95 protein-coding genes and 1 tRNA gene (2 of these 96 running past the window's edge) are annotated in these 115343 nt (G+C 43.5%); 52 read left to right on the top strand and 44 right to left on the bottom strand.

The annotated features are described in order from the left end of the window. Positions 1-1290: the 3' portion of a right-handed parallel beta-helix repeat-containing protein gene (locus tag IW644_RS03015; RefSeq protein WP_269916345.1), read on the top strand. The gene continues 1185 nt to the left of window position 1, outside the view; 1290 of the gene's 2475 nt are visible here — the last part of the coding sequence; its start codon lies off the left edge, out of view; the stop codon is at positions 1288-1290. A 141-nt stretch (positions 1291-1431) separates the two neighbouring features. Here the strand turns inward: IW644_RS03015 and IW644_RS03010 are convergent, their stop codons facing one another. From IW644_RS03010 to IW644_RS02965, 10 genes are all read right to left on the bottom strand, one after another. Then, the gene (locus IW644_RS03010; RefSeq protein WP_269916344.1) at positions 1432-2070 is read right to left on the bottom strand and encodes a hypothetical protein; all 639 of its coding nucleotides are present in this window, start codon (positions 2068-2070) and stop codon (positions 1432-1434) included. A 138-nt stretch (positions 2071-2208) separates the two neighbouring features. Continuing rightward, a complete protein-coding gene (wcaK, locus tag IW644_RS03005; protein ID WP_269916343.1) occupies positions 2209-3444 on the bottom strand; it encodes a colanic acid biosynthesis pyruvyl transferase WcaK in 1236 nt (411 codons plus the stop codon). A 16-nt stretch (positions 3445-3460) separates the two neighbouring features. After that, entirely contained in the window at positions 3461-4681 is a 1221-nt protein-coding gene (locus IW644_RS03000; protein ID WP_269916342.1) for a glycosyltransferase, read from the bottom strand. Further along, positions 4682-6106, bottom strand: coding sequence for an oligosaccharide flippase family protein (locus tag IW644_RS02995; protein WP_269916341.1), 1425 nt, complete (start codon positions 6104-6106; stop codon positions 4682-4684). A gap of 15 nt (positions 6107-6121) precedes the next feature. Then, positions 6122-7003, bottom strand: a complete 882-nt coding sequence (locus tag IW644_RS02990) for a glycosyltransferase (RefSeq protein WP_269916340.1) — start codon at positions 7001-7003, stop codon at positions 6122-6124. A gap of 54 nt (positions 7004-7057) precedes the next feature. Continuing rightward, positions 7058-7918: a glycosyltransferase family 2 protein gene (locus IW644_RS02985; protein ID WP_269916339.1), complete on the bottom strand. Its 861-nt coding sequence runs from the start codon at positions 7916-7918 to the stop codon at positions 7058-7060. A 68-nt stretch (positions 7919-7986) separates the two neighbouring features. Beyond that, a complete protein-coding gene (locus tag IW644_RS02980; RefSeq protein ID WP_269916338.1) occupies positions 7987-8940 on the bottom strand; it encodes an acyltransferase family protein in 954 nt (317 codons plus the stop codon). Positions 8941-8949: 9 nt separating this feature from the next. Beyond that, positions 8950-10056: a glycosyltransferase family 4 protein gene (locus IW644_RS02975; protein WP_269916337.1), complete on the bottom strand. Its 1107-nt coding sequence runs from the start codon at positions 10054-10056 to the stop codon at positions 8950-8952. Then, positions 10056-11396, bottom strand: coding sequence for an O-antigen ligase family protein (locus tag IW644_RS02970; protein WP_269916336.1), 1341 nt, complete (start codon positions 11394-11396; stop codon positions 10056-10058). The genes IW644_RS02975 and IW644_RS02970 overlap by 1 nt, the downstream gene beginning before the upstream one ends. 2 nt (positions 11397-11398) lie before the next feature. Continuing rightward, positions 11399-12538, bottom strand: a complete 1140-nt coding sequence (locus IW644_RS02965) for a glycosyltransferase (protein WP_269916335.1) — start codon at positions 12536-12538, stop codon at positions 11399-11401. A gap of 354 nt (positions 12539-12892) precedes the next feature. Between IW644_RS02965 and IW644_RS02960 the strand changes: the two genes are divergently transcribed. The 5 genes from IW644_RS02960 to IW644_RS02940 all read left to right on the top strand — a co-directional run bounded on the left by IW644_RS02960 (position 12893) and on the right by IW644_RS02940 (position 18098). Then, on the top strand, positions 12893-13564 hold the full coding sequence (locus IW644_RS02960) for a transglutaminase-like cysteine peptidase (RefSeq protein WP_442864413.1): 672 nt from the start codon (positions 12893-12895) through the stop codon (positions 13562-13564). Then, positions 13564-15501, top strand: a complete 1938-nt coding sequence (locus IW644_RS02955) for a bifunctional diguanylate cyclase/phosphodiesterase (protein ID WP_269916333.1) — start codon at positions 13564-13566, stop codon at positions 15499-15501. The genes IW644_RS02960 and IW644_RS02955 overlap by 1 nt, the downstream gene beginning before the upstream one ends. Positions 15502-15633: 132 nt before the next feature. Beyond that, positions 15634-16203: a hypothetical protein gene (locus IW644_RS02950; RefSeq protein ID WP_269916332.1), complete on the top strand. Its 570-nt coding sequence runs from the start codon at positions 15634-15636 to the stop codon at positions 16201-16203. A 44-nt stretch (positions 16204-16247) separates the two neighbouring features. After that, positions 16248-17654: an O-antigen ligase family protein gene (locus tag IW644_RS02945; RefSeq protein ID WP_333473837.1), complete on the top strand. Its 1407-nt coding sequence runs from the start codon at positions 16248-16250 to the stop codon at positions 17652-17654. Between the two features lie 33 nt (positions 17655-17687). Then, entirely contained in the window at positions 17688-18098 is a 411-nt protein-coding gene (locus tag IW644_RS02940; RefSeq protein WP_269916330.1) for a 3-phosphoshikimate 1-carboxyvinyltransferase, read from the top strand. Here the strand turns inward: IW644_RS02940 and IW644_RS02935 are convergent, their stop codons facing one another. From IW644_RS02935 to IW644_RS02915, 5 genes are read right to left on the bottom strand one after another with little or no spacing between them, the layout of a single operon-like run. Next, entirely contained in the window at positions 18099-18854 is a 756-nt protein-coding gene (locus IW644_RS02935; RefSeq protein ID WP_269916329.1) for a VpsP family polysaccharide biosynthesis protein, read from the bottom strand. Beyond that, positions 18847-19587 (bottom strand): tyrosine-protein phosphatase, encoded by a 741-nt coding sequence (locus IW644_RS02930; protein ID WP_269916328.1) that lies wholly within the window; start codon positions 19585-19587, stop codon positions 18847-18849. The genes IW644_RS02935 and IW644_RS02930 overlap by 8 nt, the downstream gene beginning before the upstream one ends. Positions 19588-19596: 9 nt before the next feature. Next, positions 19597-21813 (bottom strand): GumC family protein, encoded by a 2217-nt coding sequence (locus IW644_RS02925; protein ID WP_269916327.1) that lies wholly within the window; start codon positions 21811-21813, stop codon positions 19597-19599. A 26-nt stretch (positions 21814-21839) separates the two neighbouring features. After that, a complete protein-coding gene (locus tag IW644_RS02920) occupies positions 21840-22325 on the bottom strand; it encodes a polysaccharide biosynthesis/export family protein (RefSeq protein WP_162889845.1) in 486 nt (161 codons plus the stop codon). Positions 22326-22384: 59 nt separating this feature from the next. Beyond that, on the bottom strand, positions 22385-23590 hold the full coding sequence (locus IW644_RS02915) for an outer membrane beta-barrel protein (RefSeq protein WP_269916326.1): 1206 nt from the start codon (positions 23588-23590) through the stop codon (positions 22385-22387). Positions 23591-24258: 668 nt separating this feature from the next. Here IW644_RS02915 and IW644_RS02910 point away from each other — a divergent pair. Together IW644_RS02910 and IW644_RS02905 are read left to right on the top strand one after the other, a co-directional pair. Then, positions 24259-25713: an undecaprenyl-phosphate glucose phosphotransferase gene (locus tag IW644_RS02910; RefSeq protein WP_179983049.1), complete on the top strand. Its 1455-nt coding sequence runs from the start codon at positions 24259-24261 to the stop codon at positions 25711-25713. Positions 25714-26048: 335 nt separating this feature from the next. Then, entirely contained in the window at positions 26049-26420 is a 372-nt protein-coding gene (locus IW644_RS02905; RefSeq protein WP_269916325.1) for a glutathione S-transferase N-terminal domain-containing protein, read from the top strand. Between the two features lie 149 nt (positions 26421-26569). On the opposite strand, the gene rplT is transcribed toward IW644_RS02905, so the two are convergent. The 4 genes from rplT to thrS all read right to left on the bottom strand — a co-directional run bounded on the left by rplT (position 26570) and on the right by thrS (position 29829). Beyond that, on the bottom strand, positions 26570-26926 hold the full coding sequence (gene rplT / locus IW644_RS02900) for a 50S ribosomal protein L20 (RefSeq protein WP_012518092.1): 357 nt from the start codon (positions 26924-26926) through the stop codon (positions 26570-26572). 18 nt (positions 26927-26944) lie between these two features. Next, positions 26945-27142, bottom strand: a complete 198-nt coding sequence (rpmI, locus tag IW644_RS02895) for a 50S ribosomal protein L35 (RefSeq protein ID WP_012518091.1) — start codon at positions 27140-27142, stop codon at positions 26945-26947. A 118-nt stretch (positions 27143-27260) separates the two neighbouring features. Further along, a complete protein-coding gene (gene infC, locus IW644_RS02890) occupies positions 27261-27800 on the bottom strand; it encodes a translation initiation factor IF-3 (RefSeq protein ID WP_179985174.1) in 540 nt (179 codons plus the stop codon). A gap of 112 nt (positions 27801-27912) precedes the next feature. Continuing rightward, a complete protein-coding gene (gene thrS / locus IW644_RS02885; protein WP_118489586.1) occupies positions 27913-29829 on the bottom strand; it encodes a threonine--tRNA ligase in 1917 nt (638 codons plus the stop codon). 471 nt (positions 29830-30300) lie between these two features. Between thrS and IW644_RS02880 the strand changes: the two genes are divergently transcribed. The 3 genes from IW644_RS02880 to IW644_RS02870 all read left to right on the top strand — a co-directional run bounded on the left by IW644_RS02880 (position 30301) and on the right by IW644_RS02870 (position 33400). Next, positions 30301-31185, top strand: a complete 885-nt coding sequence (locus IW644_RS02880) for a fructosamine kinase family protein (RefSeq protein WP_269916324.1) — start codon at positions 30301-30303, stop codon at positions 31183-31185. A gap of 65 nt (positions 31186-31250) precedes the next feature. Then, positions 31251-32012, top strand: coding sequence for a pteridine reductase (locus IW644_RS02875; protein ID WP_269916323.1), 762 nt, complete (start codon positions 31251-31253; stop codon positions 32010-32012). Next, positions 32009-33400: a DUF3080 family protein gene (locus tag IW644_RS02870; RefSeq protein ID WP_269916322.1), complete on the top strand. Its 1392-nt coding sequence runs from the start codon at positions 32009-32011 to the stop codon at positions 33398-33400. The genes IW644_RS02875 and IW644_RS02870 overlap by 4 nt, the downstream gene beginning before the upstream one ends. 10 nt (positions 33401-33410) lie before the next feature. Here IW644_RS02870 and IW644_RS19995 read toward each other — a convergent pair whose 3' ends face one another. After that, entirely contained in the window at positions 33411-34955 is a 1545-nt protein-coding gene (locus IW644_RS19995; RefSeq protein ID WP_442864412.1) for a mechanosensitive ion channel domain-containing protein, read from the bottom strand. Between the two features lie 47 nt (positions 34956-35002). After that, positions 35003-35629, bottom strand: coding sequence for a CPBP family intramembrane glutamic endopeptidase (locus IW644_RS02860; RefSeq protein WP_179983043.1), 627 nt, complete (start codon positions 35627-35629; stop codon positions 35003-35005). Positions 35630-36064: 435 nt separating this feature from the next. Between IW644_RS02860 and IW644_RS02855 the strand changes: the two genes are divergently transcribed. From IW644_RS02855 to IW644_RS02805, 11 genes are all read left to right on the top strand, one after another. Beyond that, positions 36065-36898, top strand: a complete 834-nt coding sequence (locus IW644_RS02855) for a MurR/RpiR family transcriptional regulator (RefSeq protein WP_269916321.1) — start codon at positions 36065-36067, stop codon at positions 36896-36898. A 154-nt stretch (positions 36899-37052) separates the two neighbouring features. Next, positions 37053-37616, top strand: coding sequence for a DUF924 family protein (locus IW644_RS02850; protein WP_179983041.1), 564 nt, complete (start codon positions 37053-37055; stop codon positions 37614-37616). Between the two features lie 281 nt (positions 37617-37897). Further along, positions 37898-39181 (top strand): amidase, encoded by a 1284-nt coding sequence (locus IW644_RS02845; RefSeq protein ID WP_269916320.1) that lies wholly within the window; start codon positions 37898-37900, stop codon positions 39179-39181. Between the two features lie 203 nt (positions 39182-39384). Beyond that, entirely contained in the window at positions 39385-40962 is a 1578-nt protein-coding gene (locus IW644_RS02840; protein ID WP_269916319.1) for a gamma-glutamyltransferase family protein, read from the top strand. A gap of 122 nt (positions 40963-41084) precedes the next feature. After that, on the top strand, positions 41085-41903 hold the full coding sequence (locus IW644_RS02835) for a sulfite exporter TauE/SafE family protein (RefSeq protein WP_179983038.1): 819 nt from the start codon (positions 41085-41087) through the stop codon (positions 41901-41903). Positions 41904-41913: 10 nt separating this feature from the next. Next, complete coding sequence (locus IW644_RS02830) at positions 41914-43182, top strand: pyridoxal-phosphate-dependent aminotransferase family protein (RefSeq protein ID WP_269916318.1); 1269 nt, start codon at positions 41914-41916, stop codon at positions 43180-43182. Continuing rightward, a complete protein-coding gene (locus IW644_RS02825) occupies positions 43175-44419 on the top strand; it encodes an allantoate amidohydrolase (protein ID WP_269916317.1) in 1245 nt (414 codons plus the stop codon). Before IW644_RS02830 ends, IW644_RS02825 begins: the two co-directional genes overlap by 8 nt. 36 nt (positions 44420-44455) lie before the next feature. Next, positions 44456-44821, top strand: a complete 366-nt coding sequence (locus tag IW644_RS02820) for an AraC family ligand binding domain-containing protein (RefSeq protein ID WP_179983035.1) — start codon at positions 44456-44458, stop codon at positions 44819-44821. Positions 44822-45039: 218 nt separating this feature from the next. Continuing rightward, positions 45040-46593 carry a uracil-xanthine permease family protein gene (locus IW644_RS02815; RefSeq protein WP_269916316.1) on the top strand — a complete coding sequence of 518 codons (1554 nt, stop codon included), beginning with the start codon at positions 45040-45042 and terminating at the stop codon, positions 46591-46593. Between the two features lie 243 nt (positions 46594-46836). Beyond that, complete coding sequence (locus tag IW644_RS02810) at positions 46837-49254, top strand: TonB-dependent siderophore receptor (protein ID WP_269916315.1); 2418 nt, start codon at positions 46837-46839, stop codon at positions 49252-49254. 129 nt (positions 49255-49383) lie between these two features. Next, positions 49384-50550: a purine nucleoside permease gene (locus tag IW644_RS02805; RefSeq protein ID WP_269916314.1), complete on the top strand. Its 1167-nt coding sequence runs from the start codon at positions 49384-49386 to the stop codon at positions 50548-50550. Positions 50551-50681: 131 nt separating this feature from the next. On the opposite strand, the gene IW644_RS02800 is transcribed toward IW644_RS02805, so the two are convergent. From IW644_RS02800 to IW644_RS02790, 3 genes are all read right to left on the bottom strand, one after another. Beyond that, positions 50682-52685, bottom strand: coding sequence for a hybrid sensor histidine kinase/response regulator (locus IW644_RS02800; RefSeq protein ID WP_269916313.1), 2004 nt, complete (start codon positions 52683-52685; stop codon positions 50682-50684). Positions 52686-52836: 151 nt separating this feature from the next. Next, positions 52837-53757 (bottom strand): diguanylate cyclase, encoded by a 921-nt coding sequence (locus IW644_RS02795; RefSeq protein WP_269916312.1) that lies wholly within the window; start codon positions 53755-53757, stop codon positions 52837-52839. Between the two features lie 203 nt (positions 53758-53960). After that, the gene (locus tag IW644_RS02790) at positions 53961-56066 is read right to left on the bottom strand and encodes a two-component system response regulator (protein WP_269916311.1); all 2106 of its coding nucleotides are present in this window, start codon (positions 56064-56066) and stop codon (positions 53961-53963) included. Between the two features lie 187 nt (positions 56067-56253). Here IW644_RS02790 and IW644_RS02785 point away from each other — a divergent pair, with 187 nt between their 5' ends. Further along, positions 56254-56616 (top strand): Hpt domain-containing protein, encoded by a 363-nt coding sequence (locus IW644_RS02785; protein WP_269916310.1) that lies wholly within the window; start codon positions 56254-56256, stop codon positions 56614-56616. Positions 56617-56688: 72 nt separating this feature from the next. On the opposite strand, the gene IW644_RS02780 is transcribed toward IW644_RS02785, so the two are convergent. Continuing rightward, entirely contained in the window at positions 56689-57690 is a 1002-nt protein-coding gene (locus IW644_RS02780; RefSeq protein ID WP_269916309.1) for an adenosine deaminase, read from the bottom strand. Between the two features lie 324 nt (positions 57691-58014). Between IW644_RS02780 and IW644_RS02775 the strand changes: the two genes are divergently transcribed. Further along, positions 58015-59346 (top strand): NCS2 family permease, encoded by a 1332-nt coding sequence (locus tag IW644_RS02775; protein ID WP_179983028.1) that lies wholly within the window; start codon positions 58015-58017, stop codon positions 59344-59346. Between the two features lie 111 nt (positions 59347-59457). Here the strand turns inward: IW644_RS02775 and IW644_RS02770 are convergent, their stop codons facing one another. The 3 genes from IW644_RS02770 to IW644_RS02760 form a co-directional block, all read right to left on the bottom strand. Continuing rightward, on the bottom strand, positions 59458-59715 hold the full coding sequence (locus tag IW644_RS02770; RefSeq protein WP_118489607.1) for a DUF3862 domain-containing protein: 258 nt from the start codon (positions 59713-59715) through the stop codon (positions 59458-59460). 97 nt (positions 59716-59812) lie between these two features. Then, positions 59813-60742: an allantoinase PuuE gene (gene puuE / locus IW644_RS02765; protein WP_269916308.1), complete on the bottom strand. Its 930-nt coding sequence runs from the start codon at positions 60740-60742 to the stop codon at positions 59813-59815. Position 60743: 1 nt separating this feature from the next. Continuing rightward, the gene (locus tag IW644_RS02760; protein ID WP_179983025.1) at positions 60744-61388 is read right to left on the bottom strand and encodes a TetR/AcrR family transcriptional regulator; all 645 of its coding nucleotides are present in this window, start codon (positions 61386-61388) and stop codon (positions 60744-60746) included. 417 nt (positions 61389-61805) lie between these two features. Here IW644_RS02760 and xdhA point away from each other — a divergent pair, with 417 nt between their 5' ends. From xdhA to IW644_RS02725, 7 genes are all read left to right on the top strand, one after another. Further along, positions 61806-63251, top strand: a complete 1446-nt coding sequence (gene xdhA, locus IW644_RS02755; RefSeq protein WP_269916307.1) for a xanthine dehydrogenase small subunit — start codon at positions 61806-61808, stop codon at positions 63249-63251. Beyond that, a complete protein-coding gene (xdhB, locus tag IW644_RS02750) occupies positions 63244-65634 on the top strand; it encodes a xanthine dehydrogenase molybdopterin binding subunit (protein WP_269916306.1) in 2391 nt (796 codons plus the stop codon). The genes xdhA and xdhB overlap by 8 nt, the downstream gene beginning before the upstream one ends. After that, positions 65631-66512, top strand: coding sequence for a xanthine dehydrogenase accessory protein XdhC (gene xdhC / locus IW644_RS02745; protein ID WP_269916305.1), 882 nt, complete (start codon positions 65631-65633; stop codon positions 66510-66512). The genes xdhB and xdhC overlap by 4 nt, the downstream gene beginning before the upstream one ends. Positions 66513-66531: 19 nt before the next feature. Beyond that, the gene (gene uraD / locus IW644_RS02740) at positions 66532-67035 is read left to right on the top strand and encodes a 2-oxo-4-hydroxy-4-carboxy-5-ureidoimidazoline decarboxylase (RefSeq protein ID WP_269916304.1); all 504 of its coding nucleotides are present in this window, start codon (positions 66532-66534) and stop codon (positions 67033-67035) included. A gap of 81 nt (positions 67036-67116) precedes the next feature. Continuing rightward, entirely contained in the window at positions 67117-67443 is a 327-nt protein-coding gene (gene uraH / locus IW644_RS02735) for a hydroxyisourate hydrolase (protein WP_269916303.1), read from the top strand. A 5-nt stretch (positions 67444-67448) separates the two neighbouring features. After that, entirely contained in the window at positions 67449-68744 is a 1296-nt protein-coding gene (gene guaD / locus IW644_RS02730; RefSeq protein ID WP_269916302.1) for a guanine deaminase, read from the top strand. 44 nt (positions 68745-68788) lie between these two features. Continuing rightward, positions 68789-70069: a urate hydroxylase PuuD gene (locus tag IW644_RS02725; protein ID WP_269916301.1), complete on the top strand. Its 1281-nt coding sequence runs from the start codon at positions 68789-68791 to the stop codon at positions 70067-70069. 27 nt (positions 70070-70096) lie between these two features. Here the strand turns inward: IW644_RS02725 and IW644_RS02720 are convergent, their stop codons facing one another. Continuing rightward, positions 70097-71443: a diguanylate cyclase domain-containing protein gene (locus tag IW644_RS02720; RefSeq protein WP_269916300.1), complete on the bottom strand. Its 1347-nt coding sequence runs from the start codon at positions 71441-71443 to the stop codon at positions 70097-70099. 242 nt (positions 71444-71685) lie between these two features. On the opposite strand from IW644_RS02720, the gene IW644_RS02715 reads away from it, so the two are divergent. Further along, positions 71686-71961 carry a putative quinol monooxygenase gene (locus IW644_RS02715; protein ID WP_269916299.1) on the top strand — a complete coding sequence of 92 codons (276 nt, stop codon included), beginning with the start codon at positions 71686-71688 and terminating at the stop codon, positions 71959-71961. Between the two features lie 104 nt (positions 71962-72065). On the opposite strand, the gene IW644_RS02710 is transcribed toward IW644_RS02715, so the two are convergent. After that, positions 72066-72425 (bottom strand): winged helix-turn-helix transcriptional regulator, encoded by a 360-nt coding sequence (locus IW644_RS02710; protein WP_025254827.1) that lies wholly within the window; start codon positions 72423-72425, stop codon positions 72066-72068. Positions 72426-72708: 283 nt separating this feature from the next. On the opposite strand from IW644_RS02710, the gene IW644_RS02705 reads away from it, so the two are divergent. Next, the gene (locus tag IW644_RS02705) at positions 72709-73200 is read left to right on the top strand and encodes a (2Fe-2S)-binding protein (RefSeq protein ID WP_269916298.1); all 492 of its coding nucleotides are present in this window, start codon (positions 72709-72711) and stop codon (positions 73198-73200) included. Then, the gene (locus IW644_RS02700; protein ID WP_269916297.1) at positions 73197-75494 is read left to right on the top strand and encodes a xanthine dehydrogenase family protein molybdopterin-binding subunit; all 2298 of its coding nucleotides are present in this window, start codon (positions 73197-73199) and stop codon (positions 75492-75494) included. The genes IW644_RS02705 and IW644_RS02700 overlap by 4 nt, the downstream gene beginning before the upstream one ends. A gap of 144 nt (positions 75495-75638) precedes the next feature. Here IW644_RS02700 and IW644_RS02695 read toward each other — a convergent pair whose 3' ends face one another. Next, entirely contained in the window at positions 75639-76133 is a 495-nt protein-coding gene (locus tag IW644_RS02695) for an acyloxyacyl hydrolase (protein ID WP_179983015.1), read from the bottom strand. A 290-nt stretch (positions 76134-76423) separates the two neighbouring features. Here IW644_RS02695 and IW644_RS02690 point away from each other — a divergent pair, with 290 nt between their 5' ends. From IW644_RS02690 to IW644_RS02665, 6 genes are all read left to right on the top strand, one after another. Then, entirely contained in the window at positions 76424-77074 is a 651-nt protein-coding gene (locus IW644_RS02690; protein WP_179983014.1) for an NAD(P)H-dependent oxidoreductase, read from the top strand. A 1-nt stretch (position 77075) separates the two neighbouring features. Then, a complete protein-coding gene (locus IW644_RS02685) occupies positions 77076-79013 on the top strand; it encodes a monovalent cation:proton antiporter-2 (CPA2) family protein (protein WP_269916296.1) in 1938 nt (645 codons plus the stop codon). 266 nt (positions 79014-79279) lie between these two features. Next, on the top strand, positions 79280-80413 hold the full coding sequence (locus tag IW644_RS02680) for an efflux RND transporter periplasmic adaptor subunit (protein ID WP_269916295.1): 1134 nt from the start codon (positions 79280-79282) through the stop codon (positions 80411-80413). Between the two features lie 3 nt (positions 80414-80416). Then, positions 80417-83464 carry an efflux RND transporter permease subunit gene (locus IW644_RS02675; RefSeq protein WP_269916294.1) on the top strand — a complete coding sequence of 1016 codons (3048 nt, stop codon included), beginning with the start codon at positions 80417-80419 and terminating at the stop codon, positions 83462-83464. Between the two features lie 298 nt (positions 83465-83762). Next, positions 83763-84785, top strand: coding sequence for an MBL fold metallo-hydrolase (locus tag IW644_RS02670; protein ID WP_269916293.1), 1023 nt, complete (start codon positions 83763-83765; stop codon positions 84783-84785). Positions 84786-84995: 210 nt separating this feature from the next. After that, on the top strand, positions 84996-86930 hold the full coding sequence (locus IW644_RS02665) for an EAL domain-containing protein (protein ID WP_269916292.1): 1935 nt from the start codon (positions 84996-84998) through the stop codon (positions 86928-86930). Positions 86931-87037: 107 nt separating this feature from the next. Here the strand turns inward: IW644_RS02665 and IW644_RS02660 are convergent, their stop codons facing one another. The 4 genes from IW644_RS02660 to IW644_RS02645 all read right to left on the bottom strand — a co-directional run bounded on the left by IW644_RS02660 (position 87038) and on the right by IW644_RS02645 (position 90952). After that, positions 87038-88765, bottom strand: coding sequence for a sensor domain-containing protein (locus IW644_RS02660; protein ID WP_269916291.1), 1728 nt, complete (start codon positions 88763-88765; stop codon positions 87038-87040). Between the two features lie 213 nt (positions 88766-88978). After that, a tRNA-Val gene (locus IW644_RS02655) sits at positions 88979-89055 on the bottom strand. Between the two features lie 160 nt (positions 89056-89215). Beyond that, positions 89216-90289 carry a patatin-like phospholipase family protein gene (locus tag IW644_RS02650; protein ID WP_269916290.1) on the bottom strand — a complete coding sequence of 358 codons (1074 nt, stop codon included), beginning with the start codon at positions 90287-90289 and terminating at the stop codon, positions 89216-89218. A gap of 234 nt (positions 90290-90523) precedes the next feature. Further along, positions 90524-90952, bottom strand: a complete 429-nt coding sequence (locus tag IW644_RS02645; RefSeq protein ID WP_269916289.1) for a MarR family winged helix-turn-helix transcriptional regulator — start codon at positions 90950-90952, stop codon at positions 90524-90526. Positions 90953-91171: 219 nt separating this feature from the next. Between IW644_RS02645 and hmgA the strand changes: the two genes are divergently transcribed. Beyond that, positions 91172-92467 (top strand): homogentisate 1,2-dioxygenase, encoded by a 1296-nt coding sequence (gene hmgA, locus IW644_RS02640; protein WP_269916288.1) that lies wholly within the window; start codon positions 91172-91174, stop codon positions 92465-92467. A gap of 300 nt (positions 92468-92767) precedes the next feature. Next, on the top strand, positions 92768-93841 hold the full coding sequence (gene hppD, locus IW644_RS02635; RefSeq protein WP_269916287.1) for a 4-hydroxyphenylpyruvate dioxygenase: 1074 nt from the start codon (positions 92768-92770) through the stop codon (positions 93839-93841). 160 nt (positions 93842-94001) lie between these two features. On the opposite strand, the gene IW644_RS02630 is transcribed toward hppD, so the two are convergent. Then, a complete protein-coding gene (locus IW644_RS02630) occupies positions 94002-94367 on the bottom strand; it encodes a VOC family protein (protein ID WP_179982999.1) in 366 nt (121 codons plus the stop codon). Between the two features lie 611 nt (positions 94368-94978). Here IW644_RS02630 and IW644_RS02625 point away from each other — a divergent pair. The 7 genes from IW644_RS02625 (at position 94979) to IW644_RS02595 (ending at position 100070) form a co-directional block, all read left to right on the top strand. Further along, positions 94979-95368, top strand: a complete 390-nt coding sequence (locus IW644_RS02625; RefSeq protein WP_179982998.1) for an ACT domain-containing protein — start codon at positions 94979-94981, stop codon at positions 95366-95368. Between the two features lie 4 nt (positions 95369-95372). After that, entirely contained in the window at positions 95373-95873 is a 501-nt protein-coding gene (locus tag IW644_RS02620; protein ID WP_269916286.1) for a PTS sugar transporter subunit IIA, read from the top strand. A 232-nt stretch (positions 95874-96105) separates the two neighbouring features. Beyond that, entirely contained in the window at positions 96106-96453 is a 348-nt protein-coding gene (locus IW644_RS02615; RefSeq protein WP_269916285.1) for an ArsC family reductase, read from the top strand. Beyond that, positions 96447-97583: a succinyl-diaminopimelate desuccinylase gene (gene dapE / locus IW644_RS02610; RefSeq protein WP_269916284.1), complete on the top strand. Its 1137-nt coding sequence runs from the start codon at positions 96447-96449 to the stop codon at positions 97581-97583. Before IW644_RS02615 ends, dapE begins: the two co-directional genes overlap by 7 nt. A gap of 14 nt (positions 97584-97597) precedes the next feature. Further along, entirely contained in the window at positions 97598-98278 is a 681-nt protein-coding gene (locus tag IW644_RS02605; protein WP_269916283.1) for a M15 family metallopeptidase, read from the top strand. A gap of 14 nt (positions 98279-98292) precedes the next feature. After that, entirely contained in the window at positions 98293-98562 is a 270-nt protein-coding gene (locus IW644_RS02600; RefSeq protein WP_269916282.1) for a DUF2897 family protein, read from the top strand. A 194-nt stretch (positions 98563-98756) separates the two neighbouring features. Beyond that, entirely contained in the window at positions 98757-100070 is a 1314-nt protein-coding gene (locus IW644_RS02595; RefSeq protein ID WP_269916281.1) for a dicarboxylate/amino acid:cation symporter, read from the top strand. 127 nt (positions 100071-100197) lie between these two features. Here IW644_RS02595 and IW644_RS02590 read toward each other — a convergent pair whose 3' ends face one another. The 8 genes from IW644_RS02590 to seqA form a co-directional block, all read right to left on the bottom strand. Continuing rightward, positions 100198-102615 carry an alpha/beta hydrolase family protein gene (locus IW644_RS02590; protein ID WP_269916280.1) on the bottom strand — a complete coding sequence of 806 codons (2418 nt, stop codon included), beginning with the start codon at positions 102613-102615 and terminating at the stop codon, positions 100198-100200. A 137-nt stretch (positions 102616-102752) separates the two neighbouring features. Further along, the gene (locus IW644_RS02585) at positions 102753-103079 is read right to left on the bottom strand and encodes a heavy metal-binding domain-containing protein (protein ID WP_025254804.1); all 327 of its coding nucleotides are present in this window, start codon (positions 103077-103079) and stop codon (positions 102753-102755) included. 54 nt (positions 103080-103133) lie between these two features. Then, entirely contained in the window at positions 103134-103544 is a 411-nt protein-coding gene (locus IW644_RS02580; RefSeq protein WP_269916279.1) for an HIT domain-containing protein, read from the bottom strand. Beyond that, positions 103537-104568, bottom strand: a complete 1032-nt coding sequence (astE, locus tag IW644_RS02575) for a succinylglutamate desuccinylase (protein WP_269916278.1) — start codon at positions 104566-104568, stop codon at positions 103537-103539. The genes IW644_RS02580 and astE overlap by 8 nt, the downstream gene beginning before the upstream one ends. A 286-nt stretch (positions 104569-104854) precedes the next feature. Continuing rightward, positions 104855-106159 carry a putative bifunctional diguanylate cyclase/phosphodiesterase gene (locus IW644_RS02570; RefSeq protein ID WP_269916277.1) on the bottom strand — a complete coding sequence of 435 codons (1305 nt, stop codon included), beginning with the start codon at positions 106157-106159 and terminating at the stop codon, positions 104855-104857. Between the two features lie 317 nt (positions 106160-106476). Further along, positions 106477-108954, bottom strand: coding sequence for a glycogen/starch/alpha-glucan phosphorylase (locus tag IW644_RS02565; RefSeq protein ID WP_179982989.1), 2478 nt, complete (start codon positions 108952-108954; stop codon positions 106477-106479). Positions 108955-109172: 218 nt separating this feature from the next. Beyond that, the gene (gene pgm / locus IW644_RS02560; protein ID WP_269916276.1) at positions 109173-110825 is read right to left on the bottom strand and encodes a phosphoglucomutase (alpha-D-glucose-1,6-bisphosphate-dependent); all 1653 of its coding nucleotides are present in this window, start codon (positions 110823-110825) and stop codon (positions 109173-109175) included. A gap of 46 nt (positions 110826-110871) precedes the next feature. Beyond that, the gene (gene seqA, locus IW644_RS02555; protein ID WP_269916275.1) at positions 110872-111681 is read right to left on the bottom strand and encodes a replication initiation negative regulator SeqA; all 810 of its coding nucleotides are present in this window, start codon (positions 111679-111681) and stop codon (positions 110872-110874) included. A gap of 233 nt (positions 111682-111914) precedes the next feature. Between seqA and IW644_RS02550 the strand changes: the two genes are divergently transcribed. The 3 genes in view from IW644_RS02550 to IW644_RS02540 are tightly spaced (at most 27 nt apart) and all read left to right on the top strand, a layout consistent with a single transcriptional unit that may run on beyond the window. Further along, positions 111915-112862, top strand: a complete 948-nt coding sequence (locus tag IW644_RS02550; protein WP_269916274.1) for an AAA family ATPase — start codon at positions 111915-111917, stop codon at positions 112860-112862. A 27-nt stretch (positions 112863-112889) separates the two neighbouring features. Continuing rightward, positions 112890-114092, top strand: coding sequence for a DUF58 domain-containing protein (locus IW644_RS02545; RefSeq protein WP_269916273.1), 1203 nt, complete (start codon positions 112890-112892; stop codon positions 114090-114092). After that, positions 114089-115343, top strand: partial view of a transglutaminase family protein gene (locus IW644_RS02540; RefSeq protein ID WP_269916272.1) — the 5' portion only. It continues 812 nt past the right edge of the window; only the first 1255 of its 2067 coding nucleotides appear in the window; the start codon lies at positions 114089-114091; its stop codon lies beyond the right edge, outside the window. Before IW644_RS02545 ends, IW644_RS02540 begins: the two co-directional genes overlap by 4 nt.

Raw genomic sequence — 115343 nt, 5'->3', positions numbered from 1 at the left:
CATAGCCCCAATCTAGGCGCAAATAACTGGTCAGTTGGTCACCCTAAAGGTGCGAATGCGCTCCAAGTTTGGGCATACCACGACAGTAATGACTATAGAGGCGAATTCATTGTTCGAAATAACCGGTTTTATGGAGCGCCAGACCGTAGATTCAACGACGTTATTGAGGGACGAATGAATTTTGAGCGTCGTGGTGGCTTTGTTAAGAACTCGGCCATTTATGGCAACTACCTAGCCTATGCAAATGATGACTTAATAGAAATAGATGGCGGCCAGCAAAACGTATTGGTGTACAATAATGAAATGGAGCAGGGTTATACAGGGGTTAGCGTAGCGCCAAACATGCTTGGACCTAGCTATATATTCCACAATCATATACATAACTTAGGTGATGATAGAGGTAAAGAGTGGACTGCTATTAAAGCCGGCGGTTTGATGTCGAAGCCTGGAGGCCGAACATTTATCTTAGAAAACGTAATCAATGTAAACCGAAATGGCATTGCTTCATCGAGCGTAAGTGGTGATAGTACATTTTGGATAACAGCACAAAACAACATTATTTTCACTAAATATAAGAACAACAAAGTAGGTTATTGTATATTTGACAGAGAGAAGTACCCCTCTAGCTCTTCAAAAAATGATCTTTGTTATAATGAAGCCTCTATGGATTCAAGGTACGAGTTCAATATGGATAACATAATTGAACATCCCTACTCAGACGATTTTTCATACATAGAGTCAATTCAAAGCGAACCCAAACCTACTCTATATGTATCGGAAGAATTCAAGATTCCTAACTTTTCTTTGGAATTAACCTTACAAGCTGTTGTAGAACAGCCATCGACAGTGTGGGAATTTAAAGCAAGCGAAAGCGGGCATACTGGCTTTTCTGAACAGTATCGCTACGGAACTACTGCAATCACCGATAGAACGACTGTCACGTTAACCGGTAATAATTGGCAAACATTCCCTATTGAAGTTGTATTAACAGAAAACTCTATACTAGAACTTTCACTAAATATTAAAGGGAATCCAGAAATAGTAGGCGTGGGACTCACAAACGGTGATCAAGTAGATAGTACTGAAGTAGTAAAATTTCACGGGACACAGGATTGGGGTATAAATGCAGGGACATATTATAACAGTTCAGATGAAAATATTTCATTCCCTATAGGTCAGTTTGTAAAAGGTGAGGTTACTCATCTTCTTCTAATTTTAGATAACGACAAAGTTTCAAAAGGGAATAATGATGATAAAGTGACATTTAAAGGAATAAAAATCATACAATAATCGTTGAAAATTTCTGTACTCAAAAAACAATAAGAAATTTAAGAATAAACCGTGGTTCATGTCGTTAACGTAACTTGCTCATGTTCCTTAATATGAAAAAAGGGCCAATTCGGCCCTTTTATTAAATAACGCAGATTTTAATTATCTAAGCTTTCTTCTAAGCGCGCCTACCATTAACAATGCTAAGCCAGCAAATCCTAGATGGCTAGGCTCTGAAACAGAGGTTACAGAAGATGTTTGACAAACAAGGATGTTATCGCATATCTCAACATTACTAAAAGAAGCAAGAGAGCCTGACTGTTGCGCATCGTTGTCTAGAATGAAAACAAGTCGGTTGAAAGAACCTGTAACATAGTCACCAATATTAACCGAAAAGCTTACAACTCCATCACCACTCTCATAATCAGAGAAAAGGTTTGCAGTTACTAGTTCTGACGCCTGTGTTCCGCCGATGAATCCGAAGTTTTCAGATTGGTCAGCTGAATAGTTTTCATCATTGTCGAAGCCAATACCATAAAGTTCAGCGTTAAGACCTGTAGCTTCAAAAGTGAAGTTCAAAATAGAATTTGAAGTAAGAACAGAATCGTAGAAAATGTCTACCCACAAGTTGCCAGCTAGAGATAAGGTGAAGCCACCGTCTTCAACCGTTGAAGAGCCACTACGAGCTTGGGTAGCATAACCTGATATTGTGTAATCGTTAAAATTTATAATTGAAGCATTCGCAAAACTACCAAATGCAAGAAGCGCTGAGATAAAGGCGCCTTTAAATAATGTTTTCATTGTACTTCCTTTGACTAAAACTATGGGTCAATTACTACTTTTCGATAAGCAAAACCAATGCCAGGTTTATTCCCCTTTAATTTCAGGAGGTTAAAATGGATCTCATTTAACTTGTAAAAATATCAGACACACCACAATCTATTTCATTGAACTTAAGATCATATTTCTTGCCCTTTCCTTTTCCTTTTCAACAGCAATAGCCACTTCTTGACGAATCGTGTCTACATTACCGAGAGTAGCTCTGACTTTCTCTATCAAAATTCCATCTATCAGCATGGAGATAGGAACTCCTAAATGTGGCAAGCCCAATTGGTTCATAATTCCTTCAGACTTGTGCTCATAGTTAAGAGCAAAAGCGGGAGTTCCAAAGTTCATAGAGATAATTGCACTGTGTAGGCGTGTACCAATAGTCAATGTACATTTGCCTATTAAAGTACCTAGTTCAACATCGTTAAGCTCATCCATTACAATTTTAAACATTTCTGGATTTTTAATTAGCTTACCGACTTTAAATGCCACCATTCTGTCATCTTTTTGATAGCCTTCGATACCAGTGCAAGTAGAACAAGCCAATATCTGATATCCCTCTTCAATTAAAGAATTACAAAGTGTTGCGAAGCTTCTTTCGTACTCTTCTTGAGTTACACCTAAGCGTTTATCGAATGGCTTCAATTCTCTAAGAGTTATCGCCACTGTTTTATTGCGTTCAATAAACTCAATTAACGATTTATTTTCTATCGCTACTACATCATTTTTAACGAGCCACGCTGTATCGGCCCCTTCTACATAGCATGCTGGTAATGCAAATTTTTCTTCCAACAGCGCTTTACTTACTGACTCACGTAATCCAAGCACTTTGGCTCGACTAAATACAAGCTCGGATACTTCACAAAACTTATCGTTCTCAAATGGCCCAACTGAATGACCTAAAATAAGAAGGGGTACTTTAGCTGCCAGAGCGCATAACGCATGATGAAATTGACCGACTCCGTATAAATCAACGAAGAAAGAGCCGCCAACCTGAATTACATAATCAAAATTTTGAAGCTCCGTGATGTACTCTTTAAACTTGGTAGGCAGACTGTTGTGCGTATTCCCCGTACGCGCAGAAGAAATAAGTCTTTCTAATAATATAGGCTTATGAATCCTATTTTTAATTTTTGACTTCAGTCCCCCGCTATAAGGCTGATACTTGTAAAGCCAGTCACTTCTGAACGGGCGGGATAACAGTATCTCTGAACTAATTGGAAAGCGCGACATTAATTCCAATTCAATGTTTGGTATTTGCTGCTCTAGCTCCTGAATGAGACCTCTGATAATTGCACCATCGCCTCTATTGCCACATGTGTGATTGCCTATAATAAGTACTTTCATACGTTTATAATCCGTTCTATTTTGTTATTAGCGATAGTAATTGTTTGCTTAACGTTGCTGCATTAAATTCATTGTCAACTTTCGCACGCGCATTTTTTCTGATGAGAGAAAGTTCCGGGTTCTTTACTATTTCTTTCATCTTTTCCTGAATCGCTAAAGCATCACGCTCTGGGACCAAGAAGCCTGACACACCATCATCAATAAGTTCAGGAATACCACTATGAATTGTAGATAGCACAATAACTCCACTAGCCATAGCTTCCATTAGTGACACTGGAATACCCTCTTTGTCACCCATGCTATCTTGAACTGAGGGTAGTAAAAATAGGTCAGTTTTTTTCAATTCCGATGAAACTCGCTCAGGAGGACAAGCTCCTAGAAAAGTTACGCGACTTTTATTAGGATGTTGTTTAACCAGCACTTTGAGACTTGGCAACAATCTACCGTCTCCTATCAAGGTAAGATGAGCATCCAGTTCTGAATTTAATATCGCTTCAATAGCATATTTGAGCCCTTTCTTTTCGGTCGCTCGCGCAACTGAAAGTACCTGGAGTGGTGAAGATAGCTCCTTATCACTAAAAGAAAAAGTATCTACATCTACTCCCATATGGACGACTTCAATGCTCGATTTATTAGCTCCAAAATTAACTAAAGATTCAGCCCAGTGTTCGCTAATAGGTAGTAACCTCCCGCCTAGCTTTCCGTATTCTTCCTGCCATAGTTTTAACTGGTCATATCGACTAATTTCATACCCATGAAAAACCGTAAATAAATTTTCGCAGTCGATGAGTTTAGCTTTACGAAGATAATCTAGAACGACACCATTACTTCCAAAGTGCGCTATGCAATTTTCCATAACGATATTCTTGTTCCGCAAATGCCAAGCTAAACATAGTAAATCTTTTGCCGAGAAGAAGTTTTTCTTTCTTACCAATCTGCACGCCAACCCTATAATTGGCCAACGCCGTTTAGCACAGGCACAAAACAATGCCCCAAGAAGCATCAAAAACCATGATTCTCTTGAATGTGGTTCTGGTAAAATTGAAGTTACCTTTTCATTCACCTCTCGACCGAATATGGAGCTTAAAACCGAAGATGTATCGTTAATCGGGTTAACTGCCAAGACATGTACGTCTAACCCTTCATCTTTAAGATCTTTTACTTGGTTAAGCACGAAGGTTTGCGATAACACGGGGAAAGTCCGTACAAAAAAGTAAACTTTTTTGGAAATTGACATTTAAAATCCTTTTACTCTAATAAGAGAGCTTTTTAACTCTTTGTAGAAGATCAACAACATAGCGGCTACAGCAAACGTGAGTAACGCCACGACTACTTCTTTTACCAAAAATATTTCAGGTATTAGCGGCAAAATAAAATACTTCAATATGGTTAACGGCGCCGCCAGAGATAACACAACAATAACCATGTTCCTTAGAGAAAATGAAAAACTAACTCTAGTAATAAATAATATGAAGTAATAATTTACTATGGGAAACAACAAAAGCTGAAATGTAGCCATTGCTGAAACCAAAGCAATTACACCATACTGCGAAGAAAAATATATAACTAAAGCATTAGGTAACAAAACAACCACATTCCAAAAAAAATTTCTTTTTGTGAAACCTGTTGCCTGAACAAGTGGGCCAACTAAATTTGAACTTGCTACACGAACAAACCAAAATACCGCAAGTATAGATAATACCCAGCTGTGTTGAACGAATTCGGAACCAAAGAAGAGCGCAGTAACTAAATCAGATGAAACTATTACAGGTATGTAAATTATCGCTAATACGAACAGCTGTAGTGTAAAAAAGTCTTTATAAACTCTAGCGAATCGCACCTCATCTTCTTTCACTTCTGCGAACGCAGGTAGCGCAACTTTACCGATAATAGGCTGCAATGCCTGCGCAGGCCTACTAGCTAATTGCTTTATGACGTGATACACCCCTAATTCGCTACTTGGGAGGGTTACTGCAAGAATTATAATGTCGAGTTGCCTTCTAACAATATTGAGAGCCTGTGATCCAAAGTCAAATATCCCATAATTGAATGCTTCTCGATAAATAGCAGTATTTACTTTAGTCGTTAGGTTTACCTCTTTTCCCAAAACCATCATGAATCCAACCAGTCGAACTAACTGGTATACGATAGTGGCTCCTACTAAACAAAGTAACTCCAAGTGGCTAAAACTAATTGCAAATAAAAAGGATAGGACTTTCGCAAATATATCTACTTGCGCTACCCGTTGATGATGAAAGTTTTTCATTCCTACAGCTTGGTATTGCGAGGCAATAGATGAAATAACTAGTAAAACAGTGGCCAATCTTAGCTCTTGGACTATGCTTTCATACCCAAGCGCGGTTGCTAGAAAGGGCGTTAACAAAAATAACACCAAGCTAAAAATTGCACCTATCCCAAGAGCAAGAAAATATATGGCATTGCTTGTCGGTTGGTCTGCATTCTTTTTATATACTAAAAAGTTTGAAATTCCTCCTAAAGCGAAAGCAACAAATACCTCTATCACCATATTAACGACGGCGAACTGACCAAATACTGCTGGCGCCAAAATGCGTACTAAGATAGCGAGCTGCGCCATTGTTAGCAGTAGATTTACTATTGTTGCTAATGTCGTCCATGAAGTAGCACTTACTATCCTGCTCAATTTATTTTATTCCTTTTAGCTTCTTGTACTTTGTTGGCCAGCTGTGAGCTTCGCTATTTCTGACAGCGAGACAAAAAATATTGCTGATATAATTCCAAATACCGACAGCCTTTGTTTTAAAGATGCCTTGTTCGAAAACAGTAAAAGAAGCGTACGTTTAATATATAACTTAACGGCTTCCCAAAGTAGCTTTACAGACTTGAATTTGGTGTCGGTTTTATCCCAAGAGCCACCGATAACTCGGCGCCTTTTTTTTAAGATTTCTTGTTTATTTCTGGCGGGGTGTGCAACTGTTGCTTGTTTACAGAAAACGACATCAAAACCACGTTCGGTAAGCCGCTTTGCCATATCATGATCCCCGCCCGATTTGAGTTTTGCGTTAAACCCACCTAACGAGAGAAGTGCCTCTCTTTTCGACAACCAATTTGCGGTAATGCAAACACCCTTTCTCGCATATTCTTCTTGATTCATTGAAAAAAAGCTCTCATATGCTAGAGATGCATCATCAATTTCATCAGCTTCATCTTTAAAGAAGCTGACATCACCGGCAACTACACCAATATTGCTATGCGTTTCAGCACATTCAATAAGCGAAGCCAACCAGTTCTCATCTGGCAGGCAATCAGAGTCTGTAAATGCAACGTAATGTCCTTTAGCGACGGAAAGTCCTTTATTTCGTGCAGCATAAGAGCCAGGCTTAACCTCTTGCAAAACGGAAATTCCGTCTATCCTTTGAACTTCTTCAAGAGTCGCATCAGTAGAGCCATTATCAATAACAATAATTTCGTAAGCTTCAGGCGATAGCTTTTGGTTCTTCAATGCCTTTATGCAATTAACAACTCTGCGTGCATCATTCCATACGGGAACGATTACAGAAACCTTTACCTTTGAAGTCATGTGAACCACATATTTGATTATTTATTAAGTAAGAAAAAATTGAATGACACTATCTTATATGGACATCGGTTTATTGAGTATTTTACGTTTCAGCGCGTTATAAAAGAAAACGAACGTAGCCTTAAAACCTGCCATTTTTAGCGCTTGAATAATCCAGCGCGACTTTTCATTCTTATGTTTAAGAGAAAATAGAATTTGCTCACACACACGTTTTTTAAACCAATAGTCACCGAGAAAAGACTTATGCTTATATGCTGAGCCCAATCTCTTATTAATTTCAGATGGTTTCATTTTACGGACTTTCGCACCTATCCCATCTTCATTTTGAAATCTATACAGAAAAAGAGCTCTTGGAATATTTATAAACTTAACGCCTTGCTGGAAAAGTCGAACGTACAAATCCCAATCTTGCCCGTTATTTAATGATTCATCGAAAAAATTATTCAATAACACTTGTCGTTTAGCACTGAAGCCACTCATTCCACAATAAGTATTCCCTCTTAGCAAAGAAGTTTTAGAAACCCGTAGGTCTTTATTAGTTACGACCACTTCTTCCTTACCTAATTGCTTAAAGCCGCTAACCACAGCATCTGCACCATTTGAAAACTCTCTATGTATGGTCTCGAGGTAAAAAGGAAGCCACACATCATCGTCATCTAAGAACGCAATAACATCTCCAGTAGCCTCGCTGATACCAATATTTCTCGCTGCATTCGCCCCGATACCAGACTTTTGTTTTAAATACTTTGCTTGAATACTTTCGATAATAGGAAAAATCTCGTCGTAAGGTTCTGTTGAACAGTCATCGATGATAATCACTTCACAAGGGGCCAGAGTTTGCTGACTGACCCCCACCAATGCCTCTTTTAAAAAATGGGGACGGTTATATGTTGTAATTACTACTGAAATTTTCACTTGGACACTCTCCAGCCTACATAATAGTGGATGTAGAAATATACATAATCTTTAAAAACGTGTTTTTATTATTTTTTTTGGCTTTCACCTAAAAACAACAGTTGCCCTAAAGGGTATTGTTTAGCAACTAAGTAGACTGCTATTGGGCCCATAATTCCGAATAATAGCCCAATTACAAAATTGATTTCGTCGGGTACACTAAACAACTTATTAGCAATAATCCTAGTAGCAGCAGTAAAGAAAACATGAAAGATATAGATACTGTAAGAATAAATACCGATTCGAGCTAGTAAGGTTACTCTTAGCTTCAAGCCTAACAAAAAATAACAGCTAAGCATGCCTATTACACAACCCATTAAGCTTCTTCCATAGACACCGTCTGTCAAAAAATAAATGGCAGCCATTATTCCTACAAAACTCAATAGACTGGGTAATATAGGCAAAGGTGATATTTTAAAACGTACGATGCTCATCCCAAACAAAAAGAACGGCGTTAAATATATGAAGCCTTTAAAAGCCAATAATTTCGTATAGGGCTGCCCAACGGCTAGTGCTAAAAACGCTGCAATAATTAAAACTGTAACTAGCCTACTATTTAATAACCTATTTAGTTCTAGCGGGATAATTAAAATAAACACCCAAAACAATGCTTCTACAAACCAAAAATGTTGAACTGGGTATATATGTAAAAGCCACCAGTTGTCTATTTTATTGTTAGTTCCTGGCACAAGGGCTTGAATCAATGCAAATAGCGTACCTACAACCAACATAGGAGTTAGCAACCTTCGCGCTTTACCCTTTAAAAATTTGGGCCAATTTTCTGACAACGGCCTGTAGGCATATACCATACCCGAAAGAAATGTAAATAAAGGCATTCTAACGGTTTCGAGCAGATCATTGATCTCCCGAAGAAAGCCGCTTTCTATATGTAAGCCGTTCGATGGATTGTTACCAATCACATGGTAACCCACCAAAAAAATGCAGGCCAAACCGCGAAGCGTATCTATTCTTATATCTCTCATTAGCTCTGCTTACTTTTCGCTTTCAAAAACTGATTGAATGTACTTTTTTGTATCAAGCGCAATTTGATCCCAATCGAACTGCGTTAAAAACTTGTCCCTGTCTATAAATAAGTTCAACACCTCTAAATCATTTAACTTTTTAGTAAGCATTGGTTCATCGCCGACTTCGAAATAAGTATCTTCAGGCGCTTCTATATCTAAGTTAGGAATAATGTTACTTAACAATACGTTAGTACCTGAACTAATGGCTTCTAAAGCTACAATTGGAAGGCCTTCGTGATAAGACGGCAGTACAAAGACCTTTGCATGTTGGTATAAAGCTTTCAGTTCGCTACCAGAACGACGCCCTGCGAAAATAATATTTTCAGATGCCATTGCTTTTAGCGACGTCGAGTATTCGTCTTCGTGGTCGGTATTACCTACTATAACAAGTTTAAGCTGGGTGCTTGCATTCTTATAAGCGTTTATTAGGTTATGAAAACCTTTTTCGGGTACTAAGCGCCCTACAGTTACAATGTACCCGTTACTAATAAGGTTGAGTTCAGAGGGTAAATCGCTTTCGGGTGAACAGCCAGTAAATGATGGCAACATTCCATTGGGTACGTAGTGTATTTTGTGAGCATGTTTTGGGTACTGTTCTTGTAGCCGCGCTGTTAGAGACTTGCCAACCACAAACATTTTTTGAGAAAAAACAACCCCCATTTTTTCACCAAACTTTAGAATGCTTTTTGCGAAACTATTCCACTTTTGCCTGTCGTAATCGGCACCATGGTGAGTAACTACCACCTTCATACCTAGCAATCGTGCAAGGGGGGTAAAAAGTGCTGGTCCTATAGCGTGCAGATGAATTACATCTGGCTTTAAAAACAAACGAGCATAAAAAATAGCAATAAAAGTGTGCAAGAAAGTTTCTAAAAACTTGTTTCTTACGGCCCATACCGAACGCACTTTAACGCCTTCATATTCGTGAGTTTTTTTACTCAAATACGGCGATCGACCAATAACAGTAATATCGAAATCACCATTTTTCATTCGAGGGTAAATATTTTGGCAATGGGATTCAATCCCTCCCATTACATCAGGAATTCCTCGCAATCCAATTACAACAATATTCATTAAGTAGCATTTCCCTGTGTTGGATTTATTCCCATAATTTTCTCAATTCTGGAAGTTGGCGTTTTGCGCTGATTATCCGGTTTGCTTGCGAAAACCTGAGCACCGATTAGGCTAAAGAAAATAAGCCCCTCTATATTCCACAATGGCATTGTTGCCATATTCATTGCCAAAAAACCTATGAACGATAGCAGTAATAACTTTCTCAATCCCGGTTCAGATACCGATATTGCTTGAAATACTATAGAAAGGCATAACAGAATAAAGATTGACAAGCCAACAATCCCATATTCGTATAAATAGGAAACAAACGTGTTGTGGGCGTAAAGTTCAAAAGCTTTGCTCCATGTACCAGGTCCAAAACCAAAAACTTGATTTAAAAGGTCAGCGTTAACAAAAGCATTTATATACAAACTCCATATATAAACTCTGGCTGACATAATATCCTTTTCAGCCTCGCTAAAATAAATAGGCGCTTTTAATACTAAATCTAGATTTGAAATTAGGGTCCCGATGTCAGCGAATCGCTCACGCATTGATATAGACACAGCCATGAAAGACACAATGATAACCATAGTTACAAGCGTCATCACTGATACTTTCTGAGATGGTTTAATTCGCTGTTCGATGAGGTTGTAATAGAAAACAGCGACTATAGGCAAAACGGCTAACATTGCAGTTCTATAATTAACCAAAATAAGTAAAACCACGGCTAATGTGAACAATGTACTGCGAAACTTAATACTGCCGCGCTGCGTTAACCCAATAACGAAAACGAAACTTGCCACAATCATTGAAAAGGCAGCTTCATGATTGTAACCGCCAATATAGCTAGCTGATCCATCTGCCTCAGTAGCTTTAACCTCACCCAAAAGCAGTGAAAAAACTTGTAAAGTAACAGGCATTACAAAAGCAACAGCAAGCTTTTTGAATGTTTCAACATGCCCCTGCATGCGGATTGAAAGAAACAGTGCGCCAGAAAGAACTAGGAAATAACACCATTTCACCAAAACATTGATGGTGCCGGGTATTTCGAAATTTACTATGCCGCTTGCCGCAATCGCAGCGAAGAAAAGGTAATAGGGAAATAGTTTTCTTAATGTAAAAACGGCGGTAGGTATTAATAATAAACCTAAGCCTGCTACACCAATACTGCCCAGAGCATTAATCGAAAAACCCGCTACCAAAGAAGGGTACGTAATAGTATGAAACGCTGACAAAAAGAATCGCAGCCAAATAGCGCAAATAGCAAACGCTAAATATTTATTGCAGTTCCCCGTTATGGTGCGATACACCATAATGAAGCTTATTAGGCCAACAACTACCTTTAACCCTTCGAACATGTTTATTTACAAACCTTTTCAATAATGGCTATTACTTTTTCTTGAAAGGCATTGTAAGAAAATTGCTTTGCACAGCTTTTGCTCTTTGCAGCGTAAGATACCCGAACAGTTTCATCACTGAATGAGCTTAACGCGCTTGCAACACCTTCAGCGTTATTTAACTCACACAGAATACCGTTTTTTTCCTCACTAGCGCCAGTTACTCTGTAAGGATATTGTTCGGCAATAATTTCCGCAGGGCCCGACTCACAGTTTGTTGCTATTACTGCTTTTTCTAAACACATAGCTTCAACAATGGCGTTAGGAAACCCTTCAGCATTCGACGTACTTACAAAGTATTCGGCATTACTTAAATAAGGGTATGGGTTTGCTTTAAAGCCAAGAAACTGAACTTTGCTATCAATTCCTAGTTCTTTAGCTTGCGCTTTAAGGTTGGCTTCTTCATCGCCTACGCCCAAAATCACCAAGTTTTCTGCTATGTTTGCCTTGGCGTAGGCGTTAATTAGTAAAGAGAAGTTTTTATTTTTAACTAAGCGCCCTACTCCAATAATATAAGGCTTAGTCGGTAGGTCCGACACACTTTCTGAAGCCTGCATCTGAAGTTGGTCGATATCGTAAGGGTTGTACAACACCGATACCTTGTCTCTTGATACTGAATAGTTATCGATAAGGTCAGCTCTTACACCTTCAGATACAGCTACAACGCTGTCGGCTTTATTGTAAAGCAAACGAACTAACAAACGGCTTACACTATCCTTTAGGCCGCCAGATAGGTGGCTTGTTGTATTAACCCGCTCACTTATTATAGCTTTAAACTTTAAGCGTTTGGCTAACGTAACGTTCAAGAAGTTACTTCGCGTTAAAAAGCTAAAGCAATATTCTGGGTTTAGTTCTGCCAAAACAGGCTTAAGCTGTTGATAGCCTGAAACTAAACTGCCTTGGGAGTTAAGTACTATTTTATTAACGTATTCGGGGCAAACTTGAGATTCAGGCAAGTCATCTAGCAGAATTAGATGTACAGGAATGTTTTTAGCAACGAAATAAGATTGCATTATGGTTAACAATTTAACCATTACTCGTTCAGCGCCACCGCCTTCAAGTGAATTAATGATAAACACCGCTGGACGCGCTGAGTACTCCATGAAAGTTCCTTTTCGTTGTAAATTTACTACAAAGCTGAGTAATGATACCAGAAGGTGTGCAAGTTCATAACCCACACCCTGTACTTATATGTTCAAAACTCTATTCGAAGATAGGTTAAACATAAAATGTGCCAAAAAGATCAATAATAAACAAAAAAACTTAGTGGCAACCAAAATGCCTTTCAAGTTCTTAATAAGTTTGCCATCATTGTCTTATTGGTAGGCAAGCTATGCTATAGCATGGTAGTGAAAGATTTTTTACACTTGCCTTAATCTATTGCATAAAGTACCTACGGTTTGCACCAAAAGAAACGTTTTTGTCTTCCTTTTCTTACCCATTCAACTGTGCGCAGCATGCTAACCGCTGTTCGCTCGGCTGTTGTTGTAGGTCTTACCTTACTGGCTGTTACCTCACCCATTGCCCAACAAAAAACCGTATTCACACCGCAAGTTTATGCACGCATTGATTCAGTTTATGGCAGCGAAGCAAAAGAAGACGTTGCTAAATGGAGACAATTGGTTGCTGAGTTACAAAGTGAAGATCTAGACGAAAAGCTTTATCAGATAAACCGCTTTTTTAACCGTTTTGATTTTGTAGACGACCTTGTTCACTGGCAACAAAAAGACTATTGGGCAACACCAATTGAGTTTATTTCTACCGGTGCTGGCGACTGTGAAGATTACACTATTGCCAAATACTTCTCTTTAATTGAGCTTGGCGTTCCTGAACAACAGTTGCGATTAATGTATGTAACCGCCTTAGAATTACGCCAACCCCACATGGTTTTGGCGTATTATGAAACCCCAACCTCTATTCCACTTGTTTTGGATAATATAAATAGGCGTATATTGCCTGCTAATAAAAGAAGAGATTTGTCACCCATTTATAGCTTTAATGGTAACGGCTTGTGGGCCGCAAAAGCTATGGGAACGGGCCGTAAGCTGAGGGGAAGCGGCCCGATGAAGATGTGGGACGATATGGTAGAGCGGCTAGACCGCGTTATGTACGGAGATAAAGAAGAATAATGAGACTATCTACCCAATTAAGTACAAGCTTACTCGTTTTTTTAATACTGGTTTTTGCTGGTTCTTTCATAATAAACGTCAAGCTAACCAGAGAGTATGTAAACGAGCAGCTAGCCACCCACGCACAAGATACTGCGACTTCGCTGGGGCTATCTGTCACCCCATATTTAAGTGAAGCTAATGGTATTGCGGTAGCCGAAACCATGGTTAATGCTATTTTCGATAGAGGGTTTTATCAATACATAACCATTACCGATATGGAAGGTAACTTACTGATTGAAAGGCGCAACCCTAATACCATTGATACAGTGCCAGACTGGTTTACTAACATAGTAGAAGTTACACCACCGGTAGAGAAAACCGAGTTAAACAATGGTTGGACGATGGCGGGCGAGCTTGCGGTTCAAAGTCACCCAGGGCTTGCTAATGAAACCTTGTGGGAAAGCGTTAAACAAAGTGCGTTTATGTTTTTTGCAGCCTTCGTTTTTGCCTATATTGCCCTGCTCTTTATCATTACTGCCATCACAAAACCCCTTCGTATTGTGGTAAACAAAATTGAAGATATTCAAAATCAAAAGTTTTCTCACATTAACTACAAACCTTTTACGAAAGAACTTTCTTTTATAACTCAGGCGGTAAACAGGCTTTCTTCCTCCGTTGAAGTAATGTTTAAAGAATTAACCCAAAAGGCAGAGCAGTTCAGAATTCAAGCGTTTGAAGACAGTCTTACCGGTGTGCAAAATAGAAACGCTTTCACCCGCCATATGAACGCGCTACTAAGTAAAACTGCCACCTCGGATGAAGGCTATGTAATTTTAATACGTCTTGCACAACTAAACGCTATTAACATGACATTAGGCGCACAAGATGGTGATAAGTATGTTACTGGTGTAGCTGACGAGCTTAAAAACTTCTCATCTAGTATTCAAGAAACATCATTTTTGTTTAGGATATCGGGCGCTGATTTTGTGTTAGTTACAGAGGCTATGACAAAGCAAGAATGTGAAGCGCACCTGCAGGTACTTAATACCACTTTGTCTCACTACAACCCGCTTAAAGATGGCAGTAAAGCAGTATGGATAGGTGCAGCGCAATTCAATGACCAGCAATCTTTTTCTGAAATTATGGAAAACGCTGATAGCGCGCTTATGGCAGCCACAAAACAACCCAATGGCTGGCAATTTGCGTCTGAGCTTTCTCTCATTCACAGCAACACGGCGTGGAAAGAGCGTTTAAACCAAATATTACACCAGCAGTATGCCGATATACTTATTCAGCCTGTAATGAACGTTGACCAAAACACGCCCGCTTATTTCGAGGCGTTTGCCCGATTTAAAGACAAAGATACTGGCAACCCTATACCAATGTCTCAATTAATTCCGGCGTCAGAGCGCTTGAACTTAATTCCTGAGGTAGATAAGTTGGTGGTAAGTCTAGTGCTTAATAAGCTAGCAAAAGATAAACGTAATGTTGCCATTAACATTGCGAACGCGTCGCTAGCCAATGCTTCGTTTAGACAGTGGCTATTAGGTGTACTGAACCAAAATGAAGCGCTGTGCACTTATTTGATCTTTGAATTAGAAGACTCTGCGTTAATACACCATAAAAACGATGCGGTATCATTTTGCAAGTCGCTGGTTAATTTAGGCTGTAAGATTACCATTGAACATTTTGGAGACAATCTTGCATCCTTAGTCGGGTTGAGGGCTATTCAGCCTCATTTTGTAAAAATTTCCGGCAAACTTACGAAAGATATTCACTCAGACAAAGACAGTCAGCTGTTTGTAAGTAGTTTATTGAGTATCGCTCGTGGGTTAAGTATTAACATTATTGCTGAACTTGTTGAGAATGAAGCGGAATGTGTCGCTTTATCAAAGTTAGATGTTTCATATCAACAAGGGTTTTATTTCGCGAAACCTTCGCTGTGGCAGTATTAATACACGCGTAAAATGAGCATAAGTGAATAGATGTACAACAAAAGCGAGATCTTGTACGTTCACTTGTTGTACAATATGGCTATATGGTGTTAGCAAGAAGCTAACCCGACGTTTTTAATCTAAGGATAAGTTATGCGTAGCAACGTTTTTTTATCTGTGCTTTTAAGCGCTTTAATCGCTTTTTCGACAGTTTCTTTTGCACAAGAAGGTAGCGTACCAGGCCTACAAGTTAGAAACCTTTTGGTTACTGAAATTGAAGAAGGTGCCGCGGTTGAGCAAGCAGCTAGTGAAGTAAGCCAGACCGTGCTTGATGAAGCACTATTTTTTGATGCATCAGCTATGGCTTATTTAGGTGAAAATCAGAATGCTTTCGAATCATTGGTGGGCCTTTTGAATGATAACGCCACCGGCTTTGAACTTGCTATAGCAGGTTTTACAGCACTGCCAGAACAGGCTTCGCAGGTTGTAACCATTGCTATTCTGATGTTCCCAGAAGATGCTAATGAGATTTATAACATTGCCCTTCAGATGCAGGTTATAAGCGAAGAAGACGCGCTATTAGCGGTTATCAATGCTGGTGTAGACCCTAGTACCCTAACTGCAACTGCTGCAGGCGCGGCTGGCAATACGTTTTCTCCGCTAGGTGTAGGTACGGGTGCTGCTGGTGCTGGCGGTGGCGACACCACTATTTCAGCGAACTAAAGTCCATTACATTTAAATCTCGCGCTAGTACGTTGTAAGTGCCTATTTCTAATACCCAGAAAACCGAAAAGTTTCTTTTCGGTTTTCTTTTGTTTACCTTGTTTTGGCTGCCTTTATCACTAGGTGCCAATCGCCCGTGGGCGTGGGCACTCATGCAAATGTCAGTTTTCTTTCTTGGTGGCATTCTATTACTTACGCACAAATCTCTACTTTCAGAGCTATACGCACAATACAAACTGTTAGTAATTGTTTGGTTAGTATTTTTAACCTGGCAGCTTATCAATATAGTCCCTCTGCCCTTTTCTTTGGTTGAAGCTCTGCGCCCCGAACGCGTTAATTTTTTACTTAATGAAAATATTCAGGGTATGGAAAATATAAGCTCGCAATGGCTACCTCTTAGCTTCGATGTGGGCCAAAGCGACGTAATATTCTTTAAATCCCTGGCCTATTGTTTCTTATTTTTTATAACGCTGACTTTGGTTAATACAGGCAAGCGACTTAGATACATACTAATAGTGATAAGTGCTGCTGGCGTATTTCAGGCTATATATGGTTCGTTAGAAGTATTGTCTGGCTTACAGTATAGCTTGGTGTTTAAGTTGCCTGTTTCGCATATCGCCACGGGAAGTTTTGTGTATAAGAACCACTACGCTAACTTTCTTTTGCTATGTTTAAGCGCTGCTATTGGTTACATGATAGCGAGTTTGCGTGTTCGAAGCGGTTCTAGCCCTAGAGAGCGATTACGTAGAATAGTGCGTTTTTGGTTAAGCAATAAAGTGCTGTTTCGTATTGGTATTATTATTATGGTTATCGCGTTAGTTATGTCTCGCTCTAGAATGGGTAACAGCGCTTTTTTCATAGCGATGACTGTTACCGCCACACTAGGCTTAATTTACTTTAAACCGCGCCAAAAAAGCTATGTAGTGCTATTTATCAGTATGCTGGTAATCGACATTCTTATTGTTAGTAGCCTTTTTGGACTTAAGCAGGTACAGCAACGCTTAGAACAAACCAACTTAACACAAGAAAGCAGAGATGAAGTTGTTACTGATGCCCTGCCCCTTCTTTCTAAATATGGAATTATCGGCACAGGCGGAGGCACCTTTTATACGGTATACCCTCAGGTACAAAGTGAATCTATTCAGCACTTTTACGATCATGCTCACAACGAATACCTTCAGTTTGCTATTGAGTTTGGCATAGTAGGCGCAGCCATTATAGCCGTACTTGTATTGCTGTGCGCGAAAAGCGCCTTAAGCGCAATACGACACCGAAGACATCCACTGCCAAGAGGAACAGCCTTTGCAACTGTTATGGCGGTTATAGGGATGGCATTACACAGTACAGTAGACTTTCCTCTACAAGCACCAGCAAATACCGCTATATTTATTATACTGTTAGCGCTAGGTGCGTTAAGCCGCGATATACCTATGGGAAGACAAGATAAATAACCAGCATTGGTTTTATAACACAAGGGGATTTGTGTGGTATTAAAGATAAAGCGACCGATAAAAGAAGAGCCAAACGTTCAACATATGCTGGAACGTATGCCTGAAAATGTTGCCGATTCTTTTACTGACGACCAACTGTTTCACTTAAACACAGCCCTGGCCGGTCGGCGATGGGGTAGCCACAAAGTTGATGTAAGAGGCACTATAGGTTTACTACGAAGCCGATATTACTTCGTTTTATTGGCAGGCCGAGATAAGCGCGACCTATCGCGTACCGAGAGCCGTATAGGCAAACTGGTGATGGCAGCCGTTATTGCTTTATTCTTATGCGTTTCTTTAGTACTAGGCTTAGTGCTGCTGTATATTTTAAAAAGCTGGTTGGGTATAAATCTTTTTGAAGGGTTTTCGTTAGGCTTATGGGATTGGCTAAATGGAAAAGGCTAGCTAATCATAAGTTATGCATTTGGGAATGCGTTTTCGAACTGGGTAACTGGCGTCGCGCAACCATCTACAAACGGTTTCACTTGCATTGTGCTTTTGTATTGCCTTTAAAACAAAATCTCTGCTTAGCGGGTTTTGAAGGCCTAAATTCAAATGCTGTTTCAATTGCTCTTTAATTTTTACGTAGTGGATAGACCTTGCACTAAACATCTCTAAACCGAACTCCACAATAAACTTGTGCACTATGGCATCTTGTGGGCCGGCTTGCTTCGCATTTTTTAAGTAATGATAAAACTCATCATCTAACTCATCACGCTGCAGTTTTACAGATGCCAAGCCAATCCAGCTGCCACTCCAAGTAGGCCTTAATAACAGGCTTTTTTGATAGCTTTGTGCCGCATTGTTTAAGTTATCACTATGGCTCTTTAAGCCTAATTCAGCATCGCCCGATTCTTCACCTCTCTTTTCAACAACGGCTTTCCACTCAAATAACTGCCCTTGTATCTGATAATACAAAGCGTTGTCGGGGAAGTAATCGATAGCGCTGCTAATTTTACTTAGGCCCCTGTCAATTCGCTTTATTGAAGCTTTGTCAGGGCTTAGTTGCCACCCCTCAATATCATTTTTCACGCTGTAATACGCGTTACCCGCAATGAAAAGCTGGAAGCTCCACAAAAAACAGAATGCGGCAAGTAGCACCATTGTCCACTTCAGTATTAGGCTGTTATCTTTGAAGATGTTGAGTAAATGGCTAGTCATTGATTGGTTCATTTTTTGGATCGAACGACACTATCTCACCAGGCCGGGTTACAAAAACTTCTTGCGCGAATTCATCACTGAATGTCGATACAACTTCGTAGGCGGCGCTCATATCGTTAGGCCTACGTATAAGGTCATGGGTGTCTGACGCTACAACATGAAATGCTTTGTTTCGCATCATAGCTAATGCAAAGTCTTCTACTTTGTCACCAAAACGACCTGTTAACGCACCTGCGGTAACTTGGAACATACAGCCTTGTCGCTGCAGCCAATTAAATTTGTGTTGCTCGGCTAACAGCTCACGATTGCGCTCTGGGTGTGCAATAAGTGGCTGTACGTTATTTTTCAAAAGCCATTTTATAAGTACTTCCAAGCCTTGCGGTATATGACTATGTGGCATTTCTAGTAGCAAGATATGCTTGCCATTATATTCGCCTAAAAAAGGCAGTTCTTTTTGCTTGTACCAAATAGGAATTAGCTCGTTGACGCGTACTTCTGCGGCAAAAGAAAGAGAAAGAGGAATAGCGGCGCGGTTTATTTCTTTTTGTAATTCTAGAAAAGTATGTTCAATAGACTTTAACGTATTGTCAAAGTAGCCTTTATGTATATGTGGTGTACAAACCATATGGCGAACACCGCCATCTACAGCTTGCTGCGCCATTTCCAAGGCAATGTCTAAAGACCTGGCACCGTCGTCGATGCCAGGCAATATGTGGCTATGTAAGTCTATCAATAAATGCTGTTAGCTGTTTTTATGACTGGTATACCCATATTGGTCATAAAAGCCAGCGTACCTTTGTGCTGCTCCTGATTTGCGTAAGTCTACTTGATTTAGTACTACCCCATCAAGGCGATGTCCTACTTGTAAGAAGCGAGACAGCCCATTATTAATAAGCTTTTCACTGGTACTATCAGCACGTACTACGTAAATTACCGAGTCACACGAGTTCGCAATCAACATTGAGTCGCTTACCGCTTGAGTAGGTGCAGTATCAATGACAACATACTTATACTGTGTTTTTAACAGCTCAATAAGCTCGTTGAAACCTTTATCCGACAATAGTTCCTGCGGGTTAGAAGGTATGGTACCTGCTGATAAGATGTCGATATTAGACTCTTCATCCCTCACCAAACACTCATCTAAAGTGTGTGACTTCAAGATAAGGTTTGCTACGCCCGGCTGATAGTTCGGAATGTTAAATTGTTTACCTACACTAGGGCGACGTAAGTCGGCATCGATAAGAATTGTTTTATCTAGCTGACCCAAGGCGAACGCCAAGTTTATAGAAACCGTCGTTTTACCTTCTTTAGGTACACTTGAGGTTACCATTATGGCTTGTTGCTCTTTGTCTAAATTCAATAAAGACAAGCTAGTACGCAATGTGCGAACAGACTCGGCAAACTGATGCTTTTTACCGTCGAAGAATGAGCGAACAGGCAAATCGGTCTTTTTCTTGTGTGGTAGCCAAGGAATAAGGCCCAACATACGTTGACCAAGCTTGCGCTCTACATCTTCTACCGAGCGTATACCGCTATTAAGCGTTTCCATCGCAATAGCTAAGAACACACCAAAACCCACGCTGAATACAAAAGCTGCGCCAATTAACAATTTCTTGTTTGGTTTTGAAGGCGCGTAGTTTGGAAGCGCTTCATCCAATACTCTGGCGTTTGCAGATTCAAACCCACCTAGCTCGTCTGTTTCTTTTAAACGTGTGAAAAATGAATTATATAACTGCTGATTAATATCAACTTCGCGCTGAAGGGCTTTACGCTGATTATCCAATGCGGATAGGTCGCGGAATTCGGCTTTTGCACGAGACACTTCTCGTTCTAATTGCGCCACCCTATCTTCAGATACTTCGTATTGCGTTGTAATGCTTCTAATTAGGTCGCGTATTTGGCCGCTTAGTGTTTCTCTAATTGATGAAAGCTCGGCATTTGCTGCAATCATACGCGGGTGTTTCGGGCCGTATACATTGCTAAGCTCACTTACGCGCGTCATCGCCTTAGCTTCATCGCGGCGTACGTCTCTAATAGTCGGGTGGTTCAGCACTTCAGGCAGGCGTGCAATGTCATCTAATGAAACATCATTACGCGTTTGCTTGTAAATAACCGCGTTTAATTTAAGCGCCGTTTGCGCATCTAATAATTGCTTACTTAGCTGCTCTAGTTCTTCAGACGCTAAACCTACTACACCATCAATGTTTACCACTTGGTTTTCTTCATAGAACTTCGCCAAGTTACGTTCAGCAACATCTAATTTTTGCTTCAAACCTTCTAAACTTTCCGTAAGAAAAGACGTCGCTTTTGCCGTCATATCCAACTTAGCTTGAAGGTAGTTTTCGATGTACACATCAGCAACAGCATTTGCTAATTCAGCCGATAGCCGCGGAGACTCAGTAGTAACGGTAATACGCATTACTTGCGTGTTATCTACCATCTCTACTGACAATGCCCTCATCAATAAGGACGTAGCTTTACGTTTTTTAGCCGCTAAAATTTGCTCTTCGGTAAGTTCTTTTGGGTCTTCCTGAGGCAAAAATGGTAATGCTTCTAGAAGGCTGGCTTTAAGTTGGTCGACAATACCCGGCTCTTCTTTGGCTGGCATAAACTCTTCATTATTCCATAATGACAAGCTTTCCACCGTACGCTCTGCAATTTGACGCGACTGCAATATTTCAAACTGAGTTTGCATGTAGTCTTTACGCTTGGTATCTAAGCCATATACTTCTTCAATTGAAACAACATTTGCTTTGTCTGCTTCTACCAAAATAGTGGTGGTAGAGGTATACAAAGGCGTCATGCGCATTACCAGAAGCGCCACAAGTAATGTGAACGCAATTGCTAGCGAAATAATACGAAATGCGTAACGCTTTATAATTCCTAAATAGTGAGCAATGTCGATGGTTTCATTTTCAAACACACCGGCATTTGACTCTTCCCTGCTATTTACTGCCATTTTTATTCCTGAACGCTACGTATAATTTAGAAGAAACGCTGATTAATGGTGATTATGTCACCGGGCTGGATCATGTCGCTAACCGTTACTGTGAACTCGTTAGTTCTGCCATCTTTTTCGCGAATGATGGTAATTTTGTCGCGCGCTGCGCGTTCGGTATACCCGCCTGCTAACGCGGCCGCTTTATTTACTGACAACCCTGGTTGATAAGCATAGCCGCCAGGGCGCTTAACTTCGCCATCAATAAAGAACGGGCGATATTCTACAATAGCGACAGAAACAGATGGGTTAACAAGGTAATCCCCTAGTAAACCGTCGTAAATAAGCTGCTCTACTTGCGCTGCAGTTAGGCCTACAAGCTTTATTTCACCAAGAAATGGATAGTTAATAGTACCAACATCTGGCAGGCGAACCTCCATTGAAAGGTCTTCTTGCCCAAAAACGCTTATTTGAATTCTATCGCCAGAGCCTAACTGATATTGGCTCATACTTAAATTGCCCTCTTGGGCCATTACTTGTAACGAGCCAAAAAGTAAGAATATTAATGAAAATAAGCTAACCGCTTTTTGCTTCACAGTGTTACCTCTACTGTTACACCAATTTCGCTTTTGTCGTAGCCGATAGTGTCTCTGTTACTATCTCTATCTGTGTACTGATAAAAAGTGCTGAATTTTAACCATCTACGTGCTTGATAATTTAGCGCTGCAGAGTAGTTCATCAATTCGTCATCCCTATTAACAATATCTATTTCATTGAATACATATTCGTCATTTTGCTGCGTAACGCTAAAAGACGTGCTGACTCTCTCTAACCAATCATGGTTCCATCGCACACTATAATTTTGACCTCGAATGAAGTCACCCTCACCGTTGGTTTCAAACGTATCTGCGCTGGTAGAGATTCTTACAGTTGAATAGCTAACAGGTTGCCAATCAATACCAACCTCCCAGTCGGTACCATAGAAAGTACCACGAGATTCATCATCAAAGTCTTTTTCTTTATAACCTACTTTCGCAAAACCGGTAGTTGCAGCAGTACTCTCCCATACAACACCAACGAGTATACGAGTTTCATCATTGTCACGAGTAACTAAACCAAGTTGTTCGTCATATTTTACGAAAGTCTTTGTTACATCAACAACCATACTTGTTGCGGAGCCAATCTGGTAACCAAATTCAGCGCCGACCATGTTTTTTGCGCGGTCACGAATAATGTAAGCATCTTCGGTTCTATCGTAATCAAGGGTTTGACGACGTGCCTTTAAGGTTATCATGCCATCAGTAGTAGCGGCGCCGTAGCTATATTCACCATATAAATTGCTGCTTTTATAAGTATCTGGCGTCGATATATCTAACCCTGATCCAATTGAAAAACCAGTACCCCGGTCTTCGTGTCCGTCTTCATATTGAGCAAGTGCGCTTATGCGATGACGGCTGTTTAATTCAAAGTCTCCCGAAGCTTCTACAAAATGGTCAATGTAATCATCATTTTCGCTAGAGAAATAAACACCTTTCTCTAATCTATAACCAACTTGAATTGGGTTTCCGTCCACCTCTGTAGCAGCAATTAGCTCTGGTGAAAGTGTTGTTCGCCAGCTATAGATTTTACTTTGATTGTCTCTGGCATTCGCTACATTATCGACATAAGCCATCGACGATGAAAATGATGGAATTAAATCGAACTGCCCTGCTTGAATTCGACCGGCCTCTTGGGCATATAGTGTCGGAGTGGCGCAAATAACCGACATTGCTATGATGCTTTTGGTCCTTTTAAACATGTTTTTTCCTTCCTTCGATGACCTATCTGTAATGACAAACTATTAACTGTAACTTTGTTTCGGTTTAACACACCGCACAAACAAATAATTGTATAAAGAAACAAATTGCATCTTTTACAGCTTTTGGTGCTTTTTTACCGATTTTCCTAAACTATATTTTACCGACAGCAATAGACGTGCCGTTTTTACGGGTTCGTGCTTTGATGTATAAGAAGTCGGTTCATTCACATCTAAGTTAAACTCTCTCGCTTACTAACACGTCAGCCAAAACGAAAGTATGCACTAAAGTACTTAGGTAATGTTTCAGCTATATGTCGTCACGCTATTTCGCTTAGTATGCTATCGTATTTATATAACTAATGGAAAGTACGTGGGCGTTATTCTACTCTTTCTGCACCAAATTAGTACGAAATAAAGTCGTTTGCTGTAATAAAATTACAATAACGGTCCAATATTGTTACAATGGCGAACGATGAATCTAAAATAACTAAGCCAATTGCGTATAGTTGAATGAGTGGCAGAGGTGGCAACACCTTCAGGCATGACTCTTGCTTAGATTTAGACAAATGTATTAGCTGTTTTTACTGTTTACGTAATATTTGGATCAAGTTAGTAAGATAACCAATCCATTCACGGCGGCCTTCACTTTTCACCTAGAGATTACCTAAATGGACAATAGAGTAGATTCTAACAAAGCGATTAAAGCTCATCCGGTTGAACCCAATACCAACGGTGGTTTAGTTGTTAGAAACCAAAGTGGTTTTTCTACTGTTTACAGACTTATTGACCTTTCCCTTGTCACTATTCTTTATTATTCATCTGCTGCGTATTACGGAAATCAGATAGACACGACAAGCCTTATCCTTTTATTTGTTAATGTAATTTGCTTTCAAATTTCTGCAGAAGGCGTAGAGCTCTATCGGTCTTGGCGCGGTCATGGAACCCAAGAAATGCTAAGAGCAGCGGCTATCACGTGGGCTTTGAGTATCTTAGGTACTATGACGATGGGCTATTTCTTTGTTCAAGAAATTAAGACCCCGCCGCCTGCAATTTTATTATGGTTCGCATCGTCATTTGTTGTGTTGATAATGTGGCGCTTTGTAATGCGTAAATTTTTATTTCGCATTCGTAAAAGTGGCCTTAACTCTCGTCGTTCAATCATTATTGGCGCAACTCAACTTGGCGCAAATGTCGCACTTCAGATACAGCAAAATGAGCATTTGGGTATTAAGTTCAATGGCTTATTTGACGACAGAGAAGCAGATCGGCTGCCTCACGAAATGCAAGGTGCGGTGCTTGGAAATATAGAAGCCGCGATAGAAATGGCAAAGCGCAATGAAGTTGATTACATTTACATTGCCCTTCCTATGAGTGCGGAAAACCGTATTCGTAGCATCTTAGAGCAGTGTAGTGATACTACAGCGAACGTTTATGTTATTCCGAACTTCTTCATGTACAACCTATTAAACGCTCGCTGGCAGACGGTAGGTAACGTACAGGCGCTAAGTGTTTACGACACCCCGTTCCAAGGTGCAAGCGACGTTCTGAAGCGTTTAGAAGACGTAGTCTTAAGCTCGTTAATTCTTATGCTGATATCTATACCCATGTTGGCAATTGCAGCAGCGGTTAAACTTACGTCCAAAGGGCCCGTAATTTTTAAACAAAAGCGTTACGGGTTAGATGGTAAGCAAATTACAGTGTACAAATTCCGGTCTATGACCACGCAAGATAATGGTGCGGTTGTGAAACAAGCAACCAAAAACGACGCGCGTTTGACTAAGATTGGTGGTTTCTTAAGAAGAACCTCTTTAGATGAACTTCCGCAGTTTATTAATGTTCTGCAAGGCCGCATGTCGATTGTAGGCCCTCGCCCTCACGCTGTGGCGCACAACGAGGAATACCGTAAAATCATTACAGGCTACATGTTACGCCATAAAGTTAAACCAGGAATTACAGGCTGGGCACAGGTGAATGGTCTGCGTGGTGAAACAGAAACGACTAACAAAATGGTACAGCGCGTAGAATACGATTTAGATTACATACACCGCTGGTCTATTTGGTTCGATATCAAGATAGTGTTCATGACCGTCTTTAACGGATTTATTAACAAGAACGCCTATTGATAACGTTCACTAGAGTTCGACAAAAGCGGCAATTTGCCGCTTTTTTTGTGCCCGTAAATATGCTGATCTACCACACCGCGCGACCACTGAATTGAAACTACAATAACAGGTTGCCCACCCGAGATAAGAAAATCTCTTGATATGCCCGGCTTCGATTTTTAGAAATCGCGCTATCGTCTAAGTTAACCATTTGCTTGTCGGTGCGGGTTGTTGCTACTTACTTTATTGCTATGCTCTTACATCTGGAGCTTATTCGCAATTCCTTCACATAAGATCCTATATAAAATTTTTGCTATACTGCGCCGCTATATTTCTTAACCTTAAAAGTCATAAAATTGAGCTTATTCATTTCTCTAATTCGCAACGCACTTGGCGGTGTTATCGCCTTGCTTGATTTAATAACTCGTGGCAGAAAACTTAAACGATTGCCACAAGAACAACAGCAGGTTGAAAAAGCCGTACAAGAATTAACACTTTATCAATTTTTTGCATGCCCTTTTTGTATTAAAACACGCCGCGCTATGTATAAAATGAACTTGCCTATTCGTAAACACAGCGTATCGAGTGGGTCACCGTATCGCAATGAATTGGCGCAAGGTGGAGGAAAAGTGAAAGCCCCTTGCCTACGCATACAAACTGCTGAAAAGGATATTTGGTTGTACGAGTCTTCAGAAATTATTAAGTATTTGCAGCAACGCTTTCAGTAAGTTATTTATATTAGCTGCTTAAAGGCGTGCAAGGTCAGCGACAAGGTAAATACCATAAATAGGGTGATTTATCTAAACCCCAGAAACGAAAAAAGGCGAGCATCCTGCTCGCCTTTTTCCGAAAGAACTTAAACTTAATTAGTTAATAATTAAGCTAATGCGCCTTTAGCCGCTTCGACTAGTGCGCTGAAAGCTGCTTTGTCATGTACTGCGATGTCGGCAAGGATCTTACGATCGATTTCAACAGACGCTTTCTTCAAACCGTTAATGAAACGGCTGTATGACATACCATTTTGACGTGCAGCAGCATTGATACGTGCAATCCATAGTTGACGGAATTGACGCTTGCGCTGACGACGGTCACGGTAAGCATATTGACCAGCTTTAGTTACAGCTTGTACCGCTACGCGATATACACGTGAACGTGCGCCGTAATAACCTTTTGCCTGCTTGAGGACTTTTTTGTGACGAGCACGTGCGATAGTGCCGCGTTTTACTCTAGCCATTAATCAGTCTCCTAAGTCTTATACGTAAGGCAACATGCGCTGAACCAATTTGGTATCAGAGTCATGAACCAGTTTTTTGCCACGAAGGTGACGTTTACGCTTAGAGCTCTTCTTAGTCAGAATGTGACGTAAGTGAGACTGTTTGCTTTTAAAGCGGCCAGAACCCGTTTTCTTGAAACGTTTGGCGGCACCGCTTACAGTTTTCATTTTAGGCATTGCTAAAACTCCGCATTGTTTAATATCGGTATTTTTCGTGTTGCAGTCACTTCATACCGGCTAATGTTTAGCAGCAAGGTGTTTAAGGGTGCAGATTCCTTAAAACTTTAGACCGTTACTACTTCTTATTTGGGGCTAGCACCATGATCATCTGACGGCCTTCCACACGACGTGGGAAAGATTCGCATGTAGCGATATCTTCCAAATCACCTTTAACGCGATTTAGTAGATCGATACCGATGTCTTGGTGCGCCATTTCACGACCGCGGAAGCGGATCGTAACTTTGGCTTTATCACCACCTTCAAGAAAGCGACGCAGGTTGCGCAGTTTTACCTGGTAATCGCCTTCATCAGTGCCAGGGCGAAATTTAATCTCCTTGACCTGAATTTGCTTCTGTTTTTTCTTCTGCTCTTTTTGAGCTTTACTTTTTTCGAAGAGGAATTTGCCATAGTCCATAACTTTACAGACTGGCGGCTCGGCATTTGGACTGATTTCTACTAGATCTAGGCTCGCTTCTTCAGCGGCACGCGTAGCATCTGCTAGCGAAACCACACCAACCTGTTCACCGTCTTTGCCAATTAATCTTACTTCTCTGGCTTTAATCTCATCGTTAATGCGGGCTTTGTCGCCCTGAGCCTTGTTGTTAGCGCCTTTAATGTGCTATTCCTCCAAACATTTAATTCTTTTGTCTGCTTCTGGGATGGTCGATTGACCTAAAGTAAAACCAAAAGCAGACACCTTACTTGTGCATTATACACAAATTGCTCAACTATTTAATTGTCTTTTCTACAACTTCTTGTTGAGCCATGGCAATAAAGTCTTCCAGGCTCATTTTGCCTAGGTCGTCGCCGCGACGAGAGCGCACTGCTACTTCGCCCGCTTCCATTTCTTTATCGCCCACAACTAGCATATATGGAATACGCTTTAACGTGTGCTCGCGGATTTTAAAGCCGATCTTCTCATTTCGCAAGTCAGACTTTGCTCTAAACCCTAAATCTTGCAGTTTTTTTACACAATTTGATGCGTAATCAGCTTGTTTGTCAGTAATGTTCATTACTACAACTTGCTGAGGTGCTAACCAAAGTGGGAAGAAACCTGCAAATTCTTCGGTCAAAATACCGATGAAGCGTTCTAGTGAACCCAAAATAGCGCGGTGAATCATTACCGGTACTTTGCGCTCGCCATCTTCAGCGACATAAGTAGAGCCTAAACGACCTGGCATTGAGAAATCTAGCTGTACGGTGCCGCACTGCCATGCACGGTCTAAGCAATCGTGCAGCGTGAACTCAATTTTCGGCCCGTAGAACGCACCTTCACCAGGCTGATAATCGAATTCGATATCGTTGGCTTTAAGTGCTTCCGCAAGCGCAGCTTCAGATTTATCCCAAATCTCGTCAGCACCTACACGCTTTTCAGGGCGAGTAGACAGCTTAACTTTGATATCTTCAAAACCAAACGCTGCGTATGTCTCATATACCATCTTAATACAGTCACTTACCTCTTGTAGGATCTGTTCTTCCGTACAAAAAATATGAGCATCGTCCTGCGTAAAGCCACGAACACGCATTAGACCGTGTAGTGCGCCTGATGGCTCATTACGGTGACAGCAGCCAAATTCCGCCATTTTTAGCGGTAGGTCGCGGTACGATTTCAAACCTTGGTTGAAAATTTGTACGTGGCCTGGGCAGTTCATCGGCTTAACAGCATATTCACGCTTTTCAGATTCAGTGGTGAACATGTTTTCTGCGTACTTGTCCCAGTGACCCGATTTTTCCCAAAGCGTACGGTCCATCATTAATGGGCCTTTTACTTCGTCGTAGCCGTATTCGCGCAGCTTCTTACGCACAAAGCTTTCTAGTTCGGTGTAAATTGACCAACCATCGTTGTGCCAGAACACCATGCCCGGCGCTTCTTCTTGCCAATGGAATAAGTTAAGTGCTTTACCAATTTTACGGTGGTCGCGCTTTTCCGCTTCTTCTAAACGCTGTAGGTAAGACTTAAGCTGCTTCTTGTCAGCCCATGCAGTACCGTAAATACGCTGAAGCATTTTGTTGTCACTGTCGCCACGCCAGTAAGCGCCTGCCACTTTCATTAGTTTGAAGTGGTGACAGAACTTCATGTTTGGCACGTGAGGACCACGACACATGTCTGTGTATTCTTCGTGGTGATAAAGTGCTGGGCGGTCGTCCTTGCTGATGTTCTCATCAAGAATTTCCATTTTGTAGCTTTCACCGCGTGCTTCAAATGCATCGCGTGCTTCTTGCCAGCTCACTTTATTTTTAACCACGTTGTAATTGGTTTTAGCCAGTTCAAGCATACGCTTTTCTAGTTTGGCTAAATCTTCCTGGGTTAGGCTTTCTTCCATATCAACATCGTAATAAAAACCGTTGTCGATAACTGGGCCGATAGCCATTTTGGTGTTAGGCCAAAGCTGTTTAATAGCGTGACCTAACAAGTGCGCGCAACTGTGACGAAGAATTTCTAACCCTTCATCGTCTTTTGCAGTAATAATTTGAAGTTGTGCGTCCGCGTCAATCATATCAACGGCGTCAACTAGCTCACCGTTTACTTTCCCTGCAATGGTTGCTTTGGCTAAACCAGGGCCAATATCGTTTGCAACGTCTAGTACAGAAACAGCGTTATCGAAAGCGCGTTGGCTTCCATCAGGAAGGGTAATTACAGGCATTTTAATTCCTTTACAGTGGTGACGCCTACTCTGCGCCACATGCATTTATTTGATAAATTTAATCGTGCTTTTTAGCACTCGAAACTTGCTTAACTAATCCACGCTAGCTATCTACATTAGCTATCCAAAATAGCGTAACGGTAGAACACATGCGGTGCGCTTGTTTAATAAGCTTTTATAAATCAAGCCGTGTTAAAGCAAGTGGTGGATTATAACCAGTGTATGGTCAACTTCAATATTGAAAAGCCTTTATTCACTAATTAGTGTGTCATTGTTTATATCAAATAGGTTTTTAATTAGATTTGATGTCGTAACTTATGCATTTCACCATTTTTAACCCATACTTTAGTTGAAGGCGATAATGGTGAATAAACAAGCCCCTTGTATGCAAATCAAATTACATTAGGCCAATAGCTGCAGAACACCCTTTCCGCCTTGGGCTTAAGCATTAAACCAAGCAGAGTATGTAATATGTGGCACTTTATCAGCGAACATATTTCAGATGAGACCCAGCAATTTTTTAGCTGCCAAAGGGCCGAGCGCGTAAGCGGTGGCGATACTCACGAAAGCTACATCATAAAAGATGAGACCCACAGGTATTTTGTAAAAACGAGGCGCTACGACGACACCCAGCAACTTTCCCATGAAGCTGAAGGGCTGACTGCTATTGCCAATACACAAACCATTTGTACGCCCCAGGTTATTTGTCACGGTATTACGGCAAACGAATCGCCCAATATGGAGTATTTAGTACTTTCTCATATACGATTTGTTGAGCCTGCTGTAAGCGATTATTTTACGCTAGGGCAGCAGCTTGCTGCACTACATAGCGTTAACGCCTACACCAGCTACGGTTGGCCCCACGACAACTATATTGGGGCCAGCGTGCAAACCAACGGACGCATGGCATCGTGGGCCGACTTTTTTGCCGAGAAACGCATTGGCAGTATGTTAGAACGCTTGTCATTGAATGGGCTATGGACAAAACAAAACGGCGATATTGATAATATTATTACGAAAGTAAAACACCTTCTAAGCTTACATCAACCCCACCCCTCACTGCTTCACGGCGATTTATGGGCGGGTAACGCAGGCTTCAACAAAAAAGGGCCCGTTTTGTTCGACCCTGCCGTGTATGTTGGCGACGGTGAAACAGACCTTGCTATGGCTGAACTGTTTGGTGGGTTCCCTGATACCTTCTTTGATGGCTACCATCAGCACACGCCAATTGAAAAAAATTACGCTTTAAGAAAACCAATTTACCAGCTTTACCATATTTTAAATCACGGGTTATTATTCGGCGCGCATTATATTGCGCAAGCCGAACAAATATTAGAAGACATCTATAGGCATTAAAAAAGCGCAGTACATAAGCCTTACTACAACCGCCAAACGATTTAAAATAGAGAGTAGCTTTTATTATGACAAATTCAGGCCCTGTTGCATTTCCTGTAGCAATGATTACTGGGGCAGCTAAACGAATAGGCGCCGCCATGGCGTGTAAGCTACACAATGAAGGCTATCGCATTATCATTCATTATGGGCACTCTAAAGACGATGCTTTTGCGCTGGCTGAAAAGCTAAATAGTCAACGACCGGATTCTGCCGCCTGCCTACAAGCCAACCTTTGCAATTCAGACGAAGTAAAGGCGCTAGGCAAAAAGGCACTAGATGTATGGGGTCAGCTAGATGTGTTAGTAAACAATGCTTCAAGCTTTTACCCCACGCCCGTGGGTGATATTTCAGAAGATGACTGGGATTCTCTAGTAGGAAGCAACGTAAAAGGGCCGCTGTTTTTATCGCAAGCGCTAGCCCCCGCTTTGGAAGCGAACAAAGGTTGCATTATCAACATGGTCGACATGCATATTGACCGGCCCCTGCCCAGCCACAGCGTTTATTTGATTGCTAAGTCGGGACTTGCCTCGCTTACCCAATCGTTAGCTATAGATTTAGCTCCTAACGTACGTGTAAATGGTATCGCCCCTGGCGCTATTTTGTGGCCAGAGCGGGAAATGGATGATGCAGAAAAAGACAAACTGCTATCAAGCATTCCGCTGGGCGAACTAGGTACACCTGAAGACATTGCTAATACGCTGTCGTTTTTAGTGTCGGCGGCCTATATCACTGGGCAAATCATCTATGTTGACGGTGGTCGCGGCCTTCATACTGGTGCATCAGCATGAAGGCTTTACGCAACCTGACGTTTCAATTGAAAAGCGCCCGCGGCTGTAAGAATAAAAGCCTCTGCGGCTATGGGAATAACAGCGCACGCGGCTATCAGAAAGAAAGCTCTTGCGGCGTCCAAGATACAAATATATACAGCGGCGGTAGATTCATAAAACTCTGCCGCATCAGCATTGTCAGCGCAGGCATAGTTACCTTGTTCGGGTGCTTTGGGGGCAATACGGTAAAGCAGAGCATTGAAGATTATGCAGAACGTCTTTCTAGAGTACTAGACACGCCCCTACCCGATACATTCAACGACAAGATCACTACCCCACTTCCTAAACTGGCCGACTCAGCAACGCTAAAACACACTATAGAGGGTGTTAGCATTAACTTGCGCGAGTTTTATGCACTGCAAGATTGTGAGTTAGGCACTGTGGTTGCCGAGCGCAATACATCGTTGGGAAAAAGCCAGCTGCCGTCTCAAAGACTAGCTTATGAAAGCAAGTTGCTTAGTGTTTTGAAAAGCTGTGAGGCCGCATTAGTAGCAAGTGGCAGGGTAAGTGACAGGGCAAGTGATAGTAAAAGCGCAGATAAAAACGCGCTTAAAAAAAATAAGGCGCTGGCCGAAACGATTGCTTCGTGGCGTGAACAAAAGTCCCAAGATTACAGCAAAACGTGGGCGAACCTTATTCAAGGAAGCCAAGAATTAAGGTTGGCGCTAAACACCCCTGAACGTCTTTTTTCCGTTGAAAATAATAAAGACGCCCTTTCAAGCGTTAATGCGCTGTTTTACCTAAGCAGCTTGAATAATATGTCATTTTCTTATGGCGAAACGGCACCAAAGCAAAGCGCTGAAACGTTAACAGCTGAACAGAACCTCGTTGGCAATGCTTCTGAAGGTGTTACAGGTAGCGCCAGTGACGAGGTTATTAATGAGAACTCAATAAACAGCGATGAAAGCCTTATCGACAGCAGCGAGTTAGAACAACAGCTACAAATTATACGTTCAGCTCGATTACCCGCTACGCTGTGGCATACACAACAAACGTTAACGCAAAACCTTTCTTTGCTTACAAACATGCTAACCAATGAACTTGGTGCAGTGAGCTGCCCGGAAGGCCGCGCTAGTGATAAAGCTAAGATACTGCGAAACGTGTTTTACTTATTTTTTATTGAAGAAATACAGCCCGTGGGAAGCTTGGTAAATCAATACCATTACAAGCTAGCTCCCTTGTGGGAAGACTGGCTTAAACAGCCTTCATTACATGAAGAGTTCAAACTCTATATCAAACAGCAATCTCAAGACGGTTTTGATGAATACAGTCGCGCTATGAAAGCCCATGTTAACCTGTGGCAAGGGTTTCTTGGCAGGTGTAACCTTTCACCTGTACCACCGGTTTAACGCCCCGGTATTAGAGAATATTCTCACCGGCCTCTGGGTCTCTCGACTTGCGGGCCTGCTCTCTTATTTCATGGGCTTCTGATGATACGTCATCTTCATTAGATGTTGGCTGTTGGCGATTCTCTGTTTGCTTATTGCCTTTATGGCTATCGTTTTTGTGGCTATCAGTTTGTTGCTGCTCGTTGCTGTGCGCTGAAGTACCTGAAGGCTCAACGGTATAATCACCGGCAGGACTGTGGCCTAACGGGTTCTTGCTCTTGTTCTTATTCTGGCTCTTGCTCTTCAAGTTATCAGCACTTTCACTGCTTTTAGCTCTATCACTTTTATCACTTGAATGTTCAGCCGCAACTTCTTGGGCCGATTCTTTTCCCCCAGAGAACCCTGTTGATACTCTTTCCTTGCCATCTGGGTCTAGTTTTGGGTTTAGTTCCGAGCTAAGTTCTGGTTTTAGCTCTTGGCTGTCTTCTGTATTGTCTTCGTGACGTTGCGAGCCTTCCTGTTCGCTTTTTTCAATACTAAGGTTCATACCCTCTGGGAATATTCGTTCTCGAGCATCATCCGGCATACTAATATTCGCATCTAAGAACGCTTGCGTGATATTACGCATTAGCACAGAAGCCATTTTTAATACGCTGGTTTTCTCTACATCCACCCAAAAGTAAACTTTTACGTTGTATGTAGAAGCGCCTAACTCGTCAATAAGAATTTGCGGTTCAGGGTCGCTTAAAACATTGCCTTGCTCTGCTGTAACCTCTCGGGCAATTCGCTGCGCATCTTGTATGTCGGCGTCGTAACCTACCCCAATAACAAAATGGCCTCGCATAAGCGGGTTAGCGGTTAAGTTCTTAATCACGCCTTTGTAAATGGTCGCGTTGGGTATTTGTATGTGGTTGCCGTCAAAATCCACCAGCGTTGTCGCGCGTGCCGTCACTTTCTGAATAATGCCGGTGAAGTCATTAATTTGTACGATATCGCCTATTCGGAACGGGCGTTGAATGGTAAGTAAAAGGCTTGAAATAAAGTTCTCTGCAATATCGCGAAATGCGAAACCAAGAATAAGCCCAACGACACCGGTACCGCTCACTACCGCGATGGCAAAGCCGGTAAGCCCAGCTAAGAACAGAAAAAGATAAATACCCAGTAGTATTAAAAGCAAACTAACGCTTCGCTGTATTACTGAGCGCAAAAGCGGAGATGTGGTAGTACGCGTTAACGGCTTAACTAAAACCTTTGCAACGTGTGGCGCCAAAAGAATAAACGCCACCATAATAACTATGCCTAGCGCCATGCCTGGCAAACGATATATAAAGCTATCCCACAGCTGCGAGAGCAACGACTGAGCGCTCGATAAGCTAGTTATCGCACCAGCGTCATCATCTTGCTGAAGCAAAGTTTGTGTGAAGGGGTTGAAAGCTAATTCTTTTAATTTCAGCGCTATGCCGTTTAAGTTTGTAGCTACGCCGCTTAAACTTTCGGCTAAGCCGCTGGAAAAAAAACTATTCTCTAAGCACTTATCTGCGATTGTTGATAGCAAAGTTTGCAAAGCACTGAACATAACCCTACTCCTTGGTGTTCATGTGTGATTGTTATTAACAAAAGTTGTTACGAAGCAATAACTAAATAAGATCCCAACCCAATGGTGAACAAAAAGCTTCCCCATATGGCATGTTCAATAACCACAACAGGCGTTGAGTTTGTTTGCATATACCTGTAGCCAAAAATAGCACCGCCAATCCAAGAAACTACTACTGCAATCCAGTTTCCATATACCAAATGAGCTAGACCAAATAGAAAAGTACTTAGCCCCCATCTTGCGTATTTGGAAGGCAAAATACGCTTGTAACGGTGAAAGAAATAGGTACGGAAAATAATCTCTTGTGGAATAACCGACACTATGGGGTAAATCAGCAATGTCGCTACCCACATCCATGGTTGATTCATAGGCCAGTGCAAAAATAGTTCGGGTTTTAAAAAGTAAACCACAAGCGCTAGTAAACTCGCCCACGGCAAAAATAGCCTAAGCGTACTTTTAAAATGTATTCGATAATCTTCCCAATGCCACAACTTAATTCGTTTAAATTGTTTATCTGCTAACAAGACAGCCAAACAGCAAAGCCCCATTACCCCTAAAATAGGCATGAGGTAATCTGCAAAATGCTTAATCCAGTAAAGAACGGCAAAAGGAACTGCTACAAATAGCAAGATCAATTCAGACCACAGCTTTGCCACAACTCACCTCTTTCCTAAAACCACGCTGAACTCGCTGAAGACCTTTCCAGTAAATCGGGTGTGCCTAGAAAAACAGCAAAACAGCTAAGCCAACAAAATAATTACCAACTGATGACACTTTCGTGAATTTTTACCGTTAGTAAGTATGAAAGTGTAGTGCCAAAATGTAGGGCTTGAAGAAATAATTAGATGCAACTTTAGCCCAATAAAGGCGTTAGTTTAGGTAAGCCATTACTGGCTCTAAACTTTTTAAATTTGGTTTCGGTAGATAAAGTTTGAAGGACGGCATTTAATAAACTATTTATTCGTTATTCTCGCTTTTATCTTCGTAATCCTCGGTGATTTTCAGTGGAATTAACTAGTAGATTTCACGTGGTGATTGTATATCGAACAAAAGTCGTGAAATAATTGCACAAGATGTATAAGGCGATACCAATGACAAAAAATAGCCCTAGCGACGTTTTACAACAGATTGAAAAACACTATGCCGCGTTGTCACCTTCGGGCAAATCTATCGCGCATTACATTCAGCAAAACCCTATCGCTGTGCTTAGCCAGTCCACCTCATTCATTGCAGAAAAAACAGGAACTTCGAAAGCCACGGTAAGTCGGTTCTTTCGCCAGCTGGGCTTTGAGTCGCACCAACAAGCCAAAGACGCATTAGTGCAACTACGTGAGCAGGGCGTGCCTGTAGTAAACCCATCAAGCAGTGTTTTACAGCATGAAAGTGATAGTAAAAATTTAGCTAATACATTCGACGGTACATCGTCCGATGCACTAAAAGATATAGCTACACTGCTTGCTTCAGCAGGTCAGGTTACTTTAATTGGGTTTCGCAACGCTTACCCAATCGCCCTTCATTTTAGACAGCAGCTTAAGCAAATTAGGACATCGGTTCGCGTACTTCCCCAACCTGGGCAGACCCTTAGCGAAGATCTTATTGACCTCACAGAAAATGATCTAGTGGTACTTTTCGGCTTCCGTCGTAGGACCCGCCAGTTCAAGTTTGTTTTAAACAGCATAAAACACTGCAAAACTGTGCTAATAACCGACCCTACAGGCCAAGGTTATCGCAATGATGTAGACCACCTGCTTGTAACCCACATTGGCAGCGACTCTCCTTTCGATAGCTACGCCGCGCCTATGAGCTTAGTCGCATCTCTGTGTAACCTTACCTACGACGCATTAGGTAGCAAGGCCGCAGACCGTGTAGATGCCATTACTGATATCTACATTCAGATGGATGAACTAGAAAGTCCTAAACGTTAACCCTTCCCATAGAACACTTTTTAAGCAATACTATAAAGGCGGTCGTAGCACACAATTACGATTTCGCAAGCGAAAATGGAACTTTTTCGATAAAAAGAAGTATAAGTCTTAATGACTTTAATTTTACTGCAGTAAGCGTGTAGTTGAGGTGAATATGGATAAAACGCGAGTAGTCATGGAAGAGGCTAACGGTGTACTAGACTTTTGGTTTGGTGAACTGTCACCTGAACAATGGTTTAAAGAAGATGCAGCATTAGATAAAACCATTGCTTCACGGTTTTCTACGTTGCGCACAGCGGCTGTGCGTGGTGAACTTTGGCCTTGGCGCGCTACGGCCACAGGTAGGCTTGCCGAAATTATTCTTCTTGATCAATTTTCCCGAAATATTTATCGCAATCAGCCAGATGCATTTAGTGCTGACAGTATAGCGCTGATATTGGCTCAAGAAGCGGTAAGTGTAGAAGCTGACAAAATGCTTACCCCGCAACAACGGGCGTTTCTGTACATGCCTTTTATGCATAGCGAGTCGTTAGCTATTCACGACGTAGCGCTGGAACTCTTCTCTCAAGAAGGGCTTGAGAAAGAATACACTTTTGAGAAACGCCATCAGGCGGTCATTGAAAGGTTTGGACGCTACCCTCACCGAAATTCAGTGTTAGGCCGTGAATCTACAGCCGAAGAAGCTGCCTTTCTGAAAGAAAACCCTCAAGGCTTTTAGCTACTAACTGGCACAACTACGCATATCCCAAGCTATTTACCCCATTCAAATAGCCCAGAGAAAACGCAGAGAATAGTACACAGCTTGGTAAGGCTGCTTAACCGTAACCCGCTGTAACAGTGCCTTCCTTTGCGTTCTCGCTCACGTTTTCTTTTATACCTTTTCAGTAATTATTTCTATTGAAGCGAAAAGCAACGATCGTTTCTCTTGACTTTATGGTGAAACAGTTGTTTCATGAAGGAAAGACTAATAAAGAAACAATAATTGATAAGTAACGCGCTGTGAGCTCTCCTTTTGTCCTAAAGCCCTGTGATGCAAAGTTCACGCAGGCGATTGAAAACTTAGAAACAACCTTTAATGGCATTAATAACGGTGAGGGCGAAATGTCGTCTTTAAATAACCGGGCAAGCCAAGGGGTAACTGAAGATTCAACAAAAGCGTGCGATGTTAAAAAACCGCTAAGCGGTTTAGGGCTTGCGGTAAAAGATTTATTCGATATTGAAGGTTTACCAACAGCAGCAGGCAACCCAGATTGGTTGGCAACGCATCCCGTACCAAAAAGTACGAATAGCTGTGTAGCGAATATGCTTAAAGCAGGTGCTGCGTTTAAAGGTAAAACCATTACTGACGAACTTGCCTACAGCTTACACGGGCAAAATAAGCATTATGAAACGCTTGTGAACCCGGTAGCGCCAGCTCATATTCCTGGCGGTTCTTCGTCGGGTTCTGCGGTTGCGGTCAGCGCACACCTTGCCGATATTGGTCTCGGCACAGATACAGGTGGCTCTATACGCGTACCGTCTAGCTATCAGGGTTTATGGGGGCTTCGCACCACCCATGGCGCTGTGGCTTGCGACAACATGGTAGCCCTTGCACCATCGTTCGATACTGTGGGATGGATGACGAGAGATTTAGATACACTGTCAAAGGTAGCCAATGTTTGTCTTGATAGTGCTACGCAAAGTGACATACCTAACGAACCTCGCTTGGGTATAGCCGCACACTTATTTGAGCAAACCGCTCATACATCGCTTTGCCAAACCTGGCTTAACACTCTTGAAGACAGCAATAATTGTATTGTGCTGTCAGAAACACAAGTTGATTTAAACAAGTTACAAACCGCCGCTACATTTCGCACTTTACAAGGCAGTGAAATTTGGCAGCAGCATGGCGAATGGATTGAAAACACTCAACCCGACATCGCTAACGATATTATGTTGCGCTTAGATTGGTGTAAAACCATAACAACACAAGATGTAGAACAAGCTAAAGCGCAGCAAACTGTGGTAAGAAACCATTTAACTAGGCTATTTGGAGAAATAGATGTTTTGGTTATTCCCACAACACCTGGTGTTGCACCTCGATGTGACGCCGATGATACGACTCTGGCAAATGATAGAAACGCTCTGCTCGCGCTTACGGCAGTAGCAGGGCTTGCTGGTTTACCCCAGCTTCATTTACCGTTGTTCACCCTACACAATGCCCCATGCGGTTTATCGCTTGTGGGTAAAAAAGGCAACGATCTTGCACTTCTCGCGTTAGCTAAAACGCTAACCACTCGCTAAAGATGTAAAGCGCGCAAAGTATCTGTTTAACTTCATTTAAGTGACGGTTATGCCGCACTAAAGTAAAGCACAGAGCGCGCTATCGCATTTAAGTTGAAAGAAGAAACGGAAGTAAGACGAGACAACACGTCTGTTTACCTAGCTATTGACTAACTAGGGCTAAACACAATGGCGTGGTTGCTGAGTTTTTGAAGGAAATAATTATGAGTGAAAAACCTAATATTGCGTTTACAGCCCCTCACTTCGCAGCATCACAAGTGGGCTTAAACATACTAGAAAAAGGCGGTACCGCTATTGAAGCTATGGTAGCCGCTGCAGCCTCTATTGCCGTTGAATACCCACATATGAACGGCATGGGCGGTGACGGATTTTGGCTCATCAGTGAGCCGGGCAAAAAGCCTATTGGTATCGATGCATCAGGCGTAGCAGCAAAAGGCGCAACACCCGCATTTTACGAAGGTAGCGATGCCATACCAAGCAGAGGCGGCAAGTCTGCATTGACCATGGCCGGCGCAGTGGCCGGTTGGAAAGCTGCCCTAGATATAAGCCATGAATGGCAAAGCGGTTTACCACTAACCACGTTGTTTGATACGGCGATAAGCCAAGCTAACTGGGGTATTGAAGTTACTCAAAGTTTAGTTGATGCCAGTAACAAGACCTTTGACGAGCTAAGCGCTGATGAAAACTTCGCGCAATTTTTAATTAAAGGCAAGGCGCTTAAAAAAGGCAAAATTTTAAAGCTGACAAAGCTGTCAGAAACCTTAAAGCATTTGGCAGATAAAGGGCTTGATGATTTTTACCATGGTGAATTAGCGGCAAAACTGGCTGAAGACTTAGAAGCGGCTGGCTCGCCTATTCGCCTTGAAGATTTCAACAATTACAAAGCAACGATTGTTGAGCCATTGTCAGTATCTACCAGCAAAGGCAAGCTTTATAACCTACCTGCACCAACGCAAGGTATAGCCTCGCTTATTATCTTGGCACTTTATGACAAGGTTCAGCATTTAGGCAATACCGATGCAGATATGGTGCATTTACTTATTGAATGTACCAAACAAGCTTTCATTGCCCGTAACGCGAATGTAACCGACCCGTCTCGTACCCCGGTAAATTTACAAAGCCTGTTAAGTGACGACGCACTTGATGAAATGGTGAAAAACATTTCACTAGATAAAGCATTGCCGTGGCCACACGAAGCCAAGCATGGCGATACCATATGGATGGGCTGCTGCGACTCAGAAGGTCGCATGGTGAGCTACATACAATCTCTTTATTGGGAGTTTGGTTCAGGCATAGTTAGCCCACAAACCGGCATTGTATGGAATAACCGAGGCACTTCGTTCTCGCTAGACTCAAACAGTAACCAATATTTAGCGCCTGGCTTAAAGCCGTTCCATACCTTAAACCCTGCGTTTGCCGAGCTTATCGACGGACGCCGTATGAGTTACGGCACCATGGGTGGTGAGGGTCAACCTCAAACCCAAGCCGCGCTATTTGCCCGCCATATTTACCACGGACAGCCTATCGACAAAGCGATTTCCCTTGGTCGATGGTTACTTGGCAGAACCTGGGGCGATCAAAGCCACAACTTAAAGGCAGAGCGTGATTTAGTTGAATACGTGGGCGAGAGCTTACTGGCAAGGGGGCACGATATGGTAACGGTAGACCCTTGCAACGAACTTATGGGCCACGCGGGTGCCATTATTCGCGACACAGAGGGCTCGGTTAGCGGCGCGAGCGACCCACGAAGTGACGGCAAAGCTTACTTCGGTCATCGCTAGGTTTGTTTTAAAACCTTCGCTTCGCAACCCCGTTTACTGTGAAGCGTCTGCAAAGACGCTTCTTAAACAGCTTAACGCATACAAAGTATTTAAATAGCAATTGTTAAAGAGATAGAAATCACATGCAGTTTTTAATGGATAACCTCACGGTTATATTATCGCTCGCGGGAACGGGCGTATTTGCCGGCATACTAGCAGGTATGCTTGGCGTAGGTGGCGGTATTGTTATTGTGCCGGTACTATTTTTTCTTTTCCAAGCACTTGGCGTGTCGCCTGAAAGTGCCATGGTTATTGCCACGGCCACGTCGCTTGCGACTATCGTCCCTACTTCAGTTAGCTCTATTCGCGCTCACCACAGTAAAGGCAACGTCGACTTTGCGCTGCTAAAAGCATGGGCAGTATTTATTCTAATTGGGGTACTTGCGGGAAGCTATGCGGTAACCGTGGTTAACCCAACGTTCTTGACCCTGTTGTTCGGCGTTATCGCAACCTTATCTGCCATCAATATGCTTATTGGCAAAAAAGATGCGCTATTTAAAGGGCTACCGGGCCGTGCAGGTCAGTCAGTAATGGCAACGTGTATTGGTTTATTTAGCTCTATGGTGGGTATTGGCGGCGGTACGCTAACCGTGCCTACACTCACTTTTTGTAATTACCCAGCGCACAAAGCTGTGGGAACTGCTGCGGCGGTCGGCTTAATTATTTCGCTACCCGCAGCACTTACATTGTTATTCGTAGGAACCACACCTGCTGACGCCCCCTTCGCAACATACGGCTATGTAAACTTGCTAGGTTTTGCGTGCATTGTTCCGCTAACGGTTTTATTTGCACCAGTCGGCGCGACCATTGCCAACAAGCTAGACGCTGGTTTACTTAAAAAAATCTTCGCCGTTGTTCTCATCATCACTGGCTTGCGCATGCTAGCGCAAGTGCTTATCTAGGAGTGCCCACATGTCTAAAGAAGCGTCTACAGGAACTTTCGCACCACTTAATCCTCCACCTCGTTTGTTAATGGGCCCTGGCCCTATTAACTGCTATCCACGTGTGTTAAGCGCGATGTCTACTCAATTAGTGGGCCAGTACGACCCGGTAATGACAGGCTATATGAATGAGACAATGCAGCTTTATCGCGATGTGTTTAATACCCAAAACCAGCAAACCTTTTTGGTCGACGGTACGTCGCGCGCGGGTATCGAAGCGGTTTTGGTATCGGCAATAGAGCCAGGCGACAAAGTCCTTGTGCCTATCTTCGGGCGCTTCGGCCATTTACTTGCTGAAATTGCAGAGCGTGCCGACGCTAAAGTACACACCATTGAAGTGCCTTGGGGTGAAGTATTTACGCCTGAGCAAATAGAAGCGGCTATAAAAGAGGTGAAGCCCAAGCTGCTTGCCATAGTACAAGGCGATACCTCTACCACTATGCTTCAACCGCTTGAGCATATTGGCGCCATTTGTGAGGCGAATGACGTCTTGTTTTACTGCGATGCAACCGCGTCAGTAGGTGGAAACCCACTGGATGTTGATGCATGGAAATTAGACGCAGTATCGGTTGGCCTTCAAAAGTGTTTGGGTGGTCCGTCGGGCAGTGCGCCTATCACTCTTAGCGACAAGTTTGTTAAAACCGTACGTACTCGTCATCACGTTGAAGCCGGTATTCGCGATGCCCATCACGAGGCGGCGCGCGGCCCTAAAATTCGCTCTAACTACTTCGATTTACCTATGATCATGGATTATTGGGGCGAAGAGCGCTTAAACCACCATACCGAAGCGGCCACTATGCTTTATTGCGCTCGGGAATGTGCACGTGTGCATTTAGAGGAAGGTCATCAAAACGTTATTGCACGTCATAAAGTGGCTGGTGACGCCATGCTTGCCGGTATACAAGCTATGGGGCTTAAACCATTTGGCGACCTTAAGCACAAAATGTACAACGTGGTTGGTGTTCATATTCCCGACGGTGTTCACGGTGAAGAAGTACGCGAAACCCTACTGCTGCGCTTTAATATCGAAATTGGCACCAGCTTTGGGCCTTTAAAAGGTAAGATTTGGCGCATTGGTACAATGGGGTACAACGCCAGAGAAGATGCCGTACTGCATACACTCCAGTCGCTTGAAACCGTACTTCGCATGCAAGGGTTTGCGCTACCTGCGGGTAAAGGGGTAGACGCTGCACTTAGCGTTTATGCTGAGGCTAAAGCAACGGGAGTTGCGAATGGGTGAATTCGTAGAATTTACTGAACTAGCGACCCAGGTTATGGCAAGGTGCGAAACGCTAGGCACCTTAAGCCAAGACCCCACTTGCCTAGACAGACGCTATTTAACCGAGCAGCACAAGCTTGCCAACCAACTGGCGTCTGGCTGGATGATTGAGGCGGGCATGACCACTTGGCAAGATGCCGTTGGCAACATTTGGGGACGCTATACCTCCAGTGTGCCCAATGCACCGCGATTAATTCTAGGAAGTCATCTCGACACCGTTCCTAACGGCGGAAAGTACGACGGAATGCTGGGCGTAGTTGCTGCTATCTCAATGGTTGCTATGTTTGACGGCACACAAACTAAGTTCCCGTTCCACATAGATATTGTAGGCTTTTGTGATGAAGAAGGCACGCGTTTTGGCACCACGCTATTAGGCAGCCGGGCGCTAACTGGCAAATGGCAAGAGCAGTGGCGTCACTTAAAAGATGAAAACGGTGTAAGCCTAGAGCAAGCCATGGCTAACTTTGGGCTTAGTTTCGATGCGGTTAACAGCGCGGCTATTTCCCCCACTGATATTCTGGGCTATTTAGAGCTTCATATTGAACAAGGCCCTGTTTTAGAGCAAGAAAACCTGCCTGTAGGTGTCGTAAGTGCTATTGCAGGTGCCAAGCGTTTTAACTTTACCGTAGAAGGAATGGCTGGACACGCCGGTACTGTGCCTATGTCTATGCGTCGTGACGCCCTATGCGCAAGTGCAGAAATGTTACTAGCGGTAGAAAGCATAAGCCTACAACGCCCGGGGGTTGTGGCCACCGTAGGTAAAATTGAGAATGCGCCGAACGGCGTAAACGTAATATCTGGGCGCACGCGATTCTCCCTTGATATTAGAAGCGAGGATGATGATTTACGCGATTCAGTATTGGCAGAAATATTGCAAAAATTTGATGACATTGCGCAGGCTAGGCAGTTAACTCTCACCCGCGAGCAAACCCATAGTGCGCCTGCGGTACATTGCGATAGTCAGTTAAAGCAAGCACTTGTTCGCGGTGTTCAAGAAAGCGGTATAGCACCACGAATTCTTGCTTCAGGAGCGGGTCATGATGCCATGGCTATAGCAGATATTTGCCCTGTAGCCATGCTATTCACACGCTGTAAGGGTGGCATAAGCCATCACCCAGCTGAGTCTATTACCCATGAGGATGTGGCTGCCAGTTTGTCGGTGCTTTATAAAACCATAAGCAAACTCAAGCACGCGTAATGTTCAAATCAGTACAGTCTTAAACAAGGGTCGATAATGAAAATAACAAGGATTTACAACGATGAAGCGGGCAAAAGCCACTTTGGCGAGGTCGAAATAGCGCTAAAAGACGGCGGTCCTATCGGTATGCTTTCAGAGAAATTTGGTGCAGATAAAATTATCTTTCGCGAGACACCTGCCGACTATGACTTCAAATGGCACCCTGCCCCTGCACGACAACTTCTTTTCATTATAAAAGGTCGTGCCGAATTTACAGTATCAAACGGAGAGCGCCATGTATTTGGTGCGGGCGATGTACTGCTGTTAGAAGATACCGAGGGTGAAGGTCACTGCTCTCGCGCGATGTACAATGAAGTACGTCACTCAATTTTTGTCACGCTAGATGAAGGTGTTACGCTTTAAATTAAACCTTCAAATCTTTCATGAAAAAATGCGCTAATTTAGCGCATTTTTTTGTTTAAGCACCAAATTGGGGCTTATCCATTCATCACTCTTATCCATCAAGATATAAGAATCAAAAATTAACTATTAAAAACAGTGTGATACAACAGCCATCACTAGCAGACCAATTGGTCAATATCTTGCAGTCATTGAGCAACTGTTATTAAGAAATATTGCTCATGTCTTCAAATCACAGCGAATTACTTTACGACCTTCACGATAGCCCGGCATTTCTTCCTTCTCTTACCGCGGCGTTCCAGCACTTATTAGCCAGCTTTGTTGGCGTTATTACACCAACACTCATTGTCACATCAACACTAGGTCTTACCGAATATACACCTTACCTTATCAGCATGGCACTGTTTGTTAGTGGCCTAGGTACTGCAATACAAACAAAGCGTATTGGGCCGGTAGGTAGCGGGTTGGTAGCCATTCAAGGTACCAGCTTTGCGTTTATTAGCGCGCTAATTCTGGCGGGAAACCAAGTTAAAGCAAATGGCGGTACGCCCGAAGATATCTTAGCACTGTTGTTTGGCCTCACCATGGCAGGTGCGCTTGTTGAGGTAGTGTTCAGTCTATTTGTAGATAAACTTAAACGCATCATTACCCCTTTAACTACTGGCATTGTGATCACGGCCATAGGGCTTAGTTTAATTAACGTGGGCATGACCGACCTTGCAGGCGGTTTTCATGCTGCGGACTTTGCGAGTACTGACAACCTAGCGGTAGGTCTTGGCGTGTTGCTTGTTATTGTATTTTTAAACGCATCTCACAATCATTGGCTACGCTTGAGTGCTATTTTTATTGGCATGGCCATTGGTGCAACTTATGTTGGGTTTACAAAAGGTCTTGATTTTAGCGGCCTTGCCTCTTTATCTATTGTCGCTATTCCTACGCCGTTTGCATTTGGCATCTCATTTGATATCAATTTGTTTTTACCTATTGCGCTAATTTACTTATTCAGCGCTATAGAAACAGCGGGCGATCTAACGGCCAATAGCCTTTTCTGTAAGCAACCCGTAAGCGGCCCGGTTTACTTAGCCCGAGTAAAGGGCGGTATTTTAGGCGACGGCGTAAATTCGCTACTGGCCGGTATGTTTAATACGTTTCCGAACACTACCTTTGGTCAAAATAATGGAGTTATTCAGCTAACTGGTATCGCAAGTCGCAAAGTGGGCTTCTTTGTTGCTGCTCTGTTTGTTCTTATTGGCTGCTTTCCAATTGTTGGTGGTGTGCTGCAGGCTATCCCTAAGCCTGTTTTAGGCGGCGCAACATTAGTGATGTTTGCCATGGTTGCAGTAGGCGGCCTTAAACTTCTTGCCAGCTATGCGTTGGATAGACGCAGCAGTTTGGTTACGGCTTGTGCCCTTGGTATGGCAATTGGGGTAATGATGGTACCCGAAGCCTTGGCCGAACTACCTAACTGGCTTGAAAATATTCTTCTTTCCCCTGTTACGTCAGCAGGACTTACAGCGGTTATTTTAGATTTAACGTTACCCGGGAAAAAAGGCGCTAGTGATAAGTCAGAAGCTTTGGCAACCACCGTCAATCAACTTACAGAAAGTAATGCGAGTGAAGCTTTGGACGACTCGGTCAAAACCGCTTCCCCTGAGGTAAGAAAGCGTACTAAAGAGAATCGCAGCAACTCAGCAACTTCACCCCATAAAGCGATATTAGGTATAAAGCAGCGCCAAGTGCTGCGCCCTGCTCTTTATAGTGCAAAACCACGGTAGAAATCACTGCGAAGGTGCAAAAATAAGAAAAACCTTATTCGTTAACACAATAATAACAACATAAGAACAACATTATATTTTTAAATCCATATAATTCAGCAACTTAAGAGCAGATTAAAAGTTGACCAACTGGTTAGGAAGTTGGCACTCATCCTGCTAAACCTCTTGCATACAGCAAGGCGCAATAGAAATAGTGCGTTGATAAAGCCCTAAAAAAGGGCAACTAAAAATAATGAGGAAACCATGAAAAACACTACATTCGCATTATCTCCTCTAGCAAAAGCCTTAGCGATGACAACGGCGGTAGCATTGTCATCTCAAGCATTTGCACAAGAAGAGACAGAGGTACAAGAAAAAGATGTCGAAAAGATTCAGGTAACTGGGTCACTAGGCAGCTTGCCCGGTCAAGACGTCGAGTCGGTATTTGGCTTTGGTAAATCTATTCTTGAAACACCGCGCTCAGCATCCACTATTTCTCAAGAGCAAATGGAGCGTTTTAACGTTTCTGATATTGATGAATTAGTAGCATTTGCGCCAGGTACGTTCACCCAGTCTTTCTTTGGTGTTGCAGGCTCACTTGACGTACGTGGTACGCCAGGTGAAACATACTTCCGTGGCGTTAAGCGCTTAGATAACCCGGGTAACTACCCTACACCTATCGGTGCTTCAAGCCGTATCGACATTGTACGTGGTCCTGCATCACCTATTTATGGCCCATCTAAAATTGGTGGTTATCTAAACTTTAACCCTAAATCTGCACGCGCTTCTGGCGGCCAGTATCTAGATGCCCCAACGGGTGCATTGTCTTACACCACTGGTTCTTGGGATAAAAGCATCTTAACCGCAGAAGTTGGCGGCCCGACTAGCGTCGCTGGCAAAGAGATGGGTTACTACATATACGGCGAGCTAGAAAATTCAGACAGCTATTACGACAATACGCAAACTGACCAAACGGTATTACAAGCATCATTTAACATTGATATTACCGACAACCTTCGCTTCGAATTCGGTGGTATGTACCACGACTATGACGGCAACCAAGTTGCTGGTTGGAACCGTCTCACCCAAGAGCTAGTTGACGACGGTACTTATATTACAGGTACAGCACAGCCTCTAGACACTGATGGCGACGGCCAAATTAGCCACGAAGAATACGCTGCGGTAAACATTGCCGGCGAGAGCTTCTTCTATGTTCCAGCGTCTAGCTTTACGGATGATGAAGCCACAGCGTTAATGCAACTAGAAAACGTTGGAACCACAACGCTTAGTGGAAACCAAGTACTGGTAGCGCCTGATGATCAGCTTGGCAACGAAGCTATTACACTGTATTTCGACACGATTTACTACACAGATAACTGGGAAATCCGCAACCAACTTTTCTATGATGCATACGACAACATCAATGAAAATGCCTACGGTTTCTCACAGTTCCACGACAGCTGGGTTGTTGAAGACAAGCTAATTTTCGCTACCGAATATGAAAACGATGGCCTGCTTGCACAGTTTCAATTCTCGCCATCTGTTCGTTATACCGACTTCGAACACGGCGATGATTTCACGTTTGAATATTTCAACCGTCGCGACCTAACCATGCCATCATCAGCACTGGATCGTCGTTTATTGTCTACCCGCTCAGGTAAAAACTACGATAACTATGACGTGGGTAACTACCTAGACCTAGGTATTGCTGCAATGACAGACTTAACTTGGGATTGGGGCTTAAACCTAGTGTTAGGCTTGCGTTACGACACTATTGATATTGAAAGTACTTCACGTACCGACCTTCTGTTAGGTGCAACAGGCGATGAAACACCAGAGTATGCTGAAGAAACGGTAGACGGGTGGTCTTGGAACGCCAGCCTTTCATACGAATTCGAATTTGGCCTTATTCCTTACGTAACTGCGGCAGAACAAGCCACACTTGTAGCAGGTCAAGGTGCGGAGATTGGCGTTAGCCAACTAGGCGACGGCAGCGCATTCGATACCTCTGAACTTCTTGAGTTTGGTATTAAAGGTTCTTTGTTAGAAGATACACTGTATTTTGCACTTTCATCGTTTGAGCAAGAGCGTACCGATTTTAACGCGCAAAACACGGTAACTAATAATACCACCAACAACAAAGGTACTGAGTTTGAACTTCGTTGGGTAGTAAACGACAACCTTGTTGTATCTGCAGGTTACACCAACATTAAGGTAATTAACCTTACAGCGCTTGAAAATGGTAACCAGTTTGGTTTCTTGGGTGCTGAAGACTTAGTGAACCTTGAAGATCCTTCATTAATCTTCGGTGGTAACGTGATTGGTCTTAACCTTATCGGTGAAGGCTTTAATAATACAGATGGACGTAAAGCAGGTATCCCTGAAAACATCTATACGCTAACTGCGACTTACGATTTCCAAAATGGTTATGCGGCTAACGTAAGCGTGGTAGATGTTGAAGAAGTAGCATCAGGTTTCTCTGCTGCTGTAACGCTACCGGCTTACACGCTAGTGAATGCTGGCTTATCTTATCAGGCTGAAGACTGGTCATTTAACTTAACCGTTAAAAACCTAACTGATGAACGTTATTTCCGTTCTAACTTCCCTGATCTATTCGGTAGCCAAATCGTTCTTCCTGAACTACCGCGTCACTTTAATGCTAAAGTTACTTACTCATTCTAAGTATGCTTAGCCTGTGAATGATGTCACGCTTTCCATCAAACGTGGAAGGTTAACTGCATCATTTACTAAATCACGTTAAATTAAGAGCTCAGTTTTCTAACCCTGGGCTCTTTTTTTTAGGAGTATTTTATGTCTTTAGCCCTATTCATTCGACATTTTGCACAACGCGCGCTTTTCCATATTGCTAAACACCGCAGTAATTCTGCTTTAAGCAAATCATTTGCACTAGCAGTGTTTAAAGGCGTTGTGATAAGCACACTCTCAGTCAATGCATACGCTAGTGAAGAAGAACCACCTATGGAAGTGAAGGTTGTAGTGGTGAGTATGTTTGAAATTGGTGATGACGAGGGTGACGCACCCGGCGAATTTCAGTTGTGGAAAGCCCGTCAAAAACTCACAACGAAATACCCTCTGCCCCACGGCTTTCACGACATTTACGCAAACCCAGAAACGGGCGTTATTGGCATTGTGACTGGCATGGGCATTGCGCGTGCTTCTGCGGCAATAATGGCTCTAGGGCTCGACCCTCGCTTTGATTTGTCAAAGGCCTACTGGCTGGTAGCTGGTATTGCAGGCGTCGACCCCGCCGATAACACTATTGGCAGCGCTATTTGGACCGATTATGTTGTAGATGGTGACCTAGCACATCACATTGACGCAAGAGAAATTCCTTCGGCGTGGAGTACAGGTTACTTTCCCCTTTTCACCCACGCACCTTATGACAATGCCGAATCAGTGGATGTGAATAATAGCCCGAACGGCGAGGTTTACCCGCTTAACCTTCCTTTGGCAAAATGGGCCTATTCACTGACCAAAGACACCAAACTTTCAAATAACGATGCAATGGATGCGTTACGGGCAAAATACACTCACTCACCTAATGCAAGGGGACTTCCCAATGTGTCTATGGGCGCCCATCTATCTGCGTCTACTTTCTGGCATGGAGAGAAACTAAATACATGGGCGAATGATTGGGTAGCATATTGGACCAAAAACAAGGGCAACTTCGTGACATCGGGCATGGAAGACTCGGCTACGCTTCAAAGTTTGTCTTATTTAGATAATGCCGGTTTGGTAGATAAAAAACGCATAATGATTTTAAGAACCGCGAGTAATTTCACTATGCAGCCACCGTCGCTAAGTGCATCAGAAAATTTGAAACTTGAAAGCTCGGGGGAAGGTTATGCAGCAATGAATGCCGCTATTGAAGCCGCGTATAACGTGGGATCCCGTGTTGTCGACTATATCACTGAGAATTGGGATTCAGTAAAAGATACCCCCCCTAGCGTTAAATGATAGAAAAACAACAGTCATCATTTTGCGCTTCACAGCCAAAGTTACCCAATACTGTCGCCGCATGTATTGTTAGCGATATTTGTAACTTTAATAAACACTGGGCTTTGCACTTTAATTAAGGTGCAAAGCCCTTAAGCTGCTACTGATTTTGCATCTAGCGCTATCTTAAGCTGTAACGTTACATCATTTTGCACAACGGGCTTTGCCAGAAAGTCCTGCATTCCCGCGTCGCTGCAGCTAGCTTTATCTTCGGCTGTCGTGTTAGCGGTAACCGCAATAATTCGGCCGTGCTTAGGCATTAGGTTTTCTTGAAGTATTATTTTCGTTGCACTTACGCCATCTAATACCGGCATAGCACAGTCCATAAAAATGATATCGTACTTTTTGGCTCTTGCCATTTGTACTGCGACTTCTCCGTTTTCCGCTTCATCGGGTAGGTAATTAAACTTTTCTAGCATAGAACCTAAAACCAGGCGATTTATGTCGTTATCGTCCACTACTAATATGTTTAAAGGTACACTTAAAAGCTCAGAGGACAATTCCACATCGCCAGTGGCTTTTTCATTTAATGACGCCATTTCAATGGGTATAGCCACGTCAAAACAGGTTCCCTTACCCACACTTGAGCGCGCTTCAAGCTCACCGCCCATTTTGTCAACGAGTTGGTTTACTATAGATAAACCTAACCCGTTGCCGTTTAGCTCTTCTGACGCGCTGCCGGTATCATTCTGAAACGGCCTGAAAATCCGTGACAAAATATCATCGCTCATGCCTACGCCAGTGTCTTCAACTGAAGCAAGTAGAATGGGAACCTCACCTTGATGTTTTAGCGTAACCTGCACTGAAATATAGCCTTTAGCAGTGAACTTTACGGCATTCGACAACAAGTTAGTTATTACCTGACTTATTCTTGCGGCATCGCCATGTACATAGGTCTTTTCGTCAAAAGACAGCACAGCGTAAAGCCGCACGCCTTTTTCAGCACATTTAGTTTTAAACACATCGACAATGTCTTCGCACAAGGAGCGAACGCAAAAATCGCTGTGTTTTAGGCTAAATTCCCCGTTGATAATTGATGTATAATCAAGCACATCGTTTATAAGCGATAACAAACGATCGGCGCTGTGTAGCGCAATGTCAGCTTTTCTAATTCTTACGTTGTCTTTCGTTTCAAACTTTATAGCTTGAAGCATGCCGGTGATGCCGTTCAAGGGCGTTTTTAGCTCGTGGCTGATTCTAGATAGCAACATACCGCGCTCTTTCGAGGCGGCTTCTGCCTCTTTGCGTCGCGCATCCAACTCTAACCTGAGTTGAACCGATTTATTCACATTTTGACACGTTCCAAACAAGCGAATGCACTTCCCATGCTTCATCTCTGCCATACCGTGGGTTTCTATCCACACCGAATTACCTTTTGCAGTGATAAGTTCGAGGGTTGCGCTCCATGGCTCACCGGTCTCGATAGTGTGAGAAACAATACGGCTTATTTCATTTCTATCAAACCCTTCTTTATAGAAGCTGATTGCCGTATCTAGCGTAGGCATGTAGCTATCGTCCACCTCGTGTATTAAACGAGTTTGGGATGACCAGGTTAACTCGTTGGTAATAAGGTCGACTTCCCACGTACCAACATTCGCTACGTTTTGTAGTTTTTCATACAGCGTGTTTTGCGTTGATTCAGCTTTTTCTATATGAAACTTGTTCAAAGTAACGGACAACCACTCGTCGAGCAACGCCACTTTATCCAAGTTACTTGGCTGGTCTGGGCATGCATTGATGAACACTAAACAGACGTATCCGCCATCGAGCTTTTGAACCTGGCCCCTAATGTATTTTTCCGCGCTGAAATAGGTGGTAAACCACTGCTTAAATGCTAGAGAACACTTAGCACTGCTTACGGGAAAACAATTGTCCACTGGCGTGCAGTTTGCGAACGAAGGTATAGATTTAAAACTGGGAGGGTAAGCAGATGAGGCTTTGACTAGGATGTTGACGGTATCCTCTTCGAGGTGCAATAGCAGCGCTTGGAAAATCCCAAGCGAGTCACAACCACGCTGTAGTAACTGAGTTAGCGATGCTTTTAGCTGCTCTTCCAGCTTCACATTCAAACTCGATTGCTCGTCGAAATAAACCATTGCTCTTTACCTAAGCCTCAAACGTGTACCAGAGTGGTACTATCCGCTGCTATCAAAAATTTTGGGAATAGTACGTCATTACATTTGATGATAGCGTGCAAGCAAGACTTGCGACATTAAACAATAGGATAGTTTACGGCCTTACCTATATTTAACCTTTTGCTTGATTTCGGCCTAATTCTTTAGCTTCAAATAACGAGACATCAGCGTCTTCAATTAAGGCTGCAATGTTGTCTTGAACAACTTCCGTTGCTTTCCAAACCGCAAAACCTGCGCTGATAGAAACCCGATTTTGAATGCCTTTGCCGTGGGGTATTTTCGCTTCGGCCACAGCAGTTACTAACTGGTTTGCCACAAGCTTAGTACCTTTATAGTCGTTATAAGGAAGAATAACTAAAAACTCTTCACCGCCGAAGCGTATCACAGCATCTTTAGGTCTTTTCACGGTATCAGAGACTATTTTCGCCACTTTTTGAAGACACAAGTCACCTTCAAGGTGTCCATAGGTATCGTTAAAGAGTTTGAAATAATCGATATCGATCATTATTGCCCCTACCGACCCCTTGTCTCTGGCTACCTGCTTTACCAATAAAGGAATTTCCTTGGTCAGGTACATTCTATTGTAAAGTCCAGTAAGCTGGTCGTGAAATGTCATCATTTCAAGGAACTCGGTACGCAGCTTGTTTTGAAGATGTGTTTTCACTCGGTGAGTTAGCGTTGACGCGTTTACTGGTTTCATCACAAAGTCAGATGCACCTACTTCCCAGCACGCGTTTTCACTCTCAATATCCATGGTAGATGTGACGAATATAACTGGAATATCTTTGGTTTCTGGAGTCGCTTTTAGTGTTGCACACACCTCAAGACCACCTATATCAGGCATATTCATGTCAAGTAAAACCAGATCGGGTAGCGATTCGGCACAGTAGGAAATAGCAGCGCTGCCAGATTCGACCGTTGTGCAATGAAACTCTGCTTCAAGTATCGACTGTAATAGCATTCGACTCATTGGCTCATCGTCGACAATAAGTACATTGCACTGTGAGTAGGGTTTAATTTCTTTTCTGTCCATTGTTTTTTCTAATGCGAACTGCTAGCGGAACAAGCGCTCTAGCATTGTAATATATGGCTTTTTTAATAATTATAGCGTTGCTATACAGTCTAACACCTAAAAGGAAGATGTATATTGAAAAGGTTAACTTTAGATACGCTATAGGTATTAGGAAAAACACCTAACAAGCGATGAATGGAAATAAATAAGATAGCCGCCTTCAATCAGGCGACTTCTTCATTACCAATAAATTGCGCAAAAAAATCGTCAATGGCTATGGGACGACACATAAAATAGCCTTGCCCCTGATGACAGCCTAGCGCTTTTAACTCATTAAAGTGTGATTGGGTTTCTATGCCCTCTGCTACGATAGTCAGCTCCAAGCTTAAAGCTAAATGTACGATAGCGGTGACAATATCGTGAGCTTGCTGCTCCTTATCCATATCAATAACAAAGGACCGGTCTATTTTTAGCACGTTCAGAGGAAATTGACGTAGATAAGATAAACTTGAATAACCCGTTCCGAAATCATCAAGAGCTAAAGTGACACCTAGCGACGTCAACTTGTTGAGGATATCACGTGTTTGCTCAAAATCGTGCATTAGCGCCGACTCTGTCACTTCAAGCTCTATTGAACTGGCTTCAATGCCCGTTGCGTGAATGATTTCTGCAACTTCATCCGCAAACCCGGGGTTTGCTAGCTGTTTGGCAGCCACGTTCACCGCTACTTTAAAGTGCTTGCCTCGTTCATTACAACGAGCAATGAACTCACAACTTTTCCGAAGCACCTGTTTACCGAGCTGGTGTATAAGTCCGGTTTCTTCGGCGAGGGGAATGAATTCGTCAGGTCCTATTACATTGCCGTTTTCATCGAACATTCTAACTAAACTTTCAGCGCTGAATACTTCGCCGCTATTAAAGTCGTATTTTGGCTGAAGATAGATCGCTAAACTGTTGTTTTCAATTGCCTGTCTAAGCTTAATCTCCATTTCGACCCTATGATGCATAGCATGTTGTAAGTCTTTTGAGAAAAAGCTGAACGTGTCTTTGCCTTTTGATTTCGACCGATACATTGCGGAATCAGCATGGCGCATCATTTCCTCTGCGTTCACTGCATCCTGTGGGTACAGGCTTATTCCTATGCTTAGGCTCAACCTATGAGACTTTCCATCTATCTCTATAGGTACTCTACCTGCCTGCAGACAAGCCATGGCAATACTATCTGCACTAAATCCAGAGCCTATATCTGATAAAAGACAAGCAAACTCGTCACCGCCTACACGTGCCAGGGTCGCGCTGTGCCCTAGCGTGTCTGCAAGACGCTTTGCTACCGTCGATATGACAAAATCACCGACCTGATGCCCTAGGCTATCGTTGAGGTATTTAAAGTTATCGATGTCTATTAGCAGTAGCGCGATGCTTTGCTTACTAGTAAAACTTCGCGCTATAGCCTGGACGATGCGGTCGTGAAGTAACACACGGTTAGGCAAACCTGTAAGCTGATCATGGTTGGTTAAATGCGTCATCTTCACCGCCATTTCTACGGCTTCAGAGACATCCTGAAAAACCATAACAGCCCCATTAATATTACCTTCATCGTCCACAATTGGAGATGCCGTATCTTCAACCCTAAAAATTTGCTTGTGCTTACTGACAAGGGTTGCGTTATACGACATTGCCACAGGGCGTTTCACCTCTAGCGCGTAAAGAGCGGGGTTTAACAGTGGTTCACGGCTTGATGCATCGCGCAGATTCATTACTTCATCAATAGGCTTGCCTAAAGCATCCTGCACACTGTATCCGGTAAGCCTTTGTGCCACGGGGTTTATGAATGTGATATCACCCGCAGCGTTAATTGAAATTACACCATCAGCTATGGATTTCAATGTTATGGCTAGTTGTTTTTTTTCCGCCTCGAGCTCTTGGTTAACTTTCTTCAATAAGTCTTTTTGAGATTGAAGCGTGAGATGGTTCCTGACCCTCATTCGACACATTTCTATATCGATAGGCTTTGAGATAAAGTCTATCGCACCGAGCGACAAGGCGTTGTGTTCGTTTTCAGCGTCGCTATGAGAGGTAACGAAGATAACAGGAATTGAAGCGGTACTTGAACATGCTTTGAGTTGCTTACACACATCAAAGCCAGAGAGCTCAGGCATGCTTATATCTAAGACTATCAAGTCAGGCTGATGTGACTGTATGACAGAGAATGCTGTCGCGCTTTGTGAGACCGTAACCACTTCTGCTAGAGACGCTACGGCATTTCGCAATAACGTCAGGGTTGTTGGTTCATCGTCAATGATGACTACTTTCTGTGTCTCATATTCCATGAGAAATACCACACTACATTATAAACTCCTTATGTAGTATCGTCCGACATACGCAAAAAAACATTAACCTTTAGTCTAATTCAGATACTAAAAGCGCATCAAAAATGATAACTCATTGACTGCAATACTTTAGGTGACGCACAATTAACATACTATTAAACCCTGTACTAATTGCTTGGTGATAAGAATGGATACGTTACATACGCATAAGGCGCTTCCAAAAGAACAATTATGGAATAAAGATGCTGCTCTAAGCAGGCTTGGGGGTAACGAAGGGTTACTAAACCGCATTGTGGAAATGTTTTTAGCTCAAATAACACAGAAACAAGAAGCCTTACAAAAAGCCGCAACTGAGTTAGACGTGGATGCAGTTAAATTTTCAAGTCATGCGATGAAGGGTGTATCAGGGGATGTAGGGGCTGATGCTATTCGAGAAAAAGCGTCATCTATTGAAAATAAAGCCAAACAAGGTGATTTAACAGAAATAGCTTCAGACATAGAAGAACTAAAAAGCTTAATTGAGCAAACGCTCATTGTTATGCAACCTTAAGGCGAAGCGAGCTTATTGAGACTTCCATTGATAAGCTCGCGCTAGTTTTTAAGTCTTGCTTTTGCAGGTCGCTTACATAGCCCCAGTTACTTGTTTGATAAGTGCGTTTTTCTTTTCTTCTGGTAAGAAACTTGCCTTAAAACTGTTTGCGGCCAGCATGCGAATCGTATCCTCATCTATGTTTAGCGACGTATGAAGCGCTTCAAAGTTTTCATTCAAAAAACCACCAAAATAGGTGGGATCGTCAGAATTAACCGTTACTAATAAGCCAGCATCTAACAGCTGCACGATATTGTGCTCTTTCATATCATCAATTACGCATAGCTTTAAATTACTTAGTGGGCATACGGTAAGCGGTATTTGCTTTTCTTTTAGAAGTGCCATTAGCGCCTGATCTTCCTGGCAGCGTACGCCATGATCAATGCGGTCTACGTCAAGTAATTCAATCGCTTCCCAAATATAAGATGCCGGCCCTTCTTCCCCTGCATGAGCAACAATCTTAAAGCCTAAAGACTTCGCTTTTTTGAAAACCCGCTCGAATTTAGACGGGGGGTGACCAAGTTCAGAACTATCGAGGCCCACCGCCGTGATATGCTGATAGTAAGGTTTCGCTGCATCTAGTGTTTCGAAAGCTTCGCTTTCCGGCAAATGTCTTAGGAAAGACATGATTAGGTAGCTACTGATGCCAAATTCGCTTTCTGCTTTTTGTATAGCACGTAAAAAGCCAGGCATAAACACATCAAAACCTATACCCCGCTCAGTATGGGTTTGAGGGTCAAACATGATTTCTGTATGAACGATATTTTCTTCAGCGCACCGAGATAAGTATTCCCACATCAGCGTAAAGAAATCATCTTCATCTCTTAATACTCCTGCCCCAGCGTAATAGAGGTCAAGAAAGCTTTGTAAATCTTTGAAATTATAAGCGGCTTCAATCTCTTCCACGCTTGCGTAAGGAAGTGATACACTGTGCTTTTCAGCTAGGCGCCACATTAGTTCAGGCGTTAAGCTACCTTCTATATGCAGATGCAGTTCGGCCTTTGGTATGTTTTTAATTATTGATGACAGCGACATGGCCCCTCACTTATTTGCACCATAATAATGCAATAGCATTTAATTGGTGCGTAATAGTTTATCTTTAATGCTATCTGTAAACGAGTTCTATTGCTCATTTAGGTTTTTGTTTGCGGTTTTTATAACATCATCTATGTTGTTTACTAACCGTTTGGCTGGCTTTGTGCTGCCTAGCTAGTGACCTTGAGTCACGCAATGATTGTTATTTAATCATTGTACTGAAATGTAAGTTAGCACAAAACACACCAACAAGTTGACTAATTGGTCAGTTTATTGCTTTCAAACGCACAAAACACTACATAAAACACAAACAGAGAACTCTAGATGTCCAACAACGTTATTGAACGGCTATTTAAGCTGCAGGAGCACGGTACAACGGTAAGAACTGAGATCATTGCAGGTCTTACTACGTTTGCGGCTATGTCTTATATCCTTGTGGTAAACCCAGGTATTTTGGGTCTTAGCGGTATGCCGGTGGAAGGTCTAATTACAGTGACAGCAGTCGCGGCCTGCATTGGCACATTAATGATGGCCCTGATGACCAACTACCCTATTGCACTAGCGCCGGGTATGGGTTTAAACGCTTTTTTTGCTTTCACTATCTGTCTTGGCCGTGAGATTCCATGGGAAGCTGCTCTCGGCATTGTGTTTTGGAACGGTATTCTCTTTTTAATACTTTCTCTTACCGGCGTGCGAACCAAAATAGCTGAATCTATCCCGCCTTCCCTTAAGATAGGCGTTCAGTGCGGTATAGGCTTATTTATTGCCTTTATCGGCCTTAAGAATGCAGGGCTTATTGTTGATAATCCAGCGACCTTTGTTCAGCTAGGTGACCTTTCTGAGCCGGCAGTCATGCTTGCTCTAGTTGGTATTATTTTTACTATAGTTCTTATGGTTAAACGCGTTACCGGCGCTATATTAATTTCAATTGTTACCCTTACTTTAATCGGTGCTTTTATCCCTACCGAAAGCGGTACGTTAACTGCTACACCATCTGCTGTTGTAGGCATGCCTGAATCTATGTCGAACACGTTTATGGCAATGGACTTCTGGTACCCTATCGACCATATCGCCGAGACATGGGACCTTATTTTCGCGCTTATGTTCGTGAACATGTTCGACACTATAGGTACATTAATAGGCGTATCTCGCAAGGCTAATTTACTAACCCCTGAAGGCAAGCTACCTAAAATAGGCTCGGCTATGACTGCCGACGCATCTGCAAGTATTGCTGGCGCAATGGTAGGCACATCGCCAGTGACAAGCTATGTTGAGTCCGCCACTGGCGTATCGTCTGGAGGAAGAACCGGCCTCACCGCTGTGGTAGTGTCTGTATGCTTTTTATTGTCGCTTTTCCTCACACCGTTAATGAAAGTCATTCCGCTAATGGCCACTACCCCAGCACTGCTAATGGTAGGCATTTTAATGATGGATTCGATTCGACATGTAGATTTCGATGACTTAGGGGCTTTGGCTACTGCGTCTGTCGCACTTATCGCTATGCCACTTACCTTCAGTATTAGTGAAGGCATTGCCCTTGGTTTCATTACCTATGTGGGTATTAAGGTGGGTACCGGTAAATTTAAGGAAGTGACCCCACTTACTTATGCATTAGCTATCGTTTTCTTACTTAGATACTTACTAGATTTAAAATAATCTAGCGGTGCGTGCGAGTGATGTTGTGCGCAACGACTTGCGTTAGATACAAAAAAGGTGGCTTAAATGCCACCTTTCTTTTTTATTGAGCAATGTGAACAAGCTATTGGTTTACTTTAAACCGTCGTATGTGAAGGTAACTGCTTTATCACCCATAAACACGATTTTCACATGTTTACTGTCTTCAGCGCCCCATGTACACGCCATAGTGCCCATTGTTTTACCGCAATTGTCAGCGGAACCTAAAATAGCTTCAACTTCGTCTTGAGACATGCCCATCTCTAACTTGTCATAGTTTTCTTTGGTTAGTTTTGAACATGCGGTCAGTGCTAGTGCACCTAAAGCAATGATGGCTAATTTTGATTTCATGGTGTTATCCTTTATCCAAATAGAAGTGAAAGCAACCTATTGGCCCCCTTATCTTCCACCTTACTTTATGTCTATTACGATGGGCGTACTGTAAACGCTATGAACGTGCCTTGTCACTACCGTCTTTAGGATGAGTGGCTACCCAGTGACGCGCAATCTGTTCTCGCGTGGCTAACCACACTTTGTCATGTGATTTCACGTACTCGATAAAACGCTTAAGCGCAGCAAGCCTTGCAGGTCGACCTATAATGCGATTGTGTAGACCAATTGAAAGCATTTTAGGCGCCTCTTCCCCTTCCTCGTACAGTACGTCAAACGCGTCTTTTAAATAGGTAAAGAACTGTTCACCACTGTTAAAACCTTGCGGCGTAGCAAAGCGCATATCGTTCGTGTCTAACGTGTAAGGCACCATAAGTAGCGGCTTGCTGTAATGGCAGTCGTAATATGGCAAATCGTCAGCGTAAGAATCGGCACAATATAAAATATCGTCACGCTCTGCTATTAGTTTAAGCGTATTAGGACTCGTTCTTCCTGTGTACCATCCTACTGGCTTCTTACCCGTTAACTGCTCGTGCAGAATAATCGCTTCATCGATTTGTTTGCGCTCATCATCTTCACTCATATCTTGATAGTGCACCCAGCGCATGGCGTGGCTGGCTATTTCCCAGCCTGAATCCATCATGGCTTTAACAGCGTCAGGATGCCGCTGCATGGCCATGGTAACGCCAAATACAGTCACGGGGATGTCGTACTTATTGAGTAAGCGATGTAAACGCCAAAAGCCTGCGCGACTGCCATATTCGTAAATTGACTCCATACTCAGGTGGCGATTTTTGTAAGCCTGCGCGCCGATAATCTCAGATAAGAATATTTCGGATGCTTCATCACCATGTAGTACACAGTTCTCGCCACCCTCTTCGTAGTTCAAGACGAACTGAATGGCTATTTTAGCGTTATTCGGCCAGTTCGCATGGGGGACATGTTCACCGTAGCCAATAAGGTCACGAGGATAAACAGATTCTGTCATACTACACCTCGAAACTTTCGGGTACCGCAAGACCGCAGCCGCCTAGCACAAGCTTAACCACTTGTTTTGTGGCGTCTTCAAAATCTGCTTTTGTCATTTTCTTACCCCGTAGTCGGGTAATTTGCGCTGAAAAATCTGCATAGTGTTGGGTGCTGGCCCAAATGGTATAAAGCAAGTATTCGCCTTCAACGGGGGGCAGCTTACCCGCATTTATCCACGCTTCGATAACCGCGAGACGACCTTTCATCCATAGTGCGTGCTCTTCATCGAAGTATCCGCTTAAATTCTGCGCCCCGTTAATAATTTCCATGGCAAAAATCTTTGAAGCCATCGGGTGAGTGCGTGACACTTCCATTTTTTCTGCAATGTAATTGGCAAGCACTTCGGCGGGGTCATCTTCTACCGTTGCTTTGTCAAAACGCGAATTCCATAATGAAAGCGTTTCTTCTAATACCGCTACGTAAAGTTCTTGTTTCGTTTTGAAATAATACAAAACATTGGTTTTTGGAAGCCCTGCTTCGTCAGCAATCTTCTGTACTGCCGTACCTTTAAAACCAAACTGCGCAAAACATTTTTCAGCGGCTTGGAGTATTTTTCTTCTATTCATAGCGCCAACACCTGCGTCAGCACTTTTTACCTTCATCATTATTATCTAAATTCCTTTGCAATCAACTTTGCAAGCGTACAGGCAGGATAAATGCTGCATGCCTTTTCGATAGGTTAGCATTTATTGCCAAGGTGTTGCTATGCTCTTAAAGTTCAGAGTTACCCACCATCTGCGCCCCTCACTAATGAAATGAGCCATTCAGAAAGTATTTATTGTGCATTTAACTTAAAACCTAGCACGAATCTTGCCTTATTCTTTTTACAAAATGATGCTTTGCTTGTTAAAGAAAACGTGGAAAGGCGTTATATAACTTTCCAATAAATCTACACAAAATCATGGCCTTTTATAACGCGGCCATTTTTTATAAGCAATAAATTGACCAAATGGTCTACTTTTCTTAGAAAAATACAGCTATATTAATGAATACAAGAATGAATATAACAAGAAGGTGTGAGTATGATTCGCTTTCTAATAAATAACGATGTTGTTGAGTTAAATGAAGCGCGAGCCGACCTCACCCTTCTACAGTTTATCCGGGAACATCGCAAGAAAACAGGCACTAAAGAAGGCTGTGCGGCAGGCGACTGTGGCGCTTGCACGGTTGTACTCGTGGAACCCGCATCATCTGAAAGCGCTACAAAACTTAGCTACCGAACCGTGAATAGCTGTATCACGCTAATGAGCGCAGTTCACGGTACGCAGCTATTGTTCGTAGAACATTTAAGCGATGGTAAACACTTACATCCCGTGCAGCAGGCGCTAGTCGACCACCATGGTTCACAATGCGGTTTTTGTACACCAGGGTTTATCATGTCGATGTTCGCTTTATACCATAGCAATTCAAAGCCTAATCGCGACCATGTGTTAAATGCTTTATCTGGCAACCTGTGCCGCTGTACTGGATACCGCCCTATAATCGATGCCACGCTTGCGGTATGCGAGCAAGCACCTGATGATAAGTTTTCCAAGCGCCAAGATCAGACTCTTGCGACATTGCTTTCTTTGTCAGGTGTGAAGCCTTCTGGTACCGGCAATATACATACGCCAACCTCGCGAGAAGAATTAAAAGCGCTTATTAAGGCGAACCCTAACGCACAGTTAGTAGCAGGCAGCACTGATCTAAGTTTGCAGTTCACCCAACAGTTAAAGAACGTAGAAACGCTAATCAGCGTTACGCATATCGATGCACTAAAACAATGCACCAAAAACGAGCATTCTCTTATTATTGGTGCAGCTGTACCGCTCAATGATGCAGCACCGCTTTTACTAAACGCATTTCCACAAGTCGCTGAACTGGTAACGCGCTTTGCGTCTTTGCCTATTCGCAACCAGGCCACAATTGGGGGGAATGTCGCCAACGCATCACCTATTGGTGATATGCCTCCTCTACTACTTGCGCTGAACGCTATGCTGCATTTGGATAATGGCGAGCGTGTTCGCACTATCCCAATTAGCACTTTCTTCACGGGTTATCGCGAAACGACACTCGCTAATGATGAATGGATAAGCGCAATAGAAATACCGCTTAAACAGCCTAATCAAGCACTGGCCGCATATAAAATATCAAAACGTTTTGAAGATGACATATCGGCGGTATGTGCAGTGTTTAACGTTGCCTTAGAAAATGGCAAGGTTCAGGCGATTACCAGTGGCTTTGGTGGTGTGGCTGCTGTGCCGTCAACCTGTGAAGCATTGGAAAATGCTCTGAAAGGTAAACAGTTCGCGAGCAAAGAATGCTTGACCCTAGGCAAGCAAATCTTATTTGATGCGTTTGCGCCTATTGATGACGTACGCGCAACAGCACAATATCGCAAAACCGTGTTAGCTAACTTGTGGCACCGCTTCTGGTTAGAAAACCAAACAGTTAACCATATTGAAACTCGGGTGGTGCAGCATGCGTAAATTAATTGATGCCCCAAATCCTTTAGAAACAAACGGCGAACAAGGTGTTGTTCACGTTTCTAAAAAGCACGAAAGTGCGACACGTCAGGTACAAGGTAGCGCCAACTACGTTGATGACGTTGTTGAACCTCAAGGTACGCTTTATGGGGCAGTCGGTGTAAGCCAGTGCGCCAAAGGTACTATCAGCTCTGTAGATCTTGACGCCGTGCGCCAAAGCGAAGGCGTTGTTGATGTCATCACCATTGATGACGTACCTGGCCATAAAGATATTGGCCCTGTGTTTGAAGGCGACCCACTACTTGCGAACGGCGAAATCAAGTTCTTCGGTCAACCGGTGTTTGCGGTACTTGCCACTTCAGTAAATCTTGCCCGACAAGCTGCGCTAAAGGGCAAAATAGAAGTAGACGCAGTTACACCTGTACTTGATGCTGAAGCCGCCCACCAGCAGCAAACATTCGTTCGTCCATTACATAGATTTGGCCAACATGCAGCCCGCGTCGACAGCACTATTGAAAAAGCTAAGTACCAGGCACATGGTTCACTAAGCATTGGCGGTCAGGAGCACATGTACCTAGAAGGCCAAGTGAGCCTTGCGATCCCCGATGAAGAAGATCGCATGAAAATCTACACCTCTAGTCAGCATCCAAGTGAAGTGCAAAAGCTAGTTGCAGAAGTGCTAGATGTTAAATTGCACCGCGTAATGGTAGACATGAGGCGTATGGGCGGCGGTTTTGGCGGTAAAGAAACCCAAGCCGCACAATGGGCTTGTATCGCTGCCCTGCTCGCTTCACGCAATCAGTGCGCCGTTAAGCTTCGTTTGCCGCGCTTCACCGATATGCACGTTACGGGTAAACGCCACCCGTTTGAAAATGAATTTGATGTGGCGTTTGACGAAACAGGTAAAATTGAAGCTACTCGCATGACTATTAATGGCATTTGTGGGCACTCTCCTGACTTGTCAGATGCTATTGTAGATAGGGCCATGTTCCACGCCGATAACGGCTACTTCCTAGGCGATAGCGATATTGTTGGTCACAGACTTCAGACCAATATGGTATCGCACACCGCTTACCGTGGATTTGGCGGCCCGCAAGGCATGATTATGGCTGAAGCCATGATTGACAAAATTGCACGGGCTATCGGCAGCGACCCGCTATCGGTGAGGAAGCGCAACTTATACGGCCCGATAACCGGTAGTTTTACTCCATATGGCATGAAGGTAGAGCACAACCTTTTACCTGATATGATTGCCGAGTTAGAAGAAAGCGCGCAGTATTGGCAGCGCCGGGACGCTATTGCAGCATTTAACCGCGAAAGCCCAGTTATTAAAAAGGGTCTAGCGCTAACGCCGGTTAAATTTGGTATTTCATTTACCGCAAAGCACTTAAATCAAGCTGGCGCTTTAGTGCACATTTATACCGATGGCAGTATTCAGGTAAACCACGGTGGCACAGAAATGGGCCAGGGCCTACACACTAAAATAGGCCAGATTGCAGCGAATGAGTTTGGTCTAGATTTGGATACTATTGAAGTCACCGCAACGCGTACGGATAAAGTGCCGAACACCTCGCCAACAGCGGCATCTAGTGGTACTGACTTGAACGGAAAAGCCGTACAAAACGCGTGTATTACTTTAAAAACCCGCTTGGCTGAATGCTTCGCCAAAAGCTTAGGTCTAGAGGGCCGCGCTGCTGATGTGAAGTTTATTAATCAACATGTTGTACTAGACGAAAACAGCATTGCTTTTACAGAGCTGGTTCAACAAGCCTATTTTGATCGTGTGTCGCTGTCTTCAAGCGGTTTTTATAAAACGCCTAAATTGCAGTACAACCGTGATACAGGCGAAGGCCGCCCGTTTTTCTACTTTGCTTACGGCGTTTCAATGAGCGAAGTCTCGGTAGATACGCTGACTGGCGAATATACGGTAGATAAAGTTAACGTTATTCATGATGTGGGCAACAGCCTTAACCCTGCAATTGATATTGGCCAAATTGAGGGCGCATTTATACAAGGTATGGGCTGGCTTACCACGGAAGACCTAAAATGGAATGAGGCAGGCAAGCTGATAAGTGAAAACATGGCGACCTATAAAATTCCTGCCATTGGCGATACGCCTAAGGAGTTTAACGTGAAGCTTTTTGGTAGAGAAAACGCTGAAGACAGCATCTACCATTCAAAAGCTGTAGGTGAGCCACCGTTTATGCTAGCGATCTCAGTATGGTGTGCCTTAAAAGACGCGATATCTAGCCTATCTGGCTATACTGTAGACCCGCAGCTAGATACGCCAGCCACGCCTGAACGCGTGTTAAACGCTGTCGCTGCAATCCAACAAGCAGCTCAACACTCAGATCAACAAACCGATAACCGAGGTGCTGCTGTATGACTCGCGCAGCCCCATCATTTCGTGCGACGCATTGGCACGAGGCAATAGCCGAGTGCCAGGAGCGTAATGAGGGCTATGTCTTAGTTACCGTTGTAGGTACAGCTGGCTCAACTCCCCGTGAGCCGGGCAGTAAAATGGTAGTCACCGCTTCGCACAGCATCGATACCATTGGCGGCGGACACCTTGAGTTTGACGCTATTGCCCGCGCCCGAGAGTTTCTTGCTAAGGGCGAAAAATGTACCCAGCTACACAGCTACCCATTAAGCAGTTCTTTAGGGCAATGCTGCGGCGGTGCAGTAAAGGTATTGTTTGATGTGTGTAATGTTCATCAGCAGCACATTGCCATCTTTGGCGCAGGCCATGTAGCAAAAGCGCTAGTGCCAATTTTGGCTCAAATGCCAGTGCGAATTTCGTGGATAGACAATCGAGAAGATTTGTTCCCATCATCACTACCTGCCAATGTGCAAAAGGTAGTGGAAGAAGCGCCTGAGAGTGAGGTAAGACACCTCGATGAGAACAGCTGGTTAATAATACTCACTCACGACCACCAATTGGACTACCGTATTACCGAACAAGCATTAAAGCAGCCTTCTCTGCCTTTTGTTGGGTTAATAGGTTCAGATACTAAAGCAAAGCGTTTTATCACTAAGCTTACCCAGCGCGGGTTTGACGACAATGCGCTAGCAAGGCTGTTCACGCCTATTGGCAATCGAGATATTCCTGGAAAGCGCCCTATTGAAGTTGCTGTTTCTATATCAGCGCAAATCATTGAACATCTTCATGCAAACCACACAGCAGTGGCTTCAGATAAGAGCGCTGAAACAAATGCTGAAGCATATACGGGTGAACACACAAAGCACCCTGCTAAAGTGGTGTAAATAGAAAAGGATACCAGCAGTGACACTTACTGAATTAAATACACTAAGCGCTGACGAAGCATTTTCTTGGTTTGAGCAATGCTGCGCGGCAAAAGCATGGATCTACCAAATGGTAGAAGCCCGCCCTTACAGCGATCAAGACGACCTGGTTAATCAAGCAAAAGATGCTTGGGCAAAATGTAGCGATGATGACTACCTAGAAGCCTTTACCGCGCACCCAATGATTGGTGACGTAGACTCATTGCGTAAAAAGTTTGCCAACACTAAAGCTATTGCTGCCGGAGAACAATCAGGTACTGCTAGTGCGTCTGAGGCCGTCTTGCATCAACTAAAAGAAGCTAATCACGCCTATTTAGACAAGCATGGGTTTATTTTTATTATTTGCGCTACCGGGCTTTCTGCGCAAACCATGCTAACAGCACTGCAAGAAAGACTGCCGAATACCACGCAGCAAGAAATATCTAATGCTGCCGCACAGCAAATAAAGATAACCCTGTTACGTATTAATAAAGCGCTTAATTAGTGCGAAGCCTTAATCGACAACCTCGGCGCTTATGCCATAGGCAACGGTAATACGAATTTAAAAAATTTTAAGGACTATAGTATGAATACGCTTTCAAGCCACGTACTCGACACCACATTGGGTAAGCCAGCGCAAGGCATTGCACTTACTCTTACATTACCTGACGGCAGCACCCTCTCTGGTGAAACCGACAGTGACGGCCGCTTTAAAAATTGGGGCGTTGATGATGGTTTTGCTGCAGGGGTTTATAACTTGCGCTTTCACTGCAAGGAGTACTTAACACAAACTCATGGCAGCAGTTTCTATCCACACATTGATATTACGTTTGAACTTGTTGAGAATGGTGGTCACTATCACGTACCACTTCTTATTTCTCCATTCGGTTTCAGCAGCTACAGGGGCAGCTAATAAACATGCAGCTTTTTCGTGCAAGCATTGCGCACTTTCCTAAACAAGCCACACAATTTGATAATGACATTGCCATTTTTAAAGATGGTGGCTTGCTAGTAGATAACAAAGAAATAAAAGACATTGGCCCGTTTAGCGACATTGCTGAACGTTACCCTGCGGCCACTGTCACAGATTTTTCGGGTAAGTGGATTTTACCGGGCTTAATAGACAGCCACCTGCATTACCCGCAAACCCAAAGTATTGCCCACTACGGTGAGCAGCTATTGAGCTGGCTTGAAAACTACACGTTTCCCACTGAAATGCAGTTTGCCGATAGCGAACACGCCGACACCATCGCAAAAGTATTTTTAAACCAGCTACTAAAGAACGGTACCACTACAGGGTTTGTATTTACTACCGTTCATAAAAGCAGTAGCCAAGCACTATTTAGCGCCGCCAGTGAAATTGATATGGCGATAGTGGCAGGTAAAGTGTGTATGGACAGAAACTGTCCAAGTGCGCTGAACGATTGCCCCGACACAGCACAAGCTGATAGTGCAGAGTTAATTGAAACTTGGCACAACAAGGGGCGTAACCGCTATGCGCTAACGCCTCGTTTTGCCCCTACTAGCACGGAAGCCCAGCTTGCCGCACTAGGAGAACTTGCCCAGCAGTATCCCGACGTATTCATCCAAACCCACTTGTCTGAAAATTTAGACGAGATTGCATGGGTAAAAAGCTTATTCCCTAACGCTGACGGCTATCTGGATGTTTACGACAGCTACAATTTGGTGCGCGAGCGTGCAGTGTTTGGCCACGGTATTCACCTTACGCCTAACGAATGGGCGCGCCTTGGCGACAGCGGCGCTACGGTTGCGTTTTGCCCTACATCTAACTTGTTTTTAGGCAGCGGGCTTTTTGATATGACCGCAGCGCGTGCGAATAAAGTACATGTTGCCATGGCTACCGATGTGGGCGCAGGTACCACATTCAACATGTTTAAGACCTATGGCGATGCATACAAGGTCAGTCAGCTGCGCAACGAGCCCATTAGCCCGCTGGAAGGGTTTTATCTTATGACCCAAGGCGCAGCAGTGGCCCATGCGCTTGATCATGAAATTGGTAACTTAAACCCAGGTTCTACCGCTGATTTTATTGTTGTAGAGCCAAGGTTCGATGAATTAACACGATTGCGTATAAAAGAAGATGCACAGTTCGATGATGTATTTTTCGCGCTTAGTATTTTAGGTGATGACCGCGCTATCGAGCAGACGTGGATAAGCGGTACCTGCCGCTACACCAAAGAAGATAAAGAGTAACAAGCTACTATAGGGCCAGCCGGCCCTAAATAAGGAGAATAATAATGCCGTGGCTAGATTGGATAAGTTTATTTGTACGTTGGTTTCACGTTGTGGCCGGTGTAGCTTGGATTGGTGCGTCGTTCTACTTCATATGGCTAGACAACAACTTGCGAACGCCACCTAAGTGGAAACAAGACAAAGGGATTAAAGGGGATTTATGGGCCATTCATGGCGGTGGCTTCTACGAGGTAGCAAAATACGCCTATGGACCAGAGAAAATGCCCGAAACATTACACTGGTTCAAATGGGAAGCCTATACGACTTGGTTATCAGGCTTTGCCCTTTTGATTATCGTTTATTACTTCGGTGCCAGCGCTTACCTTATTGATCCATCTGTCAACGCCATGTCGCCAGCTACGGCAATATCACTAGGACTTGGATTAATCTTTGGTGGGCTTGCCATATACGAATTCGCATGTCGTAGTCCATTGGCCAAATACCCTCTTGCTTTTGGTATTGGGTTAGTTGCTCTAGTGTGTGTTGTTAGCTATCTGTCTACCCAATGGTTTAGCGGTCGAGGCGCCTATATTCATGTAGGAGCCCTTATTGGCACCATCATGGCAGGTAACGTATTTTTCAATATTATGCCTAACCAGCGCAAAATGGTAGCTGCGGTAGCTGACAAAAAAGATATAGACCCTGCGTGGGGCGCAAGTGCCAAACTTCGCTCGGTACACAATAATTACTTCACGCTACCCCTGCTGTTTATTATGATTTCAAATCACTACCCAATGACCTATCAGCATCCTCAAAATTGGCTGGTACTCATTGCCATAATGGCCGCTGCAGCGTGGATACGCCATTTCTTTAACCTGCGTCATGTGGGTACCACTAAACCAAGTATATTAGTCTCTGGCGCTGTCGCCATGCTCGCTATAGCACTGTGGGTATCTTGGCCACAAGCATCTTCAATTCAACCGTTGAGTCATAATGACGCGCTACCTTCTTCAGCCATGAGCGCAAACACAGCGGCTCAACCTGATTTAAGCGTGCCTACAAGCGAAATAGAAAACGAAACATCCACAGTGGTTAGTAACGAAACCGTCGCGAGTCTAATTAACACTCACTGTGTAAGCTGCCACTCGCGCACACCAACCGATGAGATTTTCAAAGTGGCGCCTTTGGGCGTAGTCTTAGATTCATGGGAGGATGTTGAAAGGTTCGCGCCACAAGTGGTTCGAAGAACCACAGTGACCAAAGACATGCCGTTTTTGAACAAAACAAAGATGACCGAAGAAGAAAGGCAAATCATAGCGCGCTGGTTTGCACAGCGACAGCAGTAAAATACGTTGAGCGATGTAGCTGCTTAGCTACATCGCTTTATCCCACTTGCTATTTGGCGCTGCTAAAACTTGCCCACGTTGCTTTTTTTCGTACATTACCTCATCTGCTCGGTCTAACCATTCCTGAACAGATTCAATACCTTCGTTCCACTGCACCCAGCCTGCGCTAAAGTTGATAGCGATGGCATTGTTGCCCTCAGTATGTATTTCAAATTTACTGTCTTGAATTCTGTCGAAAAACGCCGCTGTTTCAGATTCGTCCGTGCCATAAAGCAAAATTATAAACTCATCACCGCCGATACGACCAAACCTGTCGCTATCGCGCAAAAGTGACCCCATTCTTTGTGAAAATTCGACTAACGCTTTGTCACCAATTTTGTGACCGTATTTATCATTGATTTCTTTAAATTTATTGAGGTCAACATAAACAAGAGTAGACGCTTTTTGACCTCGTCCCATTCGAGCAATCTCATCGCTTAACTGACTAAAAATCTCTCTTCTATTGGCAAGCCCTGTAAGTGCATCGGTTTTAGAAAGATGCTCTAATTTAGTAACAGCACTCATCAAAGCCTGCTGCTGCGACTTCTCTCTCGTTACATCGTCTGCGGTACCTAGAATAAGCGAATGCATCTCGCTGTTGTCATAGATCAGACTGCCTCGGTCGTGAAGGTGCTTTACCTCGCCTTTTGAATCATAAATACGATATTGAATATCCCAATTTTGCAAAGGCCGCTGACTGAACACTTTTAAAACCCGCGCTCTATCATCTTCGTGAACATGGTCAATAAATCCAATGGGGTTACAGTAAAGCTCAAATTCATTGCGCCCGAAAATCTTTTCATACCCATCATTGACATATTGCAGCTTTTTTAAATCAGGCGTCGCTACCCAAATAAAGGTTCTGTTCGAAAACGCACTAACAATTTTACTGAACAGTGCATCAACTTGAAAAAGCTCAGATTGAATACGCTTTTTTTCATCAATGTCCTCGACCACAGAAATAAAGTAGTCTGGGTTACCCCGTTCGTCTCTAACCATGGAAACAGTTAGCTGAGCCCATACCTGTTCTCCGTCGCGCCTTAAATAGCGCTTTTCCAGCGTGTAGTTATCAACCTCGCCTTTTAAAAGGCTTTCTAAATAACCCAGATCTCGGTCTAAATATTCTGGAGAGGTTAATTCTTGAAAAGTAAGTTTAGTAAGTTCCTCATTTGAATAACCTAAAAAATCACACAGTGGTTTGTTCACACGGATGAAGCTTCCATCCACACTGACATGGGCAAGTCCTACTGGACAAGAGTAAAAGGTTTCTTCAAACATAGGGCATCGCCCCGCTAGGTAATTGCATTCCGTCGCCTCAATAAAAATAGTGCTCACGTTAAGCACTTAGCTATCTTATACTTTAGTATAAACAAGTATAGATTAGTTTTTTTTCTTAGCTAACGCGAATAACTAAGAATATGGCTTAGATATCTCTAATACTCGCGCTTGCAAACACCTAAAAAGTATTAAGGTAAGTTGCCAGTCTCTCACCTTAAAAAAGTGGCAAATCATCTTTAAACACTACACAAAATTTTAAGCGTGCATATGTTTAGAGTTTTTTACTAAGGACAAATTTCATGATCGAGTTCTCAGTTATTATTTTTTCTAAGCCTAATCAAAATGAAGCACTGTTGGATGTTTTAAAACCTTTGGTTAGCGCTAGCCGCGAGGAAAAAGGGGCTGTAATGTATGACCTCCATTCAAGTGAGGAGGGTGTGTTTGTTATTACGGAAAAATGGCAATCGCAAGCAGCACTTGATGCCCATGAAGCTACTAAGCACTTTACCAATTTTCAAGAAAAAGCGAGTGACCTTGTTGAAAAGGTTCTTAGATTACCAATAGTGCCAGACTAATTTTAAGATGTTTGAGAACTTAAGCGCTGCTCTATTGCACATTCTAAAGGCAGTGAACAAATGCGTTCACTGCCTTTATCTTTCCGCACGTTTTTTTGCGTTGGTTAATCGTTCGTATGGCTTTCAGACCAGACTCGCAGTTGTTCGAGGATATCTAAGGCAGAACGGCCAAAATCCGTCAGGCTATAAGCAACGGCTATAGGGCGAGAGTCGATAACATTGCGTATAACCATACCGTTGTTTTCAAGCTCTTTTAAGCGCTGGTCTACCATCTTGCGGCTTGCTCCACCTAGCATTCTACATAAGTCGTTAAACCTAACAGGCTCGTCTTTTAAATGATAAATAATAGAGCCTGTCCATTTACCACCTATCAAACGCATGCCGCGTTCAATCGCGCACGGCTCTGTACACGTATTTAAAACGGTTTTTCTACCCTTAGCGTCTGTTTTTATTTCAGTTTTCATTAATGTCCTTTAAAAAAGCACCTAGTAACTAAAAGTAAACTAATTGCTTAGTTGAACAAGGTAACTAAACTATACCACATAAACCATTTTGGCTGACAGTCGTATATCTCTTGTCAATTAGTCTACTTTATAAATAAAAGGTTCACAAAGTACTAAAACCCGAAGCATAAGACTAATTCAGATAAACAATAATACTGGGCAAAAAACAGGCAAAACAGACCGTTCAAACCAAGACTTACCTTGGCGAGAGCATTTAGACTCTAACTTCACGGTGATGATTACCATGATTGAATTTACGTTAAATGGAAAAACAGTGCAGACGGATGCTGCCTCAGATACGCCCCTTGTTTGGGTGATTCGCGACGAATTTGGCTTAAAAGGTACTAAATTCGGATGTGGTGTGGCCATGTGCGGCGTATGCACCGTTCATATCGATGGCAATGCTATTCGTTCATGCTCTTACCCTGTCTCTCTCGTTAATGGAAAGAAGGTCAATACAATCGAAAGTTTAAACGGTGAGCACCCTTTGCAATCGGCTTGGGTTGAGGAACAAGTACCACAGTGTGGCTACTGCCAGTCTGGTCAAATTATGCAGGCAGCGACACTACTGGATAGCAACCCTAATCCTAGTGATCAGGACATCGTTAATCACATGAATGGTAATTATTGTCGTTGTATGGCTTACACAAGAATAAAAAAAGCGATCAAGCGCGCCGCAACTTCTACGGTGCAGCATTACGACCCTAAGGCTTCATCAGAAGGTGAAAACGCATGAGCATTAAAGACCTATCTAAAGAGAAAAAAGACACAATAAACTTGTCTCGTCGCTCATTTGTGGCGGGCTCACTTAAGACATCACTTTTCATGGCGTTTGGTGCCTCGGCAATACCATCCGTGTTATCAGCTAAAGAAGCTATAGAAAACAAAACATTTTCACCTAACGTCTGGTTTGAGATGGACACCCAGGGTCACGTGACGGTAAATATCGCTAAAGCTGAAATGGGACAGCATGTTGGCACTGCTTTAGCGCGTATCTTAGCAGACGAACTAGAGTGCGAATGGGACAAAGTTTCCATTGTGCACGTTGATACCGACCCTAAGTGGGGTTACATGGTGACAGGCGGTTCATGGTCTGTTTTCCAAACTTACAAACCTATGTCGCAAGCAGGGGCTGCTGGCCGCCAAGTACTACTTAGTGCCGGTGCTAAATTATTAGGCGTACCAGTATCAGATTGTGAAGCCAACGCGGGCTTCGTAGTGTCGGGCAGTAAGAAAATCAGCTACGGCGATATTGTTGCAAACGGCAATATAGATAAGGTTTATTCGGCTGACGAATTAGAGAGCTTACCGATTAAGCCTGGAAATAAGAAACACCTTATCGGCTTGGGTAACCAATATAAAGCACTCGATATACCACCAAAAACAGATGGTACAGCGGTTTACGGTATTGATGTTGAAGTAGACAACATGCTGTACGCTCGCCCCATACTTCCGCCTACTCGTTATGGCAGTAAAGTCACTAAGGTGGATGACAGCCAAGCGAAATCATTGCCCGGTTACAAAGGGTACAAAATTCTCAACGACCCATCAGGTACCGTTGAAGGATGGGTTGCGGTACTCGCTTCTGACTATCCGACGGCAATCAAAGCTATCGATAAAGTGAAAGTCAGCTATAACGCGGGTAAAACAGGGAATGTGAGCGAAGCTGATATTCAAAAAGAGGGTGAACGAATCTGCCGTGACAGAAGTGAAGGTACGCTATTTGTCGATGAGGGCAATATCGAGAATGCTGGAAAGCAGGCAGCTGAATCAATCGAAGCCATGTATACCACAGCAACAGCAAGTCACTTTCAACTTGAGCCGCTAAACGCAATCGCTGAATATAAAGAAGGCAAATGGCATGTCCACACGGGTAACCAATGGCAAGGGCTTACACTGCCAGCAGTAGCAAAAGCCGCAGGCGTACCCGACTCTGATGTAGTCATACACCAATACTACCTTGGCGGAGGCTTCGGACGACGCCTTTTTGGTGATTGGATAATTCCTGCTCTACTTACCGCAAAAGCCGCTGGGCAACCTGTAAAGATGCTTTTCATGCGCCCAGACGATACCATGTTTGACCAACCTCGTTCAGCATCGACCTCGTTGTTTAACGCCTATTTCGACAACGCTGGGAATTTCACAGGGATGGAGCACGCACTTGCTGCCGGCTGGCCAACATTGGCAATGGCTCCGGGGTTTATGCCAGACGGTGTTGATGGTAAAGGCAAATTCGATCCGTTTTCCGCATCGGGTGCAGATCATTGGTACACCATGCAACATCACCGCGCCCGAGTGATAAACAACAAAGTCGCGCAAGAAACCTTTACTCCGGGATGGCTTCGCTCTGTAGGTCAAGGGTGGATAGTGTGGGGACTTGAAAGTTTTATTGACGAAGTAGCACATAAAGCAAACCAAAACCCCGTAGACTTTAGGCTGTCTATGCTAGACGGCAAAGGCAAACAAGCGGGTAAAGCGCCGGAAAGTGTTGGCGGAGCAACGCGCCTAGCTCACGCTTTGAAAAAGCTTAAAGACAAGACGGCTAATGTTGCACTTGGTGAGAACGAAGGTATTGGGTTTAGTGTAACTGCAGGACAAGAACGCACCATGCCTGCATGGCTTGCTACTGCAGCGCATGTTCATGTAGATAAAAGTAGCGGTAAAATCACGCTTAAAAAATTATGGGTAGTAGCTGACGCGGGTATTGTTGTTCATCCAGATGGCGCTATGGCACAAATGGAAGGGTCTTTGCTATGGGGAACTAGCCTTGCGTTATTCGAACACAATGAGATAAAAGACGGCTACGTGGCAAAGAAAAACTTAACCACTTACCAGCCACTTAGAATGAATGATGTCCCTGATATGGACATTGAGTTCATTGAAAGTAATGAATTTCCAGTGGGACTTGGCGAGCCAGGAGTTATTGGCGTAGCACCAGCTGTAGGTAATGCGGTTTATAATGCGGTAGGTGTAAGATTGCGACACCTCCCCATGTTATCAAGCGACGTCAAAAAGGCGCTTAAGGCTTAGGGTCTAGCTATTTAGTATTAAAGTTAGAGCGCTGACACTAAACATGGAATAGTTGAGCAAAGTAAAAAACAACCCGCACTTTTGCGGGTTGTTTTATAGTAAAAGGAAGCGCTTATTTAACCTGTTGGGGGCACTAGCTTGTTGCTAAAAAAGATAGTGAGCACTTAATACAAACGACTCTGACCCCGGGTTAGTGTCCCCTAGCCCACCGTTAGAAATATGACCAACTTCAGCCTCTAGCGAAAAAGTTTCAGAGACGTTGTATAAACCAGAAAGCGATGAGTAAAACTCAATGGTGTCGCCTAGATTTTCAGACTCATCGACAATACCGGCATGAAAAGCAACACGCAGGGAAAAGTCATTGTATTTGTAGACGTCTTTTGCCAACCCCGCAGCGAAATAGTGTTGACCTTGATCTGCGTTTACCAAGAGAACTGTTGGTCGAACTCCGTAAAATGATTCAAGCGGTTTGTGAACATAGGCCACATGCAATGCGTAACGGTCTGCGTCATCAAACAGATTCCAAACCGCAGCCCCAGCTTTGAGTTCTGTGCCCTGAGGTAGAGCATAAGTGGAAAGCGATGCAAAAGGTGAAAGTAAAGATAATGCAAGTGCGAGTGTTTTTACTGGTGTTTTCATGTTTATACTGTTTTAAGCAAAATTAAAAGTAGCGTTCCGTCTAAGCTTTTTCGGAGTTGTCTTCGAAGGTATTTCCATTTGTGAGTTCATAATGGTAGTTAGGTTACTTTTTTCAACCTACTAATTATTAGTAACCTTATAACTTTGCGGAAACAGACATTACGAATTGCTCTAAACGTAAATATTGAATAAAGGATAAGACGGGTGACTGCTGACCTTTGGTGTGCGCTTAACATCAATAAGACCCAAACAGCGTCAGAAATATTGGCTGTAAAACTGAGTAGAGATGTATGACAGACGAAAACTCCATTAAACATGCTATTGAAAGCACCAAGAGCAGTAAAAAAGTACTGGTTTTGTTTGCCCACCCCGCACAAACGCACTCTGAAGTAAACGTGCCGCTCTTCCATGAAGCCCAGCTAAATAAACACGTTACCGCGGTAGACCTATACGCAGAGTACCCCGATTTCAATATTGATATTGAACGGGAACAGCAGCGTTTGATCGATCACGATGTCGTTGTGTTTTTGTTCCCTCTTTACTGGTATTCGACCCCTTCAATTTTAAAAGAATGGCAGGATTTGGTGTTGGAATATGGGTTCGCCTACGGTCATGAAGGCACTGCACTTAAAGATAAATTGTTTCTTTGTGCGTTGAGTGCAGGCGGTAAAGAAGAAGCCTACCAGACTGACGGTTTCAATCATTACACCATTAGACAACTACTTCAGCCATTAGAGCAAATGGCGCAAATCACGCATATGACCTACATCGCTCCGTTTGCAATATTCGGTTCCCGTACCGCCCAAGAAGAGCATCGGGTAGCCGAACATAGGGGTAAGTGGACAACTCTGCTTAACAAATTAACCTCCAATACCCTCGATTTAGAAAAAGCAAAGTATATCGAGAATCTCGCAGACCTTTGTACATCTCAAGGAGATTAACGTGACTGGCTATTTTCTATATGCATTTATTTACCTTATTGCCGCAGTAATAGCAGTGCCAATAGCAAAGCGCCTTGGGTTAGGATCTGTACTTGGTTATTTAATTGCAGGCCTTGTTATCGGGCCAGTATTCGGGCTCGTTGGCGATGAGACGGTTGCCATTCAACACTTTGCTGAATTCGGCGTAGTAATGATGCTGTTTTTAGTGGGGTTGGAGCTAGAGCCTCGGTCACTATGGGCAATGAAGTCCAAACTAATAGGCTTAGGCGGGCTACAATTAGCACTCACCACCGTTCTTATCACCGGCGTCGCCTTGTTTCTTGAACAGCCTTTTGGCATTGCTCTTACAATAGGCCTTATTTTTGCCCTTTCTTCAACCGCTATTGTTTTACAAACATTACAAGAAAAAGGCCTTCAGAAAACAGAGGGGGGCAAAAGCGCCTTCTCCGTCTTGCTGTTTCAGGATATCGCCGTTATTCCCATGCTTGCGCTTATTCCTCTTCTTGCCATACCCGAGCTGGTCGAAGCAGGAAATGCACATGGCGGCGATACAGGATCGCACGATAGTCTAAACCTTGTTGAAGGGCTTGCCCCTTGGGCTTCAGGTCTCGTGATCATTAGCTCAATTGCCTTTTTAACCATCGGAGGACACTACTTAAGTCGCCCATTATTTAAGTTTGTGGCCGCATCTGGATTACGAGAAATTTTTACCGCAACCGCGCTTATGCTTATTATCGGAATTGCAGCTTTAATGGGGCTGGTTGGGCTCTCTCCTGCCCTTGGCGCATTTTTAGCGGGTGTAGTTCTAGCTAACAGTGAATTCAGGCATGAGCTTGAAGCCAATATCGAACCGTTCAAGGGATTATTACTGGGCCTCTTTTTTATTACGGTAGGCGCTGGCATTAACTTTTCTGTGCTTTCAGAAAACCCTGTGTTAATTGCAGGGTTAACCCTTGCTGTTATGTTAATTAAGGCCCTAGTTCTGTTTGTTATTGCCTTATTATTTAAAATAAAAGGTAAGAATAAATGGCTATTCACACTAAGCCTCGCACAGGCCGGTGAGTTTGGTTTTGTACTGTTAAGTTTCGCCTCGCAAAACTATGTATTGCCTAGCGACATCATTTCTATACTTTCTTTAGTCGTGGCCATTTCTATGTTTTTAACGCCGGGGCTTTTCATTTTATTCGACAAAGCCATAATTCCTCACTATAAAAATGCTAAATCTCAACGTGATGAAGATGTTATAGACGAGAAAGGCACTGTGGTCATTGCCGGCATTGGCCGTTTTGGGCAGATAGTAAATCGCCTCTTAGTGGCCAACGACGTCAAAACGGTTGTGCTCGATATTCGCTCTGAGCAAATAGACCTTTTCAGGCGCTTCGGTAATAAAGCTTATTTCGGCGATGCATCTAAACCTGACATATTGCATACCGCTGGGGCACAGGAAGCCTCTTTATTGGTTATCGCCATTGACGACAGAAGTACAGCTGCAGAGATGGTGAAATATGCTAAGCACGCCTTTCCCAATGTAAAAGTGCTTGCCCGTGCCTTTGACCGTGGGCATGGCTATCGGTTGCGCCAGTTAGGCGCAGATTTTGTAGTATCAGAAACCTACCATAGTGCGCTAGAGATGGGCGCAGAAGCATTACGTTCACTCAATATCCACCCCTTTCACGTTGAGCGACAGAAAATGGCTTACAAGAACATTGAATCTCAACAAAACGATGTGCTGTATCACGCGTGGGTAGATGACGCGAGTGGCGAAAGGATAGACAACAACTACCTTAAACTGTTCAGCGAACTAGAATCGCTTATTGAAGATGCACTGAAAGCAGATTTACATGACAAACATTCGAAGATGCGTGGCTGGACGCCACCACCAAAAGGGTATGCTGAAAAGCTTGCGCCTGATGAAAAACCAAGTAAAACAAATGAATAATGAGTGTGTAACTCTGCGGAGCTTAATTTGCGCTTTTGAACTGCGGGTCGAGGCGTTAATTGGTATTCGCCGATTAACGCTTGTATTTGTGAACAAAAATTCTGATCGAAAACGATAAATAACGCTATAACCTTTAAGTACATTGAAGTATGCGTATATTAGATTTTTACAACATCCTTCTTAAAAAGAATGGATATACGCGTAATAAAACATAACCCATTGCCAAAATGGGGATAAAAAGTGGTTTATTTAAATGGAGAGTTACCATGTTGTCTAAAAAGAGTCTCTTTAACAGTGTAGCTATGCGCGCTGTAGTTGCATTTGCTGCACTTGCTGGCTTAAGTGCGTGTGAAGACGCCCCCACTCCACCAAAACCCGTCTCATCAACACCGGTAACTCTTTATAAAGTTCAACATTCAGACGAGACCATCGCTAAATTCCCAGGGCAAGTGGAAGCAGCAGAGTATTCTAACCTTTCGTTTCGCATTGGCGGCAAACTGCAAGAACTCAATGTAAAAGCGGGCGAGGAAGTTAAAGAGAACCAACTTATCGCACGGCTTGATGACAGAGACGCAAAAGCGCAGCTCGCCACCGCCCAGTCTCAGTTCGATGTGACTTCCGCTATGTTTGAACGTATGGAAGCATCGGTTGAAAAAGGCGCGGTAAGCCGCTCTACCTTTGATGAAGCGAAAGCCAATTTTTTAGCCGCTAAAGCCAGCCTGACCAATGCACAAGACCAGCTGAGTTATACAGAGCTTCGTGCACCTTTTGCTGGGCTCATTGCCTCTGTGCCCGTTGAAAACTATCAAGTAATTGTGCCTCAGCAAACCATTGCCGAGCTTCATATGCCAGGCGCTATTGACGTAACGTTTCAGTTGCCAGAGCAAAAGATGCGCATGATTGACCGCTCTAGAGCCCGTAAAAACCGTACCTCAGAAATGGCGTGGGTCACTTTCTCTGGCATGCCAGAAAAACGTTATGCTGCCATGTATAAGGATCACGAAAGCACTACACGACAAGGCGAGCTTAGCTATGAAGTGACCATTACTCTACCAGAACCAGAGGACATCAATGTACTGTCTGGTATGAGCGCTACTGTATTGCTCGATATGACCAAACTGATTGAGTCTGATGCGAAACTTTGGTTAGTCCCTTTTGGCGCAGTGGTTACCGACAATGAAGAGCCAGAAAAAGCCATTGTGTGGCGCTTCAAACCTAGCGGAGATGACGAAAAGAAAGGTACAGTCGAAGCGGTAGAGGTCATGATTACACGCGCTATTTCAAACGGCTTGTTAGTTGAGGGCCCGCTAAACGACGAAGATAAAATTGTCGCTGCTGGTGCTCACCTTGTAAAAGAAGGCCAGGCGGTTACTGAGTGGACGAAAGAAGGAGGCCTGTAAATCATGGTCGAGTATTTTTTTCGTCAAAAAGTCATAAGCTGGATGATCGCCATCATTTTAGGTGTTGGTGGCATTGTGTCTTTCTTAGGTCTTGGTCAGCTAGAGTTTCCTGAGTTTACGATTAGAAGTGCTCTAGTGATGACGCAATACCCGGGGGCAACCCCCGAACAAGTTGAAGAAGAGGTTACGCTTCAGCTTGAAAAAGCGATTCAGCGTATACCCAACGTAAAGCGCATTAGTTCTGTAAACATGGTAGGACTGTCGCAAATTACCGTTGAATTAAAGAGCAGCGTTCAAGCTAAGGATTTAGAGCAATACTGGGACAACTTACGCCGTAAAGTGGGTGACGCACAAGCTTCACTGCCACCGGGAACCGGTACATCGATAGTTAATGATGACTTCGGCGATGTGTATGGGCTTTTAATGACCTTACAAAGCGAAGACTATTCATTAAAACAGTTAGAAGATTTTGCTGACCTTATGCAGCGAGAAATTCAGCTTGTCGATGGCGTTAAAAAAGTATCCATTGCAGGCACCGTTTCCGAGCAAATTATCGTGTCTTTAGATCACGATAAAATGAAAGCCCTTAATGTTTCTGCAGAATCTATTGCCGGTCTGTTAACTGCGCAAAACGTGGTAGGCAACGCAGGTTCAATTAAAGTTCAAGGTAAGCGTCTTTCTATTCAGCCCACGGGTGAGTTTGATAATTTGGAGGCATTAGGCCAGGTGGTAATTGGCTCACCGGCTAGCGGCCTTATTCGCTTAACTGATATTGCCACCATCGAGCGCAAGCTTAACGATACCCCCTCGCTTCTTTACCATAGTTCTGGCACCCCTGCGCTGTCTATTGGCGTATCGTTCGCGTCGGCAGTCAATGTAGTTGATGTAGGCAAGCGACTTGATACCAAAATTGCCGAGCTAGAACAGCGTATGCCACTTGGTATGAGCCTGAATACTGTTTACAACCAGCCTTCGGTAGTCGACGATTCTGTAACCGGCTTCCTCATCAATCTTGCTGAAGCGGTGGCCATCGTTATTTTTGTACTGCTGCTATTTATGGGCTGGCGTAGCGGCGTGCTGATGGGGCTTATTCTTGTTCTTACTATTCTTGGCACCTTTATTTTAATGTCGATAAAAGGCATTGAACTTCAAAAAATATCCTTAGGTGCGCTTATTATTGCGTTAGGTATGTTGGTCGACAACGCCATTGTGGTAACCGAAGGCATGTTAATTGGTGTGAGAAAAGGACAAACTAAGCTTCAGGCGGCCAAGGACGTAGTCTCTCAAAACGGATTACCGCTTCTTGGCGCGACCGTGATCGCCATTACCGCTTTTGCACCTATTGGGCTTTCCCCTGATGCCACGGGAGAATTTGTTGGCTCCCTTTTCTGGGTTCTGTGCTTCTCGTTATTCTTAAGTTGGATCACAGCGCTGACCATTACCCCATTCTTTTTCGACTTACTGTTTAACACAGAGAAAGAACGTCAATCAGATAGCGAGGATGACGACCCTTATAAAGGTATTATCTTCACCGTTTATAAGCGAATACTTACTGCTGCCATTAATCATCGATATATCACTATTGTACTTGTCGTACTTGCCCTAGTAGGCAGCGTCGCGTCGGGTAAATATGTGAAAAACGCGTTCTTTCCTAACTCATCTACTCCACTGTTTTTTGTAGACTTACGTCTGCCAGAAGGTAGCGATATTTTAACGACTGAACAATCGATACGTCGTTTAGAAGAAAAAGTGATGGATATGCCTGAGATCGCCAACATTACCAGCGTAATAGGCGGCGGAGCACAGCGTCTTACACTAACTTACTCGCCTGAAGACCGCTACGCGAGCTATGGGCAACTTATCGTCGAGACCAATACAGTGGAAGCTCGCGATGCCAGAATGCGAGAAATTATTGAGTTACTGCGCGAAACCTTCCCCAACGTGCAGTACAAAGTACAAGCTCTACAAGTAGGGCCTTCTGCAAAAGCGGCCATTGAGGCCAGAATATACGGGCCTGAGCCTGAGGTTTTGCGTGAAATAAGTAGTGACGTTGAAGCTATATTCCAAGCAGAACAAACCATGGATAGCGTGCGCTTATCATGGAGTAATAAAGTCCCATTTATTGAGCCTGTATTCTTGGAAGAACAAGCCAGACGTATTGGGGTAACCCGAGATGCCGTTCACACCGCATTTCTCCTTAACAATGAAGGTGAAACTGTCGGGCTATACCGCGAAGGCAGCGATTTAATTCCGATTGTAATGCGCAACGATCCGAACCAGCGCTATGATATAGACAACCTTGCCTCGCTTAACGTGTGGAGTCAGGAGCAAGGTAAATATATCAGCATGGCTGACGTAATAAGCAATGTTGATGTGACCTTGAACAATCCCATTATAAAACGCCGAGACAGAGTTCGCATGTTAGCTGTCTATGCTGAACCACTTCCACTTTCTGGGGAAACAGCCGCTAGTGTGCAGGCTAAAGTTCGGCCACTTGTAGAAGAACTTGAACTGCCCGATGGCTACCGTATTGAATGGGGCGGAGAATACGAAACATCAACAGATGCACAAAGCGCACTGTTTGCGAGTATGCCCATTGGAATTTTGGGTATGTTTATTATTACCGTATTACTGTTTGGTCGATTGCGCCAAGCGTTAGCCATATGGGGCGTAATACCACTTACCACTATTGGAATTATTGGTGGCTTAGTACTAGTAGGTGCCCCATTTACCTTTATGGCGCTGCTTGGTAGCTTGAGCCTTATTGGTATGGTGCTTAAAAACGGTATTGTGTTGATGGAAGAGATAAACGTGCAGGCGAAAGGTAATAGCGATGCGTTTGATGCCGTAGTTAAAGCATCGGTATCTCGTGTACGCCCTGTTTCTATGGCTGCTATCACCACAATATTGGGTATGATCCCCCTATTTTCTGACGCGTTCTTCGCATCAATGGCAGTGGTTATTGTATTTGGTCTGACCGTCGCCACCGTACTGACACTGCTTATTTTGCCGGTGCTACACTGTACATTCCACGGTATTAAGTCTGAATAAAAAGCGCGTACAACTAATTTAATTAGTTGTACGCTTTTTTGTAGTGCTAATCGCAACTGCAGCCAAGATCTTACAATGTGAATAAAATATCGCTAACAGCCAGTGTCGAGATAGCTTCTGATGCTGGCTTTATTTTTTCAAAGCCTACAACCTTTCCCTCCCAGCAAAACTACACTATTCAGTTTACTTTTTAAATAAGTTGTATATCATAGGTAAACTACACTGTGCAGTATACTTTATAAAAGGCGAGATCATGCACGTTAATATTCGCACACACTTTCTTGTTGGAGTTTTATTTATGACATCTCTCTGTGGCTTTTCTAATACTCATGCTGCAAATGCGTCACAACCTGAAAAATTCACTAATACTCATGTTGAATACAAGACGACATGGCGAGACATGTGGAAAGTGACCAAAGCGTATTTTCGTGACAACAGAGATGCAGCAACGCCAACGTTTGACATACCCGTCTCGGCACTGACACCTCAAATGCTTGACGCAGTTGCAGAAGATAGCGTGATAAAGCTGGGCCACTCTACTACCCTATTGAAACTTGCCGAGCGTTTTATATTAATCGACCCGGTATTTAGTGAACGAGCGTCTCCTGTGCAATGGATAGGACCCAAGCGGTTTCACGATGCTCCAATATCACTTCAAGACTTACCTGACATCGATGCAGTGATAATTAGTCATGATCATTACGACCATTTAGATAAGAGCAGTATTGAAATACTTCAAAGCAAGGTTGGCGTGTTTATCACACCGCTAAAAGTAGGTAATCATCTACGTAACTGGGGTGTAAATGCAGATAAGATTGTAGAGTTGGATTGGTGGCAAAACACTGAAATTGGCAATATTGAAATCGTTGCAACCCCTTCTCAGCATTTCTCCGGGCGAGGATTATTTGATAGAGATGAAACCCTTTGGGCTAGCTGGGTTATCAAATCTTCAACTACAAGCATTTTTTACAGCGGCGACTCGGGCTATTTTGAAGGCTTTAAAGCGATTGGTGATAAGTATGGCCCGTTTGATTTGTCGATGATTGAAACTGGTGCTTATAACGAATTATGGTCTGACATTCACATGCTGCCTGAAGAGAGCCTGCAAGCGCATATTGATGTTCAAGCCAGTGTTATGATGCCAGTACATAACAGTACTTTTGATTTAGCACTACATAACTGGAACGAACCCTTAATAAAAATTACAGATCTTGCTGGTACAAAAGGTGTCCCTACCAGCATTCCTATCTTTGGCGAAATAGTACCTATAAAGCGTGCTGGTGAAGTCCCTAATAAGACCTGGTGGATGGAAAACAGATAAAACATATAGACAAAGAGGAGGCTTTATTACTACTCGCTTAACATTTTGTTTTACTGTACATTTATGGTTACATTGTATAATTCGCACTCATCTCTTGAGTAAGCTACAATTAGATAAAATGCTGTGCGATTAAAGTCTAAGCGCACAGAGAAGCTGCGCGACCGCTATAGCGAAAATCAATTTTTCAGTTGAAGGAGATAACTGCTAGTAATGAAGCTATCTAGCCAAACTAATTTGGGTATTGTAACCCTTTTGTTTTTAGCATTTACTGCATTGTCCGTCGCTGAATTACGTGAGCTACAATCAAACACGTCTGAGGCGGTAACGCTGCAGGCTGAAAAAAGTGCGCTGGTATATAAGAAGGGTGTTACTCAACAGGTTCCTCTTTCCCCTCAAGCTGAGCGTCTAGCACTAGAAACGTTACTAGAAAGTGCCGTGGCACAGCCCTATGTATCTGCCGCATCGGTTATTGACTCAAACGGTAAAGAAGCGTTGAGCGCAAAGGCCGCAAGCGAAAACACCGTGCCACCGTGGTATTCACTCGTTGACCCAAGCCCTGCTTTTGTGAAGCGCATCGCTTTATACAATAGTGAGAATAACCTCGTACTTACGGCAAGTAAAAGTACGCTTGCCAGTAATTTACTTGCTGTACTAATTAAAAATATCGCTGCTTTTCTCGCTCTTGCAGTGCTTCTTTCACTTTTCGTTGTACTCGTTAACCGACGCATAAAGCGCCCCGTTGATGACACCGTTAAAAAGCTCAATGAGATTGGCAGCCATAACTTTACATCGCCTGAAATAACAGCGTCGAGTGAAGATTTTAAGCCATTAACCGAAGCGGCTAACTCACTTGCAGGCACATTATCTACTAAATTTGATGAGCTAAAGCGTCAAGCAGAACTATTTAAAAAAGAAGCCAGTAAAGACTCGCTCACAATGCTAGCTAATAGAGGTGCTTTTGAGCGTCATATGCGCGCTCTTCTAAATGAAAATGCTTCTGCTCAAGAGAAAGAGCTTATCATTGTCAGACTAGCTCACTTAGGCAGTATAAATACGAAAATGGGTATGGTTCCGGGCGATAATTACATAAAAGCGGTGGCAAATATTTTGGTAGAAGAAACCAAGAACAACCACAATATCCGCTTTGTGTTTCGATTGTCGGGCGGTGATTTCGCACTAATCAGCGAAGCTATGGAAAGCGCGGCCCGAGAACTTATGCTTACTAATCTTGCAAAGCAATGTGCAAGCGCATCGCCGCTTCGAGATGGAACCAAAGCGACCTACATGGGGATCACTCGATTTGTCGGTACAATGACAATGCCGCAAATTATGGAAAGTGTGGATAGCGCTCTCATTACTGCAATGAAAACCCAAAACGGCTGGCAGTTGGCATCAGAGATATCAAAAGTACACAGTAATACTCAGTGGCGTGAGCGATTGAACTACATTGTGTCTCAACAGTACGCCGATATTATGATCCAGCCTGTAATGAACACAGACCAAAACATTCCGGCTTATTACGAAGCATCAGGACGTTTTAAGGATAAGGATACAAATGACGTAATCCCTATGGGGCAGCTGATTCCAGCCTCGGAGAGATTAGATCTTATTCCACAGGTGGACAAGCTTGTCACTACTATCGTACTGAAAAAGTTAGAAGTAACTTCTCAACATGTCGCTGTAAATTTAAGCATAGTGTCAATTGCGAATGCCGAGTTTAGAGACTGGTTAGTAAAGGAAATCGCTAAGCGTAAGCCCTTAGCCCATAGACTGAATTTTGAAGTAGAAGATGCCGCCTTAATTCAGTATAGAGAGGTGACAGAATCGCTTTGCCGCCAGTTAATTAACATAGGCTGTGGAATTACTATTGAGCGTTTTGGTGATAATTTTGCTTCACTTTCTGGCCTACGGGCGATACAACCACAGTTTGTAAAGCTTTCTGGCAGGCTAACCCAAGGTATTCATACAAATAAAGACAACCAGCTATTTATTTCAAGCCTTGTGAGTATAGCCAAAGGCTTGAACATAAAAGTGATAGCAGAAATGGTAGAAAACGAAGCAGAATCAGTGGCTTTGAATAAGCTTGGCGTTGACCATCAGCAAGGTTATTATTTTGCTAAACCTGCTCTGTGGAATGTGTATTAATACGCCGGTTATTAATACTCCATAGATGATTACCGCGCTTTAAGACGTGCGCGAATGCGTGTAAAAGGTTAAGACATAATAGTGAGCGCCTTAAACGTTTTTTAGACCTACCAACTTTGACCTGAATATAAGCTTTCTATGGCGTCAGCGCTTACCGGCCTTGAGTACAGATAGCCTTGTACATATTCTACGTTTAGTGATTTACAGTAGTCAGACTGGCTTTCTGTTTCTACCCCTTCTACAACAATCTTCAAGTTTAGTTTATGTCCTACATTTACAATGGCTTCCATTAATGCGCTGTCGTAGTCATTCTCCGGTGCGCCCTCTAGAAAAGAGCGGTCAATTTTTAGATGTGTAACAGGAAAATGCTTCAAATAACTTAGTGAAGAATAGCCAGTCCCAAAATCGTCAATTGAGATTTCTACGCCTAAATCTCGCTGTACTCGAAGATCTTCTAAAATGGTACTGTCTGATTTAATTAGTACGTTTTCAGTAAGCTCTAAACCGATATCTTTAGGCTGCAAGTTGTATTCGTCGCGACAAGCAGTAAGGCATTTAAAATAAGAGCTTTTTTCTAGCTCTTTGCCTGAAACGTTAATATCGATACGAATTTCGATGCCTTTTTGCTTCCATTCTTTCGCCTGTTGGCACGCTTTTCTAAGTACCCAGGTTCCTATATCGCCTATAAGCTCACCGCGCTCAGCGATAGGTATAAAGACATCAGGAGGTACAGCTTTAGTTTTATCTACAGGACACCATCTAAGCAGCGCTTCACATGAAGTAAACCCACCTGTTTTGCAGTCGACCTGAGGTTGATACACAAGCTCAAATTCATCATTGCGCAGCGATTCTCTTAAATTCGCTGCTACGTTTCTTTGCTCGCGAAGACGCTGGCTTAGCGCATCTGTGAAAAAATGATATCTGTTGCGGCCTTCAGCCTTCGCTTGGTACATAGCTGCGTCGGCGTGTTTTAGAATGTCGTCAATCACATCGCCATCACGGGGGTACAGGCTGATGCCAATGCTAGAGGTAATATGGACGTTTTCAGTACTTAGCGCAAAACTCTCACGAAAACACGCGGATAGGGTTTTCGCGATTTCCTCACACCTATTTTCGCAGCTTACGTCGTTAGCCAAGTAAACGAACTCGTCGCCGCCAAACCGGGCAAGTACGCCATTAGCGTTATCAATGCAGCCTGACAAGCGCTTAGCCACTGACTTTAGCAATTCATCGCCCCAGGAATGCCCCAAGGTATCGTTAACCTCTTTGAACATATCTAGGTCGATAAAAAACAGCCCAAAACCTGTGTTAGATGACCGTGCATCGTCAATAACAGAGGTTAAACATTGTTCTAACGCGCGTCTGTTGGGTAAATTCGTAAGTAAGTCAGTGCATGCCATTCGCTCCAACTCTTGACGTATCTCGTGCTGTTCAGTTAAGTCAATATCAACACAATACATCTCTGGCGAGTCTGTGCCCTGCTTTAACATTACGTGAGAAGAAAAAACGTGAATGGGCCGACCGCCCTTTTTCTTTAATACCAATTCATCGGAAGGAATAGGCTCGTTAAACTCTATCCAGCGCTGATGAAATTTAATAACGTCATCGCGCATAAAGTTAGGGATAATGAGGTCTTCAAGCTTTTTACCCAGCGCCTCGGTTTCGCTGTAACCATAGATATCTTCGCTTGATTTATTCCAGTAGATTACATTTCGGTACTTGTCGTATCCTTGCACAGATACTTTTGGTAAGGCGCTAATGAGCTCAAGGAACCGCCTCTCAGCAGCACCATGTTGTCCAAACAACAAGGGCTCTTCGTATCTCTGCAAGCTCATCGTACTCCCGTAACTACTTTTTAAGTACTCAGCGTTCATAAAAATTTTCAGCACTATTTCAGTGTAGTCTAAAACCAATAGTTAGATGGTCTTATAAGACGCAATAACGAACACAGAGAATAAATGAATACTGTAACTGCTCATACACCATACCGTGTCAATAGCACAAGTAGGATACGACAAAGGTTGTAATCTTTGTGATGGAGAAATAAATGGTGCGTCTACCCTGATTCGAACAGGGGACCTCTACCATGTCAAGGTAGCGCTCTAACCAACTGAGCTATAGACGCATATAGAACTGTGTTGCACCTGTAAGGTGGGCGAATGCCGGACAACGGCGCGTATAATACTTAGCATAGGCGCCACCTGCAAGAAAAACTTATTAAAAGAAGGTTCAAGTGACTAATTTGACAGCAATTAGCCATTTACCTAACGATTAACCATTCCATTTTATATCATATTAAATGGAAGCGGCTTGATAGCGTCCACTAAGGTTCCGTCGTTTACAGCACGCATAAAGTATTCACCCAGCCTGTCGGTCTCCTTTAGTACCGTTTGCCAGTATTTAATGCGCGTGTCAGCATCGAGCACTTCAAAATCTTTCCTGTCGGGAATTTTGCTGTAAGGTAAATTTGCTACAAAAGAAGCTGAAGGGACTAACATCACCACATTATCGTAGCTCGAACTATGGGGCACCCTTCCCTTTAAGCCTTTATCAAACCATCCCGGGATAGGTTTATTGTAAAAGTGCGGATACAGCACTAAACCTTCATCCGGTCCAAACGACAGGTCAAAATGGTAGTCGATAATACCGCCATCGCGATACATACCGACAGGCGCACCTTCAATTTCCGGTACACCTTCGATCACAACAGGAATTGAACCCGATGCTAGTAATGCTGTGTGTATGTTTCCCTGTGTCAGCTCATGGTATTTGGTAGGCAGCTGGTATGGGTCGTTAATAGCAAAGTCCGTATTCGGAGTAGAAAAGACATAACGTGTGTATAAGCGCGACAAATTTTTGCGATTAACCGTGTTAGCCGCTGCGCTCATAGCTAAGCCCGAAAGCTGTCTGAATTTACTTTCAAAGCGGGTAGCGCCTAAACACTTAGCAACAATTAGGTGGGCTTTGAAGCGAGAGTTAGACAGCACCTCTTGCTTGCCTACTTCGTTTACCATTTCTTTCAACAAATCTTCAGCTTTAGCGGTAATTTCTCTCGGTGTTGGTTTTTCGCTGTACGTTGTTGTCGAGTAAGACGTCGCTAGACGGTTTATGGCAGACAACGGGTCGTCTTGGACAGCGCAAATTGCTCGAAACGCACCTGCTGATGAGCCTATAACATGTATTTGATGGTCAATATTGGCAAACCATTCAGGAAATAGCACGCGGTCCAGGCCCGCAAGTGAAAACCATTTAGGGCCGCCAGAAGCCCCCAGGAAGTAACTAAACAACTCGGGCGTAAACCCGTTTTTCATTATAGTTTCACGTGCTTTCTTACCTGCATATATGTCTAAGGGTGCCACTCAATTTCCTTGCTAAGTTTTTTTAGATGAAGCTTCAATACAAGCTTTACTACAAGCGCTAACTAATAGCGATTTTAAAATATTTATAGGGCAACAAGCCGCAATTAGTAAACGCCTAAGCTGCACCATTTAATAAGTTCAGGGGAATTTAACAGTTAGAGGGGTAAAAGTAACCTTTATGGCGATAGCCTCACATCTGCTCAGACCAGACTTAACAGGGATTTCACCCGAATTTTAAGGCCTGAGTGCATCTATCACTTTTAGAAATATTTGGTACTCATCATCAGTGATATTTTCTAATCGCTTATTTTGCCAGCGAGTGATTTTTGGTAACAAGGTTTGATAAATTTGCTCTCCTTTTATGGACAGTGAAATAAGCGTGGCACGCTTATCATCTGCACAGGCACGTTTATGGATAGCGTCTCGTTTCACCAGTCGCTCTAACGCTCGTGAAACTTGAACCTTATCGAGACGCGTTGCCATAGCGAGTTCTTTTGCTGTTAGCGAAGCCCCTAGCGCACTATTATTCGTAGCGCCTAACGTGGCAATGATACGCCACTGTGGATTGGTGAGCTTATATTCAGCGTATTCCTTTGCGAGGGACTCACTTAAATCGCTTGCTAGCATGGTCACCTTATAGGCAAGCATATCGTTAAGCTTCATGTGCTACTTCCTTTGTAAAAGCAAGCCTGTTAACGCCTAATACAATGAGTGTAAAGCTAGCGTACCGAAACCTGCTTTACCTTTATCACGCCAACCAGACACGCATTATTGATTTACATTTCATTTACCTCTAGCCTAAATCACATAGTTTCATTTGCAACTACTTTATTATTGGTCTGGGAGCAGAGCCTAACTCTGGCCCTGCCTATTGGAGCGTATATGGATAACTTGTCTTATTTAACGGGCTTTAACAACGAACATGAAACTGAAGCGCTGCCAGGCGCGCTTCCTAAAGGTCAGTTCAGCCCGCAGAAGGTGAACTATAAGCTCTATGCTGAACAGTTTAGCAGCACTGCATTTACCGCCCCTAGGGCTGACAATCGCCGTAGCTGGACGTATCGCCTACGTCCATCTATCGCAATGGGTGACTTTAAAAGAGTCGATAATGGCCTAGTGAGAACTGCGCCAGAAACTGACGTGCATTGTCCACCTAATGTATTGAGATGGAGTCCGGTGCCTCTTCCTGAACAAGAGATTGATTTTGTAGATTCGCTCATCACCATTGCCACTAACGGGGATGCTAAGACGCAACTGGGTATGGGCATACACTGCTACAGTGCTAATGCTAATATGCAAAACCGTGTTTTCTATTCATCTGATGGTGAAATGCTTATTGTCCCTCAGCTTGGCGATATGCTCATTACCACCGAATTCGGCAAGCTCAATTTGTCTGTGGGTGAAATTGCGGTCATCCCTCGAGGTGTTCGTTTCGCTGTTGACCCAACTAATGGACCAATTCGTGGGTATGTATGCGAAAACTACGGCCACCCTTTTGTATTGCCCGAACGCGGCCCGGTTGGCGCAAATGGCTATGCTAACCAACGAGACTTTTTTTACCCCACGGCTTGGTTTGAAGATAACGATACGCCTCATACCATGGTCAACAAGTTCTGCGGTAACCTATTTGAAGCCAAACTTGATCATTCCCCTTTTGATGTAGTGGCTTGGGTAGGTAATTCTGCGCCTTACAAATACGATCTTTCTCGTTTTAACGTAATAAATACGGTAAGTTTCGATCATCCTGACCCGTCTATTTTCACCGTGCTAACCTCACCGTCTGAGCTAGAGGGTACAGCGAACGTAGACTTCGTTATTTTTCCACCCAGGTGGATGGTAGCGGAAAATACCTTTCGCCCACCTTATTACCACAGAAATATCATGAGTGAATTTATGGGGCTTATTGAAGGGACGTACGATGCAAAAGAACATGGCTTCGTGCCGGGTGGTATGAGCCTTCACAACTGCATGACGCCACATGGACCTGAAGCTGAAGTTTTCGAAAAAGCATCTAACGCTGAGTTAGCACCCCAACGCTACGAAAACACATTGGCGTTTATGTTTGAGTCTCGCTATGCCATTGCTCCGACGGAATTTGCTTTAAATAATGACATCCGCCAACAAGACTATTTGGCGTGTTGGAAAGGTCTTAAGAAATATTATGATGGGCAGAAGTAAGCGAGCTACTCTCTCTGAATGCTTTTTAGTACTAAAAGGTTTACTCGTTTTATTACCTGTATCAATTTATGAACACAGGCATCAGCCGCAAAACTTGTTATATTTGCATTATGTTCAACAGGTTAGGGCAAAATTATTTGCTTTAACCTAGCGTTACCACCGCAGGTGAAAACTAAACGTTACAGCCTCGCTTTCCATCATTAAAACGGTCATGCACACCACCTATTGCCTGATTTTTCACTGCAGCCTTACAATCGAGTAACAATTATAAAATATGATTTACGTTGAGGATGTATTGCTATGGCTGATTTGTTTGAAAACCCAATTGGATTGGATGGGTTCGAATTTCTAGAGTTCACTGCGCCAGAAAAAGGCATACTAGAGCCTATCTTTGAAGCAATGGGCTTTACCCTTGTTGCACGCCACAAATCAAAAGACGTTGAGCTATGGCGTCAGGGAGACATCAACCTGTTGAGTAACTACGAAAAAAACTGCCATGCGGGCTACTATGCTGAAGAGCACGGTCCTTCAGCGTGTGGCATGGCTTTTCGCGTTAAAGATTCCCAGCACGCTTATAAAGAAGTACTTTCTCGCGGTGCCCAGCCTATGGACACACACACAGGTCCAATGGAATTGAAACTACCCGCTATAAAAGGTATTGGTGGCGCTATGCTGTACCTTATTGACCGTTATGAAGGCGAGAACACTATCTATGATATCGACTTCAATTGGGTTGAAGGGGTAGACCGCCATCCTGAGGGATGTGGATTCCACACCCTCGACCACCTCACCCATAATGTGTATCGCGGTCGCATGGATTTCTGGGCAGGGTTTTACGAAAAGCTATTTAATTTCAGAGAAATTCGCTACTTCGATATTAAAGGCGAATATACTGGCCTACTGTCGAAAGCTATGACAGCGCCAGACGGTAAAATTCGTATACCGCTAAACGAAGAAGCGGTTGGCGGTGGCGGCCAAATCGAAGAATTTTTGATGAAGTATAACGGTGAAGGTATACAGCATATCGCTTTTGCTTGTGACGACCTGGTGGCATGTTTAGATAAGTTGAAAGCAAGAGGCATGAAGTTTATGACGCCTCCGCCCAATACCTATTATGAAATGCTAGAAGAGCGCCTACCTGGTCATGGTGAAAACGTAGACGAACTTCAAAAACGCGGTATTTTGCTTGATGGTACTACCGAGAATGGTGAACCACGTTTGTTACTTCAGATTTTCTCTGAAACCGTATTTGGCCCGGTGTTCTTTGAATTTATTCAGCGCAAGCAAGATGAAGGTTTCGGAGAGGGTAACTTCAAAGCCCTGTTCGAATCTATTGAACGGGATCAAGTTAACCGCGGTGTGCTGAACAAGTAAACGCCTCGTACTGAACGAGTAATCTCGTCGCGCTAGGCGAGTAAAATCGCTTAATAGGCTATCTAGAAAGGCAGCGAGTAGCTCTACACGCTGCCTTTTTTATTTTTCGTTTTGCTCTCGTAGTGCGCTATTTCTAATTTTGGTGGTATTAAACCCCTGTTTAACTTTGCCCTTTTTCATAAAGCGCACAAGCAGCACCACTTGGGTCAAGGATCACACAGAAGCTGTCTTTGCCATGGTGACGTATGTCACCCACCTGCTTACCGCCCTTTTCAGTTACCGCATTTAACGCTGACTCAAGATTTTCCACCGTAAAATAATTAATCCACCCGCCGGGATACTGCGCATTAACACCTTGCTTATGACAAATACCGCCTACTGGCGTGCCGTCAGGCTTCAGCATGACGTAATCATTGTAGCCCCCCATATCAATAGGTTCTTTCTTCCAGCCCATCACAGCTTCATAAAAACTGACGAGTTCATCTGCATTTTCTACAGTAATATCGCACCATGAAGAATCTGACATTGTCTTTTTCTCTTTTGTTAGAGTTAGAAGTAAGGTTCAATTGCGTTCGTCAAAGCTTGCGCTAAACGTGCAATATAGCTGTTTTGCTATAGCTGGTTTTTTATAGCAGAATCATGCTTTTGCTGTGCCTTGATCCAAATATTGACCCAAAACTTAACTTAAACCTTGTTCCTGCACATTGGAGTCAACCCTCCGCCTTGTTTCTGACTTTAGTACGTTCCGAAATATTTGTTAAATAAAAGATCGATTTAACTTACTCACGGTTTCAAGCAACAGTTTTTAAGCGGCAGATCCCCGGTTAGCCGCCGCTTCTTAATGTTCTAAATTTTTTAAAAAAGTGACGCTTGTCAAGCTAAGAAATTGCAAAATGACCAAACATTTTTTATTTTAGTTGTAGACATGGCCTGTGGAAAATGCTTGTTAATTTGAGAATGTTATCCACTGAACATTGTTTGTACAGTTTATTTAATCATTTAATATCAGCAACTTACAATAAGACCCCAAACTACTCAACAAACTTATCCACAGATTAAGTGGATAACACGTAGCACTTAATCACAGTTAGTGGTTTAATGTGAATATCTTCGAAGTTATCTTTTTTCCGGTTTTTCATGCCAAAACAAACACTGCTAGTTAGAGAATCTTTGTTTACAATTCATAGCTTGGATCCAGAAAGTGATATCCCAGCCTCTGTACTCAATAGCCCATTATTTTTTCTAGGTAAAACAGAAGATGAGTTGTCTATCGTTGTGCCAGATTCTATTAATGTTCCCTCCCTTGATAGCGATGAAGGTTGGCGTGCCCTTGAGTTGCTAGGGCCTTTACATTTGTCTATGGTAGGGATCATGGCACAAATAGGCGAAGTATTAGCATCAGCTAAAGTCGCCATTTTTGTCGTTTCAACCTTTGATACCGATTTCTTCTTAGTAAAAGATAACAAACTAAAAGATGCTATCAGCGCTCTTAAAGGCGCGGGCTATACCGTAAATCAGGACATTTAGAATAGTGAATGCTAAGCAATTACAGTGCCCCCCAGAAAGTTTTGCCAAGCAATTCGTCACCGTAAGTCCGTTTTCGGGGCAGGTAGTATCGCTCTCAGATATCGATGACCCTTTCTATAAAAATGGGCTTATGGGGCCAGGTGCCGCTTTAAGTTCTAACTCAAATACCGTGATTTCGCCTTTCGCTGGCAAAGTAATTAGTATTTCGCCCTTAGACTACGCTATAGATATACAGTCTACTGCTGGTCTAAAATGCAGAATTAAATACGGCGGTGACACAACTTCTCTGCATGGCGCACAATTCGTTTGCGCGTTAAAGCGCGGAGAGCAAATTAAACCCAAACAGGTACTTTTTACCGTAAATGCCGCATGGCTGAAACAGCGTGGTGTAAGCAACACTTGTGCGCTAACTTTACTCAATGCCCAGGCGCTTATCGGTGTATTGCCTACTCACCAAAAATTTGTAGAAGCCGGTGAAGACACACTTCTAACACTCTATCTATAACTTCATTCTTAACCTAAATATAGGCTTTAACCTCCAAAAACCATCGCGAGTGAGTTTAACAACGTATCAACTGCTTGTATGATGTAGCAAATAAGAAAAGTCGACAGCTGAAATCCTGTTGGTGCTCAAGGCGCGCCTAGCGTTTTCTTCTTATGCACCGGCATAAATACTGGACTTAATGACACCGTAACAGCGGTGCCTTTATCAACGAAGTAGTACGGAATAAATCACCATGAGCACAATCCTTTATGGGATCCCTAACTGTGACACCATCAAAAAAGCGAAGAAATGGTTAGCAGATAACGATATCCCGTTCACCTTTCACGACTACCGCAAAGACGGTATCGACAACGATTTCCTTGTACGCGCTGAGTCTGAGCTTGGCTGGGAAACCATGTTAAACAAACGTGGAACAACCTATCGCCAGCTAGAAGAGCAAGAAAAAGCAAGCTTAGATAAAGACAAAGCGCTCGCTTTGTTAGAGCTTCATCCAGCTATGGTTAAACGCCCTATTCTTTTTCACGATAATGCTTTTTACATTGGATTTAAGCCTGCACAGTATGAGGAAATATTTTGTTAAACGACTCTGTTATTGAAATTGCTAAGCAACTCATAAACCGCCGCTCAGTAACGCCAGAAGATGCGGGCTGCCAAGAGGCCATGGGCGAGTTTCTAGGCGCTCTGGGGTTTGATAATGAAACTATGGTGTTTGAAGACACCACTAACCTTTGGTCTCGCCGAGGTAAAGAAGGCCCCGTATTTTGTTTTGCTGGCCATACCGATGTGGTACCAAGCGGCCCAGAATCGGCTTGGAAAACACCACCTTTTACCGCGACAGAAGTTGATGGCTATTTGCACGGCCGCGGCGCTGCCGACATGAAAGGAAGCCTTGCTGCTATGCTAGTCGCCACTCGTGAATTTGTGAACAAGTACCCAGATCATAAGGGAAGCATTGCTTACCTTATTACGAGCGACGAAGAAGGCCCATTTATTAACGGTACTACACGCGTTATCGACACTCTAGAAGCGCGAAATGAAAAGATTGACTGGTGTATTGTTGGTGAACCCTCTTCAACAGACGAAGTCGGTGATATTGTCAAAAATGGTCGTAGAGGCTCATTAACTGGCGATTTAGTTGTAAAAGGCGTACAAGGCCATGTTGCCTACCCTCATCTAGCTAACAACCCTGTGCACAGCGCCATGGCAGCGCTTGATGAATTAGCAAAATCACACTGGGATAACGGTAACGATTTCTTCCCACCCACCAGCTTTCAGATTTCAAATATTCACGCAGGTACAGGGGCAGGTAATGTAATACCAGGCGAACTTCACGTTTGCTTCAACTTCCGCTTTTCAACGGAAGTGACCGACCAACTTCTTATTGAACGTGTCACCGCTATTTTAGACGCCCACGATTTTGAGTACGAAATAAACTGGACCTTTAATGGACAACCATTTTTGACCGATACAGGCGCGCTATTAGAAGCAACCCAAGGTGCGATTGCTGCGGTTAAAGGTACACCAACAGTACTCTCTACTGCTGGCGGCACATCTGATGGACGCTTTATTGCACCTACAGGAGCGCAAGTTATAGAGCTAGGCCCAGTTAACGCCACTATTCACAAAGTTGACGAGTGCGTAAAAATGGCTGACCTAGAGCAACTTGCCGATATGTATTTCGGTATTTTAGAACGCTTGCTGGCTAAATAGCGTTTTTGTCCTACATGAATCAGATTCCGCAACAAGCATGGCTAGGCCAGCACAACGACTACCTTGTTGATGCTGGCAATGGCCATAGGCTTCATCAAGACGTTATTTCGCCCTTTCTTGCTATGCAAGATGCTGCACACAATGACGGTATAGACTTACAGTTAGTCAGTAGCTTTCGCGACTTTGATAGGCAAACTGCCATTTTTAACCGCAAGTGGACGGGGCAGGCGCAGCTTCTTGATGTTAACGGCGAAGAACTTCCTTTCGAAACGCTAAGTGACAATGAAAAACTCCATGCAATTTTGACCTGGTCTGCGCTACCTGGCGGCAGTCGTCATCATTGGGGTACCGATATTGACGTTTACGACAGAGCTGCTGTGCACAATTGGGGCGGCGACTTTAACCTAGTAGAAAGCGAATATCTTAGTGGCGGCCCCTGCCATAACCTTTCCTGTTGGTTAGCTGATAATATGGAACAGTTCGGCTTTTATCGCCCATTCTCAGTGAATACTGGTGGTGTGGCCGTTGAACCTTGGCATTTAAGCTTTAAAAGTACAGCAAGTACTTTTGAAGGTGCCAGAAACCTAGACGGTTTTACACAAGCCATTGAACAAAGCGGTATAGAAGGTAAATCGTGTATTTTGCCGCAGCTACCTAACTTGTATAATCGCTACGTTTTGAACAAAGGGCGCTAGCCTACGGAATTTTTATGAGTACTACCTGGGTCATCATCGTTATTGTTTTGGTATTAGGCGTAGTTATTGGAAATATTACGTTACTTAAATACAGCGCTAAGTTTAAATTCCCTACCCCCTCTAAGCCTTTTGATGATGAAGGTGATGAATATGATGACGAGTACGACAATCCAAAGAGAAGCGCTAACCGCCCACATGCCGAGAATGAAACGGCGGGCGACCATGCTTCGTTGACACAAACAAATAATGGTAGTGGCGACAACGCCAAGAAATCCGTGAAATAGCTTTTCATTTAACTCTATTATCGCTCATTACCGCCCTTTATCGAAAGTGACGCTTGAAGCGAGCACCTAACCCAATTTTTTAGTTAGGTGCTTTTAGTCAACATGTGCATCAAAGGATGCCATTTAGGCTAGCTGCTAGCACAGACCACTCACTATCTTTCCATTACATAAATACACTCTACGAGGTTCTAGACGTGTCTAATAAACAATCCTTACTTAGCAATATCGGCGTTCAAGTTGTCATTGCTATGCTCATTGGTACTGCCGTTGGTGCTTTTATGGGCGAAAGCGCTGAAATGTTCGCACCTTTGGGAGCTATTTTTATCAACTTGATAAAAATGCTGGTTATTCCACTGGTCGCCGTGGCGCTTATCTCAGGTGCAGCGGGGCTAGGTAACAGCACCAACGCAGGAAAAGTGGGGCTATCTACCCTAGCCTACTTTGGCTTAACCTCAGCCCTAGCTGTAGCGCTTGCGCTAATAATGGGTGAAGTGTTTAAGCCTGGTATTGGTATTGATGTATCATCGGTGCAAGGCATGTTCTCTGGAGAATATGCCTCTAAAGGCGAGCTACCCTCTTTTTGGGCAACTGTGACAGGCATGATCCCAACTAATGTGTTTGCGTCATTAACTAACGCTAACATTCTACAAATTTTAGTGTTTTGCTTATTCTTCGGCATTGCCCTTTCCAAACAGCCGAAAAAGAACCGTGAGCCTATTTTAAATGGGGTAAACACCATCGTTGACGCTATGGTGTGGATGATTAACTGCGTAATGAAAATTGCCCCTATCGGCGTTTTTGGCTTGATGGCAGAAGCTGTGGGCACATTCGGCTTTGCCGCGCTCATGGTGGTGTTCAAACTTTTCTTAGTGTTTATTGCCGCTATTTTAGTGTTTGGTTTTGTGGTCTACCCCATACTGGTTCAAGTATTTACAAAAACCTCGGCTAAATCTTTTCTTGTTGCGATGAAAAAGCCGCAAGCAGTGGCGTTATCGACGGCATCATCTATGGCAACGCTGCCAGTTACTATGAACACTGTAGAAAATGAACTGGGTGTAAGAAATGCAACGGCGTCGTTTGTACTGCCGTTAGGTGCCACCATTAATATGAGCGGAAACGCTATCTATTACGGCTTAGTGGCGGTGTTTTTTGCGCAGCTTTTCAATATCGATTTATCAATGGGCGCCTATGTCGCTATTATCCTAACTTCTACCCTTGGCGCCGTTGGACAAGCAGGAGTACCTGGCCCGTCATTCTTGGTCGTTGCCGTATTACTTGCTGCAGGCATTCCTATTGAAGGCTTACCTTTGTTGTTTGCCCTCGACAGAATTTTCGACATGATCCGTACCGCCTTGAACATTACCGGTGACGCGGCTTGTGCCGTGATTATTGATACTATTGCTATTGATAAAACTGATATTGATGATAGTGCTATTGATAAAACTAACATTGATGATAGCGCTAGCGATGCGACCTTTAAAGAAAAGGTGGGCACAGATAAAAGCTAGATAAATGTCCATTTAATTGACAGTGAAACTGCCAAAAAGAAATGAGTTTTACAGAAAAAAGGTGGTCACTTCACAGTGCCACCTTTTTTTAACCGTGCTAGCAATATATAGCTTAAGTTAGTTTGGGTTATTGTGCTTGTTTAGCGCCTTTGTTTTTCACATACTTTTCAAGCCACTGGTCTTGTTCCCAAAGAGTGTGTAATACACTTTCTTTCGCTCGGTATCCATGACTTTCTTTCGGCAGCATAACTAATCGTGTCACTGCGCCTAAGCCTTTCAGAGCGTTAAAATAACGTTCACTTTGCATAGGGTAGGTTCCCGAATTATTGTCTGCTTCGCCATGTATTAGTAAAAGTGGCGTCTTCATTTTCTCAGCATGCATAAATGGCGACATAGTGTAATACACGTCTGGCGCATCCCAGTAATGGCGCTCTTCCGACTGAAAACCAAACGGTGTCAATGTACGATTGTAGGCACCAGAACGGGCAATACCGGCAGCAAATAAATCCGAATGGGACAACAGGTTTGCCACCATGAAGGCACCGTAGCTATGACCGCCTACCGCTACACGCTCTGGGTCGATAAGCCCTTTTTCGTCTAGCGCATCAATTGCTGCCTTTGCGTTGGCAACTAGCTGAGGCCTAAAGGTGTCGTTAGGCTCTTCGTCCCCCTCCCCTACAATAGGGAAAGAAGCATCGTCTAGCACAACATAGCCTTTGGTTACCCAATAGATAGGCGAGCCGTACCATGGATAAATAAAACGATTAGGGTTTTGTGTATTTTGACCTGCGCTAGATTTATCCTTAAATTCTTCTGGGTAGGCCCATAGGATCATAGGGTAGCGTTTGCCTTCTTCGTAATCTGTTGGCAAATATAAGGTACCTGTTAAATCTAAACCGTCGTTACGCTTGTACGTAATCACCTCTTTCTTAACGTTTTGAATGCTTTCGAAAGGATTTTCAAAGTGGGTTAACTGAGTCAGCGTGTTATCTTTTAAACTACGGAAATAGTAGTTCGGGTAATCTCGCTTAGACTCAATTCTTACCAACAAGCGATCGTTTTCCATATTGAAATCGCGCAAGTCTTCAAATTTATCTGTGTATTCACTTAAATAAACCCGCGATGTTTCAAGGGTTTTAAGATTGAACTTATCTAAGAACGGAAACTGCCCTTCAGGCGTAAACCCATCTCCCAGCAAAAACGCATTCTCACCATCTAGCGCAAGTACATCTTTGAAGTATTCATTTTTGCGAGTAACAAAGCTGCCTGGGTCGCTGTATTTATCTTGATAGCTTCGATTTGAGATAATCTTTGCAGGCTTACTTTGGTCAGGACTAAACAAATAGGTTTTAAGATTGCGGGTATTCCACCAATAATCCATGGCTATTGCAGTACTGTCGTCGCTCCAAATAAAACGATAAAACCTGTCTTCTGTTTTAAGGATTTGCTCGGCATCGCCACTAAATGGCGCAGCAAGCTGCATAAGCTTGTCACGGTGTGTTACCTCTTTTTCAGGGTCTCCCCCGTCTAGCGCTTCAGCGTATACAATTGTATTTGGTTTATCGTTGCGCCACTGTACGTCGCGAGGCCCGGTACGAACAGCCATGAAGCCTTGTGGTAAGTCTTCGATAAGCGGAACGTCGACAAGTGTTTTAACTAGCGTTCCATTTTTATTATACAAGCTGATAGTGTGAGGAAAGCGGCGGTAGGTCACCAAATAAGAAAACGGGGTGTTGTACTCCTGCACCATCACGTAGTCGCCGGCAGGAGAAACGCTAACATTGCCATACATCCCTGATGCTAACCAAGGTGAAGGCTCCCCTTTTAGTGGAACTTTATAAATTTCAGAACGGGCTAATTGCTCAAAATTAAACTCGTCGTTTTTGTTTTTCAGCAAGTCCTGATATGTGCGGTTTTGTGCTTTTTTACCGTCGCTTACTGAAATCGTTGGGCCCGTTGGCACCGCTACGCTGGTGTCGATCAAGTCTTTTCTATCTTTGGGTACGACTTTTACTAAAAGTGAAAGACTATCTGCATTCCAATTTAAGGTATCGCCCATGTTCGCATTTATGGGTTTATCAAAAAGCTTTCTCGCCGCTGCCGCTTTGATATCAAGCACCCATAGCTCAACACCTTTACTTGTAGTGTGAGTGAACGCCATATAGCGCTGATTCGGTGACCAAGAAAAGTTGGTAAGACGCGGTGTTTCAGGCATGCCTTTAACAGCAATGCTAACTTTACTCCCTACGCGCTGAACTTCTAATTTATTATAATAAGTAACGCGACTTCCAATGTTGGTGACAGGGTCAATTCTAAGGCCGGCTAAGCGAAGCTCTTCTTTCGATAAGTCTTCTATCGACTTGTAGTTATCGCGAAACAGCAGCACCATATTCTTCTGAGCATCGTCTACAAGAGTCGCTGGCGCTAGCGTAACATCTACTAAATCTAAAATTTCTTTAGACGGTTTTTGGTATTGAAGACCATCCTGCGCAAATAGCTGACAGGAGCATGCGGCAAATAGGACAAACATCCATTTTCTTAGCATTCTATTTCCTTAATAAGGGTTTTTGAGGGTAAAAAACAAAAAAAGCGAGACATTGCCACTGTTGATAAACAACGGGCTCTAGCCTCGCTTTAATTAATTGATAAGCGCATACTTTAAAAACTATACACTTTTTGTATTTATACCGGCGTCGTTTTTACTGCAGTACCACTAATGCTCACCATTAGCATGCTGCCTTTATCACCAATTACTTGATAGTCTAGATCTATACCAACCACCGCATTCGCGCCCATGCTTCTTGCTTCGTGTTCTAATTCGGTAAACGCTAATTTTCGCGCGGTGGTAAGCTCTTCTTCATAAGACCCCGAGCGTCCGCCTACAATATCGCGAATAGACGCGAAAAGATCTTTAAACACATTTGCGCCCATTACGGCCTCGCCCACAACAATACCGTAATAGGCTTCAATTTTGTGACCTTCCAAAGTTGGGGTAGTTGAAACAATCATGCGTAACTCCTTTTATTGTGAACTGTTAATTTACCGCTATTTAGGCATACCTGCCTAGCTGTTGTCTTCAAACCATTGCTTAATGGTCTCAACAAGTGCTTCCGCTTCACTGGTGTCATAGGCCACTGTAGGCTGGTTCCCCCATACAGGTTTTGGCCAAGCACAGTCGTTTTCAAAACGCGCGACGTGGTGTACATGAAGCTGTTTTACCACGTTACCTAATGCGGCTACATTTAGTTTTAGTGGTGAAAATATGGCTTGCATCGCTTTTGAAGCCAGCGCAGATTCTCTTAGTAAAACCACCTGATCATCTTCTGATAAATCGATAATTTCCGCGATATCATTTTTCATAGGCACCAGTATGAGCCACGGAAACTGACTGTCGTTCATTAACAGTACACGACACAGCGAGAGATCACAGACAAAAAATGTATCATTGTGTAAACGGCTATCAAGTTTAAACATCTAGCTTATCCAGTGTGGTAGGCACTACGGTTAATAAGGCACGTTGCCCAATGGCCACCTTTGCGTTAGGAAAAACAATAGCTTCACCGTCTTGCTCAGCAACGTATTCTTTGCCTGGTTCAGACGCCAACACTGTGCCTTTAGGGTAGTCAGTGAAGTTTGGGGTATCGTCGTCAAAATGGAGTTTAAACTCTTCTTCCTGGCGGTTTATTACTTGGTTCACGCGGTAGATATCAAGGTCGTCCATATTTACCGAAGGTGAAAAGTCTTGTTCCGTTATAAGCTGCGTTAGTGCGTTTTTAGCATCAGCAAACCGGCTCATGTCGTTCTGCCCAAACGGGCGTACTTTTCCAAGTTCAACGGTAAACGCATGGGCGTTATATTGATAAGAAGAGAAATAGCTGAACGTGGTGGTTGAACTTTCAGAAAGTAGAATGGTTTTTACCCCACACGCCGCAAGGAAGGCAAGCTGCCCTTTACTGTGAACTCTGTCGTGAAGATAAGGGTATACCGCAAACTTTTCATTTTTAGAAGCGCGTATTGCCGTGTGCAGGTCGTAGTGATAACGGGTGCCTTCAGCCGCTTCAAAGAAAGACGCTACCGCCTCTTCTAACTGCTTAGCACGCACACGTTCGGCGTTCACTAAACCCTCACCTTTTGAGTGCGCCCCGCTAAACAATCGGTTCATGTTCTCTTCGACAAAGCGCTCAGCAATATCCATAGCCGGTAAATTACCGAATAAAAACAGCACATCATGTGCTAACGTCATTGCCCCTGTAAGGATACCTTTAACCAACTCATCACAAATTTCGATAGGTGCAGTTTCATTACCATGAACACCACAGGACAAAACAATGCGTTTACTTGGCGTAGAGGTAGGCTGTACAGAGAAACTAATGATGCCAGGCGCAGTGATACTAACGTCGGTGCCGTTGGCTAGCGTAAATTGGTGAGCACGTTCGAATAACTCGGGTTGACGGCGAGAAAGTGTTAAAAATTGGCCGCTTTCGATAAGTTCTTGCATAAGTGTGAGCTTTGTTGACTTTGTCTAATCTCGAATGACTTAAGTGTACCGAGACAGTCTATCAAAATCACCTAATCTCAAGGTTTTATTGCGCTAGGCTGTAACTAATAAATAACGCTTTCACACACTGGTAGCAATATTTTGCATGCCCAGGCCGCGCTTTAATAACCAGGGCATAGCAATATTTAACTTAAATCGGTGACCAAAATTGGAAAGTCTAGAAACCAAGATGCAAAAAAGTGCAGAGCCACTTAGGTTTATTGCGGTTGACTAGCGTTGGCAGTAGTTAGGCCTGTGCCCTTCTTGGCGAACTACCGATAATAATTTCTTGCTGAGTAAGTTGAACAAATTCAGTGAAAGGTACGGCACGAGAGAATAAATACCCCTGCCCTTGGGAAACCCCGACTTCTCGTAGAATATGAAGCTGCTCTACGGTTTCAATACCTTCAGCGACTACACAACACCCCTTAGCGTGACCTATAACTTTTGCAGCTTCAATAATCGCCCTATTGACCGGATGTGTTTCTAATTCCATGACAAAAGATTTGTCTATTTTAAGCGCATCAATATCTAGGTCGCGAATATAGGCAAGGTTAGAATATCCCTTGCCGAAGTCATCTACCGATATAGCCACACCAAGACTTCTTAGCTCATCTAGCTGTTTTTTCACCATTAGTGAATTGGATAGCGCAACGTCTTCGGTGAGTTCTAATTCAATGAGGGATAGCGGCAAACCATAGGTATCACTTAACATTCTCAGTGTAGGTATTAACTGATTGTCATAGAGCTGAGTAGGTGAAATGTTTACCGACAGAACAATCGGCATTCGTAGCCCATCCAGTTCAGCGAGTGCTCTAAACGCTTGCTCCAACGTCCAGTAGCCCAGTTCATTCATCATGTTGTATGACTCTGCGGCTTCAATTAACGGCCCGGGAAACAATACACCGTCAAGAGGATGGTTCCAACGCAACAGGCACTCAGCCCCAACAACCTCAAGGGTATTCAGGTCAACTTTGGGTTGGTAATAAAGCTCAAGTTCATTTTGGGACAGTGCTCGCTTTAGGTCCGCTTTTAGCGCCAAACTTCTGCCCGTATCAGATTTGTCTGACTTGGTCAGGGCAAAGTAGTTTTCGTATTTATTTTCTTTGGCCTGCTTTAATGCAGATTCTGCGCGAGATACAAAAGCGGTAATCTCAAACCCATCGTTTTCGCCGCATACCACGCCAACATTAAAATCAGCGATAAATGCCGTGCCGTCATAATGCATAGGTGTTTTGAAATGTTCTACAAGGCGCTCGAACATTTGTCGCATTACGGTTTCTTTATTTTCGTTGGGAAAAACAATTCCAAATACATCGCCGCTAATTCGGCCAATAAGCACATGTTGCCCAAAAAGGTGTTGAATACGGTTAGCAATTTCAAGCAAGAAACGGTCGCCGACGTGTATGCCTAAACTCGTTGTTACATCTGAAAAACGCACAACATCAACCAGCATCAAAGAAATAGAGGTACTTTGAGACGCCTGCTTTAAAACGCTATCGATAAACGCATAGCGATTGGGAATGGTTGCCAGTGATCTATGTTGGCTCATGATGTTTTCCTTGAGCTTTACGCTTCTAGGTACTAAAAACAACTACTTATATAAGACCATGCCGATACAAATGGCGCAACGACACGTGCGTATAATTTTGCATACCTTCTTATACTTTTGTACAACATTGTCTGATTCTGTGCCCCTGTTTAGCCAATAGCTACTTAACTATCGTTAATAAAATACCAAAGAAACCTTTCAAGTAAGGCAATACTTTGTGAGGGCGCACTGATTTAACAATATAGACGCTTTTTTAAGAAGTAATAAAAAACCCGGCTAGTTTAACACTGCCGGGTTCTTTCTATACGCTTCTGCGATTAGCTTTCAATCTTACACGGTGAAAGCTTCCAAACGCGCTCTACGTAGTCACGAATTGAGCGGTCTGAGGTGAACTTACCCATCTTCGCTGTGTTAATAATAGCCATTTCCGCCCAGCGCTCTTTGTCGCGATACGCAGCATCAACGGCTATTTGCGCATCAGAATAGGCGCGGAAATCCGCTAGCACCATGTAGGGGTCGCCGTTATCTAGCAAGCTTTGCTTGATAGATACCAGAGCACCCGGTTTACCCGGCGTGAAATAATCGGTTTCTAACCAATCCAGCACAGCTTTAATCTCAGGGTCTTTGTAGTAGTAATCATGCGGGTTGTAGCCGCTAGCTTTAAGCTCATTCACTTCTTCTACAGTAAGGCCAAAGATAAAGATGTTGTCATCACCTACTTCTTCAGCAATTTCAACGTTTGCCCCATCAAGTGTACCAATAGTAACCGCACCATTTAGTGCAAGCTTCATATTACCTGTACCTGATGCCTCTTTACCTGCCGTACTGATTTGCTCAGACACGTCAGCGGCAGGGATCATTTTCTCCGCTAGCGACACGCGGTAGTTTGGTAAGAATGCCACTTTGATCTTGTTATTAACGCGCGGGTCGTTATTAATCTTGTCAGCAACTTTATTAATCGCGTAAATAATGTCTTTTGCAAGCTTGTAGCCTGGTGCTGCTTTTGCACCGAATACAAATACACGTGGGTGCATATCGTAATCTGGATTTTCAAGAATACGACGGTACAACGCCATAATATTAAGTAGTGCTAAGTGCTGACGCTTATACTCATGCAAGCGTTTAATTTGCACATCGAAAATAGCGTTTACGTCTACTTCTATATCCAATGACTTGCGAATCTCTTCTGCTAGCAACTCTTTGTTCTCAAGCTTCACTTTCATGAATTGCTTTTGGAACGTTTTGTTGCTTGCGAATTTTGCCAAGCCCTGCAGCTTGTCTAAATCCCTTGGCCAATCATCACCAATTTTCTTATCAATAAGCTTAGACAGCCCAGGGTTACACGCTTTCAGCCAGCGACGCGGCGTAATACCGTTGGTAACGTTAGTAAGCTTGCCTGGGTACAGTTCGTCAAATTCAGGGAAAAGCGATGATTTAACAAGACGAGAGTGCATTTCTGCCACACCGTTAACCGCAAACGAGCCAATTACCGAAAGGTGACCCATTCGCACCATCTTTTCGTTACCTTCCTCAATGATTGAAAGCTTAGCTTTCATTGCATTGTCGCCAGGCCACTTCTTATCAACCTCTGCCATAAAGCGGTGGTTGATTTCGTAGATGATTTCCAAATGACGAGGAAGAATTTTCTCAATCATGCGGGCAGGCCACTTTTCGAGCGCTTCTGGCAGCAACGTATGGTTGGTATAGGCGAATACTTTGGTACAGATACCCCAAGCTTCGTCCCAACCTAACTCTGCGCGATCTACAAGAATACGCATTAGCTCTGGTATTGAGATAGCTGGGTGAGTGTCGTTTAGCTGAATAACAACCTGGTCTGCGAAACGGCTCCAATCGTCACCGTGGGCGCGCTTGTAACGACGAATAATATCTTTTAGCGAGCACGAGCAGAAGAAGTATTGCTGAATAAGGCGTAGCTCTTTACCTGCTTCGGTTTCATCATTTGGATAAAGCACTTTTGAGATGGTTTCTGCCTGCACGTTTTCACGCTGTGCGTCAACGTAGCCACCCGCATTAAATACGTCCCAATTAAAGTAATCAGACGCTTCTGACTGCCACAAACGCAGTACGTTTACGGTTTTACCTTCGTAGCCTACAACCGGAATATCCCATGGTACACCTTTTACAATAGAACCAGGGTGCCACTCTTTAAGCACGCGACCATTTTCGCCGTACTTTGTTTCTACGTAACCATAAAGAGAGACTTCTTGTATAGATTCTGGACGGCAAATTTCCCAAGGGTTACCGTAATCACGCCAGCTATCTGGGCGCTCGATTTGTGCTCCGCTCTTAATTTCCTGGCGGAACAGACCGTGTTCGTAGTGAATACCATACCCAATAGCAGGCAATTCCATGGTAGCAAGGGAGTCAATAAAACACGCAGCTAGTCGGCCAAGGCCGCCGTTACCAAGCGCCATGTCAGGCTCTTCTTCAAGAATATCTGAAATCTCAACGCCTAGCTCTTTCAGTGCGCCGCCAGCAACGTCGAACAAGCCAAAGTTTTGCAGGTTGTTTGAAAGTAGACGACCCATAAGGAATTCGGCCGAGAAGTAATGAACGGCGCGGGTATCGTTCAAATAGTGACTCTTCTGCGTCTTGCGCAATCCTTCAAGCACTTGCTCTTGAATAGCCGCACAAGTTGCTTTCCACCAAGCGTGGTTGTTTGCTTTGTTTTCGTCGGTGCCTAGGGTGCAGTGTAAGTGTTTGATAACCGCTGCTTTGAATGCAGCCTTATCGATCACTGGAGAGGGTTGCGTCTTGGTCGCTTTTGCGTTCATTTTGCGTCTCACTCTTAAGTAAAGCGGTGTTCACACACCGAAAGCGTAATTTAATTACAGAATAACTTCAGAATATGACAGCAATATAGCAGTGACTCACACCTAATGTTGTAATAATTTTGTTAAAATAACAAGAAAGCCGCATGAATTCGTATGCATTCATGCGGCCTTTTACAATTTAGTTACAAACAAACCGCTAAAGCGATTTATTTTTGTACTTATTTAATAATTCTACCTACTAGGGTTTCAGCTTCGCCAATTAACTCTTGTAAGTGGCTTTCACCATTGAAGCTTTCTGCGTAAATTTTGTAGATTTGCTCAGTGCCAGATGGGCGAGCCGCAAACCAGCCGTTTTCTGTTGATACTTTAACACCACCAATGGCTGCATTATTACCCGGAGCGTGAGTTTGCACAGAAGTTATAGGCTCTCCTGCCAAGGTATCGCTAGTGACTACAGACGCATCCATTGCTGAAAGTTTCTGCTTTTGCTCAAGGGTCGCTGCTACGTCTACACGGCTGTATACCGGTGCTGCAAATTTTTCCGTTAGCGCTTTGTAGTGCTCGCCAGGATCTTTGCCTGTAACGGCTAGAATTTCTGCTGCCAACAAACAAAGAATAAAGCCGTCTTTATCTGTCGCCCACGTGCTTCCATTACGCTCTAGAAAAATACCACCCGCACTTTCTTCACCAGCAAAACCAATAGTGCTGTTAGATAGACCCTCTACAAACCATTTGAAGCCAACAGGCATTTCAGCCAGCGGCTTACCTAGACTATTCGCTACACGGTCAATCATGCTGCTAGATACGAGTGTCTTGCCGATATTCAGGTCACTTGGCCAGTCTGGACGGTGGGTATAAAGATAATTAATCGCCACGGCCAAATAGTGGTTAGGGTTCATCAGCCCTGCGCTTTTGCACACGATACCATGACGGTCGAAATCTGGGTCGTTGCCCCATGCTAAGTCAAAGTTGTCTTTTAGCTCAATTAACCCTGCCATGGCGTAAGCAGATGAACAATCCATGCGAAGCTTGCCGTCTTTGTCACGACGCATAAAGCCAAACTGAGGGTCGACAGCATCATTAACCACCGTGATGTCTAACCCGTATTTTTCAGAAATACGCGACCAATATCCTACTCCGGCGCCACCCAATGGGTCTGTGCCTAGCTTTAAGTTCGCTTTTGCAATCGCTTCCATGTCGATGACTTTGGCTAAGTCTTCGATGTAAGGCTCCATAAAGTCTTCTTCACGGACCAGTTTGCGCTCGGTAGCTTGGCGAATATCAATACGCTGAACATCTTTGTTGCCATCAGCAATTAACGTGTTTGCGCGATCTTGAATTTGCTTAGTTACATCGCTATCGGCAGGGCCACCGTGTGGGGGATTGTATTTAAAGCCGCCGTCTGAAGGAGGGTTATGAGAAGGTGTAATAACGATCCCGTCCGCCTTGTCTTTATTATCAGCACGATTATAACGAATAATAGTGCGGGAAATAACAGGCGTTGGCGTGTAACCCATGCTTTCATTATCTGCACGTTGCACCACAACATCTACGCCGTTGGCACATAAAACTTCTATTGCAGTGATCATGGCTGGTTCAGATAACGCGTGGGTATCTTTACCAACGTATAGCGGGCCGTCAATGCCTTCTTGCTTGCGGTATTCTACCAAAGCTTGGCAAATTGCACTGATGTGAGTATCGGTAAAGGTAGCGTTTGAAGCGGTACCTCGGTGGCCTGAGGTTCCGAAGGAAACCGCTTGGCCCGGGTCATTCATATCCGGTTTGTAGCTGTAATACTGGCTCACCAACTGTGGTACGTTAATGAGTTGTTCCTTTGCTGCATGCTCTCCAGCCTGCGGATGTAATGCCATGAAAAAAGTCCTTATTTAGAAGTTTCGTTATTTGTTGCTTGGCTTGCTATTTACCTTCTGAAGAGAAACGTGCGACGACGGTTTCAATTACATCAGGTTGATAACCTAGGTTACGCAAAACTTGTTCCAGCATGTTCGTTTTCTTGGCAGTGTTATTATTTGTCACTACCCAGAACGGGCTATCTGGGATAGCTTTGGGATTTGTGCTGCTGCCATTTTCAAGTAACGCTTCCTTACTTGTCGCAAAGTAAGTACGGTTTTTACCCTTAATGCTTTCAACACGCGCAAAATTTTCTGCATTAAGCTTGTGCGCTGCACTTAAAACAAACAAGAACTGATCAACCCGTTTAGTAAAGGTGCTCAATGCATCTTTTGACACGGCATCCAAAATGTCTCGCTTGGTGTGGGCGTCGTTTGAAAGCGATGTTTCAGTAGCCGCCGCTGGCTTTTTCACTGCTTTAGTGCCAGTGGATGTTTTCGCTGCAGCAGTTTTTACAGGCGTGGCCTTTGCTGGCGCTTTCTTCGCCGCAGTTCTATTAACCGAGGCTTTATTTGCCGTTGACCTTACCGAAGCGTTAGACGCTTTTGTAGCAGTTTTGGCAGATGGTGCTTTAGGTTCCACTTCTGCTTCTACCGCCGAGCTTGGTTTACTTGTCGACTCTGTAACGTCTGCACTTTTTGTTTCGCTTGTTTTTGCAGGCGTCGATGAAGCTTCACTAGGCTTTGAGCCCTGCGATACAGCTCCGTCTTCAGGTAAAAGTAAACGTCTTAAAATTTGCGATGCACTCTCACCAATATGCTTAGTCTGGCTGGCGATGAAGGCATATAAATCGTCATCTATTTCAATGCTTTTCATAACTACTTCCTTTTTAAGAGGCACCATTATAGACAACACAACTAAAGTACGCAGCACTTAATAGCAGATGTTTTGAGGAATCGTGAATATTAAAGGTTGAACAGACCCATTGCATACCAACGTATAAATTTACAAAGGTATAAGAATAGAAAGCGATACCCTATCGTTGCTACTATGATTAAAACTATCGTCATTAGCATGACAGAGTATTTTTAAATAAAAGTGACAAAACTATGCGCCAAGATATTATTCGTATTCAGCAAGCTCTTAGTCAAAAAATTATTGGTAAAGAGCACCAGTTGAAACTTGCCATTACGTGTTTACTGGCCAATGGTCACTTGTTAATTGAAGACTTACCTGGAATGGGGAAAACCACCCTTTCACATGCCCTCTCACAAGTTTTTGGTCTTCAATATGCGCGTATTCAGTTTACGTCAGACTTACTACCTTCCGACATGTTGGGCGTAAACATTTTTCACAGTCACGAAAGCGATGAGAAAAAACGCTTTTCTTTTAAACACGGCCCTATTTTCAGCCAAGTAGTTCTGGCCGACGAACTAAATAGAGCAAGCCCTAAAACGCAAAGTGCCCTATTAGAGGCAATGGAAGAGCGCCAGGTAAGTATTGATGGTGTAACCCACACACTTCCCTCGCCTTTTTTTGTGATTGCTACGCAAAACCCTAGCTATCAATCTGGCACTTACCCTTTACCAGAGTCGCAGCTAGACCGCTTCTTTATGCGTATTTCACTGGGCTATCCTGCTTGGGAAGCCGAAAAAGCTATGCTTTTGCAGCAGGACGCTTCAGCGCCTCTCAGCCAAATTCTAACTGAAGCAAATTTACACCAAATGCAAAGTGAAGTGTCTGCTATTCATACGAGCGATGCCATTCTTCACTATATTTTGCGACTGGTAAGCGAAAGCAGAGAGAGCGGCGACTACCCTAACCCACTTTCACCAAGAGCAAGCCGAGCAATACTTCAAGGTGCTAAGGCATGGGCATATGTGTGTGGTAGAGATTATGTGACGCCCGACGATGTTCAGGCTGTATTTGTGGCAATTACCGCCCACCGATTAAGTTTATCTTCCCACCAAGGTTCCCAGGGACAACATAACCAAACTTTTGATGGAGAGAAACTGAGCCAAAAATTACTTAATAGTATCGACCCATTAGCAGCGTAGTATTTATGGATTGTTGGAGTATTACACGTGCGTAAAGGGCCTGCCTCCTTATCAAATTACTTCAAGCAGCGACTACTGAAGTGGCTAGATAAGCGTGTTCCGGCTTCCCCCGAACATCACCTAAACTTGAACAGTATTTTTATACTACCAAGTGGGTTTGGCTGGTCGTTTATTATTTTGTCACTGTGCTTGTTTTTACTCGGGACTAACTATCAAAACAACTTGATGTTACTGCTTAGCTATTTGTGCTTAAGCATTATGCTACTCACGTTATTTTACACTCATCAAAACTTTGCCCGTCTAGCACTTAAAGCTCTTCCGCCCGACTCATTTCACTGCAACTTAGACGGTGAAATACACCTTCAGATCATCCCTCATAAGAACACTCCAGCGAAACCCTGCAGTGGCGTACTGTTGGTAAAATGGCTGAATGTAGTGCGCACAGAAGATACGCACACTCAAAAGACAACTGATGGCGACACATCCGCATTTTTAGAGCGAAGCTTTAGCTTTGCGTTAAATAAACATTCAGGCTCAAACAAAGACCAACGACAAAGCCTCAGGGTACCTTTGCAAATACCAAAGCGAGGGCTGTTTACTTTGGGGCGAATGACCATCGCCTGTGACTTTCCTCTTGGGCTTTATAAATGCTGGACTCACCTTGATTTTGACCAGCAAGTTATTGTGTATGCCAAGCCTCAGGAAGGCCCTATCACTATCAATAGGATTGCCAATACAGATGAGTCTAAAAGTGTTAGTGAATTGAGCGACCCAACCAGTAACGAAGACTTTTACGCATTGAAGGATTACGAAGTTGGACAGCCACTTAACCGGGTATCGTGGAAGCATGTAGCTAAAAATGGAAACTGGGTTTCTAAATCTTTTACTTCTGTGCAAAGCGACAGCTATATACTTTCGATACCGTCTAATACGGATTTAGAAACTGCGGTTTCGGCGCTTACTCATGCCGTACTTTCTTTGACAAAAGCGGGGTCTTGGACAAAAGCGGAATCTGGGTCAAGTGCGCAAAGCGGGTTCGGTGTAGAGTTTAAAGGACTAAATATTGCGCCTGACCACGGGCCTGAACACATACATGAATGTCTTAGCGCACTTGCTTGTTTAGCGTCTGCAAGTAACACAGACCATAATACGTCATCGTTCAACTCAACCACAAACAGGCCCGTATCTTTAGCTTCCAAGCAAAAGAAGAAGATGAGGCCTTTAAAGTGAATATCCTTACTTCTAGGCAGTTTTCACAATTAGCTGTTTTAAAAAACGTATTTAGCCAACCCCAATCTGCGGCTGTTCTTCTACTTTGCGCAGCCTTTTCCCTAATACTCTCTACGCTTACCTCACCTTTAATGATATGGGTATTGATGCTTAGCGGGTGTGCTGTGGTGGTGAGGGTCGCAGGCCTTAGCACACTGCACAACTTACCTACTTCACGTACGGTGAATTTACTTGCTGTACTTGCCGTATTTGCTTTGTCTTGGTTTGGTTTTACAGTAGGTCTTCTTGATAGCATGATTAATTTGTTGACGGTAGCGTGCGCCTTAAAAATCATGCTCGTTAAGAATAAGCGAGATTTTCACCTGCTAATATGTACCAGCTTATTCTTAATCGGCTGCGGTTTTATTTCGTCACTGAGTGTATTTGCATGGATAGGCTATACAGCTATATTAGCATTACTGCTCGTCGCAACGGCGATTTTTCACGGTGCTGGTGTTTCTATAGCGAGAAGCTTTAAATTCGTCAGTATACTTATCGTTCAAGCTTTTCCCATTGCGCTACTTTTATTCCTATTATTGCCTCAGCTTCCGCCCCTTTGGCAAATGCCCACGTCAAAATCCACGGAAACCGGGCTTTCCGATACAGTGACGCCTGGTGATATAGCATCACTTGCTAGCTCATCTGAACTCGCTTTCAGTGCTACCTTCAATAGTGAAGAAGAGGTTCCCGATGCGCCTTTGAGATACTGGCGTGCAATGACACTCGAGCATTTTGATGGAAAAACCTGGTCTATCAGTAACAAACGCAAACAAGCCGAGCAACAGTTAGCCTCTATGGGTAAACAAACGCCTCTAACCAACCTAGCATTAAAAGAATTATCCCTTGTAACTGACTATGGATTAATTGTAGAGCCTACTCAACAAAGGTGGCTATTCGCGCTAGAACCTTCATCGCCTAATAACCTTGAGAACAGTATTACTGTCAGCACGCTATTTGATTATACCTTGCGTGCCGACACGCCTATATCCAGCAAAAAAGCCTTTCATTTACGCTACTTTCCAAACGCACCGATCATAAACGGAATAGGAAACTTTGAAGCGCAACTAAATTTGCAAGTTTCAACAAATGGCAACCCCGAAGCCAGGGCTTGGGGGCAAGCACTAGCTAATCAATACAGCAATGCGCAAGAGCTCGTCAATGCGGTAATGCGTGAATTCAATCAAGGGGGGTTCCGCTATACCCTTTCCCCAA

The organism is Alteromonas sp. PRIM-21 (assembly GCF_027563165.1).
Classification (GTDB): Bacteria; Pseudomonadota; Gammaproteobacteria; order Enterobacterales; family Alteromonadaceae; genus Alteromonas; species Alteromonas macleodii_A.
This window is presented reverse-complemented; position numbering and strand designations above follow the sequence as displayed.

Coding starts and splice junctions, on each gene's coding strand:
- IW644_RS03000 (WP_269916342.1), bottom strand. CDS start 4,681: ATGTCAATTTCCAAAAAAGTTTACTTTTTTGTACGGACTTTCCCCGTG.
- IW644_RS02910 (WP_179983049.1), top strand. CDS start 24,259: ATGGACAATAGAGTAGATTCTAACAAAGCGATTAAAGCTCATCCGGTT.
- IW644_RS02815 (WP_269916316.1), top strand. CDS start 45,040: ATGTCTTCAAATCACAGCGAATTACTTTACGACCTTCACGATAGCCCG.
- IW644_RS03010 (WP_269916344.1), bottom strand. CDS start 2,070: ATGAAAACATTATTTAAAGGCGCCTTTATCTCAGCGCTTCTTGCATTT.
- IW644_RS02680 (WP_269916295.1), top strand. CDS start 79,280: ATGTTGTCTAAAAAGAGTCTCTTTAACAGTGTAGCTATGCGCGCTGTA.
- IW644_RS02705 (WP_269916298.1), top strand. CDS start 72,709: ATGATTGAATTTACGTTAAATGGAAAAACAGTGCAGACGGATGCTGCC.
- xdhB (WP_269916306.1), top strand. CDS start 63,244: ATGCGTAAATTAATTGATGCCCCAAATCCTTTAGAAACAAACGGCGAA.
- hppD (WP_269916287.1), top strand. CDS start 92,768: ATGGCTGATTTGTTTGAAAACCCAATTGGATTGGATGGGTTCGAATTT.
- IW644_RS02805 (WP_269916314.1), top strand. CDS start 49,384: ATGTCTTTAGCCCTATTCATTCGACATTTTGCACAACGCGCGCTTTTC.
- IW644_RS02795 (WP_269916312.1), bottom strand. CDS start 53,757: ATGGACAGAAAAGAAATTAAACCCTACTCACAGTGCAATGTACTTATT.
- guaD (WP_269916302.1), top strand. CDS start 67,449: ATGCAGCTTTTTCGTGCAAGCATTGCGCACTTTCCTAAACAAGCCACA.
- IW644_RS02710 (WP_025254827.1), bottom strand. CDS start 72,425: ATGAAAACTGAAATAAAAACAGACGCTAAGGGTAGAAAAACCGTTTTA.
- hmgA (WP_269916288.1), top strand. CDS start 91,172: ATGGATAACTTGTCTTATTTAACGGGCTTTAACAACGAACATGAAACT.
- IW644_RS19995 (WP_442864412.1), bottom strand. CDS start 34,955: ATGTTCAGTGCTTTGCAAACTTTGCTATCAACAATCGCAGATAAGTGC.
- IW644_RS02925 (WP_269916327.1), bottom strand. CDS start 21,813: ATGGCAGTAAATAGCAGGGAAGAGTCAAATGCCGGTGTGTTTGAAAAT.
- IW644_RS02790 (WP_269916311.1), bottom strand. CDS start 56,066: ATGGAATATGAGACACAGAAAGTAGTCATCATTGACGATGAACCAACA.
- IW644_RS02675 (WP_269916294.1), top strand. CDS start 80,417: ATGGTCGAGTATTTTTTTCGTCAAAAAGTCATAAGCTGGATGATCGCC.
- IW644_RS02665 (WP_269916292.1), top strand. CDS start 84,996: ATGAAGCTATCTAGCCAAACTAATTTGGGTATTGTAACCCTTTTGTTT.
- IW644_RS02920 (WP_162889845.1), bottom strand. CDS start 22,325: ATGGCCCAAGAGGGCAATTTAAGTATGAGCCAATATCAGTTAGGCTCT.
- IW644_RS02550 (WP_269916274.1), top strand. CDS start 111,915: ATGCGCCAAGATATTATTCGTATTCAGCAAGCTCTTAGTCAAAAAATT.
- IW644_RS02700 (WP_269916297.1), top strand. CDS start 73,197: ATGAGCATTAAAGACCTATCTAAAGAGAAAAAAGACACAATAAACTTG.
- xdhA (WP_269916307.1), top strand. CDS start 61,806: ATGATTCGCTTTCTAATAAATAACGATGTTGTTGAGTTAAATGAAGCG.
- IW644_RS02585 (WP_025254804.1), bottom strand. CDS start 103,079: ATGATTGTTTCAACTACCCCAACTTTGGAAGGTCACAAAATTGAAGCC.
- IW644_RS02625 (WP_179982998.1), top strand. CDS start 94,979: ATGCCAAAACAAACACTGCTAGTTAGAGAATCTTTGTTTACAATTCAT.
- IW644_RS02840 (WP_269916319.1), top strand. CDS start 39,385: ATGAGTGAAAAACCTAATATTGCGTTTACAGCCCCTCACTTCGCAGCA.
- pgm (WP_269916276.1), bottom strand. CDS start 110,825: ATGGCATTACATCCGCAGGCTGGAGAGCATGCAGCAAAGGAACAACTC.
- xdhC (WP_269916305.1), top strand. CDS start 65,631: ATGACTCGCGCAGCCCCATCATTTCGTGCGACGCATTGGCACGAGGCA.
- IW644_RS02970 (WP_269916336.1), bottom strand. CDS start 11,396: ATGTTCGAAGGGTTAAAGGTAGTTGTTGGCCTAATAAGCTTCATTATG.
- IW644_RS02630 (WP_179982999.1), bottom strand. CDS start 94,367: ATGTCAGATTCTTCATGGTGCGATATTACTGTAGAAAATGCAGATGAA.
- IW644_RS02725 (WP_269916301.1), top strand. CDS start 68,789: ATGCCGTGGCTAGATTGGATAAGTTTATTTGTACGTTGGTTTCACGTT.
- IW644_RS02835 (WP_179983038.1), top strand. CDS start 41,085: ATGCAGTTTTTAATGGATAACCTCACGGTTATATTATCGCTCGCGGGA.
- rplT (WP_012518092.1), bottom strand. CDS start 26,926: ATGGCTAGAGTAAAACGCGGCACTATCGCACGTGCTCGTCACAAAAAA.
- IW644_RS02875 (WP_269916323.1), top strand. CDS start 31,251: ATGACAAATTCAGGCCCTGTTGCATTTCCTGTAGCAATGATTACTGGG.
- IW644_RS02850 (WP_179983041.1), top strand. CDS start 37,053: ATGGATAAAACGCGAGTAGTCATGGAAGAGGCTAACGGTGTACTAGAC.
- puuE (WP_269916308.1), bottom strand. CDS start 60,742: ATGACAGAATCTGTTTATCCTCGTGACCTTATTGGCTACGGTGAACAT.
- IW644_RS02830 (WP_269916318.1), top strand. CDS start 41,914: ATGTCTAAAGAAGCGTCTACAGGAACTTTCGCACCACTTAATCCTCCA.
- IW644_RS02590 (WP_269916280.1), bottom strand. CDS start 102,615: ATGCTAAGAAAATGGATGTTTGTCCTATTTGCCGCATGCTCCTGTCAG.
- IW644_RS02955 (WP_269916333.1), top strand. CDS start 13,564: ATGAGACTATCTACCCAATTAAGTACAAGCTTACTCGTTTTTTTAATA.
- IW644_RS02810 (WP_269916315.1), top strand. CDS start 46,837: ATGAAAAACACTACATTCGCATTATCTCCTCTAGCAAAAGCCTTAGCG.
- IW644_RS02660 (WP_269916291.1), bottom strand. CDS start 88,765: ATGAGCTTGCAGAGATACGAAGAGCCCTTGTTGTTTGGACAACATGGT.
- IW644_RS02960 (WP_442864413.1), top strand. CDS start 12,893: ATGCTAACCGCTGTTCGCTCGGCTGTTGTTGTAGGTCTTACCTTACTG.
- IW644_RS02870 (WP_269916322.1), top strand. CDS start 32,009: ATGAAGGCTTTACGCAACCTGACGTTTCAATTGAAAAGCGCCCGCGGC.
- IW644_RS02775 (WP_179983028.1), top strand. CDS start 58,015: ATGTCCAACAACGTTATTGAACGGCTATTTAAGCTGCAGGAGCACGGT.
- IW644_RS02570 (WP_269916277.1), bottom strand. CDS start 106,159: ATGAGCCAACATAGATCACTGGCAACCATTCCCAATCGCTATGCGTTT.
- seqA (WP_269916275.1), bottom strand. CDS start 111,681: ATGAAAAGCATTGAAATAGATGACGATTTATATGCCTTCATCGCCAGC.
- wcaK (WP_269916343.1), bottom strand. CDS start 3,444: ATGAAAGTACTTATTATAGGCAATCACACATGTGGCAATAGAGGCGAT.
- IW644_RS02915 (WP_269916326.1), bottom strand. CDS start 23,590: ATGTTTAAAAGGACCAAAAGCATCATAGCAATGTCGGTTATTTGCGCC.
- IW644_RS02695 (WP_179983015.1), bottom strand. CDS start 76,133: ATGAAAACACCAGTAAAAACACTCGCACTTGCATTATCTTTACTTTCA.
- IW644_RS02615 (WP_269916285.1), top strand. CDS start 96,106: ATGAGCACAATCCTTTATGGGATCCCTAACTGTGACACCATCAAAAAA.
- IW644_RS02785 (WP_269916310.1), top strand. CDS start 56,254: ATGGATACGTTACATACGCATAAGGCGCTTCCAAAAGAACAATTATGG.
- astE (WP_269916278.1), bottom strand. CDS start 104,568: ATGCAAGAACTTATCGAAAGCGGCCAATTTTTAACACTTTCTCGCCGT.
- IW644_RS02565 (WP_179982989.1), bottom strand. CDS start 108,954: ATGAACGCAAAAGCGACCAAGACGCAACCCTCTCCAGTGATCGATAAG.
- IW644_RS02645 (WP_269916289.1), bottom strand. CDS start 90,952: ATGAAGCTTAACGATATGCTTGCCTATAAGGTGACCATGCTAGCAAGC.
- IW644_RS02800 (WP_269916313.1), bottom strand. CDS start 52,685: ATGGTTTATTTCGACGAGCAATCGAGTTTGAATGTGAAGCTGGAAGAG.
- IW644_RS02880 (WP_269916324.1), top strand. CDS start 30,301: ATGTGGCACTTTATCAGCGAACATATTTCAGATGAGACCCAGCAATTT.
- IW644_RS02980 (WP_269916338.1), bottom strand. CDS start 8,940: ATGAGAGATATAAGAATAGATACGCTTCGCGGTTTGGCCTGCATTTTT.
- thrS (WP_118489586.1), bottom strand. CDS start 29,829: ATGCCTGTAATTACCCTTCCTGATGGAAGCCAACGCGCTTTCGATAAC.
- IW644_RS02990 (WP_269916340.1), bottom strand. CDS start 7,003: ATGACTTCAAAGGTAAAGGTTTCTGTAATCGTTCCCGTATGGAATGAT.
- rpmI (WP_012518091.1), bottom strand. CDS start 27,142: ATGCCTAAAATGAAAACTGTAAGCGGTGCCGCCAAACGTTTCAAGAAA.
- IW644_RS02760 (WP_179983025.1), bottom strand. CDS start 61,388: ATGATGAAGGTAAAAAGTGCTGACGCAGGTGTTGGCGCTATGAATAGA.
- IW644_RS02935 (WP_269916329.1), bottom strand. CDS start 18,854: ATGACTAGCCATTTACTCAACATCTTCAAAGATAACAGCCTAATACTG.
- IW644_RS02975 (WP_269916337.1), bottom strand. CDS start 10,056: ATGAATATTGTTGTAATTGGATTGCGAGGAATTCCTGATGTAATGGGA.
- uraH (WP_269916303.1), top strand. CDS start 67,117: ATGAATACGCTTTCAAGCCACGTACTCGACACCACATTGGGTAAGCCA.
- IW644_RS02780 (WP_269916309.1), bottom strand. CDS start 57,690: ATGTCGCTGTCATCAATAATTAAAAACATACCAAAGGCCGAACTGCAT.
- IW644_RS02580 (WP_269916279.1), bottom strand. CDS start 103,544: ATGTTTAAACTTGATAGCCGTTTACACAATGATACATTTTTTGTCTGT.
- IW644_RS02605 (WP_269916283.1), top strand. CDS start 97,598: ATGAATCAGATTCCGCAACAAGCATGGCTAGGCCAGCACAACGACTAC.
- IW644_RS02825 (WP_269916317.1), top strand. CDS start 43,175: ATGGGTGAATTCGTAGAATTTACTGAACTAGCGACCCAGGTTATGGCA.
- IW644_RS02965 (WP_269916335.1), bottom strand. CDS start 12,538: ATGGAGTACTCAGCGCGTCCAGCGGTGTTTATCATTAATTCACTTGAA.
- IW644_RS02855 (WP_269916321.1), top strand. CDS start 36,065: ATGACAAAAAATAGCCCTAGCGACGTTTTACAACAGATTGAAAAACAC.
- IW644_RS02600 (WP_269916282.1), top strand. CDS start 98,293: ATGAGTACTACCTGGGTCATCATCGTTATTGTTTTGGTATTAGGCGTA.
- IW644_RS02690 (WP_179983014.1), top strand. CDS start 76,424: ATGACAGACGAAAACTCCATTAAACATGCTATTGAAAGCACCAAGAGC.
- IW644_RS02715 (WP_269916299.1), top strand. CDS start 71,686: ATGATCGAGTTCTCAGTTATTATTTTTTCTAAGCCTAATCAAAATGAA.
- IW644_RS02770 (WP_118489607.1), bottom strand. CDS start 59,715: ATGAAATCAAAATTAGCCATCATTGCTTTAGGTGCACTAGCACTGACC.
- IW644_RS02820 (WP_179983035.1), top strand. CDS start 44,456: ATGAAAATAACAAGGATTTACAACGATGAAGCGGGCAAAAGCCACTTT.
- IW644_RS02950 (WP_269916332.1), top strand. CDS start 15,634: ATGCGTAGCAACGTTTTTTTATCTGTGCTTTTAAGCGCTTTAATCGCT.
- IW644_RS02670 (WP_269916293.1), top strand. CDS start 83,763: ATGACATCTCTCTGTGGCTTTTCTAATACTCATGCTGCAAATGCGTCA.